Here is a 115,343-nt window from a genome sequence, read left to right as displayed (position 1 = left end):
TCCGTAAGTGCGGCCTGCGCGCAACCGTTGTGTTTGCTGATCAATTGATGCAATCTGGTTTCCGCTTGGCGACACGTGCCGGTATCTCCATCTGTATCGATGACATGCTGGTACCGCCACAAAAAGTAACGCTGGTAGCGAATGCCGAGCACGAAGTCAAACAGATCGAACAGCAATATGCGTCCGGTCTGGTGACTGCCGGCGAACGTTACAACAAAGTGGTCGATATCTGGGGCAAGACCGGTGATGAAGTCGGCAAGGCCATGATGGAACAACTGAAAGTTGAACCAGTCACGCGCCGCGACGGCTCTGTCGGTACACAAGAATCGTTCAACGCCATTTACATGATGGCCGACTCCGGTGCGCGTGGTTCTGCCGCCCAGATTCGTCAGTTGGCAGGTATGCGTGGTCTGATGGCGAAACCGGATGGTTCGATTATCGAAACGCCGATCACCGCGAATTTCCGCGAAGGTCTGAACGTTTTGCAGTACTTCATTTCCACGCATGGTGCGCGTAAAGGTCTGGCCGATACAGCGTTGAAGACAGCGAACTCCGGTTACCTGACACGTCGTCTGGTGGACGTTACCCAGGATCTGGTCGTGGTGGAAGATGACTGCGGCACATCCAATGGTTCATCCATGAAGGCCATCGTTGAAGGCGGTGAAGTTAACGTGCCTTTGCGTGACCTGATTTTGGGCCGTGTTTGCGCCAACGACATCGTCAATCCTGAAACGCAGGAAACCCTGTACGAAGCCGGTTCCCTGCTCGACGAAATCATGGTAGAACGCATCGAAGCCCTGGGTATCGATGAAGTCAAAGTACGTACACCACTGACTTGCGATACACGCTACGGTTTGTGCGCGATGTGCTATGGCCGTGACCTGGGTCGCGGTAATCTGGTCAATTCTGGTGAAGCTGTCGGCGTTATCGCTGCGCAGTCCATCGGTGAACCAGGTACACAGTTGACGATGCGTACCTTCCACATCGGTGGTGCGGCATCCCGTGCAGCGGTGGCTTCTTCGGTTGAAGCCAAATCCAACGGTACCATCCGTTTCACAGTGACCATGCGTTACGTCACCAACGGTAAAGGCGACCAGATCGTTATTTCCCGTTCTGGCGAAGTGCTGATCACTGATGACCACGGTCGTGAACGCGAACGTCATAAAGTACCGTACGGCGCGACCCTGATCGTCAAAGACGGTCTGGTGATCAAGGCTGGTACAGCACTGGCAACATGGGATCCGTTGACCCGTCCTATCATTACCGAATACACCGGTACGGTGAAATTCGAAAACGTCGAAGAAGGCGTGACAGTTGCCAAACAGGTCGATGATGTGACAGGTTTGTCCACTCTGGTGGCAATCGATGCGAAACGTCGTGGTAGCGCAGCAGGCAAGACACTGCGTCCACAGGTCAAACTGTTGAATGAACAGGGCGAAGAAGTCAAAATCGCCGGTACAGAACACGCAGTGACCATCGGCTTCCAGGTAGGCGCGCTGATTACCGTCAAAGACGGTCAGCAAGTTCACGTTGGTGAAGTACTGGCGCGTATCCCGACTGAATCACAAAAAACCCGTGATATTACCGGTGGTCTGCCACGCGTTGCCGAACTGTTCGAAGCCCGTTCACCAAAAGATGCCGGTATGCTGGCAGAAGTGACAGGTACGGTTGCGTTTGGTAAAGAAACCAAAGGCAAGCAACGTCTGGAAATCACAGACATGGACGGCGAGAAGCACGAATTCCTGATCACCAAAGACAAACAAGTCCTGGTGCATGACGGCCAGGTTGTGAACAAGGGTGAGATGATTGTTGACGGCCCAGCCGATCCGCAAGACATCCTGCGCTTGCTGGGTATCGAAGCGCTGGCACGTTACATCGTTGACGAAGTGCAGGACGTGTATCGTTTGCAAGGCGTTAAGATCAATGACAAGCACATTGAAGTGATCGTGCGTCAGATGCTGCGTCGCGTTGTCGTGGTCAATCCGGGCGATGCCAACTACATCGTTGGTGAACAAGTTGAACGTTCCGAATTGCTGGATGAAAACGATCGCGTAGCCGCTGCGAATGGTATCCCTGCAACTTATGAAAATATCTTGCTGGGTATTACCAAGGCATCTCTGTCTACTGATTCCTTCATCTCTGCGGCGTCCTTCCAGGAAACCACACGTGTTCTGACCGAAGCTGCGATCATGGGCAAAAAAGACGGTCTGCGTGGTCTGAAAGAAAACGTCATCGTTGGTCGTCTGATACCAGCTGGTACCGGTCTGGCCTTCCATCGTGCCCGCAAGTTGAAAGAAACTTGGGAAGCCGATGAACGTACAGCCTTGCTGGAAGCAGAAAAAGCAGCATTTGCCCCGTTGCCAGAAGTGGCCGCAACTGATGCGGTAGATGGCGAAGCGTAAGATTGAAATAGACGCTGAAACAAGCATTGAAATAGGCATTGAAATATGCAGGAAATAAAAAACGGCACCGCTTTTGGGTGCCGTTTTTTTTAATACCTCAGCAATGTAAGCAGCCGCCAACATGGGGCAGGCAATCCAGAATTGAACATGCAAGCAAATACCTTATCGAATCAGAACTTACAACTGAATGCCGCACAAATTGAAATGCGCTGCGATGGGCCGGCACGCCAGGTCGATATCGAAGTGGTTGCCGAAACCGGTTCCACCAATGCCGACCTGATGGCCAGGCTGGCGCAATTGCAGCGCCCAGTGTTGCGCATTGCCGTGCACCAGACGGCGGGGCGTGGCCGCGCCGGACGCCCGTGGCTGAGCGTACCCGGCGGCATGCTGACCTTCTCGCTGGCCTGGCACCTGCCGCAGGCACCGCAGCATTTGCTGGGCTTGCCGCTGGCAATCGGCGTCGCCCTGGCCGAAACCCTGAATACCCTGGGCCTGAGCGTACAACTCAAATGGCCGAATGACATTTTGCGCGATGGCAAAAAGCTGGCCGGCATCTTGCTGGAGTCGGCAGCCGCACAACATGGCGGCACCTGGATCGTCGCCGGCATAGGTTTGAATCTGCAAGTTTCTGACGCGCTGGAAGCCGAAGTAGGGCGGGCCATCGCCGATGCCCCCTGGCTGGCCAGGATGGATAGAAACGCCCTGGTCGCCAGCTTGCTGAATGCATTGGCGGTGACGCTGGAACAATTTGGCAATCATGGATTTTCCGGTTTTTTACCGCGCTGGAACGCCTTGCATGCCCACGCCGGACAAACCGTCAACATACTCGATCACGGACAGACCCTGCATACAGGTGTTGCGCTGGGGGTAGATCTGCATGGCTGCCTGGTCTTGCAGACTGCCCAGGGACAAGTTAATGTCATGGCGGGCGATGTATCGCTGCGGCCTGCAATGACGTAAACGATATGAACAATGTAGGCGACTTAAGCTGTGTGACGATGCCGGGCAGCAGCATAACAAGGAAAGCAGATGCAATTATTGATTGATGCCGGCAATACCCGTATCAAATGGGCCGTGCCAGCCGCTGAGTCAGCGCTTGCCGGGCAGCCACCAGTGTGGCTGCACAGTGGCTCGGTCAGCCATGCCGAACTGGCCAGTCTTGCCCAGGCCTGGCAACACATACCGGTCAGCAAAGTACTGATCTCGAATGTGGCAGGTGCCACGATCAAGGCTGAATTGACGGCCATCTTGCACAAGCTGCAGCCTGCTGCGCTGGTAAGCTGGTTTGCCTCGCAAGAGCAGGTCGCCGGTATCCACAATGCCTATCGCAACCCGGCACAACTGGGTTGTGACCGTCTGGCTTCCATGGTCGGCGCGCACTACCTGTTCCCGCAGCAGGATGTGGTGGTCGCCACCTGTGGAACTGCCACCACAGTCGATGCCGTAACTGCGCAAGGCCAATTTCAAGGCGGCATGATATTGCCAGGCCTGAAATTGATGGCAGAATCCTTGGCACGCAATACTGCGCAATTGCCGCAAGTGGCTGAATCCATCCATCTTGCCGGTATTTTTGCCGACAATACCGACCAGGCCATCGTCAGCGGCTGCATCAGTGCCCAGGTCGGTGCCATTCGCCGTGCCGTCAGTGTGCTGGAAGAACAGCAAAAACAGGCAGTCACCTGCGTGATATCTGGCGGCGCAGCCCCTTATTTGATGGCACATTTGGGTCTGCGCCACCAACATGTCGACAATCTGGTCTTGACGGGGCTGTTTGTCGTGGCACAATCAAGCCCGGACTGATTACTACTCAAATTACCATGCTGCGATTCTTTTTCTGGAGCCTGTTGTTATTAAATGCCTTCCTGCTGGCGTTTAATCTGGGCTATTTGGGACACTGGTCACTCGATACCCATGAGCCAGAACGTTTGAAGATGCAATACCATGCTGACCAGCTTAAACCCCTGTCCGCGACCGAAGCCCTGACCCCCAGCGATGCCACCACAGATAAAACCTCGGACGTAATAGCCTGCCTGGAAGTCGGCAATTTCGTCCAGGCTGACATCGACAAGATGGAAGAAAAGTTGAAAGCCCTAGCCCTGGGCGAAAGACAATCGCGCATCAACGTGGTGGATGTCGCTACGCATATGGTCTTTATTCCGTCACAGGGTAGTAAAGAAGGTGCTGATAAAAAAGCCAGTGAACTGCGGCGCCTGGGCATCAGCGATTTCTATATCGTGCAAGACCAAAGCAATATGCGCTGGGGCCTCTCGCTCGGCGTATTCAAAACCGAAGAAGCGGCAAAACTGCACCTGACTAATCTTACCAACAAAGGTGTGCGCTCAGCCCGCGTTGGCCCACGCACGGTCAGTACAAATAAATTCGCTTTCCAGTTAAGAGCCTTGACCGCAGAAGAAAAAACCAAATACGACGCCATCAAGGCAGGTTTCCCGGCACAGGAAAACCGCGATTGCCAGACCACGGACTTTAGCAAGAACTAAATATTCTTGATGCAAGCATTGCTATTCAGCGGATATGACTATTCTCATCATTGCAGCCATATTCATTGCCCTCATCCTGTTGGCAATGAATATCTATGTGACTTATCTGCTTGCAAAGAGTGAGTTTTTCGAGCCATCTCAAAAATATAGCCAGTATGTTTTGATCTGGTTGCTTCCCGTCATAGGGGTGGTGGTTTGCTATCTGTTTGTACAGCCTACTTTAGGACCGCCAAGTGGGCAATATCTGAATCGCGATGATGCACCTGAAGGTGAATTCATGGATTTTGCAAGATCAAATAAAGATTATTTTGATGGCCATGACTAATGCTTCTATCAGGGCCGTCGCAACGAGAATTATATTTTTCGAATTCTCACGCCGTGAGAATGAATTCTTGATATTTCTCATGTGATTGCTAGAATGAGCTTGATATTGCGCTTCTCTGTCAGGCACTCATGTTGGAACCATCTAAGGATATTACTCCCCAAAGCGAGCGCGTCTTGCAGGTGCTGGTTTGCGTCGCCCGCCAGGGCCAGCCCTTGTCGGCGCGTGAATTGGTAGAGCAAACCGGCTTGCCATTAAGTACCCTGTATCGCCAACTGGCCCCATTAAAAAAGTGGGGGCTGGTACAGGAACATGCACAGACCGGCATGTATGAACCAGGCCCGCTGGCGGTACAACTGGCCCGTGGATTTGACCAGCATTCGTGGCTGATGTCTGCCGCACGTGAAGAAATGATCGAGCTGGTACATAAATCCGGCGAAAGTGTGGGCTTGCTTACCTATGTGAATGGTCAGGTCATTTGCCTCGACATGCAGGAAAGTCAGCAAGCCTTGCGCTGTTCCTTTGCCAAAGGGCGTGCCAGTTCCACGGTGCGCGGCGCATCGGCCAAGGCACTGCTGGCATTTTTGCCGCAGGCCGTGCAAGACAGTTTGCTGGACCAGAACTTTCTCGAAAATCCGGATCATGCGCAGCAGCGACGCGAGGATTTGCTGGCCCAACTGCACGCCATCCGCAGCCAACGCTATGCCACCAGCGAAAATGAAATCGACCTCGGTATCTGGGGTGTCAGCGCCCCCGTGTTTTCTGGCAAGGACAGGCTGGAAGCCAGTCTGTCCCTGATGGCACCGGTGCAGCGCATACAAAACCGTAAGCAAGAACTCATCAACATGACCCTGGCGGCAGCCGACCGGCTCAGCCGCAAATTACAGTATCCCTAAACAGGACACAGGGCGCAGGGCACAGGACACAGGAAACATCATGACCGCGTATCATTTTCAACAGGGCAGCGTGCCCTTATTGATTTCCATGCCGCATGTCGGTACCAGCATACCGGACGACATTGCCGCACAGATGCTGCCAGTCGCACATGAGAAAGCCGATACCGACTGGCATCTGCGTCTGCTATACAACATGGCAGCAGAGCTGGGTGCATCCACCCTCGCCGCTGAATATTCGCGCTATGTGATAGACCTGAACCGCTCGTCCGACAATGCCAACCTGTATCCGGGGCAAGACACGACAGGTTTGTGCCCGGTCGATACCTTTGCCAAGCAGCCTTTGTATGCAGCAGAAAAACTGCCAACAGAAGCGGAAGTACAACGCCGTATCACGACTTACTGGCAGCCATATCATCAGCAATTGCAGCAAGAGCTGCAGCGCTTGCTGAAGCTGCATGGCAGCGTCATAGTATGGGATGCGCATTCTATCGCTTCGATGGTGCCACGCTTTTTCGAAGGCAAATTACCTGACCTTAACTTTGGCACTGCCGATCAACATTCCTGCGACCCCGGCATGCAAACGGCTATCGCCAATTGTCTGCAACAATCCGTTCATGCGAAAGCCTATTCGCATATATTCAATGGTCGTTTCAAAGGCGGTTTTATCACCCGCAATTACGGCAAGCCGGCGCACAACATCCATGCAGTGCAACTGGAAATGAGCCAGTGCATCTACATGAACGAAGCCGCCCCCTATGCATACCGACCCGACCTGGCTGCACAGGTACAGCCCTTGTTGCAGCAGTTGCTGCAAGCCTGCCTGGACTGGAATACGACACCAGGTGGCATAGCATGACAAGTCTGTATGCCCATCATGCCTTGTTACCGCAAGGCTGGACCAGCAATGTTCGTTTGCACTGGAACGAGAATGGTGACCTGAGCCAGATTGAACTTGACGCTGCTTTGCAGACACACGGGTATGAATATGAGCAGCAGGCGCAATGGGTGCTGCCGGGCATGAGCAATCTGCATTCGCATGCCTTCCAGCGCGCCATGGCAGGCATGACAGAAATGGCTGGTGAAGGCAAAGACAGTTTCTGGACCTGGCGTGATCTCATGTATCGCTATGCGCTGCATATCACGCCGGAACAAATCCAGGCCATCGCTGCACAGTTGTATGCAGAATGCCTGCGCCATGGCTATACGTCAGTTTGCGAATTCCATTACCTGCATCGCAATCCGGATGGCGGGTTTTATGCACGCCCTGCCGAGATGGCAGAGCGCGTAATAGCCGCCGCAGAACAGATCGGTATGGGTATCAGCATGCTGCCTGTGCTGTACAGCTATGCCGATTTTGGCGAACAGGCTTTGCGTCATGATCAACGTCGCTTTTCCAGCAATGTGGAACAGATCATGCAATTGATCACTGTGCTGGAAGATAAACGCAGTCCCCAGGTTGAAGTCGGCGTCGCCCCGCATTCCCTGCGTGCCGCCAGCATCAGCCAGATACGTGAACTGGTCGCGGCACTTCCGGCGGCCCGCCCTATCCATATCCATATCGCCGAACAACAAAAAGAAGTCGATGCCTGTATCGCTTACGCTGGCAAACGCCCGGTAGAGCTCTTGCTCGATAGTGGCCTGGTCAATCAACGCTGGTGCCTGGTACACGCCACCCATTTGAACAAGGCCGAAGTGCTGGGCATCGCCGCCAGTGGCGCAGTGGCAGGCATTTGCACCACCACAGAAGGCAATCTCGGCGATGGTTTTTTTGACTTGCCTGATTACATCGCTGCCGGTGGCCGCTTTGGTATCGGCAGTGACAGCCATGTATCACAAAGCCCGGTAGAAGAATTGCGCTGGCTCGAATATGGCCAGCGCCTGCGCTTGCAAGGCCGCAATATTGCGAATATCCCGACACAACGCAAGGTTGGTGATTTCTTATATCAGGCCACCCTGCAGGGCGGAGCCCAGGCCAGTGGTCGCAAACTGGGGCAACTGACGGTCGGCTATCGCGCCGACATAGTGGTACTTGATGATGAGCATCCGAATCTGGCAGGCATTCATAGTGCAGATGTACTCAATACCTGGATATTTGCAGGCAATGATAATCTGGTGCGGGATGTGTATGTGGGGGGGCAGCAGGTGGTCGCTAAGGGCAGGCATGGTCAGCAGACTGAAATTCAGGCGGCGTATGGGGCATGCATGCGTAGCCTGCGTGCGCTGTAAGTGTTTCTAAAACTGTTTGCCTTGAACCATGAACAGGCGCATGCAATATACTGCGCCTGTTTTAATTTGCGCTGCCAAGATTATTGTTGACGCAACCTCGCCGCCGCATCCCGCAACATCTTCTCCGTCGTTCCCCAATCCACGCAGGCATCGGTGACTGAGCAGCCGTATTTGAGTTGTGACAAATCAGCCGGGATAGGCTGGTTGCCGGCGACGATGTTGGATTCAATCATGACGCCGACGATATCCTTGTTGCCGTTGGCAATCTGGTTGATGACGTCGGCCATGACCAGGGGTTGCAGTTCTGGTTTCTTGTAGCTGTTGGCGTGCGAGCAATCGACCACGATATTCGGTGGCAGCTTGGCCTTGGCCAGTGCTTGCTGGGCCATGGCAACTGAGACCGTGTCATAGTTGGGGCGGTCACCGCCACCGCGCAAGACCACGTGGCCATATTGATTGCCGCTGGTGCGCACGATAGACACGCGACCCTGGCCATTCAAGCCCAGGAAAGAATGCGGATGCGATGCCGACAAAATCGCATTGATGGCGATGCTGATATCGCCATCCGTACCGTTTTTAAATCCTACCGGTGTCGACAGGCCTGATGACATTTCACGGTGGGTTTGTGATTCCGTGGTACGGGCACCGATGGCAGTCCAGGCGATCAGGTCACCCAGGTATTGTGGCGAAATCGGGTCCAGTGCTTCGGTGCCGGTCGGCAGGCCGAGTTCACAGACATCCAGCAAAAACTGGCGGGCTTTTTCCATGCCTTCATCGACGCGGAAAGAATCATCCATGTACGGGTCATTGATATAGCCTTTCCAGCCTGTGGTGGTACGTGGTTTTTCAAAATACACACGCATCACCAGCAACATCACATCCTTGACTTCTTCCTGCAAGGCTTTCAGGCGGCGTGCATAATCCAGGCCGGCGACCGGGTCATGGATGGAGCAGGGGCCTACCACGACAAACAGACGCTTGTCTTTGCGTTCCAGAATATTGCGCAGGCTTTCGCGGCTTTGTTCCACCACATCGCCAGCCAGGTCGCTGAGGGGCAGGCGGGCATGTAATTCTTCCGGGGTGGGCATGTTTTCGAAAGAACTGACGTTGATGTTTTCCAGTATGGTATGTGTCATGTTAGGCAAGAGGTGGTAACGTTAATTTTGGCCTACATTATGACCTAATCCGGGGGTTTGATTGCTAGGGCGTGTTGACATATCTTTTAGGCAAAGCATTCCCCCCATAGCGCGGGCTGGCAAGGCGTGCGGCGCAGTCAGGGCTGGTGCCCCTGACAAGACGTGCAACGCAGTCCAGCGCGCGCTATGGGGGGAACCCGGAGGGAATGGGTCCGAAACCTCGCCTGGCGTTGTTGTGCGTCGCTCACTTGGATCACCAAGCAGCGCTCCGCACGCCTAGCCAGACAAGGTTTCAAACCCATTTGCTTGCCTAAAAGATATGTCAACACGCCCTAGTGCATAATCACAAATGCGCTGAATTACTACGCATCTGTTCTGTTTCAGCATGGGATAAATCCCTTAAAATCAGGAATGCATCACGCTTTTTGCTCACCGATATGACAGAACGACCATGTTAAGCTCCGCGCAACGACAAGAATTTGATACCCAGGGTTTTCTGGTTTTACGACAACAGGCAGCCGCCAGCCTGTGTGAAGGCATCATCGCCATTGCTGAACAGCAACTGGCTGGCGATGTGCAACCCATAGAATACGAGGCCGATACCCGTTACCCCGGCGCACTGGCGTCGCGTGACGCCGAAGGTGGTGGCACTGCCAGGCGGCTGTTGCAGGCGTATGCACGCGACCAGCGTATAGCACAATGGGCAAATAGCCAGGCACTGGGTGTGCCATTATTGCAATTGCTGGGCCAGGGCGCGCTGATGTCGCAAGCCCACCATAACTGCATCATGACCAAGCAGCCGCAGTATTCGACGGCAACCGGCTGGCACCGCGACAGCCGTTACTGGAACTTCCAGCGGGCAGAACTGGTGTCTGCCTGGCTGGCCTTACGCAATGAAACCCTGGACAATGGTTGCCTGCTGGTCATCCCCGGCTCACACAAACTGGAGATTGATGCCAGTCAGCTGGATGCCAAGCAATTTTTGCTGACGGACTTGCCGCAAAACCAGGGCTTGCTGGCACGCGCTCAGCCAGTCCCCCTGCAGCAGGGCGATGTCTTGCTTTTTCACAGCAATTTATTCCACGCCGCTGGCAAAAACCAGACTACCGCCACCAAGTTTGCCCTGGTCTTTACCTATCGCGCTGCAGATAATCCACCGCTTCCCGCTACCAGGTCTGCAGCTTTTCCAGAGATTGCCATCTAAAATTTGCGCTATGATGAAATAAAGCGGCATGCAGGGTAATTGTGTAAGGAATTTGCCGATGCACCGACCAACGCTGATACGGCGGTGTTCCCGCCATGCCGATTACGCTACATCGTGGAGAACAATATGTCCAAGCTCACCAAATTCCTTGCCGCCGCTCTGTTGATGGCCTTGCCATTTATTGGTTCGCTCAGTCAGGCTGCCAGCAAGGAAGAATTTCCTGCCAAGCCCATGCTGACCGGTACCCTGCTCAACGGTAAGCCATTCAAGCTCAATACCGGCAAGGGCGACGTGGTGCTGGTGACATTCTGGGCGACCTGGTGCCCGACTTGCCGTGCAGAAATGCCGACTTTCCGCAAATTTTATGAAGCCAATAAAAAAGCCGGCTTTGAACTGGTGACAGTCAGTATTGACGACGCCATGTCGGATATTGATGACTATTCAAAACTCTCGACCTGGATAAGCAAATCCAGCCAGAACTTCCCTTCGTTGTGGCGTAATGCCCCCAACTACAAAGACAATTTCGGCAAAGTCTTTGCTACCCCGACAGCCTTTCTGATCGGTAGAGACGGCAAGATCATAGAATCATTCAAAGGCGCCATCAAGCCTGACCAATGGGCGCATATCAAAACCGTTATTGATGCGGGTGCGCCTGCCAAAGGCTGAACGGCATCTTGCCCCCTCAGTTCTACGGGCAAAGTTCAAGATGACGCGGTCTCGCGTCATTTTTTTTGCCTAACGCACTGCCTTGTCGTTATCAGGCTTGCCACTTGTTGCTATTAAAGTTACTATGCAGAAATAGGTCGTTGCCCTGATGACAAGTTCAGGCGCGCCTTTTGCTTGATTATCTGCAGTTCTTCTTCTGGCTGTTCAACAACTGTCATCGTGCATGTGGGCACTTGCATCAGTGATGCCGGGTGTAGGTAAGGTAGGTAATGGTGAGCTCAATGAGGGTGTTACAGGCATGGCTGTGAAGAATCTGAAGGGGCTGACGAGGCTGAAATGCGCGACGGTGTGCTGCTCGCTCCTAGGCCTGTGCATGGGCGCAGCCTTGCACCATGCAAGTGCCAAGGAGGTGGCGAAAGAGGTGAGCAAGGAGGTGTCGAAGGAGGTGGTGGTGTTGACCACCGACCCGATAGACAGTCATGGCCAGCCCGTACCCATGCAAAAGCTGACCAGGTTTTTTGAATTTATCGAACGTGACCAGGGTATCAAAATACTGCATGTACGCAATTCCTGGCCGCGCGCCCTGATTGCCGCAGAAAATGGTGAAGGCGTGTTGTATGGCGTCAGCAAAACCAGGGAAAGAGAAAGGCTGTTCCATTTTTCATTGCCGGTGCAGTCCAAATACATCTACCTGGTGACCAGAAGCGATGCCACATTCAAGTTTCATTCCGTGACTGACCTGAAAGGCAAGACCATAGGCATACCGCGCGGCATCAGCTTTGGTGATGATTTCGACGCCCTCAAAGACAATTTGTTCACCGTCGAGCAAGACAATAATGTGCCTATTTCGCGCGTCTACAAATTGCTGTTTCGCCGCATGGATGCCGCAGTCTTCAGTTCATTGAGTAAAAACCCGCGTGAGCTGGTAACACGCCTGCAAAAAATACGGGATGCGCATGACGGTGACATGCCCCCCATGAACAACGTGCAGCTCAGCGTCTTACCTAAACCGCTGCTGATAGACACCATGCATTTTGCCGTGAGGTCAGACAAGGATGACGGCATCATCAATAAATTAAATGCCGCCATCCTGAAAGCAAGAAGGATGGGCTTGCTGGATGAGTTGCGCTAGTTCAGGCTTATTCAGACTTATTCAGATTTATTCAGGCCTATATCGTATTTAGATGTTTTCCAGCGCGATCAATTCCTGCACTGTCTGGCGGCGGCGTATCTGCCTGATCTGTTCACCGTCGACCAATACTTCCGGTATCAAAGGACGCGAATTGTAGTTGGAGGACATGCTGGCCCCATAGGCACCAGCATCGTGGAAGACGAACAGGTCGCCAATTTCACAGGCTGGCAAATCCTGGGTCGTGACCACGCCACCATCTTCTTGCGTGAAGACATCGCCAGATTCGCACAAGGGCCCGGCCACCACTGTTGGACGCAGAGCGCCGGTGCGTGGCGTGCCATCTGCTGCGTGAGTGCTGATGCGATGAAAGCTGCCATACATGGAAGGGCGCACCAGATCATTGAAGCCGGCATCGACCAGGGTGAAGAAATTGTTGCCCACCTGTTTTTGCGCACGCAGTTCAGAGATCAGGATGCCGGATTGTGCCACCAGGAAGCGCCCAGGTTCAATTTCCATGCTGATCTTGTGTCCCAGCAGGGCTTCGATTTCTTTTCTGGCCTTGTCCCAGATATCAAAATAATGCGCTGTATCCACCGCTGGTTCATCACCGCGATAAGGGATGGATAAACCGCCGCCGATGGAAATCGCCTGCAAATCGCGCTGGCAGATTTTTACCTGAGCAATCATGGCATCGCAAACGCTTTGCAAATGGTCGTAATCGACGCCAGAACCGATATGCATGTGCAGGCCCACCAGTGTCAGACCATATTGATCAATGATGGCCAGCGCATGCTGCAATTCTTCATGCCAGATGCCGTGTTTGCTTTGCTCGCCGCCGGTATTGGTCTTGCGGCTGTGGCCATGGCCAAAGCCGGGGTTGATACGTAGCCAGACGGCATGGCCGGGGTGGGCCTGGCCCAGCTGTTCCAGCATTTGCGGCGAACCGCAATTCACCGGGATATTCAATTCCACTACACGCTTCAAGGTGGCGCGGTCCAGCAGATCTGCCGTAAACACGATAGGCGCATGGCCACCTGCCGCCGCCTGGCTGGCATAGCCTGCTGCCAGTGCACGTTCCACTTCACCCATGGATACTGAATCCACCATCACGCCTTCTTCACGCATCAGGCGCAGCAGATGGATATTGCTGGATGCCTTCTGGGCGAAGCGAATCACATCAAATTGTCGCAGGCGGGCAATTTGTGCTCTTATAACTGTGGCATCATAGGCCCAGCAAGGTGTCTGGAATTCATTCGCAATGCGGGCAAGCTGATTGGCGCTGATAGTAGTCATGGCAGTTTTCTGGGACTTGATAAGTATTAGTTAGGACTTTCGCAAAATTGTCCCAGCAAGGCGTAGCGACGAAGACAGTACGAACAGTACCGAATCTTGCTAAATGCGGGAGCTGCAACGCAGCTGGGGCGGTTTTGCGTAAGTCCCATAGTGTAAGCTCTACTTTAACAAGTAAAATTCACAGTATGAATGGGATTCCATAAGGATTTTGTTCGCAATCCGTGGATTTGATTCGAAAAGAACGCGAAATACCTATGAACTCAAAAATCGATCAGTTTGATCAAAAAATCCTGCAATTATTGCAACAGGATGCCCGTATCTCCCATGCTGAAATCGGTCGCCAGATTCATCTCAGTCAGCCTGCCGTTTCCGAGCGCATCAAACGGCTGGAAGCGGCGCAGGTCATTCGTGCCTATCGGGCGGATATTAATCCCAAGGCGCTGGGCTATCAAATTACCGCCATGATCAGACTGTCCACACGGCAGGGCAGGCCGTATGCCCAGTATGTTGCCAACTGCCCGGAAATTATCGATTGTTATACCGTCACCGGTGAAGACGGTGCCGTCATGCGCGTACTGGCCAGCGATGTGGAACATCTGCAACGCATCATCAATGAACTGAATGTATTTGGCTCGACCTCAACCGCCATCGTGTTGACGACCCATGTTGCCGGCAAACCCATCACGGTGCCAGCCATAGATTAAAAAAACAGGCCTGCTTCAGGCAGGCCATATTGCCACCCCTTATTTTGGAAGGATATTTCATGCAAAAACGCAATCATTTTCCCCTTGCCCTGCTAACGGCTTTGATATTGCAGGCGGCCTTTACCTGTACAACGGCCTATGCCGACGATACCGCAACTGCTGACAATGGCATTACCCCGTATCGTCCTTCTGTCTCCAATTCCGCCCAGTTGCCGGTGGAAGGGCAACTGGAACTGGAAATGGGTATTGCGTCTGCACGGTCCGATGCTGCCCGCAACCAGAGCCTGCCCTATCTGTTCAAGCTGGCTTTTTCCAAGGAATGGGGCGTTTTGCTGGGTGGTTCTGCCCGCGTCGTCAACGATGACGGTGCTGGCCAGCGCGACCAGGGTTTTGGCGATACCTCATTGATCATCAAGCGCGCTTTCATCATCAATGACGATACCGCTCTGGGTCTTGAGTTCGGCAATAAATTCCCGACTGCGGGTCAACCCCTGGGTTCCGGCAAATCCGACTGGACCATCAATGGCATCGTCAGTCAGGATCTGGGCAAGATCCATGTTGACGTGAACCTGAATACAACCCACCTGGGGGCGGCAGATGTCGGTACTTCCCGCTGGCAAAACGGTTTGTCCAGCTCAGTCTCAACAGAAGTGGCCGATAAATGGAACCTGACTGCCGAATGGGCAGGCTGGCGGCAGGCCGGCACCAAAAATCAGGGGCAGGCATTGCTCGCCCTTAGCTACAGCCCCAACAAACGCATGACGCTGGATGCGGGACTGACCAAAGGCTTGACCAGTGCATCCCCGGATTGGTCCTGGTTTGCCGGGATCGTCATTCCCGTCGCCAAACTTTGGTAATGCTTGCTTTTGTTAGATATGGCGTAAATTGCGGCGGCACAAACCCGCTTTGTACAGAAGCCTTATAATCAGGGTTTACGCAAAATTGTCGCAGTCTGTTCGTCTTTAGCTTGGAAGTCATATGCTGGCACCTTCTTCACCTCGCAAATTTGCCCTGTTTTCTGTCATCGCCATTGTGGCATTGGCGGTCCTGGGCTACCTGTTTTATCAGTCGCTGGGCAGCAAGCAGGCCATGCCGGATGTCAGCTTCACCAACCTCAAAGGTGAAAAAATCTCGGCGCAAAGCCTGCGTGGCAAGGTAGTCATGGTGAATTTCTGGGCGACCTCTTGCAGCACTTGCGTGGCAGAAATGCCAAAAATGATAGAGACCTACAACAAATACAATAAGCAGGGCTTGGAATTCGTGGCCGTGGCCATGAGCTATGACCGACCCGATTATGTCCTCAACTATAGCGAAACCAGGAAACTGCCTTTCCATGTGGCGCTGGACTCACAAGGCAAGCTGGCGCAGTCATTTGGTGATGTCAAGCTGACACCCACCACCTATGTCATCGACAAACAAGGCAATATCCTGAAACGCTATGTCGGCGAGCCTTCATTTGCCGAATTGCACACCCTGCTGGAAAAAGCCCTGGCTGCCTGATCAGGCAGCTTAGTCCGACTCCGCCTGATTTAATTTAATCGCAGTCGCAGTTGCTCTAGCCATTCAAGCTGCGCGGCAGCCAGTGCAGCTTGTAACTGGGCCGCAATAACTGGGTGGGCGACGATTCCATCTTCATCCAGTCCACCACCTATCACCGCTACTGTCACTGATGCCGCCTCTATAATTTGGGCCGACATCACCGTCAGTATTTCTCTCAATGCCGCGTCGGCATGTGTTGCCCTGGGGGATGCATTCAAGACCATCACCGGTTTATTGACAAAAACATCGCTGCTGACGGTCCAGTCCAGCGCATTTTTCATGACGCCGGTGATGCCGTGTGCATATTCCGGGCTGGCGATCAGCACCACATCAGCGCTGGCAATCTGCTGTTTAAAGTCAGCCACGCTGACAGGTGGGCAGGCATCCAGATCAGGGTTAAACATGGGCAAGCCTGCCATACCGGTAAATTCTTGTATCACCATGTCTGGTGGTGCCAGGCGCTGGATGGCGCGTATCAACATGGCGTTGAGTGAGGCGGCGCGCAGGCTGCCGCAAATGGCCAATAGCTTCATTCAGGATTCTTTAGTGAGAGCCGGGTTTGCAAAACCGTATTATGGGGTAATTTGCGCATTGCCGTTTTGACTCCATGTTTGACCAACACGCCCTCATGCGTAAGTCCTGTTGATATAAGCCAAAAAACAACTTCTTGTAAAAAATTAATGCTGATCTTCAATTTGCAGCTATTCTTTAATTGACCCGCCAGCACAGGCAGTTTATTTTTTAGCCGGATAATAAAAAAGGTGGATAGATGTCGGCGTCTTATAGCAATGATGAAATAGAAGACAAGTTTTTTTTACTCGGGCAAAGGGAAATCCTGGGTGCCATGAACGATCTGGCACACCGGCGCGAGCCCGTGACTGTTTATTTTAATGATGGCAAGCAATTTATTGTCACCATGATCCTGTCTGCCAGGTCGGATGGCCTGGTGTTTGATATTGGCGGGGACACCCGTTCGAATAAATTGCTGGAACAGGCCAAGACCTGTGTTTTCCTGGCGCTGCCGGAAGGCATACGTGTACAGTTTTCTGGTATTGATCCGCAACGCTTCGAATGGGGTGATCAGGATGCCTTCTGGGTGCCTATTCCCAAACGCATCATTCGCATGCAAAGGCGTGAATATTTCCGCAATCAGCTTCCCATTATTGACCCGCTGATGGTCAAGCTGTATGACGAGAAGGGGCAGATGACTGCTGAATGGCCGATTTATGACCTCAGCGTCGGTGGCCTGAGTGTGCAGTTAAACAGCCCGCCAGAATTCAAACTGCAACACCGCATCGCCAAAATGCTGATCGTGCTGGGTGCCAAAAATGTTGTCCATTGTGAAGGCGTGGTGCGCCATATCACACCTATGGACAGGGTCAAATTCGGTAAGCACCGCGTTGGTATCAGTTTCCAGAAACTACCACATCATATGGATGTGGCGATTCAAAAGCATATCAACCAACTCGAATATGAACGGCACAAGCTCGAAGTCAAGTAAACAGGACGACATCGGCAGGCTCGCGCTCACCTTCGGCCAGCAACACGACATCGCCCGGCACCACTTCACGCCCCGGCATCGATTGCGGCAGAAGTGGCTAACTCCTGCTGTCCTGATAGACATCATCATGCTGCTCTCTGGAATGCAGATAAAAACGCTGCTAAAGTAAGCGCAATATGCCCCAGGAGATTGAAGCGATGATGACAATAGAGCAAATACGCGAACAAGTAGAAAAAACTTTTCGCGACGAGGCCGATTTTGATGACACCATGGAATTGCTGGCGGCGCATAGTGTAGCCAATCCCGGTGACGCCGAATTGCTGCGCATGCGAATCGCCTTGTTTGACGCCGCCTATGATCATGTCGCCGCCTGGAAAGACAGAAAAACCCTGTTGGCATTGCAGCCCGAAGACCTGGATAACCAGTTAGCCATGCTGTCACGTCAGCACCGCTCTGCACACTGGATTGCCGACGATGCCTTTGCCGAAAGAATGCAGGCCTTGTCTCCGGATGACGATAGTGACGGCAGTGACGATGAAGGCGATAGTGACGAAGGCGAAGAGATCGAACCCGCTGATCCGGAACGTGAAGCCGCCCTAACCGCCTTGCAAGAAGAGGCCGATGCTTACGCTGATGTGCTGCAAAATGAAGCCATCGATGGCTTCCTGCAAATGATGGCGGTTCACGCACCAGATGCCAGCAGCGCAAGCAAAATACTGGCTGCGTGGGCAGACACCAGCATCTGGAACCCGTGGCAGCATTACACACTGATTCTGCAAGCACTGGCAGCCCATCCACATGAAGTCGCTTTAAAAAAAGAAACAGCCAGGTTACTGGTTTCGCTGTGTGATACCAGTGAAGAAGACAGTGTTAAAACACCCATCGGTTATTTTGAACACATGATAGCCGGGCGTTACCATGCCGCCTCTGTCTATCACGCCATTGCCGCCATCGATGAAGTGGATGACCTCGACACTGACCCCGTGCTACTGACCAGTAAGGCACAACTGTTAAAAACCCTGGATGATTATCCTGCCGCTGCAAGCTGCCTCAGACAGGCTGGCATCGCCTATGCAGCGGCTTTGCAAAGCGCCGACCAGGAACAGCGTGAAGACTTGCAGTCCAATTTGTCAGAGGTGTTGCGTGATGCAGCCGCCTGTGAAGGCGGGCGCGAAGCCGTGCATGCCGCGCATTTCGCCGAACTGGATTCATCCATGGCGCGCCTGGATGATTTACCTAACACGTTCATGGGTAAGGACGATGTCGTCAACACTATGGCAGGCCCCCTGGCCGAGTTGAAATCCAGCCTGGCAGAATGGCAGGTCGCCAGCAATAATCAGCCGGTCGGACCAACCGAAGAAGAAATGCTGGAACTAAAAAACATCGCCACCAAAATAGCCAATTCCAGCATGAGCCTGGTTAGCTGGGATCAAATCGATATCCTGCCTATGGAATTAGCAGACTTTGCAGAAGAAATGCCCCCTTGGTTTGACGAGATGGTGGCGGTATTAAGCAAGACCAGCTTACAGTTTTTATCCTGGTTTCAAAACATGTCCAATGTGGCCGCACTGAAACGCGAAGCGCCTGGCCAGTGCTGGCTGTCACCCTCACATGACTTTGCATTGACGATCGAAGCCGCTGGCAGGGCACGCCTGAAACGTTGCCTGAGCATGTTCAATGATGGCAGCCTGATGTTGACCGCGGATAGTCGTGGTAGTACTTACTATGTCAGCGGCCCGCATGTGCACAGCTTTGGTGTTTTCAAATCCACCCCCCTGAACGACATGCTGGCCTTGCACCATGCACGCGTGCAGGCGCATCTGGCTGGCAGGCCCGGCATCAGCATCAAACCCATGGATAGCCTGGACAATATAGAAGAATTTGAAAACCTTCTGCGCAGCCATAGCCGCGAATTCCGTCTTGCAAACGGTATGACCGATCCTGAAATACGTGGCATGAATGTCAAGTTCAATGATTTTTTTGCGATAGAGCTGAAGCGGGAAGTGGCTGATCGCATCGCCGTATTGAAAGCTACCCACCCATAAAATTCAGGCGGCAAAGATATAGAAAAATATTTCTAGACAAAAGTTTCTAGAACATTTATTCTGCTTACATTCTCACATCAGGATGTCAGGCATGTCGTCTCCCGGTCAAAAATCCATCATTCCCAAGCCCACCGCTTCCGAGCTGAATTTGCTCAAGGTCTTGTGGCAGCAAGGCCCCCTGAATGCCAAGCAGGTGCATGAGGTCGTGCAGGCCGAGCGCCCCGATCTGGCCTATGCCACCGTGCTGCGGCATTTGCAGATCATGCATGGCAAAGGCATTTTGACGCGCGACGAAAGTCAGCGCTCACATATCTATGCACCTTCGCAAGAACAGGATTCGCTACAGACCAACCTGCTCAAGGACATGATACAAAAGGTCTTTGCCGGCTCTGGCAAGGCCCTGGTACTGGCAGCCCTGCGCGGCCACGTCAGCGCACAAGAGCGCGACGAGATAGAACAAATTCTTCAGGATGAAAAAAAATCATGATGTCTGCGCATACCCTTGCTGAGCTGCTGGGCTGGCCATTGCTGCACTTTGTCTGGCAGGGCGCACTGATCACCAGTGTCAGCGCCATTTTGCTGGCGCTATGCCGTAATGCGCGTCCACAACTGCGTTACCTGATTGCCTGTCTTGCCATGTTGCTGTGCCTGTTGTGGCCAGCGCTGGGCGTGTTCCAGCAATGGCAGTCACCGCAAGCCATGACTCTGGAAGCAGCCATGCAACTGGCCGCAAATAGCGCGTTGCCGCTGGATCTGGTCTGGGTACGTGAAAGCGCACTGGCTGCCCATATAGAAAATTATCTGCCACTGATTGTTGCCATCTGGAGCGGCGGTGTTGCCCTGATGCTGGCACGTCTGGGCCTGGGCCTGTTATGGGTGTACCGGCTGGGCAAACATCAGCCACAGCCGCAACAGGATTGCTTGTTGCAGGCTCGCCAGTGGCAGGCACGCACCAGCCAGATGGCACAGCAATTTGCCATTGGCCGCCGGGTACAGTTACAGTTCCAGCAGCAACTGGTCAGCCCCATTACCTATGGCTGTTTCAGGCCTGTGATATTGATGCCAGCCTCTTTGCTGAGCGGCATGCCTTACGACATGATAGAAGCCCTGCTGGCGCATGAACTGGGGCACATCAAACGCTGGGATTATCTGGTGAACCTGTTGCAAAACCTGGTGCTGGCGATGCTGTTCTATCACCCGGCGGTGTGGTGGTTGTCGAAACGCATCAATGCCGAAAGAGAATTGATTGCCGATGACCTGGCCATCAGCGCCGTTGGCCAGTCGCGCCCCCTGGCCCGTGCTTTGCAATGGCTGGACAAATTGCAGATCGCTGCGCTGCCTATGCCTGCCATGGCTGCCCACGGTGGCGACCTGCTGTCGCGCATCAAACGCCTGATACGCCCTGATGCCCAACCCTGGCACTGGAAGATGGCCGTACCCGTATTGGGCATAGGCATGGCCCTGGTCTTGCTGTTGCAAACCCAATTGATATCCAATGCCGAAGCCCTGCCGCAGACAGTAGACCGCGACCAGCCAGCGACGCAGATGGCAACACAGATGGCAACGCAGGTGACAACACCAGCAGCGCAAGCTGCCAGCCCGCACAGGACAGCGTATGTACAAACCCAGTCAGAACATGTGCTGGTCATGGATGAACAAAGCGGCAAAATCTTGTTGTCTAAAAATGCAGACAGCATGGTACCCATCGCATCGCTATCCAAATTGATGACAGCCATGCTCACGCTGGATGCCGGGCTGGACAAGAATGAAGCCATCACCATCAGCAAAGAAGACATGCTGGTATATCAAAACAGCCAGGTGAAGTTAGCAGCGGGCATGGTCTTGTCACGCCAAAACCTGCTTGAACTGGCGCTGATCCCTTCCAGCAACACTGCCGCCAAAGCCCTGGCCAGAACTTACCCTGGTGGCGAAGCCGCATTTGCCACCGCCTTGCAACAAAAAATCGCCAGCCTCAAGCTACAACAAACCCACCTGGAAGAAGCCACTGGCACCTCATCCAAAAACCGCGCCAGTGCCAGCGACTTGGCCCGCATCGTCAAAGAAGCTGCGGGCTACCCGGAATTGCGCAGGCTCACCAGCAGCAGTCAAGGGGCGATCACCATCGCCGGCAAAACCCAGGAATACCAAAGCACCAATCCCCTCACAAGCAACAAAGACTGGGGCATCTCGCTGTCTAAAACCGGTTATTCCAAGGCGGCAGGCCGTTGCCTGGTGATGCGCGCCAGTGTGGCCGGCAAGCCCGTCATCATGGTTTTGCTGAATGCAAAAAATGTGGATATCCGCAATGACGATGTCCACCACATCCGGGCGATGCTAGACCCGGCTCCATCTAGTTAAGAAACTCTTCCCCCTCATTTTTTGACAGTGAAACTTTGCGCCACACCAGGCGCAAGGGACTGTCATTCCCTGAATAAACATCCACGCACATTGATGAAAGCACACAGCATGTTGTTGAGATTAACAAGATACCCCTTGTCGCGCATTGCACTGGCAGCGCTATCCCTGTTCGCCGGCAGGCAGGCGCTGGCCCAGGCACCTGCCATCAATGGCAATGGCCAGCAAGTCGACATCACCGCCAAACCGCAGCAGGTGCGTGAACGCCAGGACGACGTCGGCCTGCGCAGCACCTATGGCCGTGAAGACATAGAAAAATATGGCGACAGCAACCTCAGCGACGTCCTGAAACGCCTGCCCGGCATCAGCGTTACCGAAAGCAAAGGCAAGGGCGCAGAAATCCGCATGCGGGGCCTGGGCAATGGCTATACCCAGATCTTGCTGAACGGCCAGGCCACACCCAATGGCTTCACCATCGACAGCATTGCCCCTGATCTGATAGAAAAAATCGAAGTCATGCGCGTGGCTGGTGCCGACGTCAGTGCCCAAAGCATAGCCGGTACCATCAACATCGTACTCAAGAAAAAAAGTAGTAATCAATCGACAGAAATAAAATCCAGTGCAGGCCTGCAGGCCGGGCGCGTGTCTGGCAATGCATCCTGGAGTATCGCCGACCATCTGCCTGCCGCCATTGCAGACCGGGCAGACATCAACTATGTATTTGCAGGCAGCATCGACAGCACGACAAACGATGTGAATGATGCACTGCGCGAAGGCCAGTACAGTCTGCCTGCTAGCAAACAGTGGCAGGCACTGGCAGACAGGCAACTGCAGCAAACACAGCAAAACCGCCGCGACGCCATCAGCCTGACACCACGCCTGAACTGGAAAATCGATGCCCAAAACAGCCTCAACTGGCAGGTCTATGTGAACTATGCGCGACTGGAAACTGCCAAGTCTGAAAAAGAAACCAGCCTGCTGGGCACTACTACAGAATTCCCTGACAACCGTGCCCTCTGGGCTGCCCATATCTTCACCAGCCGTAACGACATTAACTGGGAACGTCGCCTGGCAGACAGCGCCAAGTTAAATCTTAACTGGGGCTGGAACCATTTTGACCGCGATGCCAAATTCCAGTTCTGGGGCAATGACAGCCAGGGCAGACAGACCGAACATCGCTATGTGACTGGTGACGCCAATGAAAACGAATATCGCTTCAGTGGCAAATACCTGGCACCATATTCAGAAAGCCATGTACTCAGCCTGGGGTGGGACAGCAGCCGTAGCGCACGCACCGAAGGCCGGGACGAAACCGACATCGACATTGCCACCGGCAACATCACGCCAGACAATCATCACTATCAGGCTGGCCTGGCCAAACTGGCCGTCTATCTGCAAGATGAATGGACCATCAATGCCGCCTGGTCTGCCTACCTGGGTTTGCGTTGGGAACGCATCGCCACCAATAGCCGCGAGGCGGGTGCATTTGATGTTGAGAACCGGTCCACCATGCTCAGCCCCATACTGCAAAGTGTGTGGAAGCTGGACGCAAAAAGACAATGGCGCTTTGCTCTGAACCGCAGCTTTAAACTGCCTACCGTCGCCAACCTGGTACCACGCCGCTTTCGCGTTGACAACAACAATACCCCGCTGAACGCCGACTTTCAGGGCAACCCCCGCTTGCGTCCTGAACGTGCCTGGGGACTGGATGTCGCTTATGAACATTACCTGACTGAATCCAGCCTTGTCAGTATCAATACCTACTGGCGCCGCATACAAGACGTGATGCTGGAACAACCGGCGCAAAACGACAGTCCCTGGCTCTCGATGGTTAACAATAGCGGGCAGGCCAAAGTCATCGGGCTGGAAGTTGAAATCAAAACCAAGCTGCAAGAGTTGTCACCTGGTTTGCCGCCGCTGGAACTGCGTGCTAACGCTAACCGCAACTGGTCAACCGTGGACCAGGTACCGGGGCCAAACAACCGCCTGGCGCACCAGACCGGCCTGCTGATCAGTACCGGGGCCGACTACCAGATCAACCCTGCCTGGCGCACAGGGGTAGACTTCAGCTTCCAGGCAGCAGACCAGATACACGAATCCACCTACATCAATACCCACACCGGCCCCAAACGCAACCTGGATATCTATCTAAGCTGGAAACAAAGGAAACAAAGCCAGTGGCGTTTTTCAGTCACCAATGTCTTGCAACAAGACCGGCTGGTCAGTGGCGACTACAGCAACGACACAGCACGCTGGACCGATGCCGGGCGCGAACAATCGGCACGGACCTGGCGCGTGGTGTGGGAATGGCGCATGTGATGCAAGCTTGTAGAGTAAGTACATCAAATTACGACAATTTTTAAATGCCGTCTTTACGAAATTTTTGGAAAATAAAATGAAATCATCAGCACTACAAATTTTAAGAGTCAGTATCCTTGCCATTGGCACCATGCTTACAATGATAGCCATGACAGCCATGAGTGCCGAAGTAGATACGAAAGCTGACGCTATCAAGCGCGCCGCGGATGAAGCCATACTTCCAGTCATGAAAGCACATGCCATCCCCGGCATGACCGTCGGCATTGTTGCCAATGGAAAGCAATACGTCTTCAACTATGGCTTGGCATCCAAATCAGAAGGCACGCCCGTCACCGATACAACGCTGTTTGAGATAGGTTCAATCAGCAAAACCTTTGTTGCAACCATGGCAACGCTGGCGCAGGGCAGGGGAAAGCTGGCACTGACCGACACGGTCGCTGACCACATTCCCAGCCTGAAAGGCAGCAGTTTTGGCGAAACCACCTTACTGAGCCTTGGCACCCACACCACCGGTGGCCTGCCTCAACAGGTGCCGGATGAAGTGTCGAACAATGAACAACTGATTAGCTATTTAAAAAATTGGAAACCGGACCATCCACAGGGCCAGTACCGCACATATAGCAATGTCAGCATAGGTTTGCTCGGCGTCATTGCCGCGCAGAGTTTGCAACAACCTACTGCGACCATCATGCAAGGACAAATTTTCCCCGCCTTCAGTATGAAAAATAGCTTTATCGTCGTACCTGACAGCAAACGGGCAGACTATGCGCAGGGCTACAGGCAAGATGACACCCCAGTCCGGATGAAGGACGGTGTGCTGTCCGCAGAAGCGTACGGAGTCAAAACCACCGCCAGCGACCTGGTGCAATTCATCAAGGCAAATATCGGCGAGATGAAACTGACACCAGAATTCGCACTCGCTTTGGAAAACACCCACACCGGCTATTTCAAAGCCGGCGGCATGACCCAAAGCCTGGTCTGGGAGCTGTACCCATACCCAACCGATGTCGCTGCCGTCATCGAGGGTTCTACCGACCACATGGCCCGTGACGCCACACCCGTTAAAAAAATCACGCCACCAATGATTTCAGGCGAAAATGTATTCATCCACAAGACAGGCGCCACCAATGGATTCGGGGCATACATCGCCTTTGTGCCTGAAAAGAAAATGGGAATTGTCATCCTGGCTAACAAGAATTATCCAAGCGCGGTGCGGATTAAGACAGCTCAGCAAATTCTTGGGCAGTTGGGTTTGTAAATTGGTTATAGGATTTGATGAATTGATTCAAAACGCTATGTTTTTTTTAAGCATTTAAATTTTTTCTCTGTTCATGTGGAAAATAGGTAACGCTCGTCTTAAGGTCAGGAAAGGCCTCAGGCGAGCGTAGGCAGTGATGCGGTTTGGCTGGAAGAATGACCAGTGCTAAGCCAATTAATAGTATGGAATAAAAAATGAAATCCCCATATTTGACGGCAATTGACGAGATTCGTTCAGGCTGGTAAAGGTCGAATAGCTTTGTATATTTGGCTGCCTGTGCGGCAGTGAACTCGCCTCAGTCAGCGCCCTGCCTTTATTCGGATTTTCAAGCTGCCTGTGCGGCAGTGAACGCGATGCGTCCACCAATGAGTACTACTTTCCCTTTCTAAGCTGCCTGTGCGGCAGTGAACTCGAAAAAGAACTGGAACAAGGTTTTGCATTTTCAATCTTGATATTACGTAGTATGAGTATGGATTTCATTACACCCCCATGATGCTGATGTTGAGTTGCAAGTCATCTCTTAATAAGGCAAGCTTCTTTTCGACAATTTTTTCCATGAGAGATATTCGACGCCTTTCATTTTTAATTTATCGTTGTCAAGTTTGTGGTTAAGCCATGAAGAAAATTGACCTGCGATTTCCGATTGCCAGTCTTTACTTTCTCGTTCCATTTGGAATTGCTTGTCGTCACGAAATGGATCAAGCCACAATTGTTGCGCACGGCTGATCTGACTTTCACTACTCCAGCCAGAGTGATCGGTGAGATTTCTGATTTCATAGGGATGGACAAACAAGATATCAATCAGCTCGTCTACTAATTCAGCGCGTTTGTCTGAATTCTTGTTCATCTTCCCCTGAGCGCATTGCCTGCGGCGGTTACGAAACAACGTTTGTCTACAATGATTTTGAGCGGAGGGTCGTTAGCACGTGCAACTGAATGAAGCTGCCTGATACCAGAGGAAAATCAGCATGAAGAGTCGTAAAAAAAGCAAAATTGATTGGCAAAAATTAGAGCCACTTAATCCGCTTCATTACAACGAAGATCGAGTGATGATCAGAGTGTGAATTGGGAAAGGCTAATTTTTAATTTTTCAATATGGATGCGTGCAGTTTGGCGTATCAGGGCTCGCTTTGTTTCTGCGCTTAATCAGACGATGTTTTGAGGCGATGGTTGCTGCGATTTTGTGTGGAAATTATGTTACGCGTGGAAAAGTGTTGTGTAAATAGATCTGATTGGATCGAAACTTGCACTTATGATCACGGGGTTGAGATAGAATACTTCGGTGAGGTGGCTTGAATTTCCTATCCTTTTTTCGTATTGGATATTCCTTGATCGTGCATAACTATTGATATCCATAACCAATCTGCGCTTACGGCTTCAAACATTCGAGAGAAATGATGAAAATAAGATTCATATTCGCTTTGCTTGTATGCTTTGGCCTGCCGTTCGTCGCGTGCGCGGAGGTTTACAAATGCAAGAATGCGGACGGAAAAGTCACATACTCGGATCAGGAGTGCCCTGGGTCGGCAACTGCAAGGACGTCGCCAAACTCAGTATCCAATCCGCCCACCCTTCCCCCCGTGAAGCGCGAAGAACGCACCGTCCAAGCCGGCCAGAAAAATGAGCCGAAACCGTCGACCTTCTATCCGCGCTCATCCATGGAGCCTGATCCGCCCATGTCTCAACAAGAAAAAGACAAATGGCGGGCTTTTGCAAAAGATATGGACAAAAAATATGCCGCTCTCTTAACAGAACGAACCCAGAGCTGCAAAACAGGCGACGCCAAGGCTTGCAAGGAACTCGCCTGCTCTTCGTTAGACGGAAGGCGTGGACCTGCCGAAGATTTTATCTACTGTGCCAAGGCAAGAGGATTGCCACACGGAAGCTACTGGGTAATCACGGAAGGACACCCTGATCCTGATCCGCAAAGCGATAAACATCTGCTCGAAGCAGCGCTGACGCCACGCCTAAAGGAAGGACGGCACGAAACTCTGCATAAAATGGACTTGTTGTGTTTCCGCAAGAACCGAACGCGTACCGATTTTGTTTCTGATCAATACTGGATCGACCAGATTCTCTATGTCGAAAAAGGCGCAAATGGGCCACTACTGAGATTGACATTTTCCCAAAACGGTTATGGGGCACACGGCACAAAAACAATGCCGGAATATAAAACACTGGAAGAATTGATCGACAAGACCTGTGAGAAGTAGTTGTAGATTCGTCAGCTCTGCATAAAACAGTCACCCATCAAACCATGAGGGAAATCCCATGCTCAAACTCGTGACTTCAGTTCTTTTCGTCATCCTGCTGGGCTTAAGCGGATGCCACAGGAAAGGCAATTTTGACGCCGGTTTGCAAGCGTATGAACGCAATGATTATCCCGCTGCATTGAAGGAGTTCAAGCCGCTCGCGGAAAGCGGTCATGTGGAAGCGCAATACTACATGGGGCACATGTACCTCACGAGCAAGGGTGTGCCGGTCGATGATGTGCAAATGGTGCGCTGGTTTCGCAAGGCGGCCGAACAGGGCCATGCCAAGTCTCAATCAAGGCTCGGTGAGTTGTACGTGTATGGTTCTGGCGTTCGCACGAACTTTGCCGAGGCGGCAAACTGGTTCTTGAAAGCCGCTGACCAAGGCGATGTCGATGCCCTGGTCAGTTTGGCTTATCTTTACGATGCCGGAACTGGGGTAAAAAAGGACCAGGAGGCAAGTTTCGCTCTTTATAGCCTTGCACGAAGCAGAGACCCATCGAAAGGCGATGAGACACTCTTCTCGAAAATGACAGCCGAGCAATTCGCGGCCGGACAGGCGCTTGCCGATCGTATGTCCGCCCCGGGAACCATATCCAAAGTGCTTGCCCAGCGCTAGAAAGAACGTGAACTGTGTTGGCCGCTCAGCCATGTAGGGCGGGTGAAACCCGCGCTGTGAATCGATTTCTCAACGATTTATCGTTCAAATATAATTTCCACATAAAAATCAGATCTGCTGTAATTCTCAAAAGTCTGTCGGCGCGGGTTCCACCCCATAAGCGCTAACCAAAATTACCGTCCCTTAGTTTTTTACTTTGAGACTGCCGTTTTTTTCTACCCGGGTCCTTCAAACGATTCATGATTGTTCCCCAAGATTCCAGGCAAGCAAATAATGGCTGACAAGGGTTAATCGCTACCCTTAATAATTTCAACATGATGATCGTTTCGCGCCAAATACTTCTTTCTTGTTTTGATCGTCGATTTTCATCTTGTTGATGAGGTGATTTTCGCTTCAATGTTAGCCTCATCAAGGGAAAAAAGCTCGCCCATCGCAATTAATCTTTCAATGAGACAAGCTACCAATAATTTTCCTTGTAACCATGCTTTGGCACCTTCTGGATCTTTCTTTTTGAGGTTTCCTATTTCCAGCAAGGATTTCAATCGCTTGAACACCAATTCGACTTGCCAGCGATGGCGGTACAATCCTAAAATTTCCTTCGCTTCTAATGCCAGTAACGTCGTCACCATAACCACATAACCCGCCAATTCAACCGTGCTCGCCTGAGCTTCCTTTGCACGGGCACGCTTACTCATTTCTCTCTTTAATCGGTGTTCACTTTCCTCTCTTTGTGCTGTCGTTTTACGATAAGCACAGACCCGCACAGGGATTAATTCTTTGCTGCCTTCGAGCACCGCTGACCATGCCGCACATTGACCCAATTCCAGCGTCCTGATTAAGGGCAGCAAATCAAACTTCTTTCCTTGCCCATCTTGTAGCGGCAAGCCCGTCAAATTCATTCTGGCAAGGATGTCGCCTCCTTGATCAAGTACATGATTTACGCCTCGTCGATTCGTGAAGCCGTGATCACATAACACCACGTCTCCGGCTTCAATACCAAACTGCGTGAGCGTTTCACCTACAGGAGGTCTTGTTCGTATTCTGAATCTGATATAAAAAACGTTTTGTCTTCCGCGCTAACCAAAAAACACTCTCATGATGATGACCTTGAGAGAAGCGTCCTTTGCGCTCCGTCACTGGCCGGATGCCAGAAACGACATGGAAAAAATCATGACTATGCACTCCAACTTAGAGCAACTCGCAGCGCTGCCGCAATTTCACGCCAGCTAATAATTCTGGTTGAAGATCGTTTAATAAGTGCTGCATCGTTAGCAAGGCATGGATCTCATCTGCATTAAACCAAATTCCGGGTAGTTCTTGCTGAGAGTTAGGTTCTCCCCAAGCAATGCGATAGCCTCCAGCATTTTTGTCAAATTCGACAGGGATGTTCATGCGGTCCCGGAGATAGCTCAGATATCTTTTGAACGTGGCCAGGGAAATTTCTAGCTCGTCAATGATGTCTGCTTTGGTGACGACTTTAGCTTGATGAAGCATTTGCGTAATGCGATATATTCTACTTGGCTGTCCCATGCAAGTCCTGAAATGGCGATATTTACAATGTTGCTATAACTATAAATAAATATTGTCGATATTGAAATAAAATATAGCAATAAATAACCTTGAATTATTTTGTGATTCAACGCCCATGCAATGATGCATCCTTCTGCCATCAACCGAGATTTAGAAATTTAATTGCGCAAAGATTAAGGTAATGTTTGGATAATTCACTCGATGGCGATGCTTGAATGGTGAGGAGTAGGGCAGTGCACTCAGCCGTCGTGAACGTATTGTTTTCGACAGTCTGGGCCTTTGTTACTGATGTTTATGGCTCAAGCCCAGACATGAAGACAAGATTTCATTGAACAATCTGTTGCCTTCATCCGCCAAGGGCGGCCAATAATGCAGGCAGCTTACTGCCATTGATAGGGATATCCGTGCATGAGCAATCTACTTGATAACATTGTCTGGCATACCCTGTTGGGGCCGCATGCCAGGTATGCGGAAGGGCTGGGCGCGGTGCGGCGTTATGCTGCGGGCTTTCCGCCGTTTGCTGCTTTTGCGGATGTTGGCAACCCTGATCTTGCTACGCTGGCGCGGTATGTGGCAGCCGGCGAGCAGATCTATTGCGATGGCTGGGCGGCACCTGCACCGTCAGGCTGGTGCATAGAATCAGAATCCGAATTACAGAAGATGGTCTGGAATACGGCCACCCCCACCGCTGATACAACGCTGGAAACCATTTTGTTGGGGCCGCAACATCAGTCCGCCATATTGGATTTGGCCGCGCTGACCAGCCCTGGTCCTTTTACTGTGGGCAGCCTGGCGCTGGGTGATTATCTGGGGGTGTTCGATGGGCCGCGCCTGCTGGCCATGGGCGGCGGGCGTCTGTGTGCAGATGGCTACAGGGAAATCAGCGGCGTTTGCACGCACCCGGCGTATCAGGGGCAGGGCATGGCAAAAAAGCTGGTGTCTGTATTGTTGCACCGTCATGCTCAACAGCATGAGAAAAGCTTTTTGCGTGTCATGCGTGCGAATGAAGCGGCGTTCCGGCTATATGTGAATATGGGTTTCCAGCACTATGGCACGTCGGTCGCCAGAGTCATTTCTCGCTATTAAAAAACAAAAAATAGAACAAAACCCCGTGCTGCGATGGCTGCGATGTCAGGCGCGGCTTTCGTCTTTTGTCTTGGTTGCATGGGGGCAACGTACTATAATCCAGCTGTACTGGCGAATAAACAAAACGTGCGGACTGCATGAAACAAGTGGACGGAGGCCCAGCGCTTCAGTATTCTTGCATTATTCCTATGGACAGGTCAGTCTGTCCTCTGGGGGATGTGCCGTTTCATTTTGCCGGCATGTCTGGCACGCTAAGGATGAAACCATGCTGATCACCAATTTGACATCGCAAACCGACGTGCCGGAGGATGGCTTGTTGGCAGAACGCGTGGCTTCTGATGCAACGCTCACCGCTGTGCGGCGGGTGCTTGAGCTTGAAACGGAAGTGAAGCGCTTGCGCGATACGTTTGCTGCCATGCCTGCCGCTGCCAGGCAAGATCCTGCGTGGAAAGATAAAGTTGCTCACCTGCTAAGCAGAGTCGTTTTGTTCCGGCTTGCTGCTTCTGCTGAACACGGGCGTGCTCATGCTGAGCCGTCGTCAGCGCGGGCAGTTGATCGTGCTGTGGAATGAAGCAGGAAGCTGTTGGCTTGCTGCAGGTGATTTGAAAAATTGTAGTGTAAAAAAATAGGAGTTGGCCATGGCCTCGGAAGAAACTAATGTGGTGTACGGAACGGAAGACTTGTTGACCAGTTTGTGTAACTCGGTGCTACGGGTGTTGAACGCCGCTACGCAAAGCAAGGTGCATTATTCGGCCATGGTGCAGCGTATTACCAAGATAGGTTTGAAGCCGGATATCGGCTGCTTTGTGCTGTTTGATGGTGGTTTTTCTGGTTTGGTGGTGTTGAACTTTGATGGCGATACCGCGCTGGAAATCTATGAAAAATACATGCTCAACATGGGCATGCCCAAGTCCGAGCTGGCGACGTCTTTCACGTCAGATGAAGTCGCCAATATTTTGGGTGAACTGATGAACCAGATCGTCGGTGATTTTACTGGCAAGGTACGCAGGGAACTACAAACCAATATCACCCAAAACCAGCCAAAGATGCTGGTGCTGACCAAGCAGGTCATGCTGAGTGTGGATACACCGCTGGACAGGCCAGAACTGCGCCGCGTGTCTTTCTTTACCGAAAAGAATAATATCTTTTATCTGGAACTTGCCATCGACCGGACAGAGTTCATCAAACTGCATGACTTTGATGCGCATGAAGTACCTGATCCGGATGCCTTGCTCGATATGCAGCAAGCTAGTCAGAAAGCGGAAGCAGCACCACCTGCGGCAGCAGACGATGACAATGCCGAACTGTTGAAATCTTTGGGGATGTAAATTGCCATGCATCAACATTGATGTTGATTAGGACTTACGCAAAACCGCCTCAACTGCGTTACAGCTCCTTGCCGCACTATTCGTGCTGTCTTCGTCGCTGCGCCTTGCTGGGACAATTTTGCGTAAGTCCTATTGATATTGATGCAGTTAAATAAAAGGCCGCGTTAACTTTAGTTAAGCGGCCTTTTGCTTTGTGCGTATAGCTTGGTTCAGTTTTCGTATTTCAGTTTTTACTTCAGCTTTTTTACCACCACGCAGCCTATGGAATAGCCCGCACCAAATGAGCAGATCACGCCTATGGTGCCGGGTATCAGGTCTTCCTGGTATTTGTGGAAGGCGATGATGGAACCTGCCGATGAGGTATTGGCGTAGGTGTCAAGGATGGTGGGTGATTCTTCTTGTGTGGCATCACGGCCCAAAATCATGCGGGCGATCAACAAATTCATGTTGAGGTTGGCCTGGTGCAGCCAGAAGCGTTTTACATCAGAGATGCTGATGCCGGCTGCCTGTACCGTTGAGGTGATGACGGCGGCGGCCATGGGGCAGACATCCTTGAACACTTTACGGCCTTGCTGGCGGAACAGTTTGTCGGGTTTGCCGATGCCGCTTTCATCAGCGCGGTTCAAGAAGCCAAAGTTGTTGCGGATATTGTTCGAGAATTGGGTCTTCAGTTTCAAGCCGACAATTTCAAACTGGTGCTTGGATGTTGCCAGGTCGGCGCGTTCTATGATGATGGCGGTGCAGGCATCACCAAAAATGAAGTGGCTGTCGCGATCACGCCAGTTCAGGTGGCCGCTGGTGATTTCCGGGTTGACTACCAGTACAGCACGGGCTTGCCCGCTTTCTATGGCAGTGACGGCGGCCTGTATGCCAAACGTGGCAGATGAACAGGCGACATTGATGTCATACCCATAGCCGTCTATACCCAGTGCCGCCTGAATTTCAACTGCCATGGCAGGGTAGCCGCGCTGCATATTGCTGGCGGCACAGATCACGGCGTCGATATCGGCAGCGCTGCGGCCCGCACGTTCCAGCGCCTGGGTGGCGGCTGCCACGGCCATTTCACACATGATGGATGGTTCGTCGTCGCTGCGTTCCGGGATGCGTGGCGTCATGCGGTTGATATCCAGCACGCCATCTTTGTTCATCACATAACGGGCTTTGATGCCGGATGCTTTTTCTATGAAGGCAACGCTGGATTCTTCCAGTGCCACGACGTCGCCGCTGGCGATGGCCGCTGCGTTTTGTGCATTATGTTGCTGGACATAACCATTGAAGCTGGCGATCAGTTCTTCATTGGAAATGGACTGGGATGGCGTGTACAGGCCGGTGCCGCTGATGACTACTTTACTCATCTCTTGCTTTCTTGTTATGTCGTTCCGAATAATGCGCAAAAAATGCGCGACGATGTCGCTCGATTTTACACAAGATTAATGACAATCTAGCGAGAAACGCACAGAAATAGAGTGCTTGTTCCAGTTTGGTGCATCTTGAAACCGGAACAAGCAGGTGTGACAGAATTGGCAGCTTTTACGACTTTCAGCCAGTCAATTGCTGTTTATGATGCAGCAAATGCGCTTCAACAAAGCTGGTGATGAAGTAATAGCCGTGGTCATAGCCAGCGTGGTAACGCAGGTTTAGTGGCTGTTGTACTTGTTGGCAGGCAGCGGCAAACAGGTCGGGGTGTAATTGCGCTTCCAGAAATTTATCGTCCAGCCCTTGGTCGATCAGGATGCCTTTGGGGAAGGGGGGCTGACGCAGATTCTGCATCAACTGGGTGGCGTCATAGGCGCGCCAGCTTGTTGTGTCTGTCCCCAGATAGCCGCTGAAAGCCTTGTTACCCCACGGGCAATGCATGGGGGCGGCAATCGGGGCAAAGGCTGACACGCTGTGAAAAAATTCTGGATGACGCAAGGCCAGTACCAATGCCCCATGGCCGCCCATGGAATGCCCCATGATGCCTACCCTTTGCCTGTCCGTGGGCAAGTTATCGAGCAGGATGTTTCTCAGTTCATGCACGATATAGCTGTGCATGCGGTAATGCTTGCTCCACGGTGCTTCGGTGGCGTCCAGGTAAAAGCCGGCGGCGACGCCAAAATCCCAGTTGTCGCTGTCGCCAGGGATGTTGGCATTGCGCGGGCTGGTATCTGGCGTGATGAGGATGATGCCTTCGCGGGCGGCAATGGCTTGCGCACCACCCTTGATCATGAAGGTTTCTTCGGTGCAGGTCAGCCCCGCAAGGTAAAACACCGCTGGGCAAGTGGCGCCAGCCAGTGCCTGCGGTGGCAGGTAGACAGAAAACCGCATAGGCAATCCGATTTCTCTGGATGCATGCTGATAAAACCGCTGCACGCCAGCATGGCAGGCATGCTGGCTTAACAGCTCAATATCATCCGGCAGGGGCAAGAGCGGCTTCATCAGTACAGCACGACAGAACGGATGGATTCGCCGCTTTTCATGAGGTCAAAGCCTTCATTGATGCGTTCCAGCGGTAGCCTGTGGGTGATCAGGTCATCGATATTCAACTTGCCTTCCATGTACCAGTCGACGATTTTGGGCACGTCGGTACGGCCACGGGCACCGCCAAAGGCAGAACCTTTCCATTCGCGACCAGTCACCAACTGGAAGGGGCGGGTGCTGATTTCTGCACCGGCTTCGGCCACACCGATGATGATGGATTTACCCCAGCCCTTGTGACAGCATTCCAGTGCCTGACGCATGACCTTGGTATTGCCTATGCATTCAAATGAATAGTCGGCACCGCCATCGGTCAACTGGATGATATGGTCAACCACGTTTTCTACCTGCGACGGATTGATGAAGTGGGTCATGCCAAACTGGCGCGCCATACTTTCACGTGCAGGGTTCAGGTCGACACCGATGATCTTGTCGGCACCCACCATTTTGGCTGCCTGTATCACGTTCAAGCCTATGCCACCCAGTCCAAATACCACCACATTCGCGCCAGCTTCCACCTTGGCGGTGAAAACCACGGCACCTACGCCAGTGGTGACGCCACAGCCGATATAGCAAATCTTGTCGAAGGGGGCATCTTCCCGCACTTTGGCAACGGCAATTTCTGGCACCACGATGTAGTTGGAAAAAGTCGAGGTACCCATGTAATGGAACAGTGGTTTGCCATCCAGCGAGAAGCGCGATGTCGCATCCGGCATCAGCCCGCGTCCCTGGGTGGAACGGATTGCCTGGCACAGATTGGTCTTGCGTGACAGGCAGAATTTGCATTGACGGCATTCGGGCGTGTACAGCGGGATCACATGGTCACCCTTGCGCAGGCTGCTGACACCCGGGCCGGTATCGACCACGACGCCAGCGCCTTCATGTCCCAGGATGGCAGGGAACAAGCCTTCCGGGTCGGCACCAGACAGGGTGTAATAATCGGTATGGCAAATGCCGGTGGCCTTGACTTCGATCAGCACTTCACCAGCTTGCGGGCCTTGCAGATCGACTTCTTCTATCGTCAAGGGCGCACCTGCTTTCCAGGCGATGGCGGCTTTGGTTTTCATGCTGATCCTTTATGGAATGTTAAGGTTTGCTGATTGTCTTAGAAAGCCGGTGTATTGCGGGTGTTTTTTAGCGGTCTGGCTGATTCTGAATGAAGAATGGCTTAAAAAGACGGGGCAGTGGCTTCTGGACTATCATCATGCTTTTGTTGATGCACAGGGTAAAGTCGTGAATTTAAACAAGCGCACAGACCAACACGTAGACAAACACGCAGACAAACGCGGTTTTCCACGCCGGCTTGATATTATCGTGTATCCCGGTTTCAAGGCGCTGGAGGCGATAGGGCCGATGTCGGTGTTTGAATATGCGAATATCCATTTGCAGCGCCAGGGCAAGCCCGCCGCTTATGATGTCAAAATTGCAGCTGCCCAGGTTGGGCCTGTGCGCTCAGACACGCTGATGTGCCTGGAAGCGACCAAGGCCATCAACCCGCTGGCCTTGCCAGACGATGCGATTATTGTTGGCTCGCGCCATATCCGCGATGCGCTGGAAGAAAATGGCGCAATTATCGACTGGGTGGCGCATGTCGCCCCCAAAATCCAGCGCCTGGCGGCCTTGTGCTCGGGTGCTTTCTTCCTGGCAAAGACAGGGCTGCTGGATGGCAAGCATGCCACCACGCACTGGAGTGTGGCGCGCCAGTTGAAGGATGATTTCCCGGCTGTGCAGGTGGATGCGGATGCCATCTTTATACGCAGTGGCAACCTGTGGACATCGGCTGGTGTGACGGCAGGCATAGACCTGGCCCTGGCTTTTGTCGAAGATGATTGCGGCCATGAACTGGCGCTGGAAGTGGCCAGTGACATGGTGGTGTACCTGAAGCGCCCCGGTGGACAATCACAGTTCAGTACCCATTTGCTGAGCCAGAAAACGGCGCAGACCAATATCCGTGAATTGCAACAGTGGATATTATCCAACCTGCATCAACGCCTGCCGGTATCGCAACTGGCCGATATGGCTGGCATGAGCCTGCGCAATTTCGCCCGCCTGTTCCAGCGTGAAGTGGGTGTCAGCACGTCGGAATTTATCGAAACTGCGCGTCTTGAAACTGCCCAGCGCTTATTGGCCGACGTGTCGGAACAGGGCATGCCGGTTAAAACCATTGCTGCTCGTTGTGGCTTTGCCAGTGATGATCATTTGCGCCGGGTATGCCAAAAACGCTTGCACGTATCACCGACGCAATACCGCGACAGTTTTACATCGCCACATAGCGGTCAGGGCGGTGGTTCAGGCTGATTGCCAGGTTCAGGGCAAAGGCACCAATGATGGACGCCAGCAGCGCCATCGGTGGCACTACCGCCAGCGAAGCCATGACGATGCAAAAATCCACCGCCATTTGCAACTTGCCGGCACGTATGCCGCGTTTTTCTTGCAGGTACAGGGCCAGGATATTGATACCGCCAAGACTGGACTGGTGGCGGAACAGCACAATAAAACCTACGCCCATCATCAAGCCACCGATCAACGCAACATAGAATGGGGTCAGTGCCGTCATGCTGGTCAGGTGCACTAATTTGGGATGCAGGCTAGAAAATACCGATACCAGTGCCACCGCACAAAATGTCTTGAGTGTGAAGCGCCAGCCCATGCGTTGCCAGGCCAGCCAGTAAAACGGCAGGTTGATGAGGAAAAACACCAGACCGAAGGATAGGCCGGTGCTGTAATGAATCAGAAAGGCCAGCCCGGCGGTGCCACCAGTCAGCAAGCCAGCCTGATTAAACAGGGCGATACCCAGCGACACCAGCATGGTGCCGGTAAAGATGGCCAGCACATCTTCCAGCAGGCTATGGGCTACCAGTGATTTGGGCGGAGTCTTGCTGACGGTTTTCATGACAGGTGGCAGGTACAAAAAAAGGTCGATACGGGTCAATATGGATCGATACGGACCGATTGTACTTGCTGCCAGCCCAGCCAGATATCAGCCTGGCTGACGATAGTCAGTTTCGTTGATGTGCGTCAAGACTTGCCAGGAACCTCAGCCAGATTTGAGCCAGTCTTGTGACAAACGCCATTGCTCGCTGTCAGCTCTTCAGGGTCTTCAACTGCGTTTCTGCATCTTCACGCAATTTTTTGCTGAGAGGTGGTTTGTAAGTCAGGGCTTTTTCAAAATTTGAAATTGCCTTGGGTTTGTCGTTCAGTGCTTGCTGGCATTGCCCCAGGCGATAATGGCTGGCCGCGCTGGCATCGATGCTCAGGGATTTTTCAAACCAGTTGATGGCATCCTTGTGCTTGCCCTGTTCCTGCAAGGCGCGTCCCATGCCATACGAACCCTGGTATTTGTCAGGGTAACGCTGCTGTAGGTCGCTGAAAACCCGTTCGGCGTCAGCATATTTCTTTTCTTGCACATAGGTGGCACCCACGGTGAACAGCACATTGCGCTGCAGCTTGGCCAGGGCTTCGACATTGCCGGGGATGGCAGACAGGGCATTGGTTTCTGCGCGGCTGGCATTTTTGTCAGACAGGTCTATCGTTGCCTGCATCAGATTGCTGGCGGCGGTGCTGACCTTGGCGGTTTCCAGCACCAGGTTTTGTGCCTTGCTTTTACCACCACCGGCAATTGCCGGGGCTTGCAGGTAATATTGCAACAGGGAATTACGGGCGTTGAAATTTTTCGGGTCCAGTTCCACCGCCTTGAAGAAGGCATCGTGGATTTTGCCGGCGTAGGACATGGCGGCAAACATGTTGCCTGAGGTGGCTTTTGTACCCAGCACATTGCCCAGCATTTCATGGCATTCAGACATCTGTGGCTGGGCGCTGATGCATTGCTCTGCATACTTGGCGGCATCATCCAGTTTATCCAGCTTGCCTTCTGCCAGTATCAGTTCGGCTTTCGCCAGCAGGGCATCGGCATTGTTTGGATCAGTACTCAATTTGGCGGTGGCCGCTTTATCGGCTTCGGCATATTTTTTTGCCTTCATCAGCGCTTCATATTCATGGGCGCTGGCGGCTGGTGCCGTCATCATCGCAATCGAAGTGATCGACATGGCAATCAGGGTCTGCAACAATTTCATACTATTCTCGATCAGGATGATGATTCAAGTTTAACGGGGCCCTGCCAGTTTTGGTTGACCTGCGCCCCGTCTTTACCCGATTCTTACTGGCCGTGGTCTACTTACCTGGCGCATCCTGTTCGACAACGGGTTCTTCCTGAACTGCCGGTGGCAGGAAAAAGTCACGCGGGCCTTGCCAGAAGCGGGTCCACAGCAAGACCGTCAGCAAGCCACCCTGGCCAAAACTGACGCGTCGTGAACGCAGGGCAACCAGCATTGCCAGGCTGAAGCTGACACCCAGGTTCACCATGCCAATCGCGATGATACCGAACAGCGAATACACCGCCACTTGCCAGCTCATATGGTTGTCCAGTCCCACCAGGGCAAAGGCAAAATTGGCACTGGCAAAGGTGATATGACGGATGTCAATCGGCAAGCCAAAGAAGCTGCCGAGCTGGCCGATGGTACCCAGCATGACCCCAAAGAAAAAATTTCCGGCCAGTGCACCCAGGTTATTGCCGATATAGGTCGTCACCCGCAGCAATTTTGCCTCACCCAGGATTTTCTTCAGCCAGCTCAGTTGTCGCAAGCGATCCGGGATATAGGCATAACTGGCCTTGTTATCGTAGTAGCCGGAAATCAAGCCCGACAAAAACAGGCAAACACCGGCAATCGCCGCATGGGGCAGGGCCAGGCTGCCGAAGGGGTCTATGTCGTGCAGCAAGTGTCCGGCTTTTTCTGGTGACACCAGGTGCTTGCCTGTGATCATGACCCACGCCCAGGCGATGGCATAGGCGGTGGGCATGGCCAAGCCTACATTGCCGATAATGGCAATGAACTGGGAGCGCAATACGCGCACGATCAACTCTACCAGCTCATCCAGTTTTTGCTTGCCTTCGTCTATCGCCCGCGCAATCAGCGCGGCCGTCATGGCTGGCTGTTTGGTGGCGATGGTGAAATGCAGCACATGCACTAATATGAAGCCGGAAGAATAATTCAGACTGTACAACAGGGCATAACCAAACGGTGCCATGGCCATATAGCCAAACAGGATCTTGATCAGCGCCATGAAACCGACAATAAAACCTGCCCCCAGGGCCGAGCGCAGCATGCTCATCCATTCGGTGCGATTGTTGGTGACATAATGTTCACCGCTGCGACCGGCTCTTTCCGTGACTTGCAGCGACAGCAGTTCGGTACTGGTCTGTATCAAATTGCGCAAGCTGTGGCGCTCGTTGTCTGCCTTGACCAGTTCTTTTAACAGTTGCACACCGAGTTGGCTGGTGGTGCCGGTGGTACTGGTGTTGCGGCTGTCGAGCACATCCAGCAACTGTCGCAGGCGGGCAATGCTTTGCGTCAGTTGCAGCAGCAAACGGGTCAGGCTGACAGAGACACCCTGGAAAGAAGCCGTGCGGCGTATGCGGTTGCTGATGTCTTCGCATTGTGTCAGCAAGACTTCGATGTGCTTGCTGTCTTCACGCAACTGGGTTTTATCGATTAGCCACTGGCTGTAAATCAGCACATAGTCATTGATGGCATCGTTCTGTCGCAGGAAAGGGGATTCAAACTTTTCTATATCCGGGTGATTGCGTACCAGTTCTGCTTCCAGCCCGATATTCGTGATGCGATAAGACAGCACCTGTACCGCACTCAGGATTTCACTGGTCAGCGCGGCATGTGTCAGACGCGCCGTACGTAAGCGAAAACCGATAGCGCTGATCAAATCCACCCAGGCCTGGTCTTCGATGCCATTCACCCAGATATGATCTGTCTCTTCGTGAAATAATTGCCCAAACACATCCTTGATATAGTCATCATTGACCAGTGGCGGCAAAATCTTGTTGAGCAGGCGTTGCCGGGCTGCTGTCCAGAACCCGACGTTCTGGGTAATGCCGGTATCGGTAAACAAATGCACGAGCTTGCGCGTGGTTAATACCTGCAACAGGTAGTGACGCAACGCGCTACGCCATGCAAGGCGTTGCCGCAGGACAAAGCAAAGGGCACGCAGGTTGTGGGTGGCACGGTCGATATCATGGGGGCGCGGCGGTCTTATTTCTGCGACCAGATTGCGCAGGTGCTGGATATCGTTCAGTGCAGGGTGTTCGGTCAGGCGGAGTTGAATCTCGGCTAAAACGTTATCGATGCTCAAACGTTTCTCCTTAAAATGCTATAGAGCGTAAGTTGTAACGCAATTTGCTTCATTTGTCATGTGAACAAGTCATACTGTTTGTAATTAAATGTCCTTACTCCTCATAAAAAGGGGGATTTGTAAGGCTTATTCCAGACCATTTGCATGCAAGTAAAGGCAATTTAGTCTAAAGTGTCGGCTTGTACATAACAAAGGTTAGACGTTGGAAAATTTATTGCTGGTGCTTGCTGCCCTGTTACTGGTCTTGTTAAACGGCTTTTTCGTCGCAGCGGAGTTTGGTCTGGTGAAGTTGCGTCAGACCAGGGTACGCAGTATCGCGAAGACCTCGGGTTTGCGGGGTCGTTTGTTATTCACGGTCCATCAGCATCTGGATACCTATCTGTCTGCCTGCCAGTTGGGCATTACGCTGGCTTCACTGGGTCTGGGCTGGATAGGTGAACCGGCCTTTGCCAGTTTGTTGCACCCCCTGTTTATCCTCGTCGGTGTCCATTCAGAAGAATTGATACACGGCATTTCTTTCTTCTTCGCCTTCTTTGTTATTTCTTTCCTGCACATCGTGGTGGGTGAGCTGGCTCCCAAATCCATGGCCATCCGCATGCCTGAGCGCGTATCCCTGTGGACTGCACCGGCCTTGTATGCGTTTTACTGGGCCATGTACCCCGCCATCTGGACCCTGAACTGGAGTTCCAACAAGGTCTTGAAATGGATAGGCCTGAGCGCCGAACACGGCGGTGATACCCATTATTCGCCAGAAGAACTGAAACTGATCCTGCGCGGCAGCCACGGCGGTAAGAAAGAAACCCGCGATGAGTGGAGCATCATGGCCCAGGTGCTGGATTTTGGCGGCCTGGAAATTTCCGACCTGATGCGCCCCATCAATGAAGTGGTGGCCATGTACAAAAGTGTCTCGCTCGAAGAAAACATGGAAACTGCTTCCCGTAACCGTTTCAGCCGGTATCCCTATTTTGATGACGATGATGAAACCGTACTCGGCATGCTGCATCTGAAAGACCTGTTCCTGGCGCAGCAGGCCGGTAAGCCGCTGGATGACCTGAGCAAGCATGTGCGCCAGGTTGAATTTGTGCCGCCTACCATGCCGGCGCTGGAATTATTTCGCCGTTTCCGCAAGGGGGCACCACATTTTGCCATCGTCGGTACCCGTGGCAGCAAGCCGGTTGGTTTCCTGACGCTGGACAACCTGCTCAGCGCCCTGGTCGGCCAGATACGTGATGAATTCCGTCAAAATGAAAATGACTGGACCCTGCTGGACGACGGCACCCTGATAGGCAAGGGCAGCCTGCCCCTGTTTACCCTGGGCAGTGCGCTGGGTTTTGATGTCGACAGTGACGAAGTCGAATCGATAGGCGGCCTGATCATGCACAAGCTGGGTGATTTACCGGTGGAAGGCCAAAAAGTCGAATTCGAGCGCTTTGATGCCGTAGTCAAGAAAATGAATGGCCCGCGTATCATACTGGTTCGCATACATCCCAAATCTGATACCTGAATGATGTCTGAACGTCATTGTGGACCACACAAAACCTGCCTTGCGTTGTGTGGCGCAAGCAAGGTTCAAATAAGCATTTGATGTCCTGCCTGAGTCCGTTACACTGTAGCCAAGTGCAAGATTGCATCAGGAGAAACATGTCAAGGAACAAGAATCCTTTCTTGTTCTGAGGCAGTTTTTGTTGACCGAGTCTGGAAAGCCTTTTTTCGATGACTTCTCACAACAGTTTATCCAGTTATTCCCGCAGCTTTTGGCTGACTTTGGCTGTGTTCGCCCTTTTTACACTGGTTTTTGTCTGGTATGTGCATTCAGAAAAATCCATAGACCGGGTGAATGACCTCCGCTTTGAATCCCATGTCCTGTCGACCGAATTGCAACAAACCTCGGAAGACCTGACCCGCATGGTGCGCAGCTATGTCGCCACCGGCAATCCCGACTATAAACGTTACTACCAGCATATTCTCGATGTGCGCAATGGCAAGGCCGCGCGGCCTGCTTTGGGGAAAAGCCTGTTCTGGGATCTGGTCCCTGCCGTCAATAACCAGCGCAGCAATGAAGATGCCAGCGTAGCAGGACCAGGGCCAGGACGTGGCATCCCCTTGCTGGACTTGCTGGGTAACGCAGGCCTCAGTAAAGAAGAGTTTGCCAGACTGGAGCTGGCAAAAGCCAATTCTGATGCCCTGACCAAGATAGAGTGGGCTGCCATGCATCTGATCGAAGACCCGGCAGCAGACCCTGCGTTGGCCAGACAGCGGGCGATGGGCATGTTGTATGACGACCAGTACCGGCAAGCCAAACTGGCTATTTTGCGTCCGATAGCAGAAGCCCACGAAATGATAGAAATGCGCAATCTGGCGCTGCTACAGGGGGCCGAACAATTTGCCTTGCGTCTGCGTTTGCTGTTCATTGTGTTGGGGGTGTTGCTGGTTGGTTTGCTGTGGCATTCTTACCGCGCACTGAACCTGACACTGGGCGGTTCGATTACCGAGGTGTATGCCGGTCTGGTAAACCTGGGTAAAGGAAATTTTACTGAACCTGTCAGCGCCAGACCCGGCGCGGAAGAAAGCATCATGGGCTGGCTTGCCATTGCCCGCCAAAGGCTGGCGGCAATTGAAGAAGAAAGACAATTGGCAACCCAGAGAAGTGTACGTTTAAGCCAGCTCTATGGCGCGCTGGCCCAGTGCAATCAATCCATTTTGCGTATCGATAATAAAGCCGAATTGATGCCCCGCATCTGCGAAGATGCGGTCAGTATAGGTGGTCTTAAAATGGCCTGGATAGGTTTGGTCAATGAGGACGAACAGGTACTGAAACCGATTGCCTGGTTTGGTAGTGGCGTTGCGTGTCTGCGTGATTTGCTTATTTCGCTGAAGACTGATGAGCCGACTGCCCAGGGCCCCAGCGCCCATGCATATCTGCAAAAACAGCCTTACTGGTGCCAGCATTTTTTGCGTGATCCCGTTACCGCGCCCTGGCATGCGCGTGCTGCAGAATACGGCTGGCGGGCGTCAGCGGCACTGCCCTTGCTTAACAATGGCAAGGTGGTGGGTACCTTCAACCTGTATTCCGATCAGGAAAATGCTTTTGATGAAGCGGTGCAGGAATTGTTGATCGAATTTGCCGTCGATGTCAGTCATGCATTGAACCGCTTTGAACTGGAAGCCGAGCGCAAGCATGCCTTGCAGATGGAAGAATTGCGCAGCTTCATGCTGGAACGGATTACCGGCACCTTGACCCAGAAAGAATTGTTTCATGAAGTCGTTCTGAAGGTGGAATCGCTGCTGCCGGATTGCCTGTGTTCCATCATGTTGCTGGATAAAGATGGCCAGCGTTTGCGGACCGGGGCGGCACCCAACTTGCCCGACTTTTATGTTCAGGCCATAGAAGGCGTGGCGATAGGCCGTGGCGTAGGCTCATGCGGGAATGCCATGTTTACCGGTGAGCGAACCATTGCCCACGATTTGTCTACGCATCCTTACTGGATAGATTATTGGGCGGTGGCGGAACAGGCGAATCTGCTCTCTTGCTGGTCGGAGCCGATTTTTTCGGCTGAACGCAAGATCATTGGTGCCTTCGCGATTTATCACCACCAGCCATTAAGCCCGGATATATTTTCCCTGCAGATGCTGGAAATGGCCGCCAACCTGATCGCCATCGGCATAGAGCGCAAACAGACAGAAGAAACCTTGCGCAAGCTGTCGCAGGCGCTGGAACAAAGCTCGAATGCCATCGTGATTACCGACACGCTGGTGAATATCGAATATGCGAATGATGCCTACCTGAAGAATGCCGGCAAGCGCCTGGATGAAGTGGTGGGACGCCAACCTAGCATCATGCGTTCTGGCCGCACCGCCCCAGAGGTGTATGCCGATATGTGGCAGCAGCTTGAACGCGGCGAAAGCTGGAAAGGCGAACTCATCAACCGCTATGCTGATGGTCTGGATCATACCGATCTGGCGCATATTTCACCGATACGCAACAGCGAAGGGGTAGTGACGCATTTCCTGTCGATACAGGAAGACATCACCGACAAGAAACGCACGGAAGAACGCATCAAATACCTTGCCCACTATGATGCATTGACCGGCTTGCCCAACCGTACCCTGCTGGATGAACTGGCGCGTTATGCGATCAGCCTGGCAGAAAGAAATAACGATGCACTGGCAGTGATCTTCTTTGATCTTGATCACTTCAAGGATATCAACGATACCCTGGGCCATAGCCTGGGCGATGTCATGCTGGTGGAACTGGCCAAGCGCATGGTGGCCTCCATGCGTGAAAACGATACGATATCGCGACTGGGCGGTGACGAATTTATTTTATTGTTGACTGGTGTGGATGAGCACAAGGCAGAACAGGTCGTGCAAAAACTCATGCAGGTCGTGAATGCGCCATTCCGTATCGGTGACTATGACTTGAACGTCACCGCATCCATGGGCATTGCCATTTACCCCAATGATGGCAAAGACCTTGAGACCCTGTCGCGCAATGCCGATGCCGCCATGTACCGGGCCAAGCGTGAAGGACGCAATGCCTTCCGTTTCTTTACCCAGGAAATGCAGGAACGTTCAACCCGTCACCTGGAACTGGTGAATGCCTTGCGCCAGGCAGTGGAAAAGCAACAGTTTCAATTGCATTATCAACCGCAAATTGCCATGCATAGCGGTGCCGTGCTGGGGGCGGAAGCCTTGCTGCGCTGGCAGCATCCGGTGCTGGGCGCGGTGTCGCCGGTAGAGTTTATCCCGGTGGCAGAAGAAAGCGGCCTGATTTTATCCATCGGTGAATGGGTATTGCGGACGGCAGTGCGGCAATGGAAACAGTGGCAGACAAATGGTCTTCCGGATTTGCTGATTGCCGTCAATCTGTCGGCGGTGCAGTTCCGCCATCATGATTTGCCGGCACTGGTGACGCGCATATTGCGCGAAGCCGATATGCCGCCAGAGTGCCTGGAACTGGAACTGACCGAAGGCGTGGCCATGCATGATCCACAGGGTGCCATTGCGGTCATGAATAACCTGCATGAGCGTGGCATACGCATGTCCATCGATGATTTTGGTACCGGCTATTCCTCGCTCAGTTATCTGAAACAGTTCAAGGTATACAAACTGAAGATAGACCGGAGTTTTGTGCGCGATATTACCAGTGACCCGGAAGACCGGGCCATCGTCAGTGCGGTCATCAGCATGGCCAGAAGCATGGGCCTGATGACCATCGCCGAAGGGGTGGAAACAGCCGAGCAACTGGAATTTTTGCGTCAGCAAGCCTGTGACGAAGTGCAGGGTTATCTGTATTCAAAACCTTTGCCGGCCGACCAGTTTGAGGCCTACGTCAGAAACAGTTTGAAGTAAGCCGCTCAGCAAGTCCTGGAAAGTTCAATGATCACCAAGACAGATGCCGATGTCACGGGCGGTTTGCAGGGTGTCATTGTCCATGGGTACGGCCTTCATGCGTCCTGCCACTTCCTCCAGCGCGACATAATTCACATTCGGAAAAGCCAGCGCCACCATGATGCCGGAATGGCCTTCATCCAGGGCGCGCACGGCTGCTGCACCAAAGCGCATCGCAGACAGACGGTCAAAGGCCGTCGGGCTGCCACCGCGCAGCAGATGACCCAGTACCACGGTGCGGGCTTCCTTGCCGGTCAGTCGCTGCAAGTCTTGCGCCAGCTTTTCGCCTATGCCACCCAGCCTTTCAAGGTGACCACTACCGGCGCTTTCCTGCACCTCGTGCTGGCCACCGACTGGGGTAGCGCCTTCTGCTGCCAGCACGATGGAATAATGACGGCCATTGGTATCGCGGTTGCGTATCATGGCGGCGATTTTTTCTGCATCGTAGGGAATTTCCGGTATGACGATGGCGTGGGCATTGGCCGCAATGCCGGAATGCAAGGCAATCCAGCCGGCATAGCGTCCCATTACTTCCACCACCATGATGCGCTGATGGCTTTCTGCCGTGCTGTGCAGCCTGTCCACACATTCGGTGGCAAATGACACTGCCGTGTCAAAACCAAACGTGGTAAAGGTCTTGTCCAGGTCATTATCTATGGTCTTGGGCACACCCACCACACGTAAGCCCTGCAGATGCAGGGCATTGGCAATGGTCAGGGTGCCATCACCACCTATGCAGATGAGGGCGTCGATATCCATCTGTTTCAGGTAATGATGGATGTCGGCACTGCGGTCAATTTCCTGCACGCTGCCGTCCGGCATGCTGGTGGCAAACTTTAAAGGGTTACCGTGATTGGTGGTGCCCAGTATCGTGCCGCCCAGATGACCGATGCCACGCACCTGATCCACCGTCAGACGTAGCACACCATTGTGTGGATAACGCTCTGGCAGCAGGATGCCATTGAAGCCTTCGCGTATGCCAAAGCATTCCCAGCCGCGTTGTTCCGCTGCCAGCACTACCGAACGTATGACGGCATTCAGGCCGGGAGCATCACCACCGCCGGTGCTGATGGCGATACGTTTGATAGGTGTGGACATGGCAGCCCTGACAGGATGAGGATTTAACCGAAGGGAATATATTCTATACCGTGGGAAATCTGCCCTATGACCTGGGCGATGTTTTCCGTGCTTTCGCTAAAGCTGGCCAAAATATCCGAACGAGTCATTCCGGCTGCAACGCGACCATTCCAGTAATCGAAACCTGCCTGGTCGGGATTGCGATGCAAGACATTGTTGTATAGCGCCGTCAGAAACGTATTGTCTGAAATATTCGCGCCATACATTTGTTTGAATTCGGCAGAATTCACAAAACCGGCGGCGACATGGTTCAGGTTTTCTGCCCCCTTGTCCAGTTGGCCTATCCAGTATCCCAGCCCTGCTTTATCAGGTGTGCGATTGAAGGCCGCCTGATACAAACGATAGGCCTGACCGGCATTTCCATCCAGATCCAGTGCCACTATCTTGTCGTTAAATTGCAGCCTTTCGACATTGGTAAAAGAATCCACCTGACCATTCAGCCGATTTCCCGGGACATTAAAAGTGGTAGTGAAGCCATTCTTTACCTGGTTGATAGAGAAATAGCTCGACAAATTCTGTATCTGAACCGTGTCCAGGCCGGCGCCACCATCAAAAGTGTCATTACCTTCGCCCATGACGAACAATTCATTTCCTGCCGTGCCAGTCCAGTTGTCACTCCCGGCTACCATCTTGACGAAAATATCTGTCAGTTGACTAAAGTTATCGTTGGCTTGAATTTGATACGAGACTCCACTGATGCTGAACTGCTCGACACCCAGTCCATCTTTTACAGTAAAGGAAGTAACGGTGCCGCCAGTTGGCGTATAAATGCCACTGGTGTAGCTCAGGTTAGAGCCGGTCCATTCGTATTGCAGGGTGCCGCTGACGTAGGTGCCCGATGCCGATTTTTGCGAATAGCTGATAGTGGTAGCCGCGGGAGCGCTGAAAAACAAACCCTGACCATTGACACGTATTGTTGCCATTATTTTCCTTCAAGTTGTAATTATTAAAGCTACTGTACAGATTTTGTGCAAAAATTAATTGTGCAAAATAATAACATTTTGTAACTTTGCATGCAGACGTTCCACTCGCTTTGAAGCGCCTTGCGTCAGAGAGTTCACTGGCCTTGTTCAAAGACTGTTCAGGGGGATTTTCAGATAGCTGATGCCATTGTCTTCAGGTGCAGGAAAAACGCCGGCGCGAATATTTACCTGTATCGCCGGCAGCAAGAGGTAGGGCATTTCCAGGCCGCTGTCTCGCTTGTCGCGCAGGGCAACGAATTCAGCTTCCGTGACACCGTCGCGGACGTGCACGTTTTCTGCCTTCTGTTGGGCCACGGTAGTCTGGGTGCAGGTACTGCGCCCGGCAGGTGGATAGTCGTGACACAGAAACAGCCTCGTCTCGGGTGCATAGGCCAGCAATTTGCGTATGGAATGGTATAACTGGGTGGCATCGCCACCGGGGAAATCGCAGCGTGCCGTACCCACGTCCGGCATGAACAGGGTATCGCCGACAAAGATACTGTCCACGATATGGTAAGCCATGTCTGCCGGTGTGTGGCCGGGCACCAGCAATGCACGCGCAGTCAGTTTGCCGATGAAAAATTCTTCATTGTCGATAAACAGGTGATCGAATTGTGAACCGTCCACGGCGAATACCGGGTCCAGATTGAACAGGGATTTGAATACCTGTTGCACCTGACTGATGTGCTGGCCAATGGCGATGCGGCCGCCAGCTTGTTGCTTGATGTATTGCGCCGCAGACAGGTGGTCGGCATGGGCATGGGTTTCCAGTATCCATTGCAGTTGCAAGCGCTGAGCCTGAAGAAATTCCAGTACCTGATCGGCAGACTGGGTTTTGGTGCGGCCCGATTTGGGCTCGTAATTCAGCACCGGATCAATCACGGCAGCATGGCCGCCGGCTTCATCAAACACGACATGGGTCGCCGTGCAGGTTTGCGTATCGAAGAAACTTTGGATGTGCGGTTTCATGGCGAGCCCGGTTTTGCGTGATGTTCTGATGATAGCAAAATTGTTGGTGGATTTGATATCGTTTTTGCAGCCCTTTTCAGAGATGTAGACTCGACGAGCAGGACGGCAAGGAATACACTAGCGTTTTTCCATTGCGAGCTTGTATGCTGCTGACGCTGACTGATTTCATCGTTGTCCTGATTGGTGCCGTGGTGGGGCTGATCATGGGCTTGACCGGGGCCGGCGGCGGTATTCTGGCGGTGCCGGCCCTGGTGTATACCCAGGGCTGGAGCATGCAGCAAGCCATGCCGCTTGCCTTGCTGGCAGTCAGCACGGCGGCTGCCATCGGTGCCATCGAGGGCTTGTACCGCAAGCTGGTGCGTTATCGCGCCGCCATCCTGATGGCGGTGGCCGGCAGTCTTCCGACCTTGCTGGGTGTACAGCTTGCGCATAGGCTGTCCCAGCAATGGCTGATGCTGGCCTTTGCCCTGATCCTGTGTGCCGTAGTAGCGCGCCTGGCGGTGCAACTGCGGTCGCCAGACGATGCGGATGGTCCACGTTCTGCCCTGGCGCGTATCAATAGCAGTACCGGGCGCTTTGAATGGTCTTTCAAGACGGGGGCCGTGATCGCCTTGATTGGCGCTGTCTCCGGTTTCATGACAGGTTTGCTCGGCGTCGGTGGCGGTTTCGTCATCGTCCCCATGCTCAGGCATTACACCAATGCCAGCATACATGTGGCGATAGCGACATCGCTGCTGGTGGTTAGCCTGGTAGGTGGCATGGGCGTGGCTTCTGCCTTGCTGAGCGGGGTCAGCTTACCTTTGGCTTTGTCGGCTTTTTTCGTGATCACCACGGTGGGCGGCATGCTGGCGGCGCGACAAATTGCGGTTCGCTTGCCTGCACGTCAGGTGCAGCTTATTTTCGTCGGCTTGCTGGTATGTGTGGCAGTCAGCCTGTTTTACCGTGCTTTGAAGTAGTTCGAATCAGCCGGTTCCAGTGCGGCTGCCATTCAGCAAGGCGGCCTGGGCTTCAAACTGGCGTGCCACGTTGTCACACACCAGGTCGCACAGCGCATAGATGGACTGGTCTGCAATGTGGTAATACACCGAAGTGCCACGTCCCTCGCGTGCCACCAGGCCATGCTTGGCCAGCGTAGACAAATGGCGGGACACATTTGCCTGCGAGCAGGCGCAACGCTCAGCCAGTTCGCCGACATTGTGTTCTTTCTCGCGCAGGCAATTCAGGATGCGCAAACGGGTCGGTTCAGCCAGGGCTGAAAAATAATGGGCAATCTGTATCAATGCCTGATCCGATAATCCGTCCATATCAATCAATGCTGTAGTGTGAATGTTTCTATCATACCTCGACTAGTCTGGATTGCACATGCTCAATTTACTAATTGCGTAATTGTGCAAATAGGAATTATATCCACCTTGCTGACTCGCGTAGTGATACTGCTGCTGTATTACAGCAGCTTATAAAAACCACCCTGATTTCCAACAAGAAGCTACATCATGACTAGCGGGCAAATCGTTCGTATTATTGCAGGTTGTTTCATACGTCGGAGGTAATTTATTGCAGAGTGGCATCACCAAGTGGTGCCTGATGGAAAGTATATTGCGCAAGCTGGGCGTACGCGCTGACAATTGAAACGCCTCGCACCAAGGCATCCTAACCCTTGATGGAAAAATGTATGCGGGAATTCGGTGCTGTCAGTTTGTCTTCCAGGCGTCGTCCCGGGTCTTTGCGCCTGCCTTGCAATTTACGGGTATTCAGCAAGATGGCATGCTGTTTTTCGCGGCGGTCGGCACGGCGTCTGCCATCGTTCTGACGGCGATCGAATTCTGGCCAGGTAGATTCTTCAGTCGTAGTGCTACCCGCCTGCGTAGTTGCGGCTGATTGACGACGTTGCTGTGTGGTGTTTTGCGGCGTTTCTGCTGCCTGCTCAAACAAACGAAATACTTTTAAAGGAAACATGGCCTAAGTGCTTGTGAATATACGCTTCACACTTAGAACGGTAAAATTGCGTAAAACTTTAGAAAATGCTGGTAAATTGGTTTAATTGCGATTAAACCAATTTTTCCACAGTGAAATTTTTGTGGTCTTTTACACCTTCAACCTGAAGGGTGTGAAATCGGTATCCTTATCGTAATAGTCTTCATTTTCTATGCGTTTCAAGAAGGCCACGACCTTGTAGGTCACCGGTGTCATCACGACTTCCCAGCCGGTTTTCAAAATGTATTGCGCCACCATGACCGTGATCAACTGGCTGTCTGACCAGATGCCATAAAAGGCAATCACATAAAACAGGCTGGAATCTACAAATTCACCGCATATGGTGGAGCCTATGGTACGCATCCATAGTTGCCTGCCCTGCATGGCCAGCTTCATCTTGGCCAGCACATAACTGTTCACAAAACTGCCACACCAGAATGCAGTGATGGAGCCGAGGATAATCCTGGGTGTATTGCCAAACACGGCATTCAGGTGAGTCTGGTATTCGGTATTGAAGGGATCTGCTGCCGGTGTCAGTGACAGCACGACGATAGACATGACGGCAGCAAACAACAGTGCCCCAAACCCCGCCCAGATCACACGCCGGTCACGTCCGTAGCCATACACTTCAGTCAGGATGTCGCCAAAAATATAGGATATAGGGAAAAACAATACGCCGGCACCAAAAGTGACCGTGCCCAGAATGGGCAGCGTGACCTGGGCAGCCTTGGCGGCGCCGATCAGATTGGAGCACAGCAGGACGGTGACGAAAGCCGCCATCACGAAATCGTAGTATTTATAACTGGCAAGTGGGCGTGTCATAAGTGCTGTCCTGAAAGAGGCAAAAATTTTTGATTAAAGATAGTGCGGCAAGCTATAGATAAGTTCACGTTCGCCCCAATCTATAAATCAGGACTTACGCAAAACCGCCCCAGCTGCGTTGCACTCCTCGCCGTACTATTCGTACTGTCTTCGTCGCTGCGGTGCAGTCGGGGTTTCAGGCAACATGTTGCCTGCCGACGTAACGAACCTCCCCTGCCAGGGAGGTTTCCTAAAGCGATAGCCTTGCTGGGACAATTTTGCGTAAGTCCTATAAATGTAGGTGTCCTGTGGGGCCCTGATTTGGCAGATTGCTGTACAGCATAATCCTGTAGCCTGAACCGGCTTGTCAACCTGGAATCTGCATGTATTGAAAATGAAATAAGTTTTGAAACCAGCATTTGTTAAAATGTTCTCACTTTAGCTTTACAAGAATTCCCATGTGCGCAACCCCGATTACCGTTGATGTTCCTGTTGAGCAATTGTGCATAGGATTATATGTACATCTGGACGTGTCATGGCTGGAGCATTCGTTTGCCTTGAATAGTTTCAAGATCAAGACCCAGGAAGAAATTGATGCCATCAGGCAGTTGGGCCTGGTCACGGTCAGGGTCAATCCGGCAAAGTCGGATAACCGGCCCCTGCCACCTCAGCCAAAGCAGGCTGCTTCAGTTGCGCCACCTGTGCTGCAGCAGAGCCCTGAAGAATTGGCCATGATACAAGAAAAGAAAGCTCGCATAGACCGGCTGGTGGAACAGAGACGTGCGGTTGCACAGTGCGAAAAAGAGTTGCTGAAAGCCGCCACGACGCTAAAGAATATTACCAAAAACCTGTTTTCCCGCCCGCAAGAATCTGTACGGGAGGCAGACCAGATGATCCAGCAAATGCTGGATTCATTGCTGCTGGATAAAGACATTGCCATTCACCTCATGAATGACAAGATCGTTGGGGAAGAAACGTATTACCACTCACTGAACGTCGGCGTGTTGACCATGATGCTGGCGAAGGAGCTGGCGTTTTCGCCTGAAGACATCAAACTGATGGGGATGGCATGTCTGTTCCATGACATTGGGAAGGTAGAAATACCTGATCGCATAGTCCATAAAACCTTTGGCCTGACCAAGGCAGAACAGAATCTTTTGCAGATGCATTGCCATTACGGCCAGCAGATTGCCGAAAAAATTGGTTTATCCAAAGGCGTGGCTGACATCATCATGCAACATCATGAGCACGTGGATGGCAGTGGCTATCCGCAGCAATTTAAAGGGAACGGCATTTCTCACCTGGCGCGTATTGTCGCCATCGTCAATACCTATGATAACTTGTGCAACCGGCCCAATCCCGCAGATTCACTCAGCCCGTATGAAGCCATGTCGTATATGTTTGCCCAGTTGCGCAAACAGTTCGATGCACCGGCGCTGAACATCTTCATTCGCTGCATGGGTGTGTATCCTCCGGGCACCATAGTCAAGCTCAATGATGGCACTTTGGGTATGGTGATAGGAGTTAATTCCGGTAAGCCACTACGTCCCAGTGTCCTGATTTATGATCCCAGCGTCCCCAAGTCCGAGGCCATCATCCTTGACTTGATACATGAGCCGACGCTAGACATCAGTTCCAGCCTCAAACCCGGCCAGTTGTCGCCAGAGGTCTATGATTACCTGAGTCCACGCAAGCGCATGACGTATTTCTTTGATACACAAAAGGCAGACAACCAGCATCGGCCTTAGTGGACTGTAACAGTTCACCGGCACTACACACCGTAAGTCAGGTAGTGTGATTAAGAGCTTGTTGCGAGGTGTTTGCCGGCGGTCATATTGACTGATTGCCGCGGCAGGGAGGCGATCAAATCGGCAAAGCGCTGGCCCTGTATCATGATATGACCGCGCAGTAAATTCGCAGTCAATTCAGCTTCGCCCTGCAGGATGGCTTGCACCACCTGGTCGTGTTCGTTATAGGAATTGGCAATGCGGTCACGTACGCGCAATTGCAGGCGACGGTAAGGGCGCAGGCGCCGGTGCAGGTTCATGGCTTGCATCGCCAGGAAATCATTGTGGCTACCCTGATAAATCAGGTAGTGAAAGATTTCATTCTTGTAAAAATATTCGTCCGGGTCTTCGGCATCACGCGCATCCTTGCAGGCTTCATGCGCAGTTTTTAAATCTGTCTGTTCCTGTTTAGACATGCGGCGTGCCGCCATGCGGCCACACATGGCTTCAAATTCTGCCATGACTTCAAACATTTCCACCAGTTGCTGTGGGCTGATGGTCGCCACCTGGGCACCACGCCGTGGGCGCATTTCTATAATGCCCATGGAAGCCAGTTGTATCAGGGCTTCGCGTATCGGTGTGCGGGACACGCCAAAGCGTTCCGCCAGTTCGGTTTCGTCGAGATGATGGCCGGGCTGGAGTTGCCCTGTTGCTATCAGTTCTTCTATTTCTTCTCGCAGACTGGCGGAGCGGTTTTTCATTTTTTTGGTACATCAATATAAATCGTGTAGCTAGTATATATTCAAGTTGACTTTGAATGCAAAATATAAGATCTTGTATACAAGAAGATTAAAAAAGCATACACGGAAGAATTTCTGGCAAAATATGCAAGACACAGGGCAAGAGAGAAACTTGCCCAAACGAGATGTTTCATCCACAAAACCTTAGGAGTAATCATGTCGCAACTGAAGAGAAGAACAGTCTTACAAGCTCTGAGTCTTACCCCATTGGCTGCAGCATGGTCGCCTCTGACCGCGTGGGCACAAGCCACGACGCTGAAAATTTCCCATCAATTTCCTGGTGGTACGCTGGAAGAGGGCGATTTTCGTGATCGTCTGTGCCGCATGTTTGCTGCGGAAGTGCAAAAGCGCAGCAATGGCAGCCTGAAGTTTGAAATCTATCCCGGTTCTTCACTGATGAAAACCAATGCGCAGTTTTCTTCCATGCGCAAAGGGGCGCTGGACTTATCTTTGGTACCTTTGTCGTATGCCGGTGGTGAAGTACCGGAAGTGAATATCGGCCTCATGCCGGGGCTGGTGCCTTCTTATGAAGTCGGCGCAGCCTGGAAAAATGCTGAAATCGGCAGGGAACTGAATAAACTCTTGCTGGACAAGGGCATCGTTGTTGTCAGCTGGATCTGGCAAGCCGGCGGCGTGGCATCACGCACCAAGGCGGTGGTGGAACCGGATGACGTCAAGGGCATGAAGATACGTGGTGGTTCACGCGAAGTGGATCTGGTATTGAAAGCCGCCGGTGCTGCCGTGGTATCGCTGCCTTCCAATGAAATTTATGCCGCCATGCAGACGGGGGCGATGGAAGCCGCCATGACTTCGTCGACTTCGCTGATCTCTTTCCGCCTGGAAGAAGTTTCCAAATTCCTGACCAGTGGGCGTGGTCAGAGCTACTGGTATATGTTTGAGCCGCTGATGATGTCAAAAACGATTTTTGACAAGCTGAGCAAAGATCAGCAAAACACCATCATGACTGTGGGTGCCGAGTTGGAGGCTTTCGCCATTAAGGCCGCCAAGCAGGACGACGTTGCCGTGGCCACCGTGTATGAAAAGAAAGGTGCCAAGGTGGTTGACCTGAATGCCGCCACCGTCAAAAAATGGCAGGCTATCGCCCGCACCACAGCCTGGAAAGATTATGCAGACAAAAATGAAAACTGCGCCAAATTGCTGAAACTGGCGGAGAAATTATTATGAGCCATGGCTTTGAGATGGAAGCACCCAAGGGGCCTCCAGTCCCTGACAATGCCCAGGTCGCCGTGCTGGCAAAAATACTGGCATGGCTGAATAAAGTCATCGTCAGCATATCCATGTTTGCCATGCTGTTGACTGCTTTCATCCTCACTTATTCTGTGGTCACACGCTATCTGTTCAAGGTTCCGACGGATTGGCAGGACGAGGCTTCGGTCTTCATGCTGATAGGCGTGACGTTCTTTTCTGCAGCTTATGTCCAGTCGCATCGCGGACATATAGGCATAGAGGTATTGTCATCGATCTTGCCACCGTCCATCAACCGCTTGCGCCTGTTGATGGTGGATATTATCAGTGGTGCTTTTTGCCTGTTCTTTTCCTGGAAATCCTGGACCCTGTTCCATGAAGCGTGGGTAGATGGACAAACCACCTCATCAACATTTGCACCCCCGCTGTGGATACCCTATGCCATGATGGCTGCCGGCATGACGCTGCTGTCACTGCAAATCGTGGTACAGGTGCTGGCTGCCATCACCGCCAAACGGAGGGCGGCATGAGCCCACTGACCTTAGGTGTCTTATATGGCATCGTGACCCTGATCGTGATGTTTTCCGGCATGCCCATCGCCTTTGCCCTGGGTGTGGTGGCCACTGGCTTCATGTATTTTTTCATGCCTGCTGCATCACTCGATACCATTACCCAGAACGTGTATGAAGAAATGGCATCGATCACCTTGCTGTCGATCCCGCTCTTCATTTTAAAAGGCGCGGCCATAGGCAAATCACCGGCCGGGCGTGACTTGTATTCTGCCATCCATGCCTGGCTGCACAAGGTGCCGGGTGGTCTGGGTATTGCGAATGTCTTTGCCTGTGCCATGTTTGCGGCAATGGCCGGTTCTTCACCAGCGACATGTTCAGCTATCGGCTCTGCCGGCATACCTGAAATGCGCAGGCGTGGTTATTCGCCCGGCTTTGCGGCAGGCATCATTGCTGCTGGCGGTACCTTGGGTATCTTGCTGCCACCATCAATCACCATGATCCTGTATGCCGTCGCTGCTGAACAGTCGCTGGGTCGTTTGTTCCTGGCCGGCATAGGCCCTGGCGTCTTGCTGGTGGTTTTATTCTCTGGCTATGCGGTGTATCGGGCGCGTCGTGAATATGCAGTCGCCTATCAGGCGTACCAGCAGGGTGGTGTCAAATCTGCTTATCTGGAAGAAGAACATTTTACACTCGCGCAAAAAGTTGAAATGTTGCCGCGTGTGCTGCCCTTCGTCATCCTGCTGATCGGTGTCATGGTGGCTTTGTATGGTGGCTATGCCACACCTTCTGAAACTGCTGGCCTGGGCGCTTTGCTGGCGATGGTGCTGATTGCCATCGTATATGGCGTGTGGCGACCAAAAGATATTTCACCCTTCATCACCTCGACCATCAAGGAATCGACGATGCTGCTGTTCATCATAGGCATGTCGCTGCTGTACTCCTATGTCATGAGCTATCTGCACATCAGCCAGTCGGCAGCACAATGGGTGGTGGATTTGCATCTGAGTAAATGGATGTTGCTGGCGGTGATACTGTTGATGGTGGTGGTGTTTGGTTTCTTCCTGCCGCCGGTATCGATTATCCTGATGATGTGCCCGATTATCTTGCCGCCATTGAAAGTGGCCGGGTTTGACCTGATCTGGTTTGGCGTGGTCATGACCATCGTCATGGAGATGGGCCTGATACATCCACCCGTGGGCTTGAATATTTTTGTCATCAAGAATATTGCGCCTGACATACCCTTGAAGGATATCGTATGGGGTGTCATGCCTTTTCTGTTGTTAATGCTGGTGGCCGTGATCCTGTTGTGCGTTTTCCCGCACATCGCGACCGCGTTTCCTGATGCCTTGATGGGAGTCAAATAATGACCGCAGCCGGTCGCTGGAACACCCTGCAAACCAACCGCCAGCAGCGCCTGCAACGCGCTGCCGACGTGTTGGGCAATGATTTGCAGGGCAAGCTATTTCCGCAGCAGCGCATAGGCGACTGCCTGCATGCGGTACTGGAAGCAGGCGACCGGGTTTGCCTGGAAGGTAATAACCAAAAGCAGGCAGATTTTCTGGCCAAGGCACTGACCAGGCTGGATCCGGCACGTGTCCACGATTTGCATATGCTGCTATCCGTGCTGGCTCTGCCTGAACACCTGGATGTGTTTGACAAAGGCGTTGCCAGCAAGCTGGATTTTTCTTTCTCCGGCCCGCAGGCGGCACGCCTGGCCAAACTGGCTTCCGCCGGCAGGCTGAATATCGGTGCCATCCATACGTATCTGGAATTGTATGCGCGCTATTTCGTCGACCTGACACCACGCGTGGCCCTGGTGGCTGCACAGTCGGCTGACCGCGCAGGTAATTTATATACCGGCCCGAATACCGAAGACACACCGACGATCGTTGAAGCTACGGCTTTCAAGTCCGGCATCGTGATTGCCCAGGTCAATGAAATTGTGGATGTCTTGCCGCGTGTTGATATCCCCGCCAGTTGGGTGGATTTTGTGGTGCAGGCACCGACACCGCATTACATAGAACCGCTGTTCACCCGTGACCCGGCTTTGATATCCGAGATACAGGTCTTGATGGCGATGATGGCAATCAAAGGCATTTATGCCGAATATGAAGTGAAACGCCTTAACCATGGCATAGGTTTTGATACTGCCGCCATAGAATTGTTATTGCCTACCTATGCAGCGTCGCTGGGTTTGAAAGGCAAGATCGCCAGCCACTGGGCGCTGAACCCACACCCGGCACTGATCCCTGCGATAGAGGCAGGTTTTGTTGAATCGGTACATTCCTTTGGTTCGGAACTGGGTATGGAAGATTATATCCGTGCCCGCCCCGATGTCTTTTTTGTCGGTGCCGATGGTTCCATGCGCAGCAACCGTGCGCTGTCACAGGCAGCCGGGCATTATGCCTGCGATATGTTTATCGGTTCCACCTTGCAAATTGATCTGCAGGGTAATTCATCAACGGCAACCCTGGGACGTATCGCCGGTTTTGGTGGCGCGCCGAATATGGGTGCCGATGCGCGTGGCCGTCGCCATGCCAGCCCGGCCTGGCTGAAGGCAGGGCGCGAAGCACGTGCTGGCAGCAATCAGATACCGCGAGGGCAAAAGCTGGTGGTGCAAATGGTAGAGACTTTCCGTGAACATATGCAGCCTGCATTCGTAGAAAAACTTGATGCCTGGCAGTTGGCAGAACAGGCCAATATGGCCATACCGCCAGTGATGATTTATGGTGATGATGTCACCCATATCCTGACCGAAGAAGGTATTGCCAACCTGCTGTTGTGCCGCAGCGAAGAAGAACGCGAACAAGCCATACGCGGTGTCGCAGGTTATACACCAGTGGGTCTGGCAAGAGACCAGCGCATGGTAGAAAACCTGCGTGACCGCGGCATCATCAAGCGGCCGGAAGACCTGGGCATAGACAAGCGCATGGCCACACGTGATTTGCTGGCTGCGAAGAATATGAAAGACCTGGTACGTGCATCGGCAGGTTTATATCAACCGCCAAAACGCTTCAGGAACTGGTAAGGATCATCATGGAAACGTTGGTATACCGTTTTGAACAAGGGCAGCGCAAGCTGGGGTCAGCAGCGCAACTGGTCGGCGTCGTCAGTTCGGGCAATCTGGAAGTGCTGGTGCAGTCACTGGATTTGCAGTCGACCTGCGAAATAGAAATCAGTACTGCCGCAGTTGGCTTTGGCGCGATCTGGCAAGCGGTGATGCATGACTTTAACCAGCGCTGGCAACTGGCCGATTGCCGCATCGCCATCAATGACATGGGTGCCACCCCGGCGGTCGTCAGCCTGCGCATGGATCAGGCGATAGAAGCCTGTCTGGAGCAATTGAAATGAGCAGCTATCTGGAAGCAACAGCCAGGCAAAGGGTGGCGGCTCTGATCAGCGATTTCACAGAGTTTTTGCCGCCTGCCAAACAATGGACCAGTCCGCACCTGCCGCAACTGAATGCACCTGTCTCATTTGATGATGGCGTCATCATCGGTCGTGGCAGGCTGGACGGGAAAACAGTGTATGTCGCGGCGCAGGAAGGCGGCTTCATGGGTGGCGCGGTCGGTGAAGTGCATGGTGCCAAGCTGGTTGGCCTGATGCGCGCTGCCATCATCCACAAACCGCAAGCGCTGGTGCTGCTGGCAGAATCGGGTGGCGTGCGTCTGCATGAAGCGAATGCAGGCCTGATTGCCGTGTCGGAAGTCATGCGTGCCCTGCTGGCCGTGCGTGCGGCTGGCATACCCGTCATCGTCGTCATTGGTGGCAGCAATGGCTGCTTCGGTGGCATGGGTATCGTCTCGCGCTGCGCAAATGTCATCATCATGTCGGAAGAAGCCAGGCTGGCCATGTCCGGCCCTGAAGTCATAGAAACCGCCAACGGCGTCGAAGAATTTGATTCACGTGACCGTGCACTGGTATGGCGTACTACGGGGGGCAAACACCGATACCTGCTTGGCGATTGCCAGATGCTGGTGGCCGACGACGATGCTGCGTTCAAGACCGCGATAGTACAAGCCATGCAGCAATATACCCTTACCGAAGCCGCACTCAGTGTGCTGGAACTGGAAGCAGAACAGCGCATGCTGACCGAACGCCTGCAAGATTTTGGCGACAAGAAAGAACCGATGGATATCTGGTCTGCCATGGGTGTCAAAAAACCGGAAGAGCTGGCCATGCTGGATACCCAGACTTTCCTGCAACTGACAGCCGGACTCAGGCAAAACAAGCATCGCTATGCGGATACGGATGGAGGGCAATAATGGATAGCATGCAATTGCTGGGGCAATTATTCCCGCAGGGCCATCAGGTCACTATCGCCGATGATTTCATCTCTGGTACTGCAGAAGTCGATGGGCAAGCCATCAGCGTGATCGGTACCAGCGGCCATACACCCATAGGTGTAGAGATTGCCCTGGCGCAGGCCAGAGCCGTGCTGGCGACCGTGCGCGACTTTCCACAAAGACCGATACTCTTGCTGGTGGATACCCAGGGCCAGCGCTTGCGTCATCGCGATGAAATGCTGGGTATTAACAGCTATATGGCGCATCTGGGGAAATGCCTGGAACTGGCAAGGCAGTCCGGCCACAAAATCATTGCCCTGGTGTATGACCAGGCATTGTCTGGTGGCTTCATCACCAGCGGCATGATGGCCGATGCCTGCTATGCCTTGCCAGAAGCGACCATACGTGTCATGGGCTTGCCTGCCATGGCGCGCATCACCAAGGTCGCGGAAGACAGGTTGACCGAACTGGCGCAGGATAATCCGGTATTTGCCCCCGGCCCCAGGAATTATGAGCGCATGGGCGGCATACAAGCCATTTGGGATGGTGACCTTGCAGCTTGCCTGTGCACGGCCCTGGCGCAGGCCGACGCACGTGACCAGCGCAGCGAACTGGGCCAGCAACGCGCTGGTCGCCGCATGGCGCAGCAGGTGATTGACGCCATCCTGTTGCAAGCACAAGAAAATTAAAGCATGGATGGCATTGCGCAATTCCAAAGACATGATCTGGTCTGGCTTTCCGATGAAGCCTGGGCTGTGGTGTTGCAGACGGCAGCAGCACCAGACATGCTCAAACAATGGCAACAGCAGGAATGGCCCGCCGTCGTTACGCGCCGCCATCTGCAGGCAGCAGAAGATGAAGTCTGCATAGGTTTTCCGCTGCCACCTGTAGACGGTAACAAGCCAAGGTTTGCCGCCATCGTCAAGGCTGAACACATTGCCGTCCATCAGTCGGCCCTGTCCTTGCATACTGTGCTGGCGCTTGCTCCCGCCAACTGGCAGGCTGCGTTACAGAACCTGCATCAACAGGCACTGCTGGAAGGTATCAAGCTGCGTGTGTATGGTTCTTTGGCGATGCAGTTTTTAACCGGACAACACTATCTGAGTGCGACATCTGATATCGACATCCTGTTTCGCCCTTTTCATCAGTCGCAATTGCGTGCAGGCCTGGCGTTGCTGCAAGAATTTCAGCTAAGCTTGCCGCTGGATGGTGAAATCGTGTTCCCCGGTGAAGCTGCGGTCGCCTGGAGGGAATGGGTACTGCCCGCTGATACAGAACCAGAATTCAACCAGCAACGTGTCATCGTCAAAGACATGCACGGCGCCAGCCTGCGCACCCGCCAGAGTTTGCTTGCGCATTTGCCTGCAGCTGAGTTGCCATGCTGACGCAGCTAAAGACCTTTGCTGATTCCGGTTTGCCATTGCGGCAAGAAGCTGGAGAATCTGATCGGCAATATCCCTATGCCCAGCAGATCGCCAGACTGGCAGTACGCAGCCTGTATGCCGAACTGGTGCTGTACCCCAAACCTGGCCTGGTGTCCCTGCGTGATAATGGCAGCCATCATGACATGGATGCTGCATGCTTCATGCGCAGCCTGTTTTCGCTACGCCATTATTTCAGGCACATCACCATCGCCGGTGCACAGGCAGCCGACTTCCAGGCATTGAAGTTGTTGGGTATCGCCGCAGAACAACGCATGCTGCAGGCGACCAGGGGCATCAATACCCATCGAGGTGCCATCTTTGCACTGGGTATGCTGAGTGCTGCTGCCGGTTATTGCCTGGGCCGTGGCAAGGCTGTGACGGCTACCGTGCTACGGCAAGCCATTATCTCGCAATGGGGACAGGCGCTGAGCATGCATAGTGTGCCACCTGTGGGTGAGACCCACAGTCATGGCCAGCGGGCTGCACAGCACTATGCAGCCAGTGGTGCCAGGGAAGAGGCGGCGCTGGGTTTCCCCTCCATCTTCGAACTGGCGCTGCCACGATTGCAACAAAGTCTGCACCAGGGGCGCAGCCTGTATCAGGCGCAAGTGGACAGTTTCTTTACCTTGATGGCACATATCAGCGACACCAATCTGTATCATCGTGGCGGTGTCGAGGGGATCGCCTATGCAAGAAATGTTGCGCAGCAGTTTCTGGATCAGGGGGGCACCGCCAATCCGCAGTGGCTGGGCATGGCTGAACGCTGTCATCAGCAGTTCATCGCACGCAGGCTGTCACCTGGTGGGGCAGCAGACATGCTGGCCGCAAGCTGCTTTGTGCATCATTGTGCCGAGGCATTTTCTATCCGCATTGCTCATGAATAAATTCGCTTTGCTTTGTCCGGGACAGGGTGCACAGTCAGCGCAGATGTTTGATCTGGCCAGGCAACATGCCGGTGCAGCCAGTTTTATCCAGGACGTGTTGAAACAAACCATTAATCGGCATACGCTGGCAGATGTGCTGTCATCGGCAGAGCTTCTGTTTGAAAACCGTTATGCCCAGCCCCTGCTGGTTGCCGCCACCCTGGCCCATTGGCTGGCGCTTAAAGAACGCTTGCCTGCACCGGATCTGGTTGCCGGTTATAGCGTGGGCGAAGTGGCGGCCCATGCTGTCAGTGGTAGTCTCGACGTACATGCGGCACTGGAACTGGCCACGGCACGTGCGGCCCTGATGCAGGCTTGCGTACTGCAACCACAACGCATGTTGGCCATCTCGGGTGTCGCTGTGGCGGATATCCGGCATTTCGCTGCCAGCCATGATTTGCATGTCGCGATCATCACTGCAGACAACAAGGTGATTGTCGCCGGCCTGGAAACGCAACTCATGGCTGCCATGCCACACATAGCGACTCTGCCCGGACACGATATTACCTATACTGAAATTGCGGTACACGTCGCCTCACATACGCCATTGATGCAGGCAGCTGTGCCCGGCTTTGCGCAAGTGCTGGAAAATACGCTAAACAATGCCGCGATGCGCGACGCGGATGTCGCCGTGCTGGCCGGTATTACCGGGGAGCTGGTCACGACAATGGCAGCGATACGCAGCAGTTTGCTGGCCCAGATGACACAGACCATACAGTGGCATGCCTGCATGGATGCACTGGCAGAAAACGGTGTCCGTTTTGCGCTGGAACTGGGTCCAGGTTCAGCTTTATCAAAAATGTTGCAGGTACGTCATCCGCAGATCGCTTGCCGCTCAGTGGCAGATTTCCGCAGTCTGGAAGGTGTTGTGCAGTGGGTGCAACGCCAGCGGGAGAATTGAAATTTTACCGTAGTCAACGTCGTCAGGAGCCAGCATGAAACGCATTACACTGATACCTATCTTCATTCCCTTTATTCTCGCCATGACTATCAATACTTTGGCCCAGGCTGCCGAACGCCTGCCTACCATCCCGCCATCACAATATACGGAAGAACAGAAAAAAGCTGCCGAAGAATTCCTGGCGACGCGCAAAGTGCCGGTGTTTGGTCCCTTTGAACCGCTGATGTATAGCCCGCAAGTCATGACGCAGGCACGTGCCATGGGCGATTATCTGCGTTATCAGTCCGCGCTCGGTACTACCCTCAGCGAACTGGTGATACTGATCACCGCACGTGAATGGTCACAAGATTATGAATGGTATGTGCATCATCCCATCGCCTTGAAGGCTGGCATCAAGCCCGAAGTGACAGCCGCCATCGCCGACGGCAGGCGTCCGGTGGGCATGACTGAGGATGAAGAAATTGTCTATGACTTTTCGACCGAACTGCACAAGAACAAACGTGTATCAGATCGCACTTATGCACGGGCAGAAAAACGTTTTGGTAACAAGGGGATAGTCGATCTGACTGGCATCAATGCCTATTACACCTTGCTGGCGATGCAGATGAATGTGGCGCAGTATCAGATACCCAGGGATGGGAAAAAGCTGGTGCGCTTTCCTGAATAGAAAAGCATAAAAAATATGGGGCCAATGCCCCATATCTTCTTCTTATTTATTTACTTGCTTATTTACTTATCTATCAGTAACGACGACGCTGCTGACCACCACCAGATGGTCCGCGTGTTTCAATATGGCGGAAAGTAATTCTGCCCTTGCTCAAATCATAGGGTGATAATTCCAGCGTCACCTTGTCACCGGCGAGTATGCGTATGTGATGCTGACGCATTTTGCCGGACGTGTAAGCGATCAGCTTGTGACCGTTTTCCAGATTCACACGAAAACGTGAATCGGGCAGCACTTCTTCAACTTGACCACTCATTTCCAACAGTTCTTCTTTTGCCATGGGTTTTTCATCTTTATAGTAGGTGAGACAACAGCACACAGACGGCGTCTCAAATGAACAGATGATCGCGATCATCTGCAAGGGAATACGGTGAACTCGCTGGTAATCGGGCAATTGGGCCATCAGCCTGTCAGGCCAGAAAACCGGTGCATCGAGTATGAAGTAGGCTGTGTACCCATGGCTGTGGCCATCAGGTCATCACAGTGCGTAGATACAAAGGCAGATAAGCAGTGCAAAGGGCGACGAATCATTTTTCGCAGTGTGCTGTCGGGATAGCAAATACGAAAACCCGGCTTGTTCAGATGCGCGAAATTCAGTTATATCCGGATTATACTCCCTTGCACCAATTTCGACGCATTTGCTTGCAGTTCGTTAATAAAAACACGACATTGATGTTGGTTTACCATCAAAATAGGCTCGCGATCCATCGACATGTGCCCGGCCGCATAGTTATTTCATGAATATATAAGCATGGTTTTTACATAATTTGTTGCTTTTATGAAATTATCAGAACTACTTCAGAAAAGCTGTTGCGTGCCCTAAATCTATGTGATACGGTGTTTTTTTATCAATAGATTCCAGATTTTATTATGAAAAGTCGCCGAATCACCATACGCCGTGCCCTGATCACGCGCGTATCCATATTGATAGTCTTTTTGCTCATCATTTTTGCTTTCAGCGCCGTCAAATTCATTGTCACGCCTGCCGTGACCGCGCTGGCGAAATCCCAGATGGCGCAAGCCAGCAGCGAACTCAGTGCCAGGGTCAAGCAATTGTTTGGTATGGTCGAAACCACCTTGCGCACCAGCCAGGACTGGGGTGAGCAAGGCTTGCTGGATGTCGATGATTTGCCTACTTTTAATAATTATTTATTTTCCGTGATAGCCAATCATGCCGAGATCAGTTCGGCATTGATCGCTACCGAATCCGGACGTGAAATTCTCTTGCTGCTGAATGAAGATGGTACCTGGGTGAATCGCATCAGCGATCCCGGACATTTTGGCAAAAAAACATATTGGCTGAGTTGGGATAAACAGCATCACCTGACCAATATCGAAATGCGCGAACGCGATTATGATGCGCGCCAGCGACCCTGGTTCAAAGCTGCCATGGCGTTGAATAACGATGACCAGATTGCCTGGACAGCACCGTATATTTTCTTCACCACCAAGGAACCGGGCATTACCGCATCCATGCGCTGGACTGCCGCCAATGGCACCCGCTATGTCATCAGCCATGACGTCAAATTACTCAGCCTGTCGCGTTTCACCACCAAGGTAGTGGCAGGCAGCAGTGGCATAGGCGTGATCTTGAATCCGGATGGCCGCATCATGGGTTTGCCGAAAGATGCGCGCTTCAAGGATGACGATAGCCTGAAGGCGAGTATTTTGCAGCCGGTTGCTGATCTGGGGGTAGCACCGCTGGCCAAGGGCTTGCAACGCTGGCACGATATCCGCAACAAACCTGATGAACTATTGCGTTACGACGTCGATGGGCAGGCCTGGTACAGTCTGTTCCGGCCATTTTCCATAGGGCAGAACGAAGTCTGGCTGGGCGTGGTCGCGCCAGAAGAAGATTTTGTTCCCGGTAGTCGCTCCGATTTCCAGGTGTTGATAGAACTGGCGCTGGCGGTCATGCTGGCTGGCGCATTGATGGCGGCATGGATAGCGCGCCAATTTGTCGGCCCGCTGGAACGCCTGACTTCGGACAGCAGGCGCATAGGCCAACTGGACCTGGAACAAGCCGTGCAATCCGATGGACGCTGGCAAGAAATCTGGCAATTGGGTGAAGCGCAGGAAACCATGCGGAAAATGCTGCGCGATGCCACCCGCCGCCTGGCCGACGCCAATACCAACCTGGAAGCCAAGGTTGCCCAGCGCACTGAAGAGCTGGAAATAAGCCGGACCGAATTGTCGCGGCGTGAGCAGTTTTTCCGTGCGATTTTTGACTATGCTCCGGTCGGCATCCTGAACATGACAGAAGATGGCCAGCGCGATACCAACCAGGCATTTGCAGATTTTCTCGGCTACGAATTGGATGCATTGCCCAACGTAGCACCAGGCCATCTCGTGGCGGACGAAGACCGGACCCTGATTTTTAATGCTGCCAGCAAACTGCAGGAAGGGGCCAATACACAAAGACTGGAAGCGCGTTACATACATCGCGATGGCAGTCATCGCTGGGCAGACGTCAGCCTGTCTGCTGTTCGGGACGAGACGGGAAAATACACATCGACCATCGTGATTGCGATTGACATGACGCAGCGCAAACTGGCTGAAACGGCGTTGGAAAGTGCCCGTACCCAGGCCGAAGCAACCAAGCGCCAGCTGGTCGCCATGTCCGATGCCTTGCCGCTGGCCATGTTCCAGATGCAAGTCAGTGCCGACGGCAAGCGCCGCTACAACTTCATCAGTAGCCCGGCGCAGCAGGTGCTGGGCGTAAGCGCGGAAGAATTGATGCAGGATGCAGATGCACGTTGGCGCAATATCTTGCCAGAAGATGTCGAGGCCGCCTCAAAAGCCTTGCGTGAAAGCACACAAAAAGCCAGGGATGGCGTCGCCAAAGCGACGGGCGAATTGCTGGTGCGGGTGCGTGGGCCAAACGGCTTGCGCTGGGTGTTGACTACTGCGTACGCCGACACGCTTGATGCCGATGGCACACTGATCTGGAACGGCTACAGCCAGGATGTGACTGAACGCAAACATGCGGAAGATGCCATCAGGGACAGCGAAGCCTACAATAAGCTCTTGTTCCGGGATTCTTATGTACCCATGGTGATCTTTGATCCCGTACTCAAGAAATTTGTTGACTGCAACCAGGCCGCAGTCGAGATGTACGGGCATCAAAGCCGGGAAAAATTGTTGCAGATGAATACCATCGATGTGTCGGCACCAACCCAGTATGACGGACGCCCTTCCACGGTGGTGGCCGCTGAATACATAGAGCAAGCCCTGGTGCAGCGCAGGGCCGTGTTTGAATGGCGACATCAGCGTGCAAACGGGGAACCATGGGACGCGCAGGTGCACCTGATGGTGTTCGTGCATCAGGGACGGCAGTTATTCCAGTTTACCCTGATCGATATTACAGAGCGAAAACGGGCACAGGCCGCGGCGCAAAAATCCAAGGAAATCGCAGAAGATGCCACGCGCATGAAATCCGATTTCCTCGCCAATATGAGCCACGAAATACGCACGCCCATGAATGCCATCATAGGCATGAGCCATCTCGCCCTGAAGACCGAACTGACGCCGCGCCAGCGCGACTATTTGGAAAAAATACAGTTATCAGGCAAACATTTGCTGGGCATTATCAATGATGTGCTGGATTTTTCCAAGATAGAAGCCGGCAAGCTGAGTGTCGAGCAAACCGATTTCAACCTGGAGCAATTGCTCGACAATGTGGCTAACCTGATCGTCGAAAAGGCCACTGCCAAGGGACTGGAATTGGTGTTCGATATCAGCAAGGATGTTCCCGTCAACCTGATAGGCGACAGCCTCAGGCTGGGGCAGATATTGATTAACTATGCCAATAATGCAGTCAAATTCACCGAACACGGTGAAATCGACATCATCATCCGTCTGCATGAACAGGATGATGACAGTGTGCTCCTGTATTTCGCCGTCAAAGATACCGGCATAGGTTTGACAGAACAGCAGATAGCGCAATTATTCCAGAGCTTCCAGCAAGCCGATGCATCCACCACCCGCAAATATGGTGGTACCGGCCTGGGCCTGGCGATTTCCAAACAACTGGCGCAATTGATGGGCGGAGAGGTCGGGGTCGAAAGTGAACACGGCAAGGGTTCCACCTTCTGGTTCACTGCCAGACTGGGCAAGGGCAATGTGATCGAACGCAGCCTGTTGCCCGAACCCGATTTGCGCGGCAAGCGCATCCTGGTGGTAGACGACAATGACAGTGCCCGCACGGTGTTGACGGAATTACTCGACTCCATGACCTTCCTTACCGGTGCCGCAGAATCCGGCGAACAAGCCTTGCGCATGGTACAGGACGCCGCAAGACAAGGGCAGCCTTATGACGTGGTGATGCTGGACTGGCAGATGCCCGGTCTGGATGGCATCGGTACCGCTCGCGGTATCCGCGCCCTGCAATTGCAGGATGAACCCAAGCTGGCGATGGTGACAGCGTATGGCCGCGATGAAGTCTTGAAACAGGCCCAGGACGCAGGCATAGAGCATGTGCTCATCAAACCGGTCAACTCTTCCATCCTGTTCGATACCTTGATACGCCTGCTCGGCGGTGTCTATGCCGAAGAGCGCGAAAAGGCAGACGACAGCAATGCCCATGGTATGGAAGTACTCAGCGCGCTTCGTGGTGCCCGCATCTTGCTGGCCGAAGACAATGAACTGAACCAGCAAGTTGCCTGCGAGTTGCTGGCAGATGCAGGTTTCGTCGTTGAAGTCGCCGACAATGGCAGTATTGCGCTGAACATGGCGCAGCAGCATGCGTACGACCTCATCTTGATGGATATGCAAATGCCAGAGATGGATGGCGTCGAAGCGACCACGCGCCTGCGTGCATTGCCGGCCCTGGCCGGCTTGCCCATCGTCGCCATGACCGCGAATGCCATGCAGGCCGACAAAGAACGCTGTCTCGGTGCGGGCATGAATGACTTCCTTAGCAAACCGATAGAACCGGACGATTTATGGCGCGTGCTGTTGCGCTGGATTAAGCCACGTTCGGCTGCACGCTCAGTTGCAGGTTCAGTTGCAGGTTCGGCTGTCGATACAGCCGGACTTCAGGCTGCACATCACACCACCACTGCAACACATGCAGCGGATGTGCAAGCAGGCTTCCCGGATCAGATAGACGGGCTGGATGTGGCAGCCGGCCTGCGCCGGGTACTGGGCAAACATGCGCGCTATCTGGCAATGTTGCGCGGCTTTGTCAGCAGCCAGGCTGACGTCACACGACAAATCCAAACCTCCTTGCAGCAGGGCGATAGCGCAACAGCAGAACGTCTGGCCCATACCCTCAAGGGTCTTGCAGGCAATATCGGCGCCACCCGGTTGCAGGAAATCAGTGGCGAACTGGAGCTGGCACTGCGCTCGGCGCAGCCGACAGAAACTTTACTGCCCGCGACAGCCGAAACACTGGCGCGCCAGGTGGCAGCGATCCTGGATAAATTACCACCAGAAGAACAAAAAGTTACCACGGTGGCAGACATGACCAGGTTCAAGCTGGTCAGTGATGAGCTGGCCGGTCTGCTGGCAGATGACAATGCCAAAGCAGAACGGCTACTTGAACAGCATGAGGCCTTGCTGGAAGCCGCCCTGCCCAGCCATTTCAAACAAATCGCTGAACTGATACGACAGTTTGATTATGAACAGGCATTGCTGGTGTTGAATGAAGCCCGCACGCAGATCGTCAATGTGCAGACCAGCAAGGCTGAATAAATGACAGCAAGCCCGCAGCAAACCTGTTGAATTTTCCACCATTCTCAAACATGGGGAGTATTGAAATGATCCATCTGGAAGCTGGTTTACCCAAACCCACCATATTGGTGGTGGATGACACGCCGCAAAACCTGTCTGTCATGAACGACTTGCTGCAGGACGATTATGTGGTCAAGGTGGCCCCTGGTGGCGCACGGGCGCTCAAGGTGGCACGCTCTGACGCACCGCCAGATTTGATATTGCTGGATATCATGATGCCAGACATGGACGGCTATGAAGTTTGCCGCCAGCTCAAGGCCGACCCACAAACCCGCGATATCCCGGTGATTTTCCTGACCGCCAAAGCAGAGCAGGATGATGAGCGCCACGGTTTTGAAATCGGTGCCGTCGATTACATCACCAAACCCATCAGTCCACCCATCGTCCTGGCCAGGGTGAAAACCCATCTTGCCTTAAAAGCGTCTGCCGATTTCTTGCGCGACCAGAATGAATTCCTGGAACAGGAAGTCGCCCGTCGCACAGAAGAAACCAGGGCAATCCAGGATGCCACCATCCTGATGATGGCATCACTGGCAGAAACCCGTGACAATGAAACCGGCAACCATATTTTGCGCACACAGTTTTATGTCAAAGTGCTGGCAGAAAAACTGCAGGGCCACCCGCGTTTCTCTGCTTTCCTGACAAGCTCCACCATAGAATTATTATTCAAGTCGGCACCCTTGCATGACATCGGCAAGGTCGGTATTCCTGACCGCATCTTGCTCAAGCCAGGCAAATTCGATGTCGCTGAATTTGAAATCATGAAAACCCATGCCGCGCTCGGGCGTGACGCCATCGTGCAGGCAGAACGCAGATTGGGTTACAAGGTAGCGTTCCTGGATTTTGCCAAAGAGATCGCCTATTCGCATCAGGAAAAATGGGACGGTAGCGGCTACCCGCAAGGTCTGGCTGGTGATGCCATCCCGGTTTCAGCCCGCCTGATGGCCCTGGCCGACGTGTATGACGCACTGATCAGCCGGCGTGTCTACAAGGCTGCCATGTCACACGAAAAGGCGGTGGAAATCATCAGCGAAGGTCGTGGCAAGCATTTCGATCCCGACATGGTGGATGCCTTCCTGCAAATACAGGAGGATTTCCATGCGATTGCCACCCGCTATACCGACAGTGACGCCGATATCCAGGACCAGCAAAAACGGCTGGAATGGATCGCCGAACAACCCTGAGTCGTCATTCGCAAGCATCCAGCGCCATACTGAGAAACCACTATGCATAAACCGGATTTCAGCAAGCTCACTTTCCTGATCGTGGATGACATCTCTGCCATGCGGCAGGTGGCGGCAGGACAATTGCGGGCTTTGGGGGCAGAACAGATTCAGGTAGCGGGAAACGGGCTGGAAGCCTTGCAAATTCTGCGCAGAAGCAAGATAGATGTGGTCTTGACCGACTGGAATATGCCAGTCATGGATGGACTGGAGTTATTGCGCGCCGTGCGGGTCGATCCCAAACTGGTAGATTTGCCCCTGATCATGGTGACGGCTGAAGTGGAACGTGATCGGGTCGCCGAGGCGGTCAGGAACGGCGTGTCTGACCTGCTGGTCAAGCCTTACACCGCGCAGCGCATGGAAGACAAGATCGTCGGCGCATTGCGCCGCAGTCGCTCGCCCGCTGCGCCCGAACCGGTGACTACCGAAACACCCAAACCGGCACAGTTACCCAGCATCCTGGTGGTTGACGATACCCATCTCAACCTGAGATTGATAGCCGACCTGTTCGCCGATGAATACAGGGTACGCATTGCCGATAATGGCAAACGCGCATTGACGATCTGCCAGTCAGACAATCCGCCAGACCTGGTCTTGCTGGATGTGATGATGCCAGAAATGGATGGTTTTGAAGTCGCGCAGAAAATGCGCGAACATCCAAACAGTGAATTGATACCCGTGATTTTTGTCACCGCACTCAGCGATGACAATTCACGACGCAAGGGTTTTGACCTGGGCGCAGTGGATTTTGTCAGTAAACCGATAGATCCGGAAATTCTGCAAGTCAGGGTCAGGAATTTCATCCGCTACGTAGAGATGCACAAACAGCGCCAGCAAGAATACGACACCATGCTGGTCAATGCCCGCCTGCGCGAAAATGTGGACCGCATGCTGCGGCATGATATACGTGGGCCGCTGGCCGGTGTTATCGGCTTGTTGCAAGACTTTCCTGACGATGGTCAGTTGGGTGCACAGCAAGCGCGGCGTTTAAGTGAAATCGAAGCAGCGGCAGTGCAGGCACTGGATACCATCAGCTTATCGTCTGACCTGTTCAAGATAGAAACGGGTCGCTATCAGTTGGAGCCAGTCGCTGTGGATATAGGCCGATTGCTGCAGCAGGTGCTGCAATTGGTACAGTCTGCTTTCGCTGTCCGGCAACTGGTATTTGTCGATGAGATTCACCTCACCGCCAACGCAAGTGGTGACCCGGTTCTGTGTCATGCCATATTCCATAATCTGCTAAAGAATGCTTGCGAAGCAGCACCCGAAGGTGGCCGTATCAAACTGAGCCTGCATGAAGAATCACCTCTGCGTATCGTCATAGAAAATACCGGTGCCGTGCCTGCAAGCATGCTGGACAGGTTTTTTGACCGTGGTGCAACGGCGGGTAAAACTGGCGGCAGCGGCCTTGGTACCTATTCAGCAAAACTGCTGACAGAGGCACAAGGCGGCACCATTGCCATGGACAGCCATGAGGGTGAGAATATAACCCGGCTCACCGTATGCCTGTTGCGCGAACCGGCAGTGGCGTGAACCTTCAGTAAGCCGCGGGCGTTTTCAAGACTTTGAGAAAAGTATCCTCTCCTTGAATTTGATATGTCCTGGTGTATAGTAATTTTTTGACCAGTCTTCATCATTGAATTTAAGTCTGAGCGGAGTGGCTTTTTGTGCGGTGCTGACTGCGGCCCTGAACGCGTAGTGGTCCACCAGTCTTACCGCCTCAATCGCAAAGACGGTAGCGATTTCCTGATCGTAAATGGCAATCAAATTGTCACCGTTTTCTTGTTCGCCACCTTCTGCCAGATTGGATGATCCAAAGAAGACCACCGGATTGGTGTCATTGAAATCCACCACCACGAACTTATGGTGAATTTTATGTGCCAGGCCTTCCTGCATTTCTTTGTTGAAGGGGGGCGGCACGAGTTTATTCAAGGCTGCCGACGTGACCAATACACCAGGTTTTCCTGGTGAATAGACTTGTATGCCGGAAACGGACTTAGTCTCGTCTGTTGAATTTTTCTCGCCGTCTGCCCCGCCAGGATTGTCGGTAATGCCATACGAGAAAATTTTCCCATCATCGTGAATCGTCCTCAGTGTATCCAGCACAGAACTTTTGCCTACCAGTGCCATGACAGCAAACAGGACAGAGCTGTTCGCCGTGTTCAATTCGTTTTGCAGTCTGTCCAGCGAAAACGTATTTTTCTTGTGGGGTGCGAAGCTGAAAACGCTGGAAGGTAGGCCAGGTTTGCTAATGGCATATTCTTGCTGGGATATCTTGTCTGCTGTAAATGCAGACGTACTCAGTCCACCATTGAAGGCAGCTTCGAAGGACTGGGCATATAGCTGTGCCACATCGTCATCATCGAAGATGGCGACATGATTGGCATTGACATACAGGCCCGTCACAGAAAAATTGGTCGAGCCAGTCAGTACGCGTGCAGGCTTACCCTTGACACGCATGATGAAGACTTTATTGTGCTGGTATCTTGAAAAATTCCCGGTCTTTACGTTTGCCTTTCCGGCCGATTTTTGTAACCGTGCTTCAGCCTGTGGTTCCAGTGCTTTAGCACCGACATGGGTAGCAGAATTGTCCATCACGATGCGGACCTTCTTGCCAAGAACCGTCAGCGCACGGACTATATCCGGTTCATTGAAGTCATACACCATGGCATCCAGCGTGGCGTCTTTATTCAGGTAGCATTCATTCAGGAAATCAATGATGGCTACCCGCGCATGTGCGCCCAGCCATTGGTATTGCTCTACATAGTCGGCGGTAGGGAAGTCAACCGTCTTTGGATTTGGGCCGATAGCTTTCGTACCAAATTTGTCGGTGTAAGCCTGCGATGATAAATAGCCCCTGGTAAACGCCAGTTCAAAGTTCTTTTGTTTAAACGGTTGACACATGACTTTGATACTGACCGTGTCGCCCGTGGTCAGGGCACTGGTATGCGCGGCTGAAAATGATTTGATCGCCACTTCATATTCATATTCGCCAAAGGCATCGCCTGCCGGAAAATCGACCCACCAGAACTTCTGGAAAGGCGCATCTTCAGACGAGTGCCATTTCCTGTCTTCGGCGGTGGTTTCACTGGTGTAATCCGATGTGAACGATAGCCTGTTGAGCAGCGGGCTCCAACTGCCATCTTTAAAGCGCCGTCGTATGGAAAAACCAGCCAGGTCTGCTTTCTTGTGTTCATCGACATTAAAGGCCAACATCACACATTGGTCTCCACTATAAGCACGCACGGTGAGGGCACCGGAACTCGCAGAAGTAGGATTGATAGAAGTACTTAGATTGCCAGGCATGTCGCTTCTCCAGTTAGTGAATCATATCTTTTGTAATGAACTTATTTTTGTATCCGCGATGGATATGTGTCTAAGCCAAATTTTCTAAAGCGCTTTGTTTGATTTCTTTGCTCATCGTATTTTAGTACGTACTATTTGACCGTCAAAAGTAAAGTTTTTTAGGTTTATTTTTTTGCATTTTCTATGTGATTTGGCTACTGGAAAGTGCTATTGTTTTGCGCCACGCAACAAAGAAGTCAGTGAAATCTGACGATGATTCCAATTTGGGAATTAATTCGCGATAAATGACTTGTTCTTGTAACTGTTTACCACCAGTTAGTTGCAGTTGCATTGGAGAAGAAACATCACAAATGCGGTCATATTCGTTTAGAAGTTTGCGATTCGGATCAATCGCTTTTTCGCTAATCAAAAAATTAGCACGTGTAGAGCGCACAGTCATAATCCTGGCAAGTCGATCAATACATTCGCCAAGATAATCTTCATGTCTTCGGTTCAGTCTCTTAACAACTCCAAAATCGATACCTAAACGGACCGAAAATGGGTAGTTTGAATCGCCCGCAACAAAGGCTAATTGTTGCGCAGCTTGCGACATCAGAAGACCTGCTTCAAGCAGTGGTCGAAACTCCGGGCAGCACATCAAAACAGCATCGCCAATTTCTTTGAAGACACGAACTTCCGCATACGGGCGTGTCGCAGAGGCAATCAAGGTGAAAAAACTTTCTCCACGGATATAACCTAATTCAGGCCCTTTCGTTAATCTATAATTACTGCTTTGTGCCAGATCAACCATACAAAAATAAAGATTTGCGTCTGGATATTCACGATAAGCCTTTGCAAGAGCATCACGATCTGCAAGTACTTCAGATTGAATTTTCGACGCGTATAAAGAGAATGACATATTGACGCTCCAATTAAAGTGCTTGAATACCGACAAAGTCGTAAATTTCTTGATCTCCCCACGAAGACAGAATGTCCATTGATAGCTGAATGCGATGGACTGGATCATCTAACATCCTGACTGCATTTTCTTGTACTTCTATACTCCAACGGTGTAGTCGAGATTGATCTTGAATTTGCTGTGAAAGTACGTCGTCGCTGCAGTAAATAAGTTCGATGCACGCACCACTAATGCTTCGTAACATTTCGCTTCTATTTTTTGTCCTTGGCTCAGTGAAAATTCGAGAATGTAGAAAAGATTCAAGTTTTTCAAGTATTTGATCTGCTTCAGGTGACAGACCAATTTGAACTGATTGATCTCCTTTTTGAAGCAACTCACGCATTGCCATATCCCCTCCTCCAGATGCAAGGATGGCATTTGAATGTTTAACAAATGCGCCGATAAAATAAGTATAGAGGCCGCCAGCGTCATTTTTTTTTATTGCAGCGTCGAAATTGGGGTCAATATCATCTACTTCTACAGCTAACTCTTCGTAGATACTGCGGCTCTGGCCATTTAGTAAAGCAACTTCATTGGCATCGTTTAAATTTTCAATTACCCAAGTTATGTCGTCCGCATATTGAACTATAACGGCCTCAAATGTTGCATGATCATCTGTTATAAGGTTGTGGCCTCGCCTAGAGCCTGCAAGTTTGACAATGTGTTTAAAGCGTTTCGTTCCGGGATTTGAACCGCGAGTATGTCGCCAAACTCCATACATGGTTTCTGGGAAATATGCTTCCTTCCGTGCTTCTGAAGTAAATGGATTGGTGCAAAGCAACCAATAGCTTTCTTGTCCACTTGAGTAGAGTGATGCATTTCGTTGTCCGGCTGCCCAAGGCATGAAGCGCTGGACTTTATCTAGTACGATAGATGACCGCAGTCCGCTTACGAGATCAGGAATGTCGGATCCAGCGAATGCGAGGTCAAGTTGTTGTTGACTGGTTTTGTCTTTGGGATTCTTGGGTGCAAGTTCTGCGTCTAAAACTTTAAGCTTTAATTCTGCCCATTCGGTCATCTTTGTTTTTGCCGCGTGTATGAATGGAACAGCACCTACTTTCGAGCCCAATGCTATTGCTTCAGCAAAATCTTGATTGAGTTCGAGTCCTCTTGCAATTGCACGCGCTACTTGTGCCATTTTCATAGCATGTGTCGCGTAAGCGCGAACGATTCGACGCTGGCCATTGTATAAAACGTGGTACTTTTCAGTTTGTTTTCTCATCCCCGGAGAGTATAAGATGCGATCTCGTTCGAGCTGTACCGGGGTTCGATGTCGAAGTTTAAATTTATTTTTTTCCCACTGAGCGGAATAATAGGAAAATATGTCACCACCGTCTACAAACTCATTGCTAAAATTTTCAAAGCTTCGTTTAGCGCATTTAAGCAAAGACTCTTCAATTCGCCCGACCGTCTCGAAATACTCTGGTTCTTTCATAAATTCTCCAATAAAAAATAAACCAACTTAGTTCGTCATGTTAGGTCGAGGTGATTTTTGTTTAATTACAAGTGCGCCCTAAGCCAAACTCTCCAGCACCCCGCGCTGCCACAACCACGCCGTGATTTTTTGCGAGGTTTGCCTGCCCATGCTTTGTTCCAGTTTCAGCAATACATGCGCCAGCGGCTGTGGTTGCCACAAGAAATTCAGATTGGGAAATAAAGCCTGGTTTTCCAGGAAAGAGATAGGGCGCTCAAGATTGGGGTGGCTCAGTGCCAGTTGCTTTTGTACCCTGTCATCCACCACGCAATAGCTTTCTGCCAGACTGGCGGCAGGATGGATGCGCAGGGGCTGACAGGGGTTGAATGTGGATAAGGGCTTTAGCTCTGCCGGTTGGTAGTCGCGTAGTTGCGCACTTTGTTCGTGCATGGCCCGGACCAGGGGGTGATCATCCCCGGCAACAGCGCCGTCGGCGCAGTTAGTGGCAATACCAGCCCGGCTTTGCCAGAACGGATGTTCGCTACACCAGGCTTGCGCATAATATGACTGCGTCCAGTATTGGTGGCGGGCACAGGTTTCTGTCAGCCTTTGCTCAAAGAAGTGGCGCGCCAACTCATAACGATCATGACACTCATAACGATTACTGTCTGTGCTACCCAGCAGCGTATGTATTGCAACCACCGCCTGCAAGGAAAAGCGCATGGCCTTTTCTACACCTGATGATGAAATCGGGTCCAGCGCAAAGGCGGCATCGCCCAGTTTCAGCCTGCCATCTTGCCAGCTATCCAGCGCCAGGTAGGGTGTTGCCGTGCATGCCTGCAAGCGACTCGCATACGGAACTTGCGCTATGGTCTTGAATAACTCGCTGTTTGCACAATTCCATCGTAACCAGTTTTCTGCCTGCCCCGGCATCTTTTGATGGGCCGTTTGCGGATCACTGACCAGCATGACTCGGTAGCGCAGGTCGGGCAGGCGTGTGCCCCATAGCCAGCCATGTTCCAGTGCTTCGACCTGGGTCAGGTTGGCCATCTCATTGGCAATATTATGGGCAATATTATTGAAGACCTGATCTGCTTCCAGTTCCACCCACATCGCAGACAGGCGTGGCGCGCAGGCATATTGTTGTGCTCCATTGCTGCGTCCACCTGCATCAAGAATAAAGCGGGCGGTGATTTGCTGCCTGCCCGCAGGCGTGCTGATGTGTAATTGCCAGTCGCCTGCCGTGCCGCTGATGTCTTCGATCCGCGCTGGCATGCATACGCTGATGCCGCGTTGCCTTGCCAACTGCAGCAGGGCGGCATCAAAGGCGGCACGGTTGATGACTGCTGCGTCGCCGTGGCCTGCAATTTCTGGCGTAGTGCTGCGCCAGCGCAGTCGCGTAGAAAGGCCCGCCAGGTGAGGAACCGCTGCCAGCGCTTCGTTGGCGTCCAGCATGTCTATGATGTTTTTAACACCGGGCGTCAGTGCTTCACCTATCTGTGGGCGCGGCCAGGTTGCGCTACGCTCCAGCATTTGTACGCGGTAGCCCAGTTGTTGCAAACGCAAAGCTGCGGTCAGCCCGGCGGGCCCGGCCCCAATGATGATGATATCGACCGCGTTGTCCATATCAGGCATGGCGGTTGTCTGGCGCGCCGGTAAACCATTCGGGTGCCAGGTGGCTCAGGCGTTGATGTGCCCCTATGGTGTAGTGCAGCCATCCGCGTATGTAGTCGCAGGCATGGCGTCCGCGTGCCAGCACTTCATGATGGCAGCCACCGCCGCACAGGTAACGTGCCCAGCAGGTATTACAGGGCTGTTGCTGATGCACATGGCGTTGGCTCAGCCAGATGGCTTGCCTGCCTCGGTCCACCCCCGTATCCAGGTGGCCCATGCTGCCTTGTTCGTCACCGACAAAGCGATGGCAGGCAGCCAGCTCACCATCGGCAGACACCCCAAAATAACCAGCACCGGCACCGCAGGGGTAGGGCCTGTGTGTTCCGCGCTGCAATTCACGCAAGGCATTTTGCATGTTCATGAAAGGGTAGCGTTGGCCTTGCATGACATGCTGCTCAAATGCCAGGCCGCAGGCGATCATGCCTTGCAGCATGTCGGCCATATCTTCCGGCCCCATTTCTGCCTGCCCATTCGATGCACGTAGTAGCGGCGAGAAGCCGACGCTATGAAAACCCATGTTGATAAACATATCCAGGGTTTGTGGCAGGTTCAGGTTGAACGGCGTCACCGTCACCCGTGCTGACACCTGCATCTGGCGCTGGCGTTGCAGCAATGGGGCGATGCGCTCCACAATCTGGTCGAAAGAACCCTTGCCGCCTTTAAAGGCGCGCAGGCGATTATGTTGTTCTGCCGGTCCATCCAGGCTGACTGTCACGGCAAAGCCATGCTTTTCAAAAAAATCGGCATCGTCAGGCTGCAACAGCGTGCCATTGGTCGTGATGGAAAAATGACAGCGCACCCCCAGCCTGGCTGCCTGCTCACTTGCATAGTCAGTCACGCTGCGCAAGACCGGGCGATTCGATAACGGCTCACCACCCATGAATGCCAAGTTCACCTTGGCACCCGGTGCGGCTTGACCCAGCAATAAATCCACCGCCTGCATGGCTTTCAGCAACTCCATGCTTTTGGCCTTGCCGCCAAACTCACCCTGCTGCGCATAACAATACGTGCAACCCAGATTGCATTTCTGCGCAATTGCCAGCGACAGGGCATGCACTGGTGGCGAAGACAGTGGCACATCATCAATAAACGGTTCGGCGTGCAAGCCATGGCTGTCTATCAGTGCTGGCAGTAATTGCTGGTCGTCGGCATGCACGGCAACACGAAATTCTGGCACCAGTTCTGCCGGCAAGTGAAACAGCCTGCTGCCATTCACCAGCAATAACTGCGCACCCTGGGCATCTTCCACCAGGTGCGCATCACGGTGCGAGGGGCGCGATGCTTCGACGATGCGCAAGGCCAAGGCCGGTGCCAGCTTGCCATCTGCCCTGGCCGCATGCTCAGGGGCAGGGTCGCGCTCAATGACCAGATCAGGACTCATCGGCATCTTTACCCCGGATGATGAATTGCAAATCCTCTTGCCAGGACTTGAATAAATCATCGTAAGAATACAGCCGCGTATCAGTGCGGTTATCCGGGATATAGGTGCCGGTACGTTTTTTTGCAAACCACATATCACCGCGCGACAAGCCATCAACACCAGGTTCCACGTTCACATAGTCGGGCCGCGATGCAGCCCAGTAATAACATGCGCATTCGCGGTAATCGTTTTGCCATGGTGCACACAAACCCTGCGTCAATTCCCCCGGGTGTAACAGGGCCGGATTGAATGAGGCCGTATTCGCTTCAAAGAAATGACGCAGCTTCAAATTGACCTTGAGGGTAGGTGTATCCTTGCTGTACAAGACTTCGGTGTCGGCATCTTTATCAAGAGTAAATTCACATTCCACCATTTGCCCCTGCAAATGGATGATGCGGGCGATCGAGTTGGACCATTCCATGAAAGACACTGCGTTCGGATTCGCTACTGACGCCAGCGTGCCCGAGCTGCCATCGGGAAACACTGGCCCGGTGGTCACCACCATGGTGCCGGCATCCAGCCCGGCAAAGCGCAGCAGACGTCTGGATTTCAGATCCGCATGGGCCGGTTCAGCATCCACCACATAGTTATTGTTTTCAACCAAAGTGATGCCTTCAAAAGCGCGCCGCCACAAGTTCCTGAAATCAAATTCCAGCCCCGGGAAGCAATTGGAAATCGCGCTGCGCGGCAAGACCGATGCCGGGTTGCCAGTGCCGCGATGATGGATTTGCGCCGTCAGGTTGCTGGCACTGATGGTTTTCTTGTCAGACATTATTGACCTCCTGCTGGCGTAGGTGCTGCAAACATCGCATTTTTGGCAGCCTTGATGACCATATCGATATGGCGGCGTGTCAAGGTCAGGCTGCGGCCATCGGCACCGCGCATCAGGGCTGGCATCTTGCGCAAGGTGGCAGCCGACAGGTCGCCTATTTCTTCCGGCTGGCGCATTACCTGTGCAAACCAGGGTGCACCACCGGCAGACAGGGCGCTGAAGACCCGTTCATGCAAAGCACGCAACGCCAGGTTATCGACCAGCGAACTGGCCGCAATCGGTTCGTAATAGCGTTCAAAGTCATTGGTGTTTTGCCGCACCATGGTGCTGGCCACATTCAGGCGACCATTCACCGGGTTGCCGTTCATTACTGCGGTATTCATCAACCGGACCGTTTCCAGCGCCCGCAGTACCAGTTCGGTGGCATCATCGAGTGAGACCTCGTCTTCCTTCACTTCCGGCCCGTAGAGCAATTGTTCCATTTCGTCAGAGATCACGCGCACCGGCAAGGTATCGGGTGCAAATGCCGGTGGTCCGGCCCCGATATAGCTTTGCGCATGCAGCACTTTGCCATCGTGCAGTTTCAGGAATACCCGGACGTGACCATCGCATTCGTCATCCAGGTAACCCCAACTGACCTGGTTGCCATCGGCATCTGCGTATCCCGCATAAATGCCGGCAGGATTGGTCAGCGCGGGGCCCACGCTTTCTGAGTAATTCAGCCAGTCTTTCTTTTCGTCGTACAGGATCAGTTCATCGCTATCGATGATGGGGTCGGGTGTCAGGACGGGTACATTGTTCTGGTCTGGTTCCAGCCTGTGTTTGCGTGAACCGTACACGATACCGGCCGCCGGTGTATAGCGTAGCCGTATTTCCGGGAATTGCTTGGTCGGTTTGATAAACTGTACATGTCCCAGTGGCAGGGTTTTTCCAGGCAAAAAATTCTTGCAATGCCCTGTCATGGGGTGACGTGCATGATCCTTGATGTCTGCAAGACTGGCGTGAATCTGGTCATCTGGCTTACCGGTGCGGCGAAACAGTTTAATGTTACCCAAAGCCACATCCCAGTGCAGACTGGCCATGCTCAAGCCTTCCTTGTGCAGCAAATCTGGTGTCAGTGGCTGCAATTCAGCAGGGTGTTCCGTGGTACGCACATACACTTCGAGGAAAGGGGCCACCGGCCGGATTTTTTTGTTTTCATCCTTGAAGCGGATTTGCTCTGGCACATAGGTACGCGCAATCTCGCCTGTTACCTGGTTCACTTCCAGGCTGGGGCGGGGTACGATGCGGCGATAATCAAGTGGATTGTCCGGGTTTGTCTCCAGGTCAAATGCTTCCAGTGGTTCGTCTGCTGCACCCAGGCGGGCAATGGCCAGGGGCGGCAAAATTCGGATTTCCAGTATGGACATTATGGGCTCCTAGATCAGTGCAGCATCAATGCTGCCAGACAGAATGCGCAAGGCCAGCGCCCGCATGTTCTGGTCGGCTTCGCGCATCGAGGTCAGATAAATGTGGCGAGATGGCGGCGCAATATGCAATAAGGCTTTCACCAGGCTGTCGGCTGCCGCCAGCAAATCCAGATGGCCGCGCCAGCGATTGGCTTCACCCAGCGGGCTGTTCAGCGTATAGGGCATCTGGAAAGGTGGCCCGGCAAAACCGGCACTGGCGTCCTTGGCGGACAGCGGTGACTGCATCAAAATTTCGGATATCGCCCGCAGGTTATACATTTCACCAAAGCTGCCGTTGACGATGGCACCGCGCGGGGTAATTGCCCCTGCCGCATTCAGGCCGCCAAACAGGGTAAAGCTGTGTATCAGGTAGGTCAGCAACATGCGATAACGCACATTGTGCAACTGTGCCCAGAGTATAGATTCCGGATGGGTAATCCGCGAAGTTTGAGCACCTGCATTTTGAGACTCCAATTCAGGTTCCAGATCGGGGTCCAGCGATACATAAGGGTTGATCGCCACCTTGCGTGACGGTGACCAAGGCACAAATGTAGAACGCAGTAAGCCAGCCTTGCTTGCTGGCTGCAATTTCTGCCAGCCGTCCGTCGTATAATCAGCCGGGCGTGCTTCGCTCCATTCAAGATCGGTCAGGGTTTCCAGGCCCAACAGTTCACGCATTTCTATATAGATGCGCAAGAAGCGCACAAAATGCGATTTTGTCGATCCCGTAGTGGCTTCGCCCTGATAGGCAATCGCCTGCAAGGCCGACACCATGTCGTCACGGCAGGTTTGTGGCACCACCAGCACATCCGGTGTCTGCCTGGGCTGGCCCGAACTATTACCCCGGTTACCACCCTGATAGCCACGCCCCCATTCAGCCCAGTTGGCCTGGGCCGGATAGGTATTCGCCTGGAATACCGTATCAGGCAAATACTCCGGGTTTTGCACCAGCGGTATCAGCGTGTTGAACAATTCCGACACCTGATGCGGGTCATCTGTCTGCGCATGTACACGGGCGCGTATTTCCTTGCCCAGCGCACCGCCATCCCAATCCACCGGGGATTCGGCAAATACGTACTTGGCCAGCGAATCCAGTGTCAGTGGTTCCAGCGCAAAGGGGAAAGGATAAAACGGCACATCCCAGGGGTAATCTTCGCGCTCCATATGCAGGGGGGAGCCAATCAGGCGCAGGGAGTTTTGCACCGAGATCAGATGCCCCATCTCTTCCTTGGCGATACCCAGTATCACTTCCTGCCAGTCGCGTACGATATCCCGGTACGCTTCTGGCACTTGCGGCCCGCCCAGTGAATACGCACCATACAGATATTGCACCATCAGGCAATGTTCTATTTCCGCATCGATGGATAACAGGTAAGTCACGTAATCACGCGGCGAAAATTCCAGATTGAATGAGGTGGCATGGCTGTTGGCAGTAGGACTGATCGCCTCCGCCGAGAGCATCTTTACCCCAGCCATCAAACCCTTGGGCGACCCGGTCTGGGGTAAGGGCTTGTTCATGGCGCCAAGATGACGCCTGATTTGTGCAGAACGCATTTCCTTGTCCTTCTGATGTGGTATGGATGAACGCAAAAGCAAACATCCTAAAAACATCTGAAGGACGTTTTACTGTGGAATTGAATTGAAAATATGATAACTAAAAAGATATTAATTTATTATTGACTTAATATCAAGGGAGGCCGGGGATTTATTTGACAAAGCGGCTTGCCTGTGAAGAGGCGTATTCAAATTGCAACAGTGTGCTTGTTGCCAATACGCTGGCCAGGCAGCGATAGTCAGATGCAGAAATTAAATTATTTCTGCTTGTGGAGTAGTCTAAGAGGGGTTTTCGTAGAGGGCCTTACCCACCGCCGCCCCGACCGCCACTGGCGTGGTCTGGAGCTGGCTGATGCCGTTCTTCTCCGCCACGATCTCGGCCATGATGGACAGGGCAATTTCTACCGGGGTCTTGCTGGCGATATACAAACCGGCTGGCCCATGCAGGGCCTGCAAAGCGGGTTCGGCGATATCAAAGTGCGTGCGCAAGCGTTCACGCCTTTGCTCACTGTTACGACGTGAACCTATGGCACCGACATAAAAAGCTGGCGATTGCAAAGCGTCGATCAATGCCAGGTCATCCAGCTTGGGGTCGTGCGTCAGGGCGATGACGGCGGTGCGGGTATCGGGTTGTAGCCGTAGTATCAGATCGTCCGGCATGTCGGCGCTGACCACTACCCCAGGCAACTGCCAACTGGCACGGTATTCTTCTCTCGGGTCGCAGACGATGACTTCAAAACCCAGGCTCAAAGCAAACTGGCATAAGTAGCGCGACAGGTCACTGGCACCGATGACGATGATGCGTGCTTGTGGGCCGAGGTAAGTGATCAGCTTGTGTTCATCCAGTTGTGGCAACCCATCGCGCTGGCCGGCGCGCAGTTCTACCTGGCCAGTCAGCAAATCCAGTGTTCGCTCTATACTGCGCCGCTGTTCGCAAGCCAGCAGCAATTCATCCAGACGGCTAAGTGCGGACACCGGCTCCAGCACCAGTTCCACCGTGCCACCGCAGGGCAGGCCGAAGCGATGCGCCTGGTCGGCAGAGATGCCATAGCGCAGGACCAGGGGCAGGTTGCCTGCGCAGACCGCCTGCACCCCTTCTTCCCTGATACGATAGATAAGATCGTCTTCTATGCAACCACCGGATACCGAACCCACAGTTTCACCGCGTCCATTGATTGCCATCAGCGAACCCGGTGGCCGGGGCGACGAACCCCAGGTGCGTGCCACCGTAACGAGAATGACGGGCAAGCCCTGTGCATGCCAGTGCAGCGCAGTCCGCAAGACCAGGGTATCGAGATCTTCCATCTGACCTGGTCCTAGCTGATATTGAACGGCAATTGACGCACAGGCTTGCCAGTCAGTTTGGCGACAGCATTGGCAAACGCCGGTGCCAGTGGCGGCAAGCCGGGTTCACCCATGCCGGTAGGCGGTTCGGCACTGGGCACCACATGCACTTCAAACGCCGGTATGTCGGTCATGCGCGCCACGGTGTAGTCACCAAAATTGCTTTGCTCGACCACACCATCCTTGAAGGTGATGGCAGCGCCTGGCAAACACATGCCCAAGCCCATCACCGCCGCGCCCTGCACCTGTGCTTCTATCGTGCGTGGATTCACCGCCAGGTTGCAATGGACACCAGCGGTTACCTTCTTGAGCACAGGGCGACCTTGCTGCACGCTGGCTTCCACCACATACGCCACCACGGTCGAGAATGATTCATGCACGGCCACGCCCCAGGCACGTCTGGCTGGCAGGCGCTTCTTGCCATAACCGCTTTTATCCACCGCCAGTTGCAATGCGGCGCGGTGACGTGGGTGCTGATCGCCGAATAGGCTCATGCGGTAAGCCACCGGATCTTGCTTGGTAGCCCGGGCGATGTCGTCCAGCAGGGTTTCCATGACAAAGGCCGTATGGGTAGAACCGACGCTGCGCCACCACAACACCGGCACATTCAGTTTGGGGTGATGCACGGTCAGTCGCATGGGGAAAGGGTAGGGGTCACGCATGCCTTCGGTAGCCGTGCCATCCACGCCATTCTTGACCTGGAATTGCTCAAACACCGTACCAGCCGTGATCGACTGCCCAACGATCACGTGATCCCAGGCCAGTACCTTGCCCTTGTCATCAAAACCTATGCGGGCACGGTGCAAATGCATGGGGCGATAATAACCGCCGCGCATATCATCTTCACGACTCCATACGGTACGCACGGGTGCATTCAAGCCTGCAGCACGAGCGGCCTTGGCGATTTCGCAGGCTTCGACTACAAAGTCACTGCTGCTGGCAAAGCGGCGGCCAAAACCACCACCTGCCATCTGCACATGCATGGATACCTGCTCGGGCTTGATACCCAGTGTACGTGCCACCGCGGCCGCATCCAGTCCGGGGCTTTGTGAACCTGTATAGATATCCGCAGCACCATCCTTCAAGGCAACCGTGCAGTTCAACGGTTCCATCGCCGCATGCGCGAGGTAAGGGAATATGAATTCCGCTTCCAGATGTCTGGGCGCAGTGTCCAGTGCTGCCATGTCGGCATCAAAACGACGTGGCCCGGTTTGATCGGCCAGCTTGCGGTAGTCGGCCAGTTGTTTTGTACTATCTACCTTCTCGACGCTGGCAGTATCCCATTCCAGCTTCAATGCATCGCGCCCTTGTTTGGCGGCCCAATAGCCGTCAGCCACTACAGCCACACCTTCGGCACCACGGTCCAGTGGCAGGCGGAATACTGCCTTGACGCCTTTGATGGCGCGCGCTGCACTGTCATCTACCGTTTTCAGGCGTGCGCCAAATACTGGTGGGCGTGCCACCACTGCCGTCAATTGACCTGGTAAGTGCATGTCTATGCCGTAATCCTGTTTGCCACTGCTTTTGGCGCGTGCATCCAGACGTGTGGTCGGCTGGCCGATGAGACGGAAATCCTTGGGGTCTTTCAGCGCGACTTTTTCAGGGACAGGCAAGACCATCGCAGCTTCGGCCAGTTCGCCATAGCCCAGCTTGCGGCCATCTGCAGCAATCACGGTACCTGCCTGGGTGCGCAGGGTGGCCACATCCACATTCCAGCGTGCCGCCGCCGCAGCCAGCAACATGGCGCGGGCGCGGGCACCCAGCTCACGGTATTGCATGAAACTGTTCTTGACTGAATTGGAGCCGCCAGTGATATGGATACCAAAGAAAGGATCATGATAAGCTACATCACTGTTGCCATGGCTGCTGCGTACCAGATTCCAGTTGGCATCCAGTTCTTCTGCCAATATCATCGGCAATGCAGTCTGCACACCCTGGCCAAATTCCAGCCGGTTGATGATGACCGTGACCTCGCCATTCGTGGCGATTTGTACGAAGGCAGATGGTTGCTGGGCAGGTTTCAGGGCCGTACTGGTCTGGGCCTGCGCCAGGGCAAGGTGGGGGAAGGCACCTAGTGCCAGACCGCCTATACCGGCAAATTTGAGAAAGCTGCGGCGTGTCAGCGCGGCGGTGTTGACTGAGTGGTCGGGTTGGTCGCGCTCCAGCATGTGTTGTAGGGCACGCGGCATTTCGCTGTAATCGATATTCGGCAACATGGTAGCTCCTTCAGATAATGGCTTTGGCTGCATCAGCCACGGCAGCGCGGATGCGAACGTACGTACCGCAGCGACAGATATTGCCAGCCATGGCGCTGTCGATTTCAGCAGCAGTCGGTTGTTTGCCACGCGGCAGGGATTTCAGAAAAGCAGTCGCACTCATGATTTGTCCGCTCTGGCAGTAGCCACATTGCGCCACATCGTGCTTGATCCAGGCGGCGCTGACTGCATTGCCGACCTTGTCATTGCCACCGGTCGCTGCTTCTATGGTGGTGAGTTTCTTGCCCTGTACGGCAGAAGCAGGCGTGACGCAAGAGCGTATCGCCTGGCCATCCAGATGCACGGTACAGGCACCACACAAGGCCGCACCACAGCCAAACTTGGTGCCTGTCAGTTGCAGCGCATCGCGCAGCATCCACAGCACAGGCGTGTCGGGCGTGACATCGACGCTGGTATTCTTGCCGTTAATCGTGGTGTTGATCATGAAAACCTCCAGGATGGGGTGATGCGGGATGGATGATGTCGGCCATGCTCTGATGAAGCTTGTCCGTGGAAATGTCTTCATAAAACTGGTGTGAATTGATGATCAATGCATGTTTCATTGATAAGTCCTGTGCCGTTTTTATTGATGGCTATTGTGTGCCAGGTGCTATAAAAGACGTTTGCCTGATTCGATGCATTTCTTGCCCAATTTGATGATTCATCGGCAGAAATACGAAACCAGGCATTGAAAATGGTAGGCTATGGCTATTCATGAATTCTCTCGCGCTGCCATGCAAACCGGACATCAAACCCCATCTGTGAATAGTCAAACACTGGCCGGACTGGTCAGCAATATTGCCCAAAGCGATGGTGACCATACGACCCATATTCCCGGGTTGATGATGTACAGGCGCAGCAAAGCGACCGACCCCATGCCCTGCATTTATGGCCCGAGCCTGGGCGTAACCGTGCAGGGCGGCAAACGCGTGCTGCTGGGAGATGAGATTTTTGACTACGCACCCGGTCAATCACTGGTGACTTCGCTGGATTTGCCCGTGGTGTCTTATGTGACGCGTGCCAGCAGCGCGCAACCATTCCTGGGAATGGGGCTGGCACTGGACGCCCGCGTCATTACCCAGTGCGCTGCCGAAATGAATTTCTCCGCGCCGCTGAAAGCATCAACCTCACTGGCGATGTCAGTTGTGACCGTGGATGAGGGTTTGCTGGATGCCATCACCCGCCTGGTGCGCCTGCAGAATGAACCGCAACTGATACCACTGGTTGCGCCGCTGATACAGCAAGAAATCATCGTACGCCTGCTCAATGGCGAACATGGGCCAACACTGCGCCATCTGATGACAGCCGGTTCGCCAGGGCAGCAAATTGCCAAGCTCATTGCCTGGCTAAAACGGCACTACACCGAAAATATTGCCATGGATGATCTGGCAGACAAAGCCCACATGAGCCCATCTACCTTTCGCCAGCATTTTCGTACAGTCGCAGGCATGAGCCCCTTGCAATACCTGAAGCACTTGCGCCTGCAGGATGCACGGCAACTGATGCTCAGTGAAGACATCGACGCCAGTAGTGCAGCGTTACGGGTAGGCTATGAAAGCGCATCGCAGTTCAGCCGTGAATACACAAGACTGTTTGGCGCGCCACCACTGCGGGATATCAAGCGGGTGAGACTGGCGACGTAAATGCCGGGTGAACAAGGGGCGACGATTGCCATCCAGTGATTCCTCAGAACGTGTTCACGATCTTACTGCGCGAGCGTGATCGGGGCTCATGCGCTGCTCAAAATGCTCATGTACTTAAGTACATTCCGCTTTTTGCGCTGCTCTTCACCCAGCTGACGCTCGCTCGCTACAGATCGTAAACAGGTTCTCAGGTGCAGGTCAAGGCGGGCGCGATTTTAGCGGTTTGATGCTGCCGTCAGCGCAGCATTCATGAGCCCAGCTCATAAGCACATGCGGGCTAAGCCATCTAATCAAAGCACAGCATACCGCGTACAGTGAATGTCATGACACGTGCAGCCACAGCGGGCTGTGCCGAATCGCTGCCGGACCGGAAAAACCGGTCCATCACTCAAAGGAAAAATGATGCAAAAGCGTAAACTCGGAAATACTGGCCTGGAAGTTTCAGCAATCGGCCTTGGCTGCATGGGGCTTAGTTACGGCTATGGCCCTGCCACCGACAGGCAAGAGGCAATTGCACTGATACGCGCTGCAGCCGAGCGCGGTGTCACCTTCTTCGACACTGCCGAAGTCTATGGCCCGTTTATCAACGAAGAAGTGGTCGGCGAGGCTTTGGCCCCGATACGCGATCAAGTAGTGATTGCGACCAAATTCGGCTTCAAGAATGCCGATGCGAAAGCCGGTCTTGACAGCAGGCCAGAGCATATCAGGGAAGTTGCCGAAGCTGCTCTCAAACGACTCAGGACAGATTGCATAGATTTGTTCTACCAGCACCGGGTTGATCCACATGTACCTATTGAAGACGTTGCCGGCGCGGTCAAGCGCCTGATCGAAGAAGGTAAGGTGAAACACTTTGGGTTGTCTGAAGCTGGCGCACAAACGATACGTCGCGCCCATGCGGTACAGCCTGTCGCCGCACTTCAAAGTGAATATTCACTGTGGTGGCGCGAGCCGGAGCAAGAGATACTGCCAACGCTGGAAGAACTGGGAATCGGCTTCGTTCCATTCAGCCCTCTGGGCAAGGGTTTTCTGACGGGAGCGATTGATGAGAACACCAGTTTTGACAGTACAGATTTCCGGAACACTGTCCCCCGCTTCTCGGCAGATGCCCGCAAAGCCAACCAGGCTTTGGTTGAACTGATAAAGAAAATCGCCGACCACAAGCAGGCAACACCAGCGCAGATAGCACTCGCCTGGCTGCTGGCACGCAAGCCCTGGATCGTTCCTATCCCTGGTACCACCAAGCAGCACCGCCTGGTCGAAAACATCGGTGCTGCTGACGTAGTATTGACTGCCAGTGACATGCAAGACATTCAGGGCGTTCTTTCCAGCGTCACGGTGCAGGGTGGACGTTATTCAGAAAGCAGCCAAAAACTGGTCAGTCGTTGACAGGCAATGTGAGATTTGCGCAAACAGCCAGGCATCAGTCACTGATCAGCAATTGATGCAGCACCCTGAAACAGGCTGCATCAGGTCACCACCAACTCGTTTTCCTTGGTCATCAGGGTGGCAAACAGATAGGCGACGTCCATCACCTGAATCAACAGCTTGCCTGCATTGGCCTTGATGACCTTGCTGATTAAGCTGCTGCTGGTATTGCCGGCAAAAGGCGCAGGCGTGATCTGTGCGGCATTGAATTGTGGTACGCCGTGCAGGCCGCTTACCAGCAGGCCTATCATTTGCCCGCCAAAACGCACAATGATGACCTGGTGGTGATTGGCGATGATGGCTGGTTTGCCCCGCATCGCATGGCCCAGATCGAATACCCAGACATAATTTTTTTGATCGTTGTCACGCTCCGGCACAATCAAGCCTATGCGTTCTGCGCGCCCATTTATTGATGCCATGGATATCCTGGATGCTGGCAAGGCTTCCAGTACACACTCTGCCGGTAGTGCAAACAGCTTGCCGTCAATAAAGAAAGTGGCGAACTCTTCATCATCGATCTCTGTTGCCCCGGTTGTTCCAGAAACCAGCGCGGTGTCCATTTTGCTGATGCCGGCATAGTCCCGCACCGGCCCAAAGCTGTCGAAGACCACCGCCAGTATGTCTTCACGATAGCCGTCAGATACCTTGAACTCCCGATAGCCACTCGATACCGTACAGGCCATGACGGCGTAATGTCCATCATGCACCAGGATGCGTGATGCGCTGCTGCCGTTTGCCAGCGCAAGCAGTGTAGCGTCAATCTCCAGGCGGCTGCCAACCGGACGGCTGGCATCGGTGCTGGACAAGATGACACCTTGCCGGTTGATAAAGAATGCACTGCAGTTGTCTTTGCTGCCCATGCCACTTTTCAGCATCGCAGAAAATTCTGGTGCCGAGTCGAAGATAATACCTATGCCACCTATCACCAGCGCATCATCATCCGGGTCACGGATGGCTGCATGATATATATAGGTCGGCTCGTCTTCATACATGGGGGTAGGTGAGAACGGTGTTACATAGTAATCCTGCTCGGTACGCAGCGCCAACACCTGTGACAGGGTGTCTGTGTCGATATGGGTAGCAATTGCCGGGTCCATTTCCTGATCCGGCAAGGCCAGTTGGTTGCTGGCGATAATCTCGCCGCTGCCGTCATACACAAAGATACGGGTGTACACGGTGTACAGGCAATTAATGTATTTCAATATACCGTTAACATCCGCCATGGTTTCCCAGTCCCGTTCCGGGTTTGCCAGCACCCGGCGCAGCTCTGGCGTCAATGCCCACCAGCGGCAATCATCCGCTCTTTCATACAGGTTACGGTCCAGCAGATCAACCAGCAGATGCGACACAAATTCTGCGTCACGCATGCTCGACGCTACGACCGTCTCGTACAGATCGGCAATCGATTTGGCAAATAATTCGTCGCTGCGTGTGCCAGTGTCGCTGATCTGGTCGAGTATGGTCTTCAGCTTTTGCATATCATTGGTTTGGCCTGCCGTCATCACCTTGCCATTCCACACCACGCAACGTATGGTTTCTGCCGCCACCATGATTTCGTGCAGGGGTGGGCAAAATGAATGGGCGTGGCTTAACAGACCCTCGGCAATCGCCGGGCTTAACTCGCTCAAATGATTGCTGCTGGCTTCGGTAAAGGCAACCTCCACCGGCACCATTACTTGTCCTTGCCAACCGGGTGGCCCCATATAACCCTGGTAGCCCACTGCCGGGAAAGTCCGCACCAGATATTCGCGTCCGGCATACATCATCAGTTCCGGTTCATTACTGTGATTCACCGGAACCCTGACACCCACAGGTATCCAGGTCTTGTCTGCACTTGCTATCACCTGGTTGCTGCCATCCAGCAGCAACATATTCGCGCGCCCGGACGGGTCACGGTGCGAATTGAAGATGCCTGCCATTTCCTGTTCAAAATTAAAGCACAGGCACAGCACACCCACCACCACGCCAGTTTCCGGATGCAGCATGCGGCGTGAATAAATCAGGGCTTTCTCTTTACCTGGACGCAGGTCGCTGGCCCTGAAAGTTTCTACATACGTGTCGGATGCCAGGCTTGCCGCCAGCAAAGGATCGGTGCTGGCTTCCAGGGGTGTTGCTTCATCAATTTGCACCAGCACATTGCCAGCAACATCTAGCAGAATGATTTCGTCATACACCGTGTATTTATTGCGGTAGGCACGCAACCTGGCACGTATCTTCCCCTGCATATCATGCAGGCCGGCAGTAAAGGCACACAGCTCATTGTCTGTCGCCAGAAAACCGATGTCGGCAGTGCGCTCATACAGATTGCGTACAACGATATCGATCACATACTGCGCCTTGGTACCGATAGCGCTCAACACGGTGGACACTTTTTCATGCACCAGGCTGGTCACCAGTTCCTGCTCCAGGCGATTGAAACCATCACGTGTGGCTGCCATGGTGGGCAATACCGCTTTGGCTTCACTTGCGCACGTCATCTTTGCCGTCGCCTCTATCATGCGCCACATCAAATTCAATTCGTGCAAGGCTTGTTCGCACCGGATCACATTGCGCATGTAAGGTAAAAATGTGTCAATCTGGAGCGGAGTAGTATTGTTCATTTTGCGAAACCTTTTAAGAGGTGTTTTCTTTCGAAAGTGAAATAGGGAATAGTCGAAATACGCCGACACATGCCGCTATGACCGGAAAAAAAATTAATGCAAAAAGTCAACGTCGAAACTGCAAGTTTCAAGTGGCACCAGTGGTATTGGTGCCTGATTGATCACATCCATGCGCGATTGCTAATGCTATGGATTCACTCCCTTGTGGGTGCTTCAATCTCTTCTGCGCCGCAAGCAAATATGTCGAAGCACATATAACGAAGAACCGGTTGTCAATTTTCAGGGCTGACACAGAATTACTGCAACTGCGTGAATCCTATATATAAAAAAAGCATAGATCATCAATGCTTCGGTGACGCACCAAGGCATGCCCAAACATGGTGCGCACGCGCGATTCGAGTTTGTTTTTTTATGCTCCCCCTAAGTAAATGATGCCTATTTGTGCGGCTATGAAATTGAAATGACTGACCCCTGGCGACAGCTTTGCCTGTCAGCCAGCGTTGATTCAACATGGGGCGGATTTCCCCCGGGCGCGGGTTGTTCCGCACTACGTCCAGAGGCGAACGTCCGACCTTCAAGCACATCGACACTGCATCCCGAATCGTCTTATTGGTACCCTGTTCCAGTGGTGAAATGAGTTTTATGTGATTCGTTAATATATTTGGTCTGTCCAGCTCAATACCGTACTCTGCATTGGCAGACGACTATGCATGGCGTGAATGCAATTCCTATGCCAGTGCTAAATTGTGGGTGCGGGCTAAGATATGCTTTTTTGGGGTGAGTTTTATGATTGGCAGGGCGATTGATAGAACTATTCCGGAATGTCTGGATCGAATGGCAGTCAAGACAAGCTATTCAAGCCAGCCTTCAGGAAAACATTCAATGCAGGTTTATCTATGACTCGATTTTCGTGTTCCAAAGGTGACGCCTGTTGGCTTACTTCGTTTCAGGATAGTCACTTGAATTTCCATGATATATTTTTCGTTTGAAAGTACACTTAAATGGCCAGATTGATTGCATCATTTTTCATAGCCTGCAGTTTAATGGGAACGGTAGCAGATAGTTTTTCTGCAAACGCGAATGACACAAGCCTGGCAAACCCGTCCTCTGACACGGAGATCAAGCAGCAAATTGACCGCTATGTAAAAACCGAAATGCAAGAGCGGCGCATCCCAGGCATGCAATTGGCGGTAGTCAAGGGTGGCAAGATTGTTTTGTTGAAGTCATATGGCCTGGCAGAGATTCCGAATGCGGTAGCTGTCAATGATGAGAATGTGTTTTCCATCAATTCGGCAACCAAGTCGTTTACCGGGGTGGCCATCATGCAGTTGGTGGAAGAGGGTAAGCTGGATTTGTCGGCACCAGTGTCACGTTATCTGGATGGTTTGCCGGTCGCCTGGCAGGTGGTGACGGTGAAGCAGTTGCTAACTCATACCTCGGGTATTCCTGACATCATCAGCAGCAAGATACCCTCGCTGGCCACGCCGCAAGAGGTGGATGCTGCGTGGGTTGCGATTCAAACCTGGCCTATGGAATTCAAGACGGGAGAGCGTTATCGCTACAACCAGACCAATTATATTTTACTGGGCAAGATAATCGATCGCCTGAGCGGTATGCCATTTGTAGAATTTTTCCAGAAACGTCAGTTTGCCGTGGCCGCTATGCGTAGCGTTGGTTTTGGTGACTCGCGCGATGTTATTCCGCACAAGGCGGTTTCGTACAGGTATGAAGAACCGGGCGGACCCCTGAAGCATGTCGTCGAGGTCTTTCCTCCTTTCTTGCGTACTGGTGCCGGCATGAATAGCAGTGCTGAGGGTATCGCCAACTGGCTCATCGCGTTGCAACAGGGCAAGCTGATTTCTGCGGCTGGTTTGAAGCAGCTTTGGATGCTAGGCACTTTCAATAACGGCAAGCCGACCGCGTGGGCGCTGGGCTGGCCAGTGGTACGGCAGGGGGACTATGCTGCCGTCGCCGGTGTGGGCGGGGCACGCTCGGCGTTTTATGTGTATCCCGCTCATGATCTTGCCATTGTCACGCTGACCAATCTGGCGGGTGCCGATCCGCAGGGCATGATCGATGACATCGCTGGCTTTTATTTGCCTGGATTAAGAACAGCGCATGGCGGTACTTACGCAGCACATCTTTTGCGTGAGCAAATTGCGAAGGATGGCTATGGGGGCTTGGCGGCGAAATTGAATAAGATCAAGTTGGATACAGGTTTGCCTGATCCCACGGAAGATGATTTCAATTCCTGGGGTTATCGTTTGCTTGGAAAAAAGATGGCTGATCATGCGGTGACAGTGTTTGGACTGGGGATACAGGTTCATCCAGACAGCGCAAACTTGCATGACAGCCTGGCGGAAGTATATGAGTTTCAGGCAGATACCGCATCGGCGTTAAAACATTACCGTTTGTCGCTGGCGCTTGATGCGCAGAATAGCCATGCGGCAGAGCGTATCCAGGTGTTGGGTGCAAAGTAAATTTTTGTATAAGAAATTTTGTATCGTTTACCGGAAAAATAGCCAGAAGGAAAATAGCAAGCAAGCTATTTTCCCTCCAGGGCGCAAGATTACGAGACCATGAATTGATAGTCGCTGATGATGCGGCCATCCGCATCGACCTGTAGAAACTCCAGGCCGACGGCAAGCACTTCAGCCGTGGCTGGCCGTATCATCTCCCAGTTGAATGTGACGACTCCCCGCAGTGCTTGTGCGTTCTTCACGGGCCTGAACATATAGCCACCGTCACGCACGTTCTTGTTGTGCGAGCCGGTGATGCGTTCCTCCAATGCCGCGTAGGCGCGCGCTTCGCGCGTCGTTACGTAGTGCACGCCATCGGGTAACCAGAGCTGTGCGATGGCATCGCGCCGCGCCGCCAGGTCCGTTTCATTCCATACCGCGACGTAGCGGTCCGCCAGTTGTTGTGCATTGATGTTCATGATTGTTCCTAGCTAAGTGTGGTTTGGGTGGCTTGGGTGGTTTGACTAAAGTGCCGGTACAGGGCCGCCACGCCGAGTGCCAAAGCGAACAGGTACAACAGGCTGATGCCAAAGGCACGAGCAATGATAGCGAGGCCAGCACCCTGACCCAGCGTGCTGTAATACAGGACGCCGATCAGCGCTACGCCAAGCGCATTTCCCACTTGCTGCATGGTTGCCATTACGCCCGACGCAACGCCTGCATGTTGTGACGGCAGCCCGGCCAGGACGGTGGAGGCCAGGGGTGTCATCACCATCCCAAGGCCACAGCCCTGCAGCAGAAGCACCGGCAGCATCAGCGCCACGTTCTGTGCAGATAGCCAGCCCAGCAGGCCATACAGCGCCGCATGGCCGGCAGCCAACACCAGTGCGCCGCTGAAGATGGCGTGTCGGCCCAGTTTTTTTGCGAACCATGGCGAAGCCATCGAGGTCGCAAAGAAACCGACGGCAAGCGCAGTGAAGACCAGCCCCGAATCAAGCGCTGGCAAGCCCAGTCCGCGTTGCAGGTACAGCGCCAGCACGAAGTAGAACGATGCGTTGCCTGCGAAGAACAACAGCGTGATCAGCAAGCCCAGCACAAAGGGCCTCTGAGCCAGCAACGAAGGCGCAAGCAAAGGTTGGCCACCACGCGCCGCCAGACGACGCTGATAAGTCCAGAACACGATGAGCAATGGTACCGATGCCGCCAGACAGATGAAACTCCACAGCGGCCATCCCTCGTCGCGCCCCACCACCAGTGGAAAAATAGCAGCCGTCAGCGTTAACGCGACCAGCGCCATACCAGGCAGATCCAGGCGACTGGCGCGCTGGCCTTGCATCGGCGGTAATACACGCTTGCTCAGTAGCAGCGCCAGCAGGCCGATCGGCAGGTTGATCAGGAAACAGCTACGCCAGCCCAGCCCCGCCAGGTTGGCGTGGATCAGCAAACCGCCGATGATCTGACCACTTGCCGCAGCCAGCCCCAAGGCCAGACCGTAGGCGGCGAATGCTTTTGCGCGTTGAGCTCCGGTGTAGAGCAGGCCCAGCATTGCCAGTACCTGCGGCTGTAGCAATGCACCAGCCACACCCTGGGCGATGCGCGCAGCGACAAGCACGGCTGCGTTTGGTGCCGTGCCGCACGCGGCGGAGGCCAGGGTGAACAGGCCTACGCCGATGATAAACAGCCGCCGACGGCCATGGATGTCACCCAGCCGCCCGCCGGTGATCAGCGTCGCAGCGTTGGCCAGGCCATAACCGATGACAATGAGCTGCAACGCACTGGCGCTAGCGTGTAGATCGTGCTGAATGGATGGCAGCGCGACATTGATGATGAAGAAGTCCAGCACCACCATGAAGGTGCCGCTAAGCATCACCAGTAGTGCAAGCACACTTGGGCGCTGTTCGGCAACTGCAGAAGGTGCTGCGGACGTAGCCGGTGTCTGTGTGACGATGGGGACAATGGGGGGCGTGGGGATAATGTGGATAGCGGGAACGAGTGGTACGGCCTGTGACATGATATTCATCCTGTTCAAAGAAGAGCGCTGGGGGGCAGTGTATCGACGTCCCAGGTGCCTGGCGATTACCTGCGAGGTAATCAGCATTAAGCAACGGGGCTGACGAGCGAAATGCCGTTGAAGTGAATTCTAGGGGGTAGGTGATGGACACTCAATGCCTGTAGCGCTATAATTTTTGTCCGATCATCCAAATGATGCCTGGCCATGGATCCGCTTGACGAAGTATTTACTGCGATGCGTGTTGAAAACGCCCGTTATGCGCGGCTGGAGGCTACTGCCCCCTGGGGCCTGAGTACGCGGCGAGGTGACGACACGGCACGCTTCGGCCTGATGTTGCGCGGCGGCGGCTGGCTGACGCTCGACGATGGAGTTGACGGGGCTGACCGGGAACCCGTCGCCCTGACAGCAGGTGACTGCTTTGTCATTCCACACGGCTTGCCTTACACGCTGTGCGATGACCAGAAGTCCGCCACGGTTAACTGTGTCGATGTCGTGCGCGCGAATGTCGGCGGCGTGGTGCAGATTGGCGGTGGCGGCGCGGCCACCACCGTCATCAGCGGCTGGTTCAATTTCGATCCCTATGGCGCACGGCCATTGCTGGACCTGTTGCCAGCGTTGCTGCACATCCGCATGGATCAGGAACGAACCCATCTGCTCCAGGCTGCGCTGCAATTGCTGGCAATGGAGACGGCGCAACGGGGTCTCGGCTCTGGCCTGGTTGTTAGCCGCCTGGCGGATATTATCTTCGTGCAGGTGGTTCGGGCGTATATCGATACGTTAGACCCCGACACTGGGAGTGGATGGCTGGCAGCATTGTCGGACCGCCGCATCGGCGCAGCCTTGCATCTTCTGCACAAGGATGTCGCGTCGAACTGGACGGTTGAAGCGCTGGCCGCAGTCGCCGGGATGTCGCGCTCCGGCTTCGCGCTGCGCTTCAAGGAAAAGGTCGGTGAATCCCCACTCGAATACCTGACCCGCTGGCGCATGTTTCGCGCCGGGCATTTGCTGCGCCACACCGACAAACCCCTGATAGATATTGCCGACAGTGTAGGCTACGAATCAGAGGCAGCCTTCAACAAGGCTTTTAAACGTTTGACTGGTGCCGCACCCGGCGCGTTTCGCCGAAACGCGAAGCTAGCTGCCACTTTGCCCGGACTGCGATAAACTATCAATCACCGACAGAGAAATCGGCTTGTCAGGGTGGCTTGCTACCAGCCAGTAGGCACAAATGAGCGTTCGATTGATGACCAGCAGGAATATTAAATTAACGAGTAAACAATGAATCCAGATCATGCTTTGGACGGTTTTCGCCTCGTGGGGATAGGCACGACATTTCAGTCGGGCGACATATGTGACATGATCGCAGAATCCCAGCTGTTTGCAGACCTGGAATGGAAAGACATCCAGGCCCTGGCGGGCTATGTGCAATGCTATGAAGTGTCAACCGGCACTGTCGTCTTCAAGGAAGGTGAATCCGGCACCTACATGTTTTTGTTGGTGAAAGGCGAAGTCGAAATACTCAAATCAGACCAGGATGGCGGCCTGCACCGAATTGTCCTGGTGACGCACGGCAAGACCGTAGGGGAAATGTCCATCATCGATGGCGAAAAACGTTCCGCCACCTGCATTGCCTCACAAACCAGCATCTTGCTACTGCTGACCAAAGACAACTACGCCCGCATCATCAAGGAAAAGCCCGTGCTGGCGGTACACATCCTGGCGAAACTGGCAAAACTGATGAGCCAGCGCCTGCGCAGCGTCAGTGGGCAACTGGTTGAATATTTGTGAGTACGACAGTAAATGACCGTATCCGTAGGGTGTGCTACGCGCACCATCTAGCGGTGAAATGCGCCATGTGTAGATACGATTAGAGCGTAATCGCACGCACGCAAACAAAAATTATTGTAGACCCATCACTCTCGATTAATTCGCTTCAACCTTTGCCCGAATACCGCCCAGATACAATCTTCACCATCGACATTGCCGCAGATGACCCAGCCTGTGCCTGTCTTTTGCACCGTGGTCTCACAATCGAGTTCCACACCAAGTTTTTTGGCCCAATTCTCGGCGGCGCTTTTGCCTTTGAAGAGTTCATTGCCTTCAAAAATCACGGTGCTGTCAAAGACAGGGGCGGCGAATACAGTGTTCATGCGGGTTCCTGACGGAGATAAGCGATGCGGTGTGCAGATAGCCATTGTAACGCAGCATGGTAATCGCTTCTGGCAATGATTTCCGCTTGCATCTGTTTATGGCGATGGCGCACCAGTGCAGGCAGATGTAATCATCACACTCCCCACAGGCGCCGTGCTTCATCCGCAATCACATCCGGAAACTCTTCCTGAAAAAATAGCTTCCCTTCGGGTACCACGCGTATGCCGCGTGACTGTGGAAACAGTCGGTCAAGGTAATCTGCATCAGCCAGCGAAAATAGCGTGTCGCTGCCGCCCCATACCATCTTGACGGGGACGCGGCTGCGTTTGAGTTCTGCCTCTATACCCACCAAGGGGTTGGGTTCCAGCGCCAGGTGAAAAGCGTGGTATTGCTGGCGACGCAGCGGCGAGCTGACTAGTGGCGTGACGTAATAAGCGATGTTGGCGTCGGTAAACACGGCCGGGTTGTGGAATACGGCAGCACCAAAGGTGGCGCGAGCCAGGGTGCTGTCGGCTAACCATTTGGCAGTTTCATCGGCCAGGGTGCCAGCGCGGGCCATATTGATGGCTGGCTGCACACCTGCTGGCGGGCTGTCCGGCTCGACATCGCAGTTTGTCAGCAACATACTGCGCACGCGTTCTGGATGACGCACGGCGAATAGTTGCGCCACCGCACCGCCGCTGTCGCTGGTAACGATATCGACCTTACCGGCCTTCAGATGGTCCAGCAGGCTGATCAGCATCCCCAACTGGGCATCGGCTGTCAGTGATTGCTGCGCAGGCACTTGTGTATAGCCCAGGCCCATGAAGTCGGGCGCGATGCAGTGGCGGTAAGGCGACAGCCTGTCTATCGCGCCACGCCATTGGAAGCTATTCAGCGGCGCGCCGTGCAAGAACAGGGCAGTATCACCGTGGCCACGTTCTACATAAGCGATTTTGCCAAAGGGCAGGCTGGCAAAGCGGCGCATTGCGCCAAATGCGGCGGCATCTGTGGTCTGTTGTAGTTTGCCTTGTTCAGCCGCCCTGGCCAGCGCCGGCATTGCTGGTAGTACCAGCGTGGTGGCAACACCGCTGGCAATAACAGCAGGGGTGATCTGTAAAAAAAGCCGTCTTTTCATTTCAGTCTCCAGATAGGATGGGCAAGTAGAGACGATGCTAGCAACATTGCTTTGCCACGGCGCGCATCAACAGCCGAACCTGAGCACAGACGGATGATTTGCGCTACATTAATGCATCTCCTGGTGTGCATTACTTTGAGGGTGTAATGAACAGACCTGCATGCTATCCCCATCCACCGGCGGCACTGCTCAGCAGTGCTGGCGGCCATGATCTGCCCTTGCTAGATGTGCTGACTTCACCTGTACCAACAGGCCTGTTCAATTCCCCTGTCGATGCACGCCATGTGCTCTGCCTGCATCTTGGTGACCCTGTGCCTGTGTCTTATGGCGCAGGTCGCTATGAACGCCAGGGCGTGCGCCTGCACGGCCAGTTCTGTGTCGTACCTGGTGGTTCCAGCACACGCTGGACACTGTCCCAGCCCGCCACGTCTTTACTGTTGCGCTTGTCACCGCACACAGTGAGCGACACCGCAGAAGCCATGAACCTGGGCAGGCAGAATAACTTGCTGGCGCCAGCCATACACATACGCGATCCACAGATAGAACGCATAGGCTGGATGATGCAAGCCGAAGACCACGACGCCTATCCCGGCGGGCGTATTTTTGCCGACAGCCTGGCCGTCGCACTGGCCGCCCGCCTGTTTGCCTTGCAGTCACGCAAGCCAGCCACCGACCCGGTAGCTGGCCGCAGCTTGCCAGCCTGGCGGCTGCGCCACGTCATCGATTATGTAGATGCACATCTGGATAGCGACCTCACCCTTGCCGAACTGGCTGCCGTGGCCGGCTTCAGCCTGTCACACTTCAAGTCACTGTTCAGGCAGGCAACAGGCATGCCGGTACACCGCTATGTCATGGAGCGTCGCCTGCACCGAGCACGCCAGCTCATGACGGAAGGCAAGCAGAGCATGACAGACATCGCCATGGAAACCGGCTTTGCTCACCCCAGCCACCTGGCCCGCAGCGTGCGCCGTGTGCTGGGTTTGAGCCCTGCGCAGATTCGGGGGATGCCCGGCCCAACCGCCGTAACAGAAAACTACACTGTTGCATTTTAAGTTAACCACATGGCGGTAATAGACCATGCCTTATTTCGGCGTCTTGTTGGCAAACCAGTCTAAGATAATTTGCGTGCGCTGTATCGACAAATCCCGAATTACCGGCATATGCAAGGCATCATCCATTGGTTTTGCCAGCACCACGCTGATAGGCTCGGCATATTGAACCACGGTAGCATAGTCGTCCAGCTTAAAACGGCCCATGATGGGATACAGCTTGGCATACTGCGGCAAAATGTATTGGATGCAATTATCCCAGGTCGGATTTTCTGGGAAGGTCTGCTGACTAAACAGCAGGATACTAATCAAATCGTCCGGATGCTGGGTGTAGCTTTGCGCGATCGTTGGATCGGCGAAATTGTAGTTCACAAAGTAAATTTGCCCATCGATGTTTTGACTGACGCGCGGAAAACTAGGGTCAGTGCCAACGATTTTCAATTCGGCCATGCCTTGCCCATTGGTCACCAAAGGCGTAGGGCTGAAGGACAAGGCATCTTGCGGTATCGCGATGTTTTTCAATCCAGAGGTGCCGCCAGTGCCCATAGTCTTGCTAGTGTAGGTAACGGAGTCTTCCGGCGACATCAGCGTTGCCTGGAGGCTGATATTGGCCGCAGGTTGACCAAACTGGGTGGCATACAAGCGAACCAGTGCGGTTGCGCCGTTAGGCTGATCTGGTCCTGTGGGAATGCCGGGGTTCATTCTAAAGACAAACTGATCTGCCCGCAAATTATAGCCATTGATATTTTCTGCCAGCCAGATAATTGGCGCAAACGCTTTTTTGCCAATCAGACCCAGGGGCATACTCAGCACCTTCTGTTCTGCCTGTTGCACAGTCAAGCCCGGTGGCAGTAAGGCAGGATCAACTTTCACCGTCAGTATGCCACCGCTGACTGTCATCAACTGCGCCATCTGGACCGGGTCGTTAGGCAAAGCGGCGATGGTAACCGCGTTGGTCAAGCTAATGCCCGGTCCTTGATTTTGATCAAAATAGACCAAAAACAGCTCGCCCAGCGCAGACAATGCAACCCCGAAACCCTGCGCTGGATCGTTATAACCGGGCTTGTCGGTGGCGAGCGAATTACCCAGATTAACGGTGATCAATACCTCATTGCTGTCATCGCTGTTGCTGAGCACCTGCGTGCAGAACGGGGCAAAATTGCATTGGGCTGAGCTATTGGGCACCTTGATCGGTGCCATCATGCGTGATGGCGTGTAAAACATGGGGATCGCCGTAGCGAGTGGCCCTATCGTGCCAGTTAACAAGCCGGTTGGAAACAAGGTATTGATGTTCGGTGGTGGCACAGGCGATGGTGGCGGTGCCAGTGTAGTCGCCAGGATAGTGGCGCGATAGGTATCGGCGTCGGCTTGCCCCAACAAAATAGTCAGACGATTATTCACATACGATTCAGTCGGAACCTGGCCTAGCTTGGCAGGCTTGCCCTTTTTATCAAGGCCCATGGAATATTGGGTCATGGGCTGTAATTTGGCAGCGATATTGGCGGGTACGCCCTTTGCCACCAATGCTTGCAGGGTGTCAGCATTGAACAGATAGATCACTGGCGCATTATTATGCGCATTCACCACAAAATTGACACTTAATTGTTGCGGCGATTGTTGCTGGAGCAGACTTAGAAATTTGGACTGCGGTGTCGCCGCAGTCGTCCAACGCAAGTTGGTCAGGCTGGATTGATATACCGCGCAACCACTGCCCGAGCTATGTGGGCCGTTGATTGCCTGCGCCCAAACCGCGTTATATGAGCCAGCGACATAATCACCGCGGACAAAATCGCTGATCGATGCCGGGTTGGCGGTAGTGCCCGCAACTTGCAGGCTCAGCCCCCATATTTCACTGGTATTTTGCTGATCTGGGTCGAGGTCAACCAGTTTCGGTGCTGCCATCGTGTATACGGCATTGACTGGTTGCCCTATCACCGGGTCAACCGCAGGGTCTGTGGTTTCATCGCCGAGGCCATAGACTACCTTGGTGACAAGACAGCCCTGGAAATCAAAAATACCGGTGCCGTTTGGGTTCCAGTAAAGCTGCAGCTTTGCTATGTCATTATTCGCATCGGTATAATTGTCTGGTGTATTGTTCACCGTGCTTGGATCGGCCAAAAAGCCACCACTAAAGTGCAATCTTGGATAGGTCAAATAGCTCATGCCAATTCCTCTCAATATTGTTGAACGCGGTTTTTACTTTGTAGGGCCACCGTTGGCGGCGCACATGGGGGTGCTTGGTAGCGCGCCTGTGCTGCAACCTTTGGTTTTCAGATTCAATAAATTGAAAATGTGGGAAAGCCCGGCCGGCGGCAACTGAACTTTTACTGCCTCATTCAGTGATTGACCTTTATTCTTGCCATCCAAATTGTGGCAACTAAAGCAGTTGTAGGGATTTTGAATATTAGAGACGCCATTTTGCACATAGGTTTCCATGCTGTTGTTTGCGCCCGATAAGGACCCGACCTGCACCTGCACCGAAGGTGGCAAGGTACCCTTGGCTGTCCATACATTGCCGACCAGTGAATAATTGGCCCACAATTTATTTGCGTCGCCCGCAGGCAATGCGTTCAGCATTGTCTTCACTGATAAATCCAATGCCTGCAAATTGGCGGTGCTGGGTTGTATGACAAACTTTTGGGTATCCGGGTCACAAATATAGCCGGGCGGCGGGGTGGAGCTACAAGTCAAATTATTGGGCATGGTGCCCAGCGTCGGGTCGCCCCAGGGGTGCATGGTGCAGACCTGAGTGGCTTTCCCTTCGGCATAATGATTGGTGGTGCAGTTGCTGCCAGTGCAGTTGGGATTATAAAAAGTCCAATTTCCGCCCAGAGGAGGTGGAGCCGAGGTATTGGAACAGTACGGGGCGTTATTGCGGTGTTCAAAGGTACCCCAGATGAACTCCGGTTGGGACGGCGTCTTGCTCACGATGTGCATGCCGACCAGCCCCAGATTCACATTTTCCATACAGGTTTTGCCGGGTGCCTGAACTGAGCCTTTTGTGGTAAAGAAGGTGTTGCCTGCCACTTCGTCGGGCGTCAAAATCTTCCATGCGGTTTTCAATTCCATAGCGCCGGTAGGAAACGCCAGATTCGGGTACAAGTTGGGAATATCCACCACCTTGTAACTAACCGGATCAACCAGATCGGGTGCCAGGCTTAAACTACACTGCGCCTCTTGCAAGCCGCAACCGGTGATAAAGTCATACGCTGGTTTATTGACCGATACGCCATAAAATACACGGTTCAGCGATTTGTCGATCAATGGTTGCCCGACTCCCGCCTGCAAGGTCAGATTGGAAAAAACATAGCTCTGTTTTAAATTGGATGGCCCTTTGCAATACGTCGGTTTGGGTGTTTTCCCCCAAGGGGTTGGGGTCTTGCCGGGATCAACAAAAATGCCATAGCTAGGCATAAAGGTTTCAAATTGCCGAACCTGGCTGCCCCGCGCTACCGGTTGCACCAGATACAGCAGGGTCTGCCACATATACTGCTGAAAACTGCAGTTATCCGTATTCTGCACGTCGCCCGGCAAAGTCGGGTTGCTGACCCATGTGGAACTGGCGTTGCAGATTGCGGCACTTGGAGTCGGGTTCTGTTGCGCCTGAGCAATTGAGGGGAGTGCAGTAATGATGCCTATGGCAGCAATTGCAATGACAGCAGCCGCGCTGATTGAGAGACGGCGTTGCGGGATGATTTTTTTCATAAACATTCCTTTCTTTGTGATCAAGAAGCTTCTTGGCACTGCTGACGGAAGACGAACTCCTGCATAACTATTGGAACCGGCCCGTAATACTGGAATGCTGGAATGGCAGATCGTTCAGTTGCGCGCTATCTAGGAAAACAGCTGTGCTGTCGACGACAGTGATAACGGTATCCACATCAATGCCGGGGGAAGTGCCGGGCGCGCTTTGGACAACGCCGGATAAGCTGGTATTGGACATGGCTTCTCAAGTTTAATCGTGCGTCAAATAGGGAGCGACTACGTCTAACTGCAATTTTCTTGAAGCAATTGCGGGAACCCGGGGGATGGGAGGTTCCGCTAATACTGAGATGCGAATCCCGCCAATACGATACTTGGCTGGACTCAACGACAAAGCCCAAGTATTGATAAGTTATGATGCAAAATACACCATTATTTATATTTAATCAATTGATTTTTTAAAAACAGATTTTAAACGGCGGGTTGCATGCCCGCTTAGATGGCCGTGACAATAAGATCATTGAGGTTTAAGCATCACGCAGCAGGACGGGGTGCACCCATGTTCGCCCACCCCAAGCCACCTGGCGCGCAGCATGCGCCGTGTGCTGGGTTTGAGTCTGGCGCAGATTCGGGGGAATCAATGTACTTAGCTAGAAATTTGATACGTAGGAGCGGCTTTAGCCGCGAACAGTATGCTGTTAATTATTCGCGGCTGAAGCCGCTCCTACGAACGGACATCGACTTGCAGCGGGATTAGTACGACAGCATGAGTGTGAAAACAAAAACGGCTCATTATTTTCAAAATAATGAGCCGTTTTCTTTGTACTTCAATTCTTAAACCTTCAAATCCGTTGTGAACCATCAGGAAGTGGTAAGACAAATATTAATAAAACCCGCTTTTTGATCAGCTACTACTAAGACACTATTCAGATAGTGATGAGACTAAATTTTAACGTGCGACTTTGCTCAAATTACATGAGTAATTGATACCTTCGGCGCAGCATAATACGTATTTTTTCAAATCTCGCCTTCTGACGAGGATCCGAATCACCACAAGTTCTTCACGTACTCACCAGCTGTTCTTGGCAATCCAGTATCGGCTGGAAAGTATCAACATTAGTGTATTGATGATTTAGCTGGTCCATCTGCATACAAATGGACCCTGCCCGATCAAGTGAAATTGCATCATTTCAATTGAAATGATGTCGATGAATCACACATCATCGACAGGCCGGATCCGACAGGAGCGCCGCTCATCACAGTGAATTTTCGGAGCATCCAGAACGAAAAGGCTGCTACTAACGCAAACCAAGAGCACTTCCGGCTAATGCACCTTCATCATGGCCACGATGACAACCTGCTATTGAACGCAGCGAGGTGACTTGATCGGCTTTCAACGCAGTCAGACCCGTCGCGCCGTCAACCACTGCGTAGGTGTCAGCGCGGCTGCCACCACCCGCACCTCACCGATATTGCCGAAGAAACCGTCTGCCCGGGCTCCATCCCACGAGCCGCCGCCAACCACCCATTGCGATGTCGCCGACAATGTCGCTAGTCCAACGACACTGCTGCTGTTGCGCAAGACCGGTGCGCCTTCCACATACATCACGGTGTCATGCGTAACCGGGTCGTTCACGATGGCGATATGTACCCACGTACCGGCGATGATCTCGCCTGACCAACTGGCAAGGGCATCGCGCGTACCGGTCACTTCTGGCACTACTTCCCACTGTACTTCGCGTAAGCTCGAGATAGCAAACAACAGTGGCGGCGATTCCAGATCTCCACCGTTGAAGCCGGCCAGATCGCCGCGCTTGCCATCACGCGTCATAATGTTCATCCACGCGTGTCTGGACTTGTCCCACGCTTGGTTGATCTTGACGAAAGCCTCGATCGTGTAGCCGGTTTGGGCGAAGGTCTGGGCATTAATTGAGGCTGTCGGGTCGGTGACGAAATAGCTCAAGCGCGGCTTGTTCTTGTCGGTGTTGATGAAGCTGACCGAACCTGGCGCCGACGACAGACGGTGGCGGTCCTTGCTCCAGACGATATCGCCCGCTTCTGCATCGACTATGCCGCCTTTATTCAACGCATCACGCGTGAGCGGATTGGCACCGGCGACGTCGTTAATGCGCTCTCCAGGGGCCACTGCCACACCTTCGGCACCGCCGAAGAAGCGCCAGTGCGCAACCGTCGACGCCAGTTTCGGATAATCATCGGAATCTTTCGGAGTTACCTGCGCGACAACGGCCGGCTCGGTGTAGCCCTTCAGCACCAGCGCCCTAGCCTGATCGACTAGCGACGACGCCACCGTTGCCTTGCCGATGCCAAAGGCTGCATTAAAGCGCGCAAAACGTTTGGCAAAATTGATACTGATGGTGAATGCTTCTTTCGGCTCGGTGAGCACAGCGCGGTCGAAGGCGTTGAGCGTGTTGGCAGGCTTCATCGGCACCCACGGCGAAAACGACAGCACCTTGATCAGATTGTTGGTCAGATCGAATTCGTACAGCCGCATCAAGCCATTGCCACCTTGGTAGGCCATCTGGTAGTCGACTACCATTTCCTCGACCGCATTGACGAAGTTGTTTGTTTTAGTCAGATGAGCAGCGCCGTGGTGGTGGCCGTTCAAGGTCATGAAGATCTGATCGTTGTCGCGTATAAGTTTTTCCCAGAGCATCTTGCCGTAGTCGGTTTCCAGCGGAGCCACCGCGTCCGGGGCGATGTTGAGCAACTGGTGGTTGACCAGAATCACCGGTAGTGTCGGATTGTCGGTCATCACCTTGCGGGCCCAACTGATGCCTGCGTCGGAGATGCGCCACGAAAGCGACAGCACCATGAATTTTTGTTCCTGCGCAGTGAAGATATGGTATTCATGGAAACCAGTATTGTCGCGCCCACCAAACGTGGCTTGGCGTTGCGCGCGCCGGGTGCCGAACCATTGCAGATAAGGCTCATTGGCCAGTACGCGCTGAACGTCAGTGCCTTTGCTCTGGTCGCCGTTGTAGTCTAGATCGTTGACGACATCGTGGTTGCCGGCCAGTATGGAATACGGAAGTTTATTTACTTCCAGCACCTGCATCGCAGTGTCAGCTACTTTCCACTGCTCAGGCTTACCAACCTGGTCGACCACATCGCCCAAGTGAATCAGGAAAGGAATGTTTAGCGCTGCCGCGTTTCGCACCACCCAGTTGGTCTGCGCGGCGAACGGTTCGTTGCCATAGTGGCGCTCGTACTGGTTGCTTTCCGCCGATGTCGCATAGCGCGAGTAGAACTGCGTGTCAGGCAAAACGGCAAGTGCGAAGCTGGAAATCTGCGTGCTCTGCGGGGCAACGGCAGGGGCCGCGCTGCCGTTACCTCCACCACATCCTGCCAGCAATCCTCCAAGTGAGAGGCCGGATGCCGATGTCAGGCCCATCTTTAGTAAGGTTCGGCGCTGCCCGTCGGCGCCATTGGAGGTGGTTAAAGACTTGTATCTATCACGTTTGTTCATTGGATTAATTCTTAATATATTAAGGATGTTGAACTCTAATTATAGAAAGTGACATTGTCATGACACGGGCTCAGCCAAATTAAAAGCGTGTGATACTGATGGATCAGCCTTACTGTTTCGTTAATTAAATTATGTGTGCAACGTACGTGTACTGTGACGATATCTATACTGAAATTAGACGGAAATGACGAATTTGGTCGAGCCCTATATATGCTTTGGGAGGTTGCAAAGGGCGTTACAACATACAGATATCTGGAAATTTAAAAAGATTTTGCCAAGCGCCGATTATCTAGTTGGCGTTTAAAGGCGCTGAGCCATTGCACGTGCGAACTAAACTCTAGGTGCCGCACTATTTAGAGACTACTTCTTGTTGGTAGCGCTGCGCATCTAAACGATGCACGACCAAGTAATATCGGTTTGCGTAGTCGATGCACTTTCCAAACACCTTGACCAAAATTAAGGCGCAATGCATGCTTAACATCAGTAAGAAAGTACGATTTTTCAGAAAGCGCATTCCTTCATTTGAATGCATACCTGGTTGCCATGACTGTTGTGGTCCGGTGACAACTTCTTCTTTTGAAATGTCCGCACTTCCCGTCAAAAGCGAAGCGGAACATAATGCCGCGCTGACTAATTTAAGTTGCCCATATTTAGGAAACGGAGGATGTGAAGTGTATGATGAGCGTCCGCTCATTTGCCGCGTATTCGGAACAACTCCCAGGCTACTATGCCCACATGGCAAGCGCCCTGCTGAAATGCTGGATCCTTTGGTTGACGCAGGTATTCAAGTATTTTTCTTATCTACACGCCAGGTATTGGTTTAAGTTCATTATTTGCGAGCTGCCTTCAATGCATTTCTCTAAAACATGACTTCACTACTCATGAAAATAGACATGTGAGTAGTGAAGTACATTGAGTATTAAAAATAGATCCACCGCGCCAGCAATACACATACGTGACCCACAGATAGAACGCATAGGCTGGATGATGCAGGCAGAGGATCACGACGCCTATCCCGGCGGGCGTATTTTTGCCGACAGCCTGGCAGTCGCACTGGCTGCCCGCCTGTTTGCCGTGCAGTCACGCAAGCCAGCCGCAAACCCAGTAGCTGGCCGCAGCTTACCCGCCTGGCGGCTACGTCACGTCATCGATTATGTGGAGGCGCATCTGGATAGCGACCTCACCCTTGCCGAACTGGCTGCCGTGGCCGGCTTCAGCCTGTCACACTTCAAGTCACTGTTCCGGCAGGCGACAGGCATGCCCGTACACCGCTATGTCATGGAGCGCCGCCTGCATCGCGCGCGCCAGCTCATGATGGAAGGCAAGCAGAGCATGACAGACATCGCCATGGAAACCGGCTTCACCCACCCCAGCCACCTGGCCCGCAGCATGCGCCGTGTGCTGGGTTTGAGTCCGGCGCAAGTTCGGGGGATGGCGGCATCAATCTGATGTAGATTTGTGTTTTTTACGGATTGATGCGTGCATGAAAGATAAGTAGCCTTGCGGAAATGGTCATGTGCTTGAATATCTGTGAATAAGATAGCCGTAGAATTTAAAACGTCTGCTGCTCAAACGCACCAAGTCGAAGGCAGACTTCTCTATCCACCAAACCTTTTAGAATTCCTGTTGGGGGCGAACCCTTCGTCTAATTTATCGCACTAAGATGACGCATGATTTGTACAGAACGCATTTCGTTGCCCTTCTAGCATCTCATATGGACGCAAAAACGAACATCCTCAAGGCATCTGATATGAGGTTTTCGAGGGATTGTGATCAAGAAGCGGAGTAATGAAATTAATATTTAAACAATGTTTAAATATTATCAGTTAGAATGGCATAAATTTTTGTTATTAAACTTGATTCTGACATTATCGGTTTTCAGTGGCATATGATTTAGAAGAGCTATCGTATGACATGGCAAGACCAACAGGATCTATTTTTACCAACTTTCTTTGGGTGAAGTATTTGCATATTGGTTGCGTGTACTCGCGGTATTTGAGTTCGATAAATTCAATGAGTAGATCACTATAAACTGGCTAATCCTTCCTTCATGACAGGCTAATAGTAGATAATGCGGATGCTCCCAATGTTCAGATATTCGAAGAAGCTTATGGGTTAGATATGAGGTTGAATCGCCATTAGAATTACTGAATTGGTAAATTGGGTATTTAAGTTTTATGGCGAAGTTGACACTCTCATTAAAATAAAAATATAGGATCAAATTCTAATTTGCTAAGAATCTGATAACTGCTAGGAAAATACGATGATTCGCACTATTCACCCATTTCCAGCCAGAATGGCGCCAGAGTTAGCTTTAGCTACTTTGTCTAACTTAGCCCCAGGCAGCACAGTCCTTGATCCTATGTCGGGATCGGGTACCGTAATTCGTCAGGCAGCAGAAATGGGACATAAACCAATTGGGTTCGATATGGATCCTTTGGCTGTACTGATGAGTAAGGTTTGGACAAGTCCGGTTGATGATGAGTTAATTGGTAATGTAGCTGACTCCCTTTTAAAGGATGTTATAGATTTAGATTCAAAGGACGTCTGGCTTCCGTGGATAGATGAAAGCATTCAAACAACAGAGTTTATTGACTATTGGTTTGGTAAACAGCAGCAGATGGAATTACGCAAAATTGCTTATGTTTTGCATAAATTTTCGGAGTGTCGCTTTTCAAAAGCTAAGCATTCCGCTGCAGATGTGGTTCGTATTGCGTTGAGTCGAATTATTATCACAAAAGAGCAAAGCGCCTCGTTAGCGCGCGATACATCTCATAGCCGTCCGCACAAGGTTACTGACAGCTCTGACTATGATATTTCCGAAGGACTTCAACGTTCACTAAATCAAGTACGCAAGAGACTTTTAGAAAATCCTCCGACTGGTGAGTCGTTAATTAAATTGGGAGATGCGCGTTCACTTAAAGCTATGAAGCGGGAATCTGTTGACGCAGTTTTAACATCCCCTCCTTATTTAAATGCGATCGACTATTTGCGCGGTCATCGAATGTCGTTGGTCTGGTTAGGCCATCGGATAGAGGATTTGCGTGGAGTACGTTCAAGCAGCATTGGTGCAGAGAGGGCGCCAGATAAACCAATTAAGACCGATCGATTTGATCCTATTCAGCGTGCAATGTGTGATTTATCAGAATTACCCACTAAGCATCAATCTATGATTGAACGCTACTCTGAAGATGTTTATAGAATGGTTTCTGAAATAGCACGTGTTACGAAACCAGGCGGGACAGCAACATTTGTTGTCGGCAATTCTTGTCTTAAGGGGATATTTATTCAAAACTCGGCAGGTGTGGCTATCGCTGCGTCAATGCATGGTCTCAAAGAGTTGCGAACATATGAGCGTGACCTCCCTTCTAACAGTAGGTATTTGCCCATGACAAAAGATGGTGCACTTGGTAAGCGAATGCGAACGGAAACAATTATTTCATTTGAACGGCAATAGGACTACGCAATATAGTTAGGTAATCTCTGATTGAGTATGCGCAACATTTCCGTCCCACATGGATGCTGATTGTGGCATGGCAGAATAAGACTTAATCAAAGGCCCCCTTATAAAATTTAAATTGAAGCGTACTGATTTCTTTTTTAGGTATCTGCATCATATGGCTAGTTCAATTGATTTAATCAAATTCAAAAATATGGCAAAGCTTACCAATAGATATGGCAAGCAGCTTCAGAGACTCCAAAAAAGCGAGATACCAACAGATTGTATTGAGCATGCGGTAAACGGGGCGATAGCAAATTTAAGCTCAAAAGAAACATCCGCTTTAGTAATTTACGGTGAGCCGCAGAGCGGTAAAACGGAAATGATGATTTGTCTAACCGCGAGGCTATTGGATGAAGGTCATAAGATGATCATTCACCTAATGAATGACAGCGTTGATCTATTAGCTCAAAATCTAAAACGTTTTAAAAATTCTGGTTTGGCACCTTCTGCAAGAACATCTTCAGAATTGCTTCAACCCATGACGGGGAAAAAACAGCACCCGCAAGAGTTTGTTGTTTTTTGTAAGAAAAATGCCCGTGATCTGGAAAAGCTAATTGAGAGGGTTAAAAATTTAGGAGAAGTGGTTGTCGTTGATGATGAAGCTGATTATGCGACGCCGAATGCGAAAGTCAATTCAGGTTCCAAAACATCTATAAATAAGTTAGTTGAGCAACTCATCGGAAAAGGATTCTATATTGGAGTTACAGCGACTCCAGCTCGCTTAGATTTGAATCACACATTTGATAACAGTACAGAAAAATGGGTAAATTTCCCGACTCACGCAAGGTATACCGGACAGGATGTTTTTTTTCCTCTTGATAAACCCCTATCTTACAGGCTTGTATTACTTGAGCGAGACGGTACACCTAAAGAGGCACAAGATGCGTTGGTTCGGTTTTTAGTTACGGTAGCGTATTTAAATGTCCATGAAAATGCAACGGAAAGTAATTACACTATGCTCGTTCATACGAGCGGAAGAAAACAAGATCATGAGACTGATCGAGGGACTATTGAAGATTCAGTGCATTCACTAATAGATGCGGAAAGTCTTGAATTTAGTGAATTAGTACTCATGGTTCATGAAACTGCATGCAAATTGTACCCAGATGTTGATGCTGATAGCTTGACTGCATATGTGGTATCTACGGCATCGAGAGCCAACCTCGTTGTGTTAAATAGTGAGCGAGACCGCACCGCTGCGGGAGATAGTGCAACTGATCCTACTTCGCCGTTTACAATAATAGTAGGTGGCAATATAGTATCCCGAGGAGTGACTTTCCCAAATCTACTTTCCATGTTTTTTACTCGGGACGTTCGCCATAAATTGCAACAAGACACCTATATTCAACGGGCGCGAATGTTTGGAGCTAGGGGTTTGTATTTAAAGCATTTTGAACTAACTATTCCCACCAGACTTTATTCAGATTGGCATCGATGCTTTGTTTTTCATCGACTCGCTCTCTCTACGGTCAAAGACATTGGGTCTCCAGTATGGATAGGTGATAAACGTGTGGCGGTTACTGCAAGTGCAAGCATAGATAAAGCTACAGTAGCGCTAGACAAAGGTGAGATGTCTTTTGGGATGTTTGCATTTGATAAAGCACTAGATACACTTATTTTAAATGATCAAAGAAATGTGAATACATTGAGGGAGCTAAGGGTGGTTGTTGGGAATGAAGTACTCCCTAATTTTTTAATTGATTATATTGAGCGCGTATCAAGAGATATCCCAGACTCCTTGGCCATTCATACGTCTTCTTCAATTGAAGGGTACGGTGATAGTGCAGATAAAGAAACCATTTCCCGGCGAAAAGGGTTCATGGGGGTGTCTCAAATGGAAACAAAGAAATTTCCGGCTGCGACCCACCATATAAAAATTTTCTATAACGAAAATGGCAAGGCCAAAATATTTTATAAATGTAAAGAAAGTATGCAATTTATTCAAAGCATGCGAACGGGTTAAGCGGGATATTAAAACAGCAGTTATTCATCTATAACTGTCGGTATTGCTGAAGTTTAATATGCTTATTTATTACAGCAAAAATTGCAGAGCGCCCTTGTTCGCGAGCCGATAATATTTGCCCGATAATTGCAGTTGTTTCGGTGGTTGTGCCAATCCAGCCTGCACGTGCCAGAGCTATGAGGGTGTAATTAATTTTGTGTAAACGGTCATTTAGCAGGACACTGCTACCTTCAAGGAGAAATGATGACCGTTGCAAAGCGTAACAAGCGAGCCAAGCCTGACCCGGAATTGCTCAAACTGGCCGATGGATTGTTGGCCAATTACAAAAAACCCGAAGACCTGATTGGGGAGAACGGCCTGCTCAAGCAGCTCACCAAGATGCTTGTCGAGCGAGCCCTGGAAGTCGAAATGACCGACCATCTGGGTCACGACAAGAGTGGAGTCGTCA

The 115,343-nt window shown here is 52.7% G+C and carries 95 protein-coding genes and 3 pseudogenes (1 of these 98 running past the window's edge); 58 read left to right on the top strand and 40 right to left on the bottom strand.

Annotated elements, in window-relative coordinates; all coding sequences use genetic code 11:
* From rpoC to ACO0LM_RS22010, 8 genes are all read left to right on the top strand, one after another.
* Positions 1-2,402, top strand: the 3' portion of a protein-coding gene (rpoC, locus tag ACO0LM_RS22045; protein WP_423039965.1) for a DNA-directed RNA polymerase subunit beta'. It extends 1,828 nt beyond the left edge of the window; 2,402 of the gene's 4,230 nt are visible here — the last part of the coding sequence; its start codon lies off the left edge, out of view; the stop codon is at positions 2,400-2,402.
* A gap of 147 nt (positions 2,403-2,549) precedes the next feature.
* The gene (locus ACO0LM_RS22040) at positions 2,550-3,362 is read left to right on the top strand and encodes a biotin--[acetyl-CoA-carboxylase] ligase (RefSeq protein WP_423039963.1); all 813 of its coding nucleotides are present in this window, start codon (positions 2,550-2,552) and stop codon (positions 3,360-3,362) included.
* 69 nt (positions 3,363-3,431) lie between these two features.
* Complete coding sequence (locus ACO0LM_RS22035; RefSeq protein WP_423039961.1) at positions 3,432-4,202, top strand: type III pantothenate kinase; 771 nt, start codon at positions 3,432-3,434, stop codon at positions 4,200-4,202.
* 17 nt (positions 4,203-4,219) lie between these two features.
* Positions 4,220-4,900, top strand: coding sequence for an SPOR domain-containing protein (locus ACO0LM_RS22030; RefSeq protein WP_423039959.1), 681 nt, complete (start codon positions 4,220-4,222; stop codon positions 4,898-4,900).
* 34 nt (positions 4,901-4,934) lie between these two features.
* Positions 4,935-5,225, top strand: coding sequence for a hypothetical protein (locus tag ACO0LM_RS22025; protein WP_423039957.1), 291 nt, complete (start codon positions 4,935-4,937; stop codon positions 5,223-5,225).
* 128 nt (positions 5,226-5,353) lie between these two features.
* Positions 5,354-6,118, top strand: a complete 765-nt coding sequence (locus tag ACO0LM_RS22020; RefSeq protein ID WP_423039955.1) for an IclR family transcriptional regulator — start codon at positions 5,354-5,356, stop codon at positions 6,116-6,118.
* Positions 6,119-6,158: 40 nt separating this feature from the next.
* On the top strand, positions 6,159-6,974 hold the full coding sequence (hutG, locus tag ACO0LM_RS22015) for an N-formylglutamate deformylase (RefSeq protein WP_423039953.1): 816 nt from the start codon (positions 6,159-6,161) through the stop codon (positions 6,972-6,974).
* Positions 6,971-8,344, top strand: a complete 1,374-nt coding sequence (locus ACO0LM_RS22010; RefSeq protein ID WP_423039951.1) for a formimidoylglutamate deiminase — start codon at positions 6,971-6,973, stop codon at positions 8,342-8,344. Before hutG ends, ACO0LM_RS22010 begins: the two co-directional genes overlap by 4 nt.
* A gap of 80 nt (positions 8,345-8,424) precedes the next feature.
* On the opposite strand, the gene ACO0LM_RS22005 is transcribed toward ACO0LM_RS22010, so the two are convergent.
* A complete protein-coding gene (locus ACO0LM_RS22005) occupies positions 8,425-9,480 on the bottom strand; it encodes a 3-deoxy-7-phosphoheptulonate synthase (protein ID WP_423039949.1) in 1,056 nt (351 codons plus the stop codon).
* Positions 9,481-9,931: 451 nt separating this feature from the next.
* Here ACO0LM_RS22005 and ACO0LM_RS22000 point away from each other — a divergent pair, with 451 nt between their 5' ends.
* The 3 genes from ACO0LM_RS22000 to ACO0LM_RS21990 all read left to right on the top strand — a co-directional run bounded on the left by ACO0LM_RS22000 (position 9,932) and on the right by ACO0LM_RS21990 (position 12,482).
* Positions 9,932-10,684 carry a phytanoyl-CoA dioxygenase family protein gene (locus ACO0LM_RS22000; RefSeq protein ID WP_423039947.1) on the top strand — a complete coding sequence of 251 codons (753 nt, stop codon included), beginning with the start codon at positions 9,932-9,934 and terminating at the stop codon, positions 10,682-10,684.
* A gap of 126 nt (positions 10,685-10,810) precedes the next feature.
* Positions 10,811-11,350 carry a peroxiredoxin family protein gene (locus ACO0LM_RS21995; protein ID WP_423039945.1) on the top strand — a complete coding sequence of 180 codons (540 nt, stop codon included), beginning with the start codon at positions 10,811-10,813 and terminating at the stop codon, positions 11,348-11,350.
* A 373-nt stretch (positions 11,351-11,723) separates the two neighbouring features.
* Positions 11,724-12,482, top strand: coding sequence for a substrate-binding periplasmic protein (locus ACO0LM_RS21990; protein ID WP_423039943.1), 759 nt, complete (start codon positions 11,724-11,726; stop codon positions 12,480-12,482).
* Between the two features lie 48 nt (positions 12,483-12,530).
* On the opposite strand, the gene lysA is transcribed toward ACO0LM_RS21990, so the two are convergent.
* Complete coding sequence (gene lysA / locus ACO0LM_RS21985) at positions 12,531-13,796, bottom strand: diaminopimelate decarboxylase (protein ID WP_423039973.1); 1,266 nt, start codon at positions 13,794-13,796, stop codon at positions 12,531-12,533.
* 233 nt (positions 13,797-14,029) lie between these two features.
* On the opposite strand from lysA, the gene ACO0LM_RS21980 reads away from it, so the two are divergent.
* The 3 genes from ACO0LM_RS21980 to ACO0LM_RS21970 all read left to right on the top strand — a co-directional run bounded on the left by ACO0LM_RS21980 (position 14,030) and on the right by ACO0LM_RS21970 (position 15,979).
* Entirely contained in the window at positions 14,030-14,479 is a 450-nt protein-coding gene (locus ACO0LM_RS21980; RefSeq protein ID WP_186949989.1) for an Lrp/AsnC family transcriptional regulator, read from the top strand.
* Between the two features lie 59 nt (positions 14,480-14,538).
* Positions 14,539-15,336 (top strand): transporter, encoded by a 798-nt coding sequence (locus ACO0LM_RS21975; protein WP_423039941.1) that lies wholly within the window; start codon positions 14,539-14,541, stop codon positions 15,334-15,336.
* A gap of 121 nt (positions 15,337-15,457) precedes the next feature.
* Positions 15,458-15,979, top strand: coding sequence for a TlpA family protein disulfide reductase (locus ACO0LM_RS21970; RefSeq protein WP_423039939.1), 522 nt, complete (start codon positions 15,458-15,460; stop codon positions 15,977-15,979).
* 29 nt (positions 15,980-16,008) lie between these two features.
* Here the strand turns inward: ACO0LM_RS21970 and ACO0LM_RS21965 are convergent, their stop codons facing one another.
* Positions 16,009-16,551 carry an NADPH-dependent FMN reductase gene (locus ACO0LM_RS21965; protein ID WP_423039937.1) on the bottom strand — a complete coding sequence of 181 codons (543 nt, stop codon included), beginning with the start codon at positions 16,549-16,551 and terminating at the stop codon, positions 16,009-16,011.
* A gap of 236 nt (positions 16,552-16,787) precedes the next feature.
* Here ACO0LM_RS21965 and ACO0LM_RS21960 point away from each other — a divergent pair, with 236 nt between their 5' ends.
* From ACO0LM_RS21960 to ampC, 7 genes are all read left to right on the top strand, one after another.
* Positions 16,788-17,519: a flagellar brake protein gene (locus ACO0LM_RS21960; RefSeq protein ID WP_423039935.1), complete on the top strand. Its 732-nt coding sequence runs from the start codon at positions 16,788-16,790 to the stop codon at positions 17,517-17,519.
* Entirely contained in the window at positions 17,491-17,688 is a 198-nt protein-coding gene (locus ACO0LM_RS21955) for a hypothetical protein (RefSeq protein WP_423039977.1), read from the top strand. The genes ACO0LM_RS21960 and ACO0LM_RS21955 overlap by 29 nt, the downstream gene beginning before the upstream one ends.
* A 28-nt stretch (positions 17,689-17,716) precedes the next feature.
* Positions 17,717-19,564, top strand: a complete 1,848-nt coding sequence (locus ACO0LM_RS21950) for a hypothetical protein (RefSeq protein WP_423039933.1) — start codon at positions 17,717-17,719, stop codon at positions 19,562-19,564.
* Positions 19,565-19,655: 91 nt separating this feature from the next.
* Positions 19,656-20,051, top strand: coding sequence for a BlaI/MecI/CopY family transcriptional regulator (locus ACO0LM_RS21945; RefSeq protein WP_423039931.1), 396 nt, complete (start codon positions 19,656-19,658; stop codon positions 20,049-20,051).
* Positions 20,048-21,922 (top strand): M56 family metallopeptidase, encoded by a 1,875-nt coding sequence (locus ACO0LM_RS21940; protein ID WP_423039929.1) that lies wholly within the window; start codon positions 20,048-20,050, stop codon positions 21,920-21,922. Before ACO0LM_RS21945 ends, ACO0LM_RS21940 begins: the two co-directional genes overlap by 4 nt.
* Positions 21,923-22,030: 108 nt before the next feature.
* The gene (locus ACO0LM_RS21935; RefSeq protein WP_423039927.1) at positions 22,031-24,238 is read left to right on the top strand and encodes a TonB-dependent receptor plug domain-containing protein; all 2,208 of its coding nucleotides are present in this window, start codon (positions 22,031-22,033) and stop codon (positions 24,236-24,238) included.
* Between the two features lie 76 nt (positions 24,239-24,314).
* Positions 24,315-25,496: a class C beta-lactamase gene (ampC, locus tag ACO0LM_RS21930; protein ID WP_423039925.1), complete on the top strand. Its 1,182-nt coding sequence runs from the start codon at positions 24,315-24,317 to the stop codon at positions 25,494-25,496.
* A gap of 520 nt (positions 25,497-26,016) precedes the next feature.
* Here ampC and ACO0LM_RS21925 read toward each other — a convergent pair.
* Entirely contained in the window at positions 26,017-26,343 is a 327-nt protein-coding gene (locus ACO0LM_RS21925) for a type I-F CRISPR-associated protein Csy1 (protein ID WP_423039923.1), read from the bottom strand.
* 547 nt (positions 26,344-26,890) lie between these two features.
* Between ACO0LM_RS21925 and ACO0LM_RS21920 the strand changes: the two are divergent.
* The 3 genes and pseudogenes from ACO0LM_RS21920 to ACO0LM_RS21910 form a co-directional block, all read left to right on the top strand.
* Positions 26,891-27,055 (top strand): annotated as a pseudogene (locus tag ACO0LM_RS21920) (DUF4124 domain-containing protein); the annotation flags it as partial.
* 117 nt (positions 27,056-27,172) lie between these two features.
* Positions 27,173-27,709 (top strand): hypothetical protein, encoded by a 537-nt coding sequence (locus ACO0LM_RS21915; RefSeq protein WP_423039975.1) that lies wholly within the window; start codon positions 27,173-27,175, stop codon positions 27,707-27,709.
* A 58-nt stretch (positions 27,710-27,767) separates the two neighbouring features.
* Positions 27,768-28,367, top strand: coding sequence for a tetratricopeptide repeat protein (locus ACO0LM_RS21910; RefSeq protein WP_423039921.1), 600 nt, complete (start codon positions 27,768-27,770; stop codon positions 28,365-28,367).
* Positions 28,368-28,732: 365 nt separating this feature from the next.
* On the opposite strand, the gene ACO0LM_RS21905 is transcribed toward ACO0LM_RS21910, so the two are convergent.
* Together ACO0LM_RS21905 and ACO0LM_RS21900 are read right to left on the bottom strand one after the other, a co-directional pair.
* Positions 28,733-29,344, bottom strand: coding sequence for a transposase (locus ACO0LM_RS21905; RefSeq protein ID WP_423039919.1), 612 nt, complete (start codon positions 29,342-29,344; stop codon positions 28,733-28,735).
* A gap of 211 nt (positions 29,345-29,555) precedes the next feature.
* On the bottom strand, positions 29,556-29,897 hold the full coding sequence (locus tag ACO0LM_RS21900) for a helix-turn-helix transcriptional regulator (protein WP_423039917.1): 342 nt from the start codon (positions 29,895-29,897) through the stop codon (positions 29,556-29,558).
* Positions 29,898-30,305: 408 nt separating this feature from the next.
* Here ACO0LM_RS21900 and ACO0LM_RS21895 point away from each other — a divergent pair, with 408 nt between their 5' ends.
* The 3 genes from ACO0LM_RS21895 (at position 30,306) to ACO0LM_RS21885 (ending at position 32,311) form a co-directional block, all read left to right on the top strand.
* The gene (locus tag ACO0LM_RS21895) at positions 30,306-30,983 is read left to right on the top strand and encodes a GNAT family N-acetyltransferase (RefSeq protein WP_423039915.1); all 678 of its coding nucleotides are present in this window, start codon (positions 30,306-30,308) and stop codon (positions 30,981-30,983) included.
* Positions 30,984-31,248: 265 nt separating this feature from the next.
* On the top strand, positions 31,249-31,554 hold the full coding sequence (locus tag ACO0LM_RS21890) for a hypothetical protein (protein ID WP_423039913.1): 306 nt from the start codon (positions 31,249-31,251) through the stop codon (positions 31,552-31,554).
* 67 nt (positions 31,555-31,621) lie between these two features.
* Positions 31,622-32,311, top strand: coding sequence for a DUF3334 family protein (locus tag ACO0LM_RS21885; protein ID WP_423039911.1), 690 nt, complete (start codon positions 31,622-31,624; stop codon positions 32,309-32,311).
* A 230-nt stretch (positions 32,312-32,541) separates the two neighbouring features.
* On the opposite strand, the gene ACO0LM_RS21880 is transcribed toward ACO0LM_RS21885, so the two are convergent.
* The 3 genes from ACO0LM_RS21880 to ACO0LM_RS21870 all read right to left on the bottom strand — a co-directional run bounded on the left by ACO0LM_RS21880 (position 32,542) and on the right by ACO0LM_RS21870 (position 35,835).
* Positions 32,542-33,666, bottom strand: a complete 1,125-nt coding sequence (locus tag ACO0LM_RS21880) for a beta-ketoacyl-ACP synthase III (protein ID WP_423039909.1) — start codon at positions 33,664-33,666, stop codon at positions 32,542-32,544.
* A 184-nt stretch (positions 33,667-33,850) separates the two neighbouring features.
* Positions 33,851-34,729 carry an S-formylglutathione hydrolase gene (gene fghA, locus ACO0LM_RS21875; protein WP_423039907.1) on the bottom strand — a complete coding sequence of 293 codons (879 nt, stop codon included), beginning with the start codon at positions 34,727-34,729 and terminating at the stop codon, positions 33,851-33,853.
* Entirely contained in the window at positions 34,729-35,835 is a 1,107-nt protein-coding gene (locus ACO0LM_RS21870; protein ID WP_422987812.1) for an S-(hydroxymethyl)glutathione dehydrogenase/class III alcohol dehydrogenase, read from the bottom strand. The genes fghA and ACO0LM_RS21870 overlap by 1 nt, the downstream gene beginning before the upstream one ends.
* Positions 35,836-36,079: 244 nt before the next feature.
* Between ACO0LM_RS21870 and ACO0LM_RS21865 the strand changes: the two genes are divergently transcribed.
* A complete protein-coding gene (locus ACO0LM_RS21865) occupies positions 36,080-37,066 on the top strand; it encodes a GlxA family transcriptional regulator (protein WP_423039971.1) in 987 nt (328 codons plus the stop codon).
* Here the strand turns inward: ACO0LM_RS21865 and ACO0LM_RS21860 are convergent.
* The 3 genes from ACO0LM_RS21860 to ACO0LM_RS21850 all read right to left on the bottom strand — a co-directional run bounded on the left by ACO0LM_RS21860 (position 37,026) and on the right by ACO0LM_RS21850 (position 40,969).
* Entirely contained in the window at positions 37,026-37,661 is a 636-nt protein-coding gene (locus ACO0LM_RS21860) for a YitT family protein (RefSeq protein ID WP_423039905.1), read from the bottom strand. The two genes, ACO0LM_RS21865 and ACO0LM_RS21860, sit on opposite strands and share 41 nt — an antisense overlap.
* Before the next feature lie 190 nt (positions 37,662-37,851).
* Complete coding sequence (locus ACO0LM_RS21855; RefSeq protein WP_423039903.1) at positions 37,852-38,841, bottom strand: tetratricopeptide repeat protein; 990 nt, start codon at positions 38,839-38,841, stop codon at positions 37,852-37,854.
* A 97-nt stretch (positions 38,842-38,938) separates the two neighbouring features.
* Positions 38,939-40,969, bottom strand: a complete 2,031-nt coding sequence (locus ACO0LM_RS21850; protein ID WP_423039901.1) for a site-specific recombinase — start codon at positions 40,967-40,969, stop codon at positions 38,939-38,941.
* 202 nt (positions 40,970-41,171) lie between these two features.
* On the opposite strand from ACO0LM_RS21850, the gene ACO0LM_RS21845 reads away from it, so the two are divergent.
* Complete coding sequence (locus ACO0LM_RS21845; RefSeq protein ID WP_423039899.1) at positions 41,172-42,473, top strand: hemolysin family protein; 1,302 nt, start codon at positions 41,172-41,174, stop codon at positions 42,471-42,473.
* A gap of 209 nt (positions 42,474-42,682) precedes the next feature.
* On the top strand, positions 42,683-46,321 hold the full coding sequence (locus ACO0LM_RS21840; protein ID WP_423039897.1) for a bifunctional diguanylate cyclase/phosphodiesterase: 3,639 nt from the start codon (positions 42,683-42,685) through the stop codon (positions 46,319-46,321).
* 24 nt (positions 46,322-46,345) lie between these two features.
* Here the strand turns inward: ACO0LM_RS21840 and ACO0LM_RS21835 are convergent, their stop codons facing one another.
* The 3 genes from ACO0LM_RS21835 to ACO0LM_RS21825 all read right to left on the bottom strand — a co-directional run bounded on the left by ACO0LM_RS21835 (position 46,346) and on the right by ACO0LM_RS21825 (position 49,428).
* The gene (locus ACO0LM_RS21835) at positions 46,346-47,458 is read right to left on the bottom strand and encodes a 6-phosphofructokinase (protein WP_423039895.1); all 1,113 of its coding nucleotides are present in this window, start codon (positions 47,456-47,458) and stop codon (positions 46,346-46,348) included.
* A 23-nt stretch (positions 47,459-47,481) separates the two neighbouring features.
* Complete coding sequence (locus tag ACO0LM_RS21830) at positions 47,482-48,420, bottom strand: DUF4214 domain-containing protein (RefSeq protein ID WP_423039893.1); 939 nt, start codon at positions 48,418-48,420, stop codon at positions 47,482-47,484.
* 147 nt (positions 48,421-48,567) lie between these two features.
* A complete protein-coding gene (locus ACO0LM_RS21825) occupies positions 48,568-49,428 on the bottom strand; it encodes an MBL fold metallo-hydrolase (RefSeq protein WP_423039891.1) in 861 nt (286 codons plus the stop codon).
* A gap of 143 nt (positions 49,429-49,571) precedes the next feature.
* On the opposite strand from ACO0LM_RS21825, the gene ACO0LM_RS21820 reads away from it, so the two are divergent.
* The gene (locus ACO0LM_RS21820; RefSeq protein WP_423039889.1) at positions 49,572-50,384 is read left to right on the top strand and encodes a sulfite exporter TauE/SafE family protein; all 813 of its coding nucleotides are present in this window, start codon (positions 49,572-49,574) and stop codon (positions 50,382-50,384) included.
* A gap of 6 nt (positions 50,385-50,390) precedes the next feature.
* On the opposite strand, the gene ACO0LM_RS21815 is transcribed toward ACO0LM_RS21820, so the two are convergent.
* Entirely contained in the window at positions 50,391-50,732 is a 342-nt protein-coding gene (locus ACO0LM_RS21815) for an ArsR/SmtB family transcription factor (protein WP_422987822.1), read from the bottom strand.
* 235 nt (positions 50,733-50,967) lie between these two features.
* Between ACO0LM_RS21815 and ACO0LM_RS21810 the strand changes: the two are divergent.
* Positions 50,968-51,057: pseudogene (locus tag ACO0LM_RS21810) on the top strand (DUF2892 domain-containing protein); the annotation flags it as partial.
* A 21-nt stretch (positions 51,058-51,078) separates the two neighbouring features.
* On the opposite strand, the gene ACO0LM_RS21805 reads toward ACO0LM_RS21810, so the two are convergent.
* Together ACO0LM_RS21805 and ACO0LM_RS21800 are read right to left on the bottom strand one after the other, a co-directional pair.
* Positions 51,079-51,384: a hypothetical protein gene (locus ACO0LM_RS21805; RefSeq protein WP_423039887.1), complete on the bottom strand. Its 306-nt coding sequence runs from the start codon at positions 51,382-51,384 to the stop codon at positions 51,079-51,081.
* 129 nt (positions 51,385-51,513) lie between these two features.
* Positions 51,514-52,224: a queuosine precursor transporter gene (locus tag ACO0LM_RS21800; RefSeq protein WP_423039885.1), complete on the bottom strand. Its 711-nt coding sequence runs from the start codon at positions 52,222-52,224 to the stop codon at positions 51,514-51,516.
* Positions 52,225-52,661: 437 nt separating this feature from the next.
* Here ACO0LM_RS21800 and ACO0LM_RS21795 point away from each other — a divergent pair, with 437 nt between their 5' ends.
* Positions 52,662-53,951 (top strand): HD-GYP domain-containing protein, encoded by a 1,290-nt coding sequence (locus tag ACO0LM_RS21795; RefSeq protein WP_423039883.1) that lies wholly within the window; start codon positions 52,662-52,664, stop codon positions 53,949-53,951.
* 50 nt (positions 53,952-54,001) lie between these two features.
* Here the strand turns inward: ACO0LM_RS21795 and ACO0LM_RS21790 are convergent, their stop codons facing one another.
* Positions 54,002-54,691 (bottom strand): GntR family transcriptional regulator, encoded by a 690-nt coding sequence (locus tag ACO0LM_RS21790; protein WP_423039881.1) that lies wholly within the window; start codon positions 54,689-54,691, stop codon positions 54,002-54,004.
* 195 nt (positions 54,692-54,886) lie between these two features.
* Here ACO0LM_RS21790 and dctP point away from each other — a divergent pair, with 195 nt between their 5' ends.
* Genes dctP through ACO0LM_RS21735 form a run of 11 tightly spaced genes read left to right on the top strand, consistent with a single transcriptional unit; the run spans position 54,887 to position 64,649 of the window.
* Complete coding sequence (gene dctP, locus ACO0LM_RS21785) at positions 54,887-55,915, top strand: TRAP transporter substrate-binding protein DctP (protein WP_423039879.1); 1,029 nt, start codon at positions 54,887-54,889, stop codon at positions 55,913-55,915.
* The gene (locus tag ACO0LM_RS21780; RefSeq protein ID WP_423039877.1) at positions 55,912-56,466 is read left to right on the top strand and encodes a TRAP transporter small permease; all 555 of its coding nucleotides are present in this window, start codon (positions 55,912-55,914) and stop codon (positions 56,464-56,466) included. The genes dctP and ACO0LM_RS21780 overlap by 4 nt, the downstream gene beginning before the upstream one ends.
* A complete protein-coding gene (locus tag ACO0LM_RS21775) occupies positions 56,463-57,812 on the top strand; it encodes a TRAP transporter large permease (protein WP_423039875.1) in 1,350 nt (449 codons plus the stop codon). The genes ACO0LM_RS21780 and ACO0LM_RS21775 overlap by 4 nt, the downstream gene beginning before the upstream one ends.
* Complete coding sequence (gene mdcA, locus ACO0LM_RS21770; RefSeq protein WP_423039873.1) at positions 57,812-59,476, top strand: malonate decarboxylase subunit alpha; 1,665 nt, start codon at positions 57,812-57,814, stop codon at positions 59,474-59,476. The genes ACO0LM_RS21775 and mdcA overlap by 1 nt, the downstream gene beginning before the upstream one ends.
* An 8-nt stretch (positions 59,477-59,484) precedes the next feature.
* Positions 59,485-59,799 (top strand): malonate decarboxylase acyl carrier protein, encoded by a 315-nt coding sequence (gene mdcC, locus ACO0LM_RS21765; RefSeq protein ID WP_423039871.1) that lies wholly within the window; start codon positions 59,485-59,487, stop codon positions 59,797-59,799.
* Positions 59,796-60,713, top strand: a complete 918-nt coding sequence (locus tag ACO0LM_RS21760; RefSeq protein WP_423039869.1) for a biotin-independent malonate decarboxylase subunit beta — start codon at positions 59,796-59,798, stop codon at positions 60,711-60,713. Before mdcC ends, ACO0LM_RS21760 begins: the two co-directional genes overlap by 4 nt.
* Positions 60,713-61,423, top strand: coding sequence for a biotin-independent malonate decarboxylase subunit gamma (gene mdcE, locus ACO0LM_RS21755; RefSeq protein ID WP_423039867.1), 711 nt, complete (start codon positions 60,713-60,715; stop codon positions 61,421-61,423). Before ACO0LM_RS21760 ends, mdcE begins: the two co-directional genes overlap by 1 nt.
* A 3-nt stretch (positions 61,424-61,426) precedes the next feature.
* Positions 61,427-62,119 carry a malonate decarboxylase holo-[acyl-carrier-protein] synthase gene (gene mdcG, locus ACO0LM_RS21750; protein ID WP_423039865.1) on the top strand — a complete coding sequence of 231 codons (693 nt, stop codon included), beginning with the start codon at positions 61,427-61,429 and terminating at the stop codon, positions 62,117-62,119.
* Positions 62,113-63,042 (top strand): triphosphoribosyl-dephospho-CoA synthase MdcB, encoded by a 930-nt coding sequence (mdcB, locus tag ACO0LM_RS21745; protein WP_423039863.1) that lies wholly within the window; start codon positions 62,113-62,115, stop codon positions 63,040-63,042. Before mdcG ends, mdcB begins: the two co-directional genes overlap by 7 nt.
* Positions 63,035-63,982 (top strand): ACP S-malonyltransferase, encoded by a 948-nt coding sequence (locus ACO0LM_RS21740; protein WP_423039861.1) that lies wholly within the window; start codon positions 63,035-63,037, stop codon positions 63,980-63,982. Before mdcB ends, ACO0LM_RS21740 begins: the two co-directional genes overlap by 8 nt.
* Positions 63,983-64,016: 34 nt before the next feature.
* Positions 64,017-64,649: a carboxymuconolactone decarboxylase family protein gene (locus ACO0LM_RS21735; RefSeq protein WP_422987840.1), complete on the top strand. Its 633-nt coding sequence runs from the start codon at positions 64,017-64,019 to the stop codon at positions 64,647-64,649.
* A gap of 73 nt (positions 64,650-64,722) precedes the next feature.
* Here the strand turns inward: ACO0LM_RS21735 and infA are convergent, their stop codons facing one another.
* Positions 64,723-64,986, bottom strand: coding sequence for a translation initiation factor IF-1 (infA, locus tag ACO0LM_RS21730; protein WP_110258049.1), 264 nt, complete (start codon positions 64,984-64,986; stop codon positions 64,723-64,725).
* A gap of 590 nt (positions 64,987-65,576) precedes the next feature.
* Between infA and ACO0LM_RS21725 the strand changes: the two genes are divergently transcribed.
* The 3 genes from ACO0LM_RS21725 (at position 65,577) to ACO0LM_RS21715 (ending at position 73,195) form a co-directional block, all read left to right on the top strand.
* Entirely contained in the window at positions 65,577-70,400 is a 4,824-nt protein-coding gene (locus tag ACO0LM_RS21725; protein WP_423039859.1) for a response regulator, read from the top strand.
* Between the two features lie 65 nt (positions 70,401-70,465).
* Positions 70,466-71,623: a response regulator gene (locus tag ACO0LM_RS21720; RefSeq protein WP_423039857.1), complete on the top strand. Its 1,158-nt coding sequence runs from the start codon at positions 70,466-70,468 to the stop codon at positions 71,621-71,623.
* 42 nt (positions 71,624-71,665) lie between these two features.
* A complete protein-coding gene (locus ACO0LM_RS21715; RefSeq protein ID WP_423039855.1) occupies positions 71,666-73,195 on the top strand; it encodes a response regulator in 1,530 nt (509 codons plus the stop codon).
* A gap of 24 nt (positions 73,196-73,219) precedes the next feature.
* On the opposite strand, the gene ACO0LM_RS21710 is transcribed toward ACO0LM_RS21715, so the two are convergent.
* The 11 genes from ACO0LM_RS21710 to ACO0LM_RS21660 all read right to left on the bottom strand — a co-directional run bounded on the left by ACO0LM_RS21710 (position 73,220) and on the right by ACO0LM_RS21660 (position 88,231).
* Complete coding sequence (locus ACO0LM_RS21710; RefSeq protein ID WP_423039853.1) at positions 73,220-74,968, bottom strand: phospholipase D-like domain-containing protein; 1,749 nt, start codon at positions 74,966-74,968, stop codon at positions 73,220-73,222.
* 181 nt (positions 74,969-75,149) lie between these two features.
* On the bottom strand, positions 75,150-75,866 hold the full coding sequence (locus ACO0LM_RS21705; protein ID WP_423039851.1) for a hypothetical protein: 717 nt from the start codon (positions 75,864-75,866) through the stop codon (positions 75,150-75,152).
* Positions 75,867-75,879: 13 nt separating this feature from the next.
* The gene (locus tag ACO0LM_RS21700; protein WP_423039849.1) at positions 75,880-77,340 is read right to left on the bottom strand and encodes a hypothetical protein; all 1,461 of its coding nucleotides are present in this window, start codon (positions 77,338-77,340) and stop codon (positions 75,880-75,882) included.
* Positions 77,341-77,418: 78 nt separating this feature from the next.
* Positions 77,419-78,954, bottom strand: coding sequence for a flavin-dependent monooxygenase QhpG (qhpG, locus tag ACO0LM_RS21695; RefSeq protein WP_423039847.1), 1,536 nt, complete (start codon positions 78,952-78,954; stop codon positions 77,419-77,421).
* The gene (locus ACO0LM_RS21690; protein ID WP_423039845.1) at positions 78,947-80,374 is read right to left on the bottom strand and encodes a radical SAM protein; all 1,428 of its coding nucleotides are present in this window, start codon (positions 80,372-80,374) and stop codon (positions 78,947-78,949) included. The genes qhpG and ACO0LM_RS21690 overlap by 8 nt, the downstream gene beginning before the upstream one ends.
* Entirely contained in the window at positions 80,364-81,185 is an 822-nt protein-coding gene (locus ACO0LM_RS21685; RefSeq protein ID WP_423039843.1) for a hypothetical protein, read from the bottom strand. Before ACO0LM_RS21685 ends, ACO0LM_RS21690 begins: the two co-directional genes overlap by 11 nt.
* Positions 81,185-82,594, bottom strand: coding sequence for a hypothetical protein (locus ACO0LM_RS21680; RefSeq protein WP_423039842.1), 1,410 nt, complete (start codon positions 82,592-82,594; stop codon positions 81,185-81,187). The genes ACO0LM_RS21685 and ACO0LM_RS21680 overlap by 1 nt, the downstream gene beginning before the upstream one ends.
* A gap of 9 nt (positions 82,595-82,603) precedes the next feature.
* Positions 82,604-84,187 (bottom strand): ferritin-like domain-containing protein, encoded by a 1,584-nt coding sequence (locus ACO0LM_RS21675; protein ID WP_423039840.1) that lies wholly within the window; start codon positions 84,185-84,187, stop codon positions 82,604-82,606.
* A gap of 279 nt (positions 84,188-84,466) precedes the next feature.
* The gene (locus tag ACO0LM_RS21670) at positions 84,467-85,492 is read right to left on the bottom strand and encodes an XdhC family protein (protein WP_423039838.1); all 1,026 of its coding nucleotides are present in this window, start codon (positions 85,490-85,492) and stop codon (positions 84,467-84,469) included.
* Between the two features lie 11 nt (positions 85,493-85,503).
* Positions 85,504-87,747, bottom strand: coding sequence for a molybdopterin cofactor-binding domain-containing protein (locus ACO0LM_RS21665; protein WP_423039836.1), 2,244 nt, complete (start codon positions 87,745-87,747; stop codon positions 85,504-85,506).
* Positions 87,748-87,757: 10 nt separating this feature from the next.
* The gene (locus tag ACO0LM_RS21660; RefSeq protein ID WP_423039834.1) at positions 87,758-88,231 is read right to left on the bottom strand and encodes a (2Fe-2S)-binding protein; all 474 of its coding nucleotides are present in this window, start codon (positions 88,229-88,231) and stop codon (positions 87,758-87,760) included.
* 259 nt (positions 88,232-88,490) lie between these two features.
* Here ACO0LM_RS21660 and ACO0LM_RS21655 point away from each other — a divergent pair, with 259 nt between their 5' ends.
* Positions 88,491-89,429: an AraC family transcriptional regulator N-terminal domain-containing protein gene (locus tag ACO0LM_RS21655; protein ID WP_423039832.1), complete on the top strand. Its 939-nt coding sequence runs from the start codon at positions 88,491-88,493 to the stop codon at positions 89,427-89,429.
* Between the two features lie 402 nt (positions 89,430-89,831).
* Positions 89,832-90,815 carry an aldo/keto reductase gene (locus tag ACO0LM_RS21650; protein ID WP_423039969.1) on the top strand — a complete coding sequence of 328 codons (984 nt, stop codon included), beginning with the start codon at positions 89,832-89,834 and terminating at the stop codon, positions 90,813-90,815.
* A gap of 80 nt (positions 90,816-90,895) precedes the next feature.
* Here ACO0LM_RS21650 and ACO0LM_RS21645 read toward each other — a convergent pair whose 3' ends face one another.
* Entirely contained in the window at positions 90,896-93,454 is a 2,559-nt protein-coding gene (locus tag ACO0LM_RS21645; protein ID WP_423039830.1) for a chemotaxis protein CheW, read from the bottom strand.
* A gap of 1,043 nt (positions 93,455-94,497) precedes the next feature.
* On the opposite strand from ACO0LM_RS21645, the gene ACO0LM_RS21640 reads away from it, so the two are divergent.
* Positions 94,498-95,934, top strand: a complete 1,437-nt coding sequence (locus tag ACO0LM_RS21640; RefSeq protein ID WP_423039828.1) for a serine hydrolase — start codon at positions 94,498-94,500, stop codon at positions 95,932-95,934.
* A gap of 89 nt (positions 95,935-96,023) precedes the next feature.
* Here the strand turns inward: ACO0LM_RS21640 and ACO0LM_RS21635 are convergent, their stop codons facing one another.
* Both ACO0LM_RS21635 and ACO0LM_RS21630 read right to left on the bottom strand, forming a co-directional pair.
* The gene (locus ACO0LM_RS21635; protein ID WP_423039826.1) at positions 96,024-96,392 is read right to left on the bottom strand and encodes a hypothetical protein; all 369 of its coding nucleotides are present in this window, start codon (positions 96,390-96,392) and stop codon (positions 96,024-96,026) included.
* Between the two features lie 8 nt (positions 96,393-96,400).
* A complete protein-coding gene (locus ACO0LM_RS21630; RefSeq protein ID WP_423039824.1) occupies positions 96,401-97,780 on the bottom strand; it encodes an MFS transporter in 1,380 nt (459 codons plus the stop codon).
* Positions 97,781-98,128: 348 nt separating this feature from the next.
* On the opposite strand from ACO0LM_RS21630, the gene ACO0LM_RS21625 reads away from it, so the two are divergent.
* Together ACO0LM_RS21625 and ACO0LM_RS21620 are read left to right on the top strand one after the other, a co-directional pair.
* Entirely contained in the window at positions 98,129-99,088 is a 960-nt protein-coding gene (locus tag ACO0LM_RS21625) for an AraC family transcriptional regulator (protein ID WP_423039822.1), read from the top strand.
* Between the two features lie 192 nt (positions 99,089-99,280).
* Positions 99,281-99,712 (top strand): Crp/Fnr family transcriptional regulator, encoded by a 432-nt coding sequence (locus ACO0LM_RS21620; RefSeq protein WP_423039820.1) that lies wholly within the window; start codon positions 99,281-99,283, stop codon positions 99,710-99,712.
* Positions 99,713-99,837: 125 nt separating this feature from the next.
* Here the strand turns inward: ACO0LM_RS21620 and ACO0LM_RS21615 are convergent, their stop codons facing one another.
* Entirely contained in the window at positions 99,838-100,074 is a 237-nt protein-coding gene (locus ACO0LM_RS21615) for a hypothetical protein (protein ID WP_423039818.1), read from the bottom strand.
* Between the two features lie 134 nt (positions 100,075-100,208).
* Positions 100,209-101,192, bottom strand: coding sequence for an alpha/beta fold hydrolase (locus tag ACO0LM_RS21610; protein WP_423039816.1), 984 nt, complete (start codon positions 101,190-101,192; stop codon positions 100,209-100,211).
* A 146-nt stretch (positions 101,193-101,338) separates the two neighbouring features.
* On the opposite strand from ACO0LM_RS21610, the gene ACO0LM_RS21605 reads away from it, so the two are divergent.
* Positions 101,339-102,244: a helix-turn-helix domain-containing protein gene (locus ACO0LM_RS21605; RefSeq protein ID WP_423039814.1), complete on the top strand. Its 906-nt coding sequence runs from the start codon at positions 101,339-101,341 to the stop codon at positions 102,242-102,244.
* A 30-nt stretch (positions 102,245-102,274) separates the two neighbouring features.
* On the opposite strand, the gene ACO0LM_RS21600 is transcribed toward ACO0LM_RS21605, so the two are convergent.
* From ACO0LM_RS21600 to ACO0LM_RS21585, 4 genes are all read right to left on the bottom strand, one after another.
* Positions 102,275-104,404: a hypothetical protein gene (locus ACO0LM_RS21600; RefSeq protein ID WP_423039812.1), complete on the bottom strand. Its 2,130-nt coding sequence runs from the start codon at positions 104,402-104,404 to the stop codon at positions 102,275-102,277.
* Between the two features lie 33 nt (positions 104,405-104,437).
* Positions 104,438-105,946, bottom strand: a complete 1,509-nt coding sequence (locus tag ACO0LM_RS21595; protein WP_423039810.1) for a hypothetical protein — start codon at positions 105,944-105,946, stop codon at positions 104,438-104,440.
* Between the two features lie 67 nt (positions 105,947-106,013).
* Positions 106,014-106,184 (bottom strand): hypothetical protein, encoded by a 171-nt coding sequence (locus ACO0LM_RS21590; protein ID WP_423039807.1) that lies wholly within the window; start codon positions 106,182-106,184, stop codon positions 106,014-106,016.
* A gap of 1,161 nt (positions 106,185-107,345) precedes the next feature.
* Complete coding sequence (locus ACO0LM_RS21585; RefSeq protein ID WP_423039805.1) at positions 107,346-109,430, bottom strand: LamG-like jellyroll fold domain-containing protein; 2,085 nt, start codon at positions 109,428-109,430, stop codon at positions 107,346-107,348.
* Positions 109,431-109,900: 470 nt separating this feature from the next.
* Here ACO0LM_RS21585 and ACO0LM_RS21580 point away from each other — a divergent pair, with 470 nt between their 5' ends.
* The 5 genes and pseudogenes from ACO0LM_RS21580 to ACO0LM_RS21560 form a co-directional block, all read left to right on the top strand.
* Positions 109,901-110,254 carry a YkgJ family cysteine cluster protein gene (locus ACO0LM_RS21580; protein WP_423039803.1) on the top strand — a complete coding sequence of 118 codons (354 nt, stop codon included), beginning with the start codon at positions 109,901-109,903 and terminating at the stop codon, positions 110,252-110,254.
* Between the two features lie 88 nt (positions 110,255-110,342).
* Positions 110,343-110,879, top strand: a complete 537-nt coding sequence (locus tag ACO0LM_RS21575; protein WP_423039801.1) for a helix-turn-helix domain-containing protein — start codon at positions 110,343-110,345, stop codon at positions 110,877-110,879.
* 814 nt (positions 110,880-111,693) lie between these two features.
* Positions 111,694-112,887 carry a hypothetical protein gene (locus tag ACO0LM_RS21570; RefSeq protein WP_423039799.1) on the top strand — a complete coding sequence of 398 codons (1,194 nt, stop codon included), beginning with the start codon at positions 111,694-111,696 and terminating at the stop codon, positions 112,885-112,887.
* A gap of 160 nt (positions 112,888-113,047) precedes the next feature.
* On the top strand, positions 113,048-114,895 hold the full coding sequence (locus tag ACO0LM_RS21565) for a Z1 domain-containing protein (RefSeq protein WP_423039797.1): 1,848 nt from the start codon (positions 113,048-113,050) through the stop codon (positions 114,893-114,895).
* 243 nt (positions 114,896-115,138) lie between these two features.
* A pseudogene (locus ACO0LM_RS21560) lies at positions 115,139-115,343 on the top strand (IS256 family transposase); the annotation flags it as partial.

This window comes from Undibacterium sp. Di26W (genome assembly GCF_049340265.1).
Classification (GTDB): Bacteria; Pseudomonadota; Gammaproteobacteria; order Burkholderiales; family Burkholderiaceae_D; genus Undibacterium.
This window is presented reverse-complemented; position numbering and strand designations above follow the sequence as displayed.

Bases quoted from the DNA above. Each gene is read 5' to 3' on its own strand.
- ACO0LM_RS22040 (WP_423039963.1), top strand. From the start codon at position 2,550: ATGCAAGCAAATACCTTATCGAATCAGAACTTACAACTGAATGCCGCA.
- ACO0LM_RS22035 (WP_423039961.1), top strand. From the start codon at position 3,432: ATGCAATTATTGATTGATGCCGGCAATACCCGTATCAAATGGGCCGTG.
- ACO0LM_RS22030 (WP_423039959.1), top strand. From the start codon at position 4,220: ATGCTGCGATTCTTTTTCTGGAGCCTGTTGTTATTAAATGCCTTCCTG.
- ACO0LM_RS22025 (WP_423039957.1), top strand. From the start codon at position 4,935: ATGACTATTCTCATCATTGCAGCCATATTCATTGCCCTCATCCTGTTG.
- ACO0LM_RS22020 (WP_423039955.1), top strand. From the start codon at position 5,354: ATGTTGGAACCATCTAAGGATATTACTCCCCAAAGCGAGCGCGTCTTG.
- hutG (WP_423039953.1), top strand. From the start codon at position 6,159: ATGACCGCGTATCATTTTCAACAGGGCAGCGTGCCCTTATTGATTTCC.
- ACO0LM_RS22010 (WP_423039951.1), top strand. From the start codon at position 6,971: ATGACAAGTCTGTATGCCCATCATGCCTTGTTACCGCAAGGCTGGACC.
- ACO0LM_RS22005 (WP_423039949.1), bottom strand. From the start codon at position 9,480: ATGACACATACCATACTGGAAAACATCAACGTCAGTTCTTTCGAAAAC.
- ACO0LM_RS22000 (WP_423039947.1), top strand. From the start codon at position 9,932: ATGTTAAGCTCCGCGCAACGACAAGAATTTGATACCCAGGGTTTTCTG.
- ACO0LM_RS21995 (WP_423039945.1), top strand. From the start codon at position 10,811: ATGTCCAAGCTCACCAAATTCCTTGCCGCCGCTCTGTTGATGGCCTTG.
- ACO0LM_RS21990 (WP_423039943.1), top strand. From the start codon at position 11,724: ATGGGCGCAGCCTTGCACCATGCAAGTGCCAAGGAGGTGGCGAAAGAG.
- ACO0LM_RS21980 (WP_186949989.1), top strand. From the start codon at position 14,030: ATGAACTCAAAAATCGATCAGTTTGATCAAAAAATCCTGCAATTATTG.
- ACO0LM_RS21975 (WP_423039941.1), top strand. From the start codon at position 14,539: ATGCAAAAACGCAATCATTTTCCCCTTGCCCTGCTAACGGCTTTGATA.
- ACO0LM_RS21970 (WP_423039939.1), top strand. From the start codon at position 15,458: ATGCTGGCACCTTCTTCACCTCGCAAATTTGCCCTGTTTTCTGTCATC.
- ACO0LM_RS21965 (WP_423039937.1), bottom strand. From the start codon at position 16,551: ATGAAGCTATTGGCCATTTGCGGCAGCCTGCGCGCCGCCTCACTCAAC.
- ACO0LM_RS21960 (WP_423039935.1), top strand. From the start codon at position 16,788: ATGTCGGCGTCTTATAGCAATGATGAAATAGAAGACAAGTTTTTTTTA.
- ACO0LM_RS21955 (WP_423039977.1), top strand. From the start codon at position 17,491: ATGAACGGCACAAGCTCGAAGTCAAGTAAACAGGACGACATCGGCAGG.
- ACO0LM_RS21950 (WP_423039933.1), top strand. From the start codon at position 17,717: ATGATGACAATAGAGCAAATACGCGAACAAGTAGAAAAAACTTTTCGC.
- ACO0LM_RS21945 (WP_423039931.1), top strand. From the start codon at position 19,656: ATGTCGTCTCCCGGTCAAAAATCCATCATTCCCAAGCCCACCGCTTCC.
- ACO0LM_RS21940 (WP_423039929.1), top strand. From the start codon at position 20,048: ATGATGTCTGCGCATACCCTTGCTGAGCTGCTGGGCTGGCCATTGCTG.
- ACO0LM_RS21935 (WP_423039927.1), top strand. From the start codon at position 22,031: ATGTTGTTGAGATTAACAAGATACCCCTTGTCGCGCATTGCACTGGCA.
- ampC (WP_423039925.1), top strand. From the start codon at position 24,315: ATGAAATCATCAGCACTACAAATTTTAAGAGTCAGTATCCTTGCCATT.
- ACO0LM_RS21925 (WP_423039923.1), bottom strand. From the start codon at position 26,343: ATGAACAAGAATTCAGACAAACGCGCTGAATTAGTAGACGAGCTGATT.
- ACO0LM_RS21915 (WP_423039975.1), top strand. From the start codon at position 27,173: ATGTCTCAACAAGAAAAAGACAAATGGCGGGCTTTTGCAAAAGATATG.
- ACO0LM_RS21910 (WP_423039921.1), top strand. From the start codon at position 27,768: ATGCTCAAACTCGTGACTTCAGTTCTTTTCGTCATCCTGCTGGGCTTA.
- ACO0LM_RS21900 (WP_423039917.1), bottom strand. From the start codon at position 29,897: ATGGGACAGCCAAGTAGAATATATCGCATTACGCAAATGCTTCATCAA.
- ACO0LM_RS21895 (WP_423039915.1), top strand. From the start codon at position 30,306: ATGAGCAATCTACTTGATAACATTGTCTGGCATACCCTGTTGGGGCCG.
- ACO0LM_RS21890 (WP_423039913.1), top strand. From the start codon at position 31,249: ATGCTGATCACCAATTTGACATCGCAAACCGACGTGCCGGAGGATGGC.
- ACO0LM_RS21885 (WP_423039911.1), top strand. From the start codon at position 31,622: ATGGCCTCGGAAGAAACTAATGTGGTGTACGGAACGGAAGACTTGTTG.
- ACO0LM_RS21880 (WP_423039909.1), bottom strand. From the start codon at position 33,666: ATGAGTAAAGTAGTCATCAGCGGCACCGGCCTGTACACGCCATCCCAG.
- fghA (WP_423039907.1), bottom strand. From the start codon at position 34,729: ATGAAGCCGCTCTTGCCCCTGCCGGATGATATTGAGCTGTTAAGCCAG.
- ACO0LM_RS21870 (WP_422987812.1), bottom strand. From the start codon at position 35,835: ATGAAAACCAAAGCCGCCATCGCCTGGAAAGCAGGTGCGCCCTTGACG.
- ACO0LM_RS21860 (WP_423039905.1), bottom strand. From the start codon at position 37,661: ATGAAAACCGTCAGCAAGACTCCGCCCAAATCACTGGTAGCCCATAGC.
- ACO0LM_RS21855 (WP_423039903.1), bottom strand. From the start codon at position 38,841: ATGAAATTGTTGCAGACCCTGATTGCCATGTCGATCACTTCGATTGCG.
- ACO0LM_RS21840 (WP_423039897.1), top strand. From the start codon at position 42,683: ATGACTTCTCACAACAGTTTATCCAGTTATTCCCGCAGCTTTTGGCTG.
- ACO0LM_RS21835 (WP_423039895.1), bottom strand. From the start codon at position 47,458: ATGTCCACACCTATCAAACGTATCGCCATCAGCACCGGCGGTGGTGAT.
- ACO0LM_RS21830 (WP_423039893.1), bottom strand. From the start codon at position 48,420: ATGGCAACAATACGTGTCAATGGTCAGGGTTTGTTTTTCAGCGCTCCC.
- ACO0LM_RS21825 (WP_423039891.1), bottom strand. From the start codon at position 49,428: ATGAAACCGCACATCCAAAGTTTCTTCGATACGCAAACCTGCACGGCG.
- ACO0LM_RS21820 (WP_423039889.1), top strand. From the start codon at position 49,572: ATGCTGCTGACGCTGACTGATTTCATCGTTGTCCTGATTGGTGCCGTG.
- ACO0LM_RS21815 (WP_422987822.1), bottom strand. From the start codon at position 50,732: ATGGACGGATTATCGGATCAGGCATTGATACAGATTGCCCATTATTTT.
- ACO0LM_RS21805 (WP_423039887.1), bottom strand. From the start codon at position 51,384: ATGTTTCCTTTAAAAGTATTTCGTTTGTTTGAGCAGGCAGCAGAAACG.
- ACO0LM_RS21800 (WP_423039885.1), bottom strand. From the start codon at position 52,224: ATGACACGCCCACTTGCCAGTTATAAATACTACGATTTCGTGATGGCG.
- ACO0LM_RS21795 (WP_423039883.1), top strand. From the start codon at position 52,662: ATGTGCGCAACCCCGATTACCGTTGATGTTCCTGTTGAGCAATTGTGC.
- ACO0LM_RS21790 (WP_423039881.1), bottom strand. From the start codon at position 54,691: ATGAAAAACCGCTCCGCCAGTCTGCGAGAAGAAATAGAAGAACTGATA.
- dctP (WP_423039879.1), top strand. From the start codon at position 54,887: ATGTCGCAACTGAAGAGAAGAACAGTCTTACAAGCTCTGAGTCTTACC.
- ACO0LM_RS21780 (WP_423039877.1), top strand. From the start codon at position 55,912: ATGAGCCATGGCTTTGAGATGGAAGCACCCAAGGGGCCTCCAGTCCCT.
- ACO0LM_RS21775 (WP_423039875.1), top strand. From the start codon at position 56,463: ATGAGCCCACTGACCTTAGGTGTCTTATATGGCATCGTGACCCTGATC.
- mdcA (WP_423039873.1), top strand. From the start codon at position 57,812: ATGACCGCAGCCGGTCGCTGGAACACCCTGCAAACCAACCGCCAGCAG.
- mdcC (WP_423039871.1), top strand. From the start codon at position 59,485: ATGGAAACGTTGGTATACCGTTTTGAACAAGGGCAGCGCAAGCTGGGG.
- ACO0LM_RS21760 (WP_423039869.1), top strand. From the start codon at position 59,796: ATGAGCAGCTATCTGGAAGCAACAGCCAGGCAAAGGGTGGCGGCTCTG.
- mdcE (WP_423039867.1), top strand. From the start codon at position 60,713: ATGGATAGCATGCAATTGCTGGGGCAATTATTCCCGCAGGGCCATCAG.
- mdcG (WP_423039865.1), top strand. From the start codon at position 61,427: ATGGATGGCATTGCGCAATTCCAAAGACATGATCTGGTCTGGCTTTCC.
- mdcB (WP_423039863.1), top strand. From the start codon at position 62,113: ATGCTGACGCAGCTAAAGACCTTTGCTGATTCCGGTTTGCCATTGCGG.
- ACO0LM_RS21740 (WP_423039861.1), top strand. From the start codon at position 63,035: ATGAATAAATTCGCTTTGCTTTGTCCGGGACAGGGTGCACAGTCAGCG.
- ACO0LM_RS21735 (WP_422987840.1), top strand. From the start codon at position 64,017: ATGAAACGCATTACACTGATACCTATCTTCATTCCCTTTATTCTCGCC.
- infA (WP_110258049.1), bottom strand. From the start codon at position 64,986: ATGGCAAAAGAAGAACTGTTGGAAATGAGTGGTCAAGTTGAAGAAGTG.
- ACO0LM_RS21725 (WP_423039859.1), top strand. From the start codon at position 65,577: ATGAAAAGTCGCCGAATCACCATACGCCGTGCCCTGATCACGCGCGTA.
- ACO0LM_RS21720 (WP_423039857.1), top strand. From the start codon at position 70,466: ATGATCCATCTGGAAGCTGGTTTACCCAAACCCACCATATTGGTGGTG.
- ACO0LM_RS21715 (WP_423039855.1), top strand. From the start codon at position 71,666: ATGCATAAACCGGATTTCAGCAAGCTCACTTTCCTGATCGTGGATGAC.
- ACO0LM_RS21710 (WP_423039853.1), bottom strand. From the start codon at position 74,968: ATGCCTGGCAATCTAAGTACTTCTATCAATCCTACTTCTGCGAGTTCC.
- ACO0LM_RS21705 (WP_423039851.1), bottom strand. From the start codon at position 75,866: ATGTCATTCTCTTTATACGCGTCGAAAATTCAATCTGAAGTACTTGCA.
- ACO0LM_RS21700 (WP_423039849.1), bottom strand. From the start codon at position 77,340: ATGAAAGAACCAGAGTATTTCGAGACGGTCGGGCGAATTGAAGAGTCT.
- qhpG (WP_423039847.1), bottom strand. From the start codon at position 78,954: ATGCCTGATATGGACAACGCGGTCGATATCATCATCATTGGGGCCGGG.
- ACO0LM_RS21690 (WP_423039845.1), bottom strand. From the start codon at position 80,374: ATGAGTCCTGATCTGGTCATTGAGCGCGACCCTGCCCCTGAGCATGCG.
- ACO0LM_RS21685 (WP_423039843.1), bottom strand. From the start codon at position 81,185: ATGTCTGACAAGAAAACCATCAGTGCCAGCAACCTGACGGCGCAAATC.
- ACO0LM_RS21680 (WP_423039842.1), bottom strand. From the start codon at position 82,594: ATGTCCATACTGGAAATCCGAATTTTGCCGCCCCTGGCCATTGCCCGC.
- ACO0LM_RS21675 (WP_423039840.1), bottom strand. From the start codon at position 84,187: ATGCGTTCTGCACAAATCAGGCGTCATCTTGGCGCCATGAACAAGCCC.
- ACO0LM_RS21670 (WP_423039838.1), bottom strand. From the start codon at position 85,492: ATGGAAGATCTCGATACCCTGGTCTTGCGGACTGCGCTGCACTGGCAT.
- ACO0LM_RS21665 (WP_423039836.1), bottom strand. From the start codon at position 87,747: ATGTTGCCGAATATCGATTACAGCGAAATGCCGCGTGCCCTACAACAC.
- ACO0LM_RS21660 (WP_423039834.1), bottom strand. From the start codon at position 88,231: ATGATCAACACCACGATTAACGGCAAGAATACCAGCGTCGATGTCACG.
- ACO0LM_RS21655 (WP_423039832.1), top strand. From the start codon at position 88,491: ATGGCTATTCATGAATTCTCTCGCGCTGCCATGCAAACCGGACATCAA.
- ACO0LM_RS21650 (WP_423039969.1), top strand. From the start codon at position 89,832: ATGCAAAAGCGTAAACTCGGAAATACTGGCCTGGAAGTTTCAGCAATC.
- ACO0LM_RS21645 (WP_423039830.1), bottom strand. From the start codon at position 93,454: ATGAACAATACTACTCCGCTCCAGATTGACACATTTTTACCTTACATG.
- ACO0LM_RS21640 (WP_423039828.1), top strand. From the start codon at position 94,498: ATGGGAACGGTAGCAGATAGTTTTTCTGCAAACGCGAATGACACAAGC.
- ACO0LM_RS21635 (WP_423039826.1), bottom strand. From the start codon at position 96,392: ATGAACATCAATGCACAACAACTGGCGGACCGCTACGTCGCGGTATGG.
- ACO0LM_RS21630 (WP_423039824.1), bottom strand. From the start codon at position 97,780: ATGCTTAGCGGCACCTTCATGGTGGTGCTGGACTTCTTCATCATCAAT.
- ACO0LM_RS21625 (WP_423039822.1), top strand. From the start codon at position 98,129: ATGGATCCGCTTGACGAAGTATTTACTGCGATGCGTGTTGAAAACGCC.
- ACO0LM_RS21620 (WP_423039820.1), top strand. From the start codon at position 99,281: ATGATCGCAGAATCCCAGCTGTTTGCAGACCTGGAATGGAAAGACATC.
- ACO0LM_RS21615 (WP_423039818.1), bottom strand. From the start codon at position 100,074: ATGAACACTGTATTCGCCGCCCCTGTCTTTGACAGCACCGTGATTTTT.
- ACO0LM_RS21610 (WP_423039816.1), bottom strand. From the start codon at position 101,192: ATGAAAAGACGGCTTTTTTTACAGATCACCCCTGCTGTTATTGCCAGC.
- ACO0LM_RS21605 (WP_423039814.1), top strand. From the start codon at position 101,339: ATGAACAGACCTGCATGCTATCCCCATCCACCGGCGGCACTGCTCAGC.
- ACO0LM_RS21600 (WP_423039812.1), bottom strand. From the start codon at position 104,404: ATGAGCTATTTGACCTATCCAAGATTGCACTTTAGTGGTGGCTTTTTG.
- ACO0LM_RS21595 (WP_423039810.1), bottom strand. From the start codon at position 105,946: ATGAAAAAAATCATCCCGCAACGCCGTCTCTCAATCAGCGCGGCTGCT.
- ACO0LM_RS21590 (WP_423039807.1), bottom strand. From the start codon at position 106,184: ATGTCCAATACCAGCTTATCCGGCGTTGTCCAAAGCGCGCCCGGCACT.
- ACO0LM_RS21585 (WP_423039805.1), bottom strand. From the start codon at position 109,430: ATGAACAAACGTGATAGATACAAGTCTTTAACCACCTCCAATGGCGCC.
- ACO0LM_RS21580 (WP_423039803.1), top strand. From the start codon at position 109,901: ATGCTTAACATCAGTAAGAAAGTACGATTTTTCAGAAAGCGCATTCCT.
- ACO0LM_RS21570 (WP_423039799.1), top strand. From the start codon at position 111,694: ATGATTCGCACTATTCACCCATTTCCAGCCAGAATGGCGCCAGAGTTA.
- ACO0LM_RS21565 (WP_423039797.1), top strand. From the start codon at position 113,048: ATGGCTAGTTCAATTGATTTAATCAAATTCAAAAATATGGCAAAGCTT.